Raw genomic sequence first — 108,163 nt, 5'->3', positions numbered from 1 at the left:
TTCGGGCGGGATTGGGCAATTGCTGGGCACGGCAACGCGTCGTGCGGGGTTGGTGCGGGTGAAGAAGGAAAAGCTTTAGAGCGCTTTCTGTCTAAAGGCACCACGAGGCGCCCCCCTCTGTCCTGCCGGACATCTCCCCCACAGGTGGGGAGATCAGCTTTCATCTATGATTTCGCTAACTAAAATCGTTGCAAATTGAAATCTCTTCGAGAGCGGTCAGCTAATCTCCCCACCTGTGGGGGAGATGTCCGGCAGGACAGAGGGGGGCGCTGTCCCGCCAGCGTTTCTATTTAAAAGGCTCTAACCCCGCGCTGCCGCCAACGCCCCTGGCAGTTCTTCCTCGAAAATGTCCAGCTCGTGATCGAGCCCCACACTGACACGAATGCAGCGGTCGAGTACGGGCGCCATCGGCTTGCGGATAAAGACGTCGCGCGCCAGCAGGTTTTGCAGGACTTTCAACGCGAACGCGCCGTCCGATCCGCAATCGAGCGTGACGAAATTGGTCGCCGAGGCGATTGGTTTCAGCCCGTTTTCTTCGCCGATTTTGGCGATGCGCGCCCGCCCCGAAGCTACGCGCGCGAGAACGCTTTCGAGATAGGGCTGGTCGGCAAGTGCAGCCTCTCCGGCAATCTGCGCCATGCGGCTGACGCCGTAATGATTGCGGACTTTTTCGAAATCGCGAATCGTCGCCGTTTCTCCAAAAGCATAGCCGCAGCGTATTCCCGCCAACCCATAGGCTTTTGAGAATGTGCGCATGCGCACGAGATTGGGCCTGTCGATGGTGATGGGCGGAATTGCCGAGGCATGGGCGAGTTCGCCATAGGCTTCATCGAGCACGAACATGGTCGTTGCCGGAAGCGCGTCGATAAAGCGCTCGATCTCGGCTGCTTCCCACCATGTTCCCATCGGATTGTCGGGGTTGGACAGGTAGACAAGACGCGCATCGTGCTCTTTTGCGGCGGCCAGCAGACCGTCGAGATCTTCCTTGTCATCGCGATAGGGCACCGCGACCAGCTTGCCGCCTGCGGCAGCGACGTGGAAATTGAAGGTTGGGTACGCGCCGAGTGAGGTGACGACGACGTCCCCCGGAGAAATATAAATGCGAACGAGAAGGCCGAGCAGCCCGTCTATGCCTTCGCCGACCACGACATTTTCGAGCGGTATACCCAGATGCAAAGCGAGTGCGGCTTTGAGATCGTGATTGTCCGGGTCGCAATATTTCCACATGTCCGGCGCGACGTCCGCCATGCGCTGTATGACCTTGGGCGAGGGACCGAAGCTGCTTTCATTGGCGCCGATCCTCGCGCGAAAGCTGCTGCCGCGCGTACGCTCCTGCGCTTCCGGGCCGACGAAAGGCACGGTGGCGGGCAGGGCCTGTATGATCGGGGTCTGAAGCGGGCGGGTGGTCATCGTGAAACTCCGGCACTGCGGAAACTGGATTGGTTCGCTTTTTTCCACGGCGCCCTTGCCAAGGCAACGAAGAAACAGCCTGAAAACAGCCCGAAACGAAAAAAGAGCGCGATCCGGGGGACCGCGCTCTTCTGTTTCAACCAAGCCGTCAGTCTATGACGTTGCTGGCGCTCCTGACGGAGGTATTGCCACCACAGGTTCGGATTGCGGCTGATCCTTGTGGGCGATGTAGGTGTAGAACATCGGCACGACGAACAGCGTGAACATCGTTCCGATGATGACGCCCGAGAAGATCACCAGACCCATCGAGTAACGGGCTGCCGCACCGGCACCCGCCGCGATGATCAGCGGCACGACGCCAAGCGCCATTGCAGCCGTCGTCATCAGGATCGGGCGAAGGCGAACCTTTGCCGAAGCGATGATGGCTTCCGTGCGTCCAAGCCCATGCTCCTCACGCTGCTGGTTGGCGAACTCTACCAGCAGAATGCCGTGCTTGGTTATCAGTCCTATCAGCGTGATGAGACCCACCTGCGTATAGATGTTGAGCGTGCCAAGGCCGAGATTGAGCGGAACGATAGCGCCGAAAATCGACAGCGGCACCGACATCAGAATGATCAGCGGATCGCGGAAGCTTTCGAACTGAGCCGCCAGCACCAGATAGATGACGACGACAGCCAGTGCGAAGGCGACGATGATCGCGTTGCCCTGTTCCTTTTCGAGGCGTGACTGGCCCGAATAATCCATGAAGAAGCCCTCGGGCATCGCCGGTCTCGCGATTTCTTCGATGGTTGCAAGTCCGTCGCCGGTTGTAACGCCGGGCAGCGGCAGTGCCGAGATCGTCGCGGAGTTCAACTGGTTGAACTGCTCGATCGATGCAGGTGATGCGTTCGTCGAAATCGTGACGACAGCAGACAGCGGAACCATGTCGCCAGAAACGCTGCGAATGAAGAATTCGCCGAGCTTTTCAGGATTGTCACGGTATTTGTCCGGCACCTGCATGATGATGTCGTAGCTGTTCGAATCCCGGTCGAACTGCGCGACCTTGCCGCCGCCGACCAACAGGCCGAGCGTCTGCGCAACGTCGCTGATCGGCACGGCAAGAGCCGCCGCACGGTCACGGTCGATGGAGATCGTCACCTGCGGAGCGTCGAAGGAGAGCGAGTTCTGAACGACGATGAACCGTCCCGATGCCTGCGCCTTGTTCTTGATCTCCTCGGCCACTTCATAGACCTGGCTTGCTTCACCGGTGGACTGAATGACCACGGAAATCGGCAGGCCGCCGCCAGCACCCGGAAGGGATGGCGGTGAGAAGACCAGAGCCTGAACGCCTGCCACATGGGCAAGCTGACCCTGGATCTGTTCCTGAAGCTGCTTTTGCGAGCGGTCGCGCTGCGCCCAATCCTTGAACGCCCAGATTGCGAATGCCGTATTCGTCGCGCCGCCCAATCCGGTGATCGAGAAGTTTGCCCGCAATTCCGGCATGTCCTTGATCGTCAGATCGCGGATCTGGTCGATATACAGGCTGGTGTAATCGGTGGTCGCATAGCGTGGAGCGGTAACCAGCGAGAACAGTGCGCCGACATCTTCTTCAGGCGCGAGTTCGCTCGACGTCTTCATGAACATGAAGCCTGTTACGCTGACCAGACAAATGACGACCAGAAGCGTGACGGGACGGTACTTCAGCGAACCGGTGACAAGCTTTTCGTAGCCATTTGCGAAACGGTCGAATGTGCGATCGACGAATTTCTGGAAACGGCTGTGATTGCCGGCCTTGAGAAGACGGGCCGTCATCATCGGCGTGATCGTCAACGCGACGACACCCGAAATAATAACCGCGCCTGCAAGCGTTACCGCGAATTCGCGAAAGAGCGAGCCGGTGAGACCACCGGTGAACGCCAGAGGCGCGAACACGGCAGCCAGTGTGATCGTCATGGCAACAACCGGGCCGGTGATTTCCTTCATGCCGGTGTGAGCCGCCTGCATGGGAGTGAGGCCTTCTTCGATATGCCGGTGGATGTTTTCGACCACGACGATAGCGTCATCCACCACGAGACCGATCGCCAGAACCATCGCAAGGAGCGAAAGCAGGTTGATCGAGTATCCCATGAGAAACAGGATGAAGCAGACGCCGATGAGCGAAAGCGGGATCGTCACGACAGGCATCAGGACCGAGCGGAACGAACCAAGGAACAGAAGAATGACCACCATGACGATGGCGACCGCTTCCGCGATCGTGGTGAACACTTCGCGGATCGATGCACTGATCGTCTCGGTCGCGTCATAGACCATCGTGACCGACATGCCGTCCGGCAGGGAGCCCTGCAGGGCAGGCAGTTCGGCGATCACGCCAGCGGCCGTATCCAGCGGATTTGCCGCGGGGGTCGGGAAGATGCCGATGAAGGTGCCGGGCTGACCGTCGAACTTCACGACCGTATCGGTGCTTTCGGCCGCCAGTTCCACATCGGCGACTTCGCGAAGCCGCACGACGTTTCCATCTTCAGATTTCAGCGGCAACGCGCCGAAGGCTTCCGGCGTTTGCAGCGTGGACTGGAGCGTAATGGACGATGCGACATACTCGTTCTTCGTCTTGCCGGGGGCGGCAAGGAAGTTCGACGAGTTGATGGCGGAAAGGACCTCTGCCGCGGTTAGTCCCCGTGCTGCGAGTTTGATCGGGTCGATCCAGACGCGCATCGAATAGTTCGCCGCACCCAGAACCTGCACTTCGGCAACGCCCTCGATGGTCGACATGCGCGGACGAATGACGCGCTCGATATATTCGGTGAGCTGTTCGGACGTCATGTTCGGGTTCTGCATCGCCAGATACATGATGGCGAATTGCTGGCCCGTGCCCTTCACGATGGTCGGGTCTTCCGAACCTGTAGGCAAGTCGCCGCGAACCTGCTGCACTTTCGAAATGACTTCGGTGAGCGCGGTGTCGGGGTTGGAGCCGAGCTTCATTTGAACCGTCACGACGCTTGCCGACGGGCTGCTCTGCGAGGTCACGTAATCGATGTTTTCCGTGGTCGCCACGGCGCGCGCGATCGGCGCTGTGATGAAGCCCTGAATGAGGTCGGGGCTGGCACCGGCATAGGTCGTGGTGATGGTGATCACCGTTTCTTCGACTTCCGGATATTCACGCACCGAAAGGTTGAAGATGCCCTGAAAGCCCAGAAGCAGGATCATGAGGGCGACAACCGTCGAAAGGACGGGGCGCCGGATGAAAAGGTCGGAGAAACTCATTGTGCTGGAGCCTCGGGCTTGGCGGTCTTGGTAGGATCGATCGTATTGTCGATCGTGACGGGCGTGCCGTTCGAAAGGCGATTCTGGCCAGCGGTAACGACGCGGTCATTGGCCGAAACGCCTTCAGTGATTTCCACGATACCGTCCAGGCGGCGGCCGATTTTCACGAAAACCTGGGCGACAGCCAGTTTTTCCTCAGCGTTTGCATCTGCAGGCTTTGCTTCTTCTGCAGCCGGTTTGGCAGCATCGGCCTGCTCTTTCGCAGCCGCTGCGTCTTCGGCAGGCGATTCCTCGGCCTTCTTTACCTCGTCGGCCGGGCGGATGACGTAGACGAAATCGCCATAAAGGCTGGAGACGAGCGAGGTCTGCGGGATGGCAATAACATTGTCTTCTTCGGGCAGAAGCACGCGAACCTGAAGAAACTGACCGGGGCTGAGACGGCCTTCTGGATTGTCAATCGACGCACGCACGGATACCAGCCGCGAAACCGGATCGACTTTAGGCTCGATGCCGGTGATCTCGCCCTTAAAGGGCATATCCGTAGCGGTGATGCCGAACGTAACGGCCTGGCCCATCTTCAGTTTTTCAAGCTGCTGTTCCGGCACCGAGAAATCGACGCGCATGGTTTCGAGATCCTGCAGTGTGGCAACGGTCGTTCCGGGTTGGACATATTGCCCGACTTCGACACGCGGAATGCCCGCGGTTCCGGCGAAGGGCGCCTTCAGCAATTTCTGATCGAGCACCGCCTGCAACTTGGCGACCTGCGATTCCGAGTTGGACGCTGCTGCGCGGGCTGCGTCGAGCGTTACGTCCGAACCGACACCGCGCTTGCGCAGTTCCTCTGCGCGCTGGAACGATTGACGGTCGAGCGCTGCCTGTGTTTTGGCGGCTTCAAGATCAGCCTGCTGCACGGCATTATCGAGCACGACGAGCGTCGCATTGGCTTCGACGCGCTGGTTGGCTTCGAAATTGATTTCCTTGACGATGCCCGTGGTTTCGACCGTCAGGTCGACGCCTCGCGACGCGCCCACCGTTCCGATGGCTTCGATGCCGGGTGTCCATTTGCGCGGTTCGACGGTGATCGTCGATACGGTCATCGACTGGACCGGCATGTTTGCAAAGAATTGCTGGATTGCATTGTCGCGGAAAAGATTGAAGCCGACGATGCCGCCGCAAACAATAACAAGAAGGACGATGGCGATTATAAAGCGCTTGATCATAGCGTGGCGGACCTGAAATGAATTTGTTGGGACGCGGCGATTAAGCCTTATCGCTATCCCAAAAAGCCGGGGTTGAAAACACGGAGCTGTTTACTGTACCGTCTGGACGGTATTGTCAATTCGGTGTAAGCCGCTTTTTTTGGAGGATGGCATTGTAATGAAGTGTTCCACGCGGGAGAAAATTCTCGCTGCTGCATCGTGTCTGGCCCGTGAAATGGGGCCCTCGAAGCTATCTCTCGATGCGGTTGCAGCCCGCGCAGGCGTTTCAAAGGGCGGTTTGCTCTACAACTTTCCGTCGAAAGCGGCCCTGCTTCAATCTCTGGTCGAAGACCATCTGAAATGTTTCGACCGGTCGCTGACAAGTAAAGTTGCGGAGCGCCCCGACGAACCGGGTAATATTGCTTCAGCCTATATTGAGCTCTTCGTGCAGGAACATGAAGATTGCTCGCCGCCGCCATCCGGCGTTCTGGCCGCCATGGCCGAAAATCCCGATTTTATTTTGCCCGTACGCGGTTTCAAGCGTTCTCTTCTGGACCGTATGAAGGCAAGTTCATCCGACGATGTCGCCATGCTGACGATTTTCCTCGTGCTGGAAGGCATTCGCAGTATGAGGTTGTTCGACATGGATGTTCTGTCCGAACCTGAGCGAACAGCCGTCATCGAATCGCTCATTCGAATGGCCAGCAGCGCCGAAGAGTCGCAGGTGCCGCTGAAGGCCGCGTGAGCCCCGAATAGAGGGCGCGTTTTTCCCTGAAAATACCGCTTTACCGAGAGGTCGGGCAGCATATTCGCTCTTCATATCGCCAATCTGCCGAGCAAATGCTAAAGGGCAGAAAACGTGGTGCCTATATTGGCAGCTGTAGGCGTGGAAGGAAGCGGTTTTGGACGGCGAGAAAGACAACGAAGTAGAACTGAAAGTGCTCGTGGAGCATCTATGGCGCGGCCGTTATATTGTAGCTGCTGTGACCGCCATTTCGCTGATCGCAGGCGCAGTCGCTTATTCCGTTGTGCCGAATAATTACGAAGCCGTCGCTTCTATCCTCCCCCTCGGACAGTCAAGGTACTCCGAATATATAGATCTCGCTGCGGCTGAAGCTCTTCCATCTGCCCAAGACGGCGAGGATACGAGAGGCGCGTTGGTAAAGACCGCGTTTCCTTACACTCGGACCGATCTTTTTAACGAGTATGCGGCCTACCTTCAGAATCCATCCAATCTCATAGAAGGCGCTCAGGTGACGGGTGTCGCTCTGGCTAAGGGTGAGAATGAAACCACTGAAAGCGGCGCACTTTCCTTTGTAAGGCGCATCACATTCACGGCTCCAACAGAACGGGATGCCGCTTTAAAAATGCGCGTTCGTTCGGAGAACGAGGAAGCTCTGAACAAATTCGTCGCATGGAGTTTGGAAAATGCACGCACTGGCCTTGCCGGTGACATCAAAGCTTCGGTGATCCGGCGGATCGAGGCTGGCAAGAAACAACGCAATGGCGCCATTACCCAATTGCGCGTCGAGATTGACTCTCGAAAAGCAAAAGAAGGAATGAAACGTCAGGATCAGATCGCTTTTTTGGAAGAACAGGCGAAAATAGCCCAGTCATTGGGAATTCGTGAACCTGTCGCTCTCCAGCGAAATGCGGAAGGTCAACCTTCGGCAAATACATCGGTTCAAATGTTTTCCGGCGATCTCCCAACCTATTTTCAGGGTAGCACAGCGCTTGAGGAGCGGATCAATCTCTTGAAAAACAGGCAGGATGGAGACGCATTCGTTTCCGACCTGCGCGATCTCGAAGGAAGTGTGTATATTCTGGAGAACGATACGCGCGCCGAGCGCCTGACTCGTTTGGTGGAACAATCACCTCTGAATGATCCTGCAACTGCTCCGATTGTCGAATACAGTACTGTCGCGGCCACAGCAGATAAAATCTTTCCAATGATTGGGCCGTTCGCAATAGGATCGCTTCTGATAGGGCTCGTGCTTGGCTCCGGCCTTGTTCTGAGTCGTGTGGCTTTTTCAAAACCGAAGTGACATACGTCCGGCTTGCCAGCCGCAAAAAGATGGCGTTGATGCAGAACGTATGTAGGCGGATATGAAGGGTTTCGGCTTTCTGGGGGCCTCAGGCGGCTTTGGTCGCAGCGTTGCAATGCTTGCGACTGGGACCGCAGTCAGCCAGTTAGTCGGATTGATTGCGCTTCCGCTTCTGACACGGCTTTACAATCCGTTGGAGTTTGGCGGCGCAGCGGTATTTGCCGGTATTGTGGGCCTCATCGTGGTCATCGCGTCGCTTCGCTACGAGTTGGCAATTCCCTTGCCAATGCGCGACGGCGCAGCATTCCATCTTGTCTCGATCGCTTTTCTGTCCGTGATCTCCGTTTCAATAGCGGCTGGGGTGGCGTATTTTTTCGCCAGCTATTTCTGGGAGCAGAATACCGGTCTTTCCAATGAGATGTTCCTGTTTTTGCTGGTGATAGGTACCCTTACCGCCGGTCTCTACAACGTCGCGAATTACTGGGCCGTTCGAAAAAAGCGGTTCGGCGTGATCTCATGGACGCGAATCCAGCAAGGCATTGCCGGAACAGGCGCGCAAATCGCCTTTGGGTTTGCGGGTGCCGGTGTGATGGGAATCGTTGTCGGACAGATCATCGGACAATGCGCCGGTTTTTCGAGGCTGATCGTTGGCCTGATCAGGGATCGCAAGAACAGCAAGGTTGGCGTTTTCCAGCCAAGGCGAGCGGCTTGGGCGGCCAAGCGTTACCGTCGCTTTCCGCTGTATGATAGTGCCGCAAGCCTGCTGAACGTGGCAAGCAGCCAAGCGCCGATCCTTCTTTTCGCGGCCCTTTTTTCCCCGATGCTTGCCGGGTTCTATGCCTTGGCGGTTCGGCTCGTTTCCGCTCCGAACGGTCTTGTCGGCAAGGCGATTTCGCAAGTGCTTTTGCCGCGCATCGTTGAAGCGCGACGCAGTGCGGAAACCGCAAAGCTTGTAGAACGGCTCATTAACATTCTCGGCTGGCTGAGCTTCATGCCGTTTACGATCGTGGCTCTGACGGCGCCGGAGATTGTACCGACCGCATTCGGCAGCCAGTGGGCCCCGGCAGCAAGCGTCATTGCCTGGACATCGATCTGGGCGGCCTGGCAATTTGTTACTTCGCCCTTGTCCACGGCCATGACCGGATTGGAGGCGCTGAGGCTTCACACGGTCGTCCAGCTCGTCTTGTTTGTCTTGCGTGTTGGAGCCATTCTGATCGGTGCTGCGGTGCAATCGGAGCAGGTGGCGATCATTGCATTTACAATAGCGAGCATCGTTGGTTATGCAGTATATCTCATAGCCATTGGATGGGTGACCGAGGTAAGCGTCAAGCGTATCGCGATGGCACTGGTAGGCCCTTTGGCACTGTCGGTTATCGGCGCATCGGTTGCGCTCGGTGTGGCTGAGATATCAGTGATCGCTAAATACAGCGCTATTGCTGCTTTGTTGCTGATTTGGCTTTGGCGTCTCAATCACATCCGAAAGGAAGTTTAGCGTGAGACTGGTTGCTGTCACAAATGGCGAAAAGGTTTCTACTTGAGTGAAGCTTTTTGGTGAACCTTAGATTCCCGTCGTTTCATAGTTTCAAAAAGTAGACAGATCAAAGATTTGCCGTTCGATCTCGCGTGGTTGGCGCCTTTGTGCGTTTCGAATGCAAACAGATTGACGTCGTTGTGAAAGCCTTTTCCGCGGTCCGGGAAATTCGCGGCGATGAGAATTCGTGCCATCGACATCTATAATTTCCCGCTGCTTACCTTTGCATATCAAGAGTCTTGTTCAGCCACTGCCATCGCTTGCAGCCCTTGCGAAGGGTCGTGACGGGGAAGCCAGCCGGCTCTGTTCAAAAGGGAACCATCGACGATCAAATCACCAAGCAGTTGTTCCGCAATTTTCCGTTTTCCGAGGATGCCCAATAAGGCTTCCAGCACCTTCGGCGGCACGGGAAAAAGTCTTTCCGGTTGGCCGCGGGCAGCGCGGATCGTGGCGATCATCTCCTTCAGTGATATATCGCGTCCATCGGTTACGTGGAAAACTCGCCCGGCCAGCCCCTCCGTTATCGTCGCAAACTCGATCGCCTCGACCAGGTTAGAGATTGAAATCATGGTGCGACGATTATCGACCGACGCGAAGGGAAGCGGCAATGGGGATGAAGCCATTCGCAGCAATGTCGCCATATTGCCTTTGGGATGCGGTCCATAGACCAGAGGCGGCCTCAGAATAACGGGTTCGATCTGCTCGTATTCGCGCAGCGCCAGTTCGGCTCGAGCCTTCGATTGCCCGTATTCGCTGAGCGGGTTGAAGGGCATTTCCGGTGAAAGTATGCCTTCATTTCCGGCAACGACATTCACGCTTGAGAGAAATACGAAGCGTTTTACGCCTGCCTCGGCAGCGCGCGCGGCGAGCTTTCTGGTGAACTGGTGATTGGCCGCATCGAATTCTTCGGTAGTCGGTTGGAGCCTGCCTGATTGGTGTGCTAGCCCGGCAATGTGAATGACCGCTTCTGTGCCCTCGAACGAAAATTCCGAGCCTCGGTCTATTGCACGAACGTCGAACGAGCTATTGCGCAGATGTGCGACAAACGCTGATCCAACGAAACCGGTAGTGCCTGTAACCGCGATTTTCATGTGTCGGATGATACCCGATCGCCGCGTCCGGCGCCGAATACCGTGGCGAATATGATCCGCAAATCAGTGGCCAACGACTTCACATAAGTCGCGTCGAGTGTTGCAAGCCGCTCTGGATCGGACATATCGACCCCCGCAATTTGAGAGATCCCGGTGATACCTGGTCGCATTTTCAGGACTCCGCGCCTCCTTCTGGCCTCGATCAGCTCGGTCTGCGACGGAAGGCAGGGGCGAGGACCAACAAGGCTCATATCGCCTCTGACTACATTCCAAAGTTGCGGTAACTCATCGATCTTGGTTTTGCGGAGGATGTTGCCTGCCTTCGTGACCGACGAGCGACCTACATCGTGAGAAGGACGGTCTCCGGTATCGAGATACATCGTTCGCATCTTCAAGCATGTGAACGGGAGGCCGTCCCGACCGACTCTCACCTGACGAAACAGCGCGGGACCGGGTGAATCCCGGCGTACCAAAACACCGGCTACAATAATGACAGGTGCTGCGACGATGAGGCCGACGGTTGCTAGGGCGATTTCTAGAAGGCGATGCATGTCTTTAAAGGTCGTATCCTATGTGCGCGCGGCTTCGTAAAAATGCCTCGGGCATTCTATTTGTCTCGCCAGGCGGGGCAGTGATCGACGCCGCCAGCACTATGGCGTTGAAAATGAAAAAACTGTCCATGATACCGTGCTGAACGTGATCTGTATCAGTCCGCATAGCGCATAGACGGTGCTCGTAGAAGGGCCAGGAAGCCGCAGCGGCGATAATTTTCGTCGCCAAGCACGCCGTGCAATACAATTGAGCTGCTTTCCGTACTGTCTTGCTGGGAAGTGATACTTTCGTCAGTTTTCACCAATCATCCGCAGAACTGCAGCGCGCCGATATGGTGATATTTAAATTTTGAGGCAATGTGCTCAAAGGGCCGGAAACTGAATCCTTGATTGCTTGAACCACAATGCTTTTTTGCTGTTCGCAGATATCCATAGAGGAATAATACATCACCACCGGCGACTGCAGCGTACTTTCGCCAGAACTCGTGGATTGCAATATTATTACAACCAGAAGTGCCTTCATTTGCTTCCAATCAGAAACAGATTTGAATAGTCACTCTGTTTAAGAGGTTAGCAGGCAATATTTCAGATCGCAAATAAGGGAATAATGGCTACGCCTATCGGTTGATGAAGAGCCGATGGAAATTTTTGAATATTTCAGGATTGATCAGGTTGCAGGCGGAAAATCGCTCTCGCAATGCCCATTATATCTTGATTGATAGGCGGCGGCTCGTCGCTGGGCAGCAGAGTAATCACCTTGTCTATTCCGAGGTGTTGTAGCTGAAACGGCGTGCCGTGGCCGTATTCGAGATGTCCGCGGCCGATAATTCCAATCACCAGCGGCGGGTTTTCGACTTCGAGCGCATTGGCGATGTTGCAGGCGAAGGCGCGGTCCCAAGTCTGCTGCGCTCTCACGAAACGGTCGAATTCGGGCGCATCTGCTGATTGCACTTTTCGGGATGGCGATCCGCCGCCGGTTATGTCGAAAAGATATTGCCGATAGGCTGGCGTGGCGGCGGCAGACGGCGTCAACCCATCGCGCTCATCGGCCGGTATTGCGTCCCAGCCTTCCTTGCCGACGCGCGTCACCAATTCGCGGTAGCAGTTGAGCGCCAGCATGGGCACACCGAACTCGCGACAGAAGTGGAAGAGCGGTAGGTAGAGTTCGGGCGCAAAGCCCCAGACCTTGCTCCATTCGACGGTTTCGAGAAAAGTATTCTGGTTCAGCTTTCCCGCAACCCAATCGTCGAGCACGGGCTGGACCCGGCGCGGAAACATCTCGAAGCCCACGGCAATCTCGTTGCGATAGGCGCGCATCGCTGCGCAGATATGAAGCTGCCAGCGATGAATGTCGTAGCGGTCATGCGTTTCGCCGAGCAGCAGGACATTGCTTTGCGAAACCTCCTGCATGAGTTGCGGATGATCGAGCAGATTTCCGGTGTCGGGATCGAGCCATGTCGCGACAGGGTGGGTCCAATGATCGGTCATGATGTCAGCCGAAATTTGACGTTGCGCCGGAGACGATGAGGCCTTTTTCGCCCTCTGCGCCAACGGCAATGAAGCGTGTTTGTTCGTCATCATCTTCACGCTGCCAGCCTGTAACTGATCCGCCCTGCAGATGCAGATGGAAATCCGGCAGGATGACGTTGATATAGCCCATGGCAGGATTGATTTTCGGCACGTCACCTTGCCACGTCTGCCGGAAGGAGGGTTGATGGAACTCGATGCTGATCCGCCCGCCATTTCGTTCGGCTGCCGAGAATGGCGTCAGGCCCATATCGTTTTCGTCCAGTTCCTTGCGCTCGGCAGAAGTGCCGCTCTTTCGTTCTTCGATTGGAAGTTCGCTGCCTTGCGGAAATTCACCAAGCACGGCATCGAACGGCTCCAGCCCCTCGAAACCGGTAATATTGCAGATGTTTTTGACGTCTTTGTCGCGCAATTCGATACGCGGATAGGATTTTTCACGCATTACACTCGTTCGATCGACGATGATCGTGTCGATGGCGGCAAGTTCGATACGTGAATTGTGCTCAGTGCCTTCGCAGATGATCCATCCATCTACGAGCCGCACCTTTTCGACCTTGCCGATCCGCTCATGCGTCGCGCCGAGATTTTCGGAATTGATCATCAACCGGCCGATGGATGGCAAACGTTCGAGGATTTCGATGGGAGAAATGTCGAGGCGTTCGCGCCTGTGATGGATGCGTGCGGTCATGGCAATTCCTATGCGTACTGAAATTTCAAGGTTTTTGCGGACGGTTCTGCTTGCGGGTCGAGGTCGATGATGCGCCTGCCGGCCAATGCTGCTGTACTTCGATGTGAAATGATGACGAAGGTCGCGTTCGGTAATTCGCTGCGCAGCAGCGAGATTAGTTGTGCCTCGGCCTCTTCATCAAGCGCGCTTGTCGCTTCATCGAGGAACAGCCATTCGGGCTTGAGAAGCAGGGCGCGCGCCAGCGCCAGACGTTGCTGCTCGCCGCCTGAAAGGCTGGAGTGGTCGAACTCCAGGTCGGCCTGGTGGAGCACATCGTTGCTTCCTAGCCCAACGGCTTCGATGGCGCGGTGCAGATCATCCTGTTTGAAGTTCTCGGATGACGCCGGATAGGCGACAGCCGCGAATATATCGCCTTGCGGAAAATAAGGCTTCTGCGAGAGGAAGAGTGTGCTTGCGGTCGGCATATGGATGCGCCCTTCGCCGTCGCTCCAACCTCCAGCCAGCGCCTTCATCAGCGTCGTCTTGCCAAGCCCGGAGCGACCGCGCAGCAAGACGGTTTCGCCGGGGCTGATGTCGAGACGCGGCACCGAAAGCATGTCGGTTCCCTGCGGCGTGCGCAGCACGAGTTGGCGCAGATGAAGGCCGGAAATCGATTGTGCACGCTCGATTCCGGACAGGCGTTCGTTCGCCGATTTCGTCGCCGTCAGAAATCCGGCGAGGCGCGAAGATGCGGCGACGAGATTGGACAGCGGCTTATAGGAAAAGATGAACCAGGACAGCGTCGTCACGACATTGGAGAAGGCCATCGCGATCTGCATGAGGCCGCCGAGCGCGATGTTCCCGGCAAAGAAAGCGGGCAGGGCGACAAACAGCGGAATGCGCAGAACAGTGTGCTGATAGGGAAATGTAAAACAGCCGAGCAGGAATTCACGCGACGCCAGCTTGCGCCAATTTCCCGAAATTCCGTCGAAACGGCGGTTCAGACCCTTCCGCTCGACATTTTCGCCGCCCATAAGTGCGATTTCGTCCGCCGACTGGCGAATGCGCGCCATCGAAAAGCGAAAATCGGCTTCGCGTTTCTGCTGGGTGTAGATCAGCGATTTCAGCGGTTTGCCAAGCAGATGCGTCAGGCCGCTCGAAAGGGCGACATAGATGAAGGCGGCCCAAACCATGTAGCGCGGGATCGAAACATCTAAGCCGAACAGCGAGAAGTTGAGCGCGAATGTCGAGAGGCCCCAAAGCAAAATCAGATAGGAGAAAATGCCGACGATCTTGGTAATGAGTTCGATGCCTTCATCGAGAATGCCTTTGACGAACAGCCCGCAATCATCGGCAATTCTCTGGTCAGGATTGTCGACATCGTGGCCCCGTTCGCCTTGCGCCAAGCGCCAATAGGCGCGGTTCGACAGCCAGGAATTCAGTGCGGCATCGGTCAGCGATTGGCGCCATTTGATGTGAAGTATCTTCTGCAGATAATCGGCGGAAAGCCCGCGAATGGAGTTCAGCCCGACGATCGTAGCAAAGACGCCGATCTGCCAAAGAGCTGCTCCAGCATCGACCTTTTCCAGCGCCCCGTAAAACGCTGAGGTCCAGTTTACGAGCCGGATGGTGAAGTAAATTCCGCCCAGTTGCAGCGCGATGATCACCGCAAGGTAGATCAGGCTGATCTTGCCGCCCTTGCCCGATATGCAGAGCTTTAAAAGGCGAGCGAACTGGCGAAGGACATCAGCCACGGCAGTTTTCCTTGTTTGGCGCAGGGCGATGTCGCGCGCCCCGCGCCGTATGGAGTTGTGTGAGTTTCAGATCAGAAGCGAACCGTCGCGCCGAGCTTGAAGGTGCGGCCGGGTGCGATCTGCATTTCCGGCGGGTTCGCATTGGCGACCGAAGGCAGGATCGTGTTGGTGATCGTGCCGGCGATGGTGTTGGGGAAATAGCGACGGTCGAAAATGTTCTGGATGCCGAAATCGAGATCGACATTCTTGGTCGGCGACCATTTGGCATAGGCATCGAACACCGCGTAGCCGCCGGGCTTGAACGCATTCGGATCCGAACGTTCGCTAACCCCTTTGGCGAATGTGCCCACGAATTCGGTTTCGAGGTTCCATTCCGGGATAAGGTAACGCAGGCCGAGTACGGCGGTCAGCGGCACCGCGCCGTCGAAAGCCGTTTCTTCCGCGCCGGAGGAAATGCGCTGCTTGCCCTTCTGATAGGACAATGCGGCATTCACGAAGATGTCGTCATAGACTTCGTACTCGCCGCCGAACTCGACGCCCCAGATGCGTACATTCTCGACATTGTCGGATGTGTATTTGTCGGCTGCGCCCGGCACCGGTTGAAGCGAGCGGATGAAATCCTTGTAGTCGGCATAAAAGCCGGTCAGGCTGAAATATCCGCGGTCGAGTTTTCCGCGAATGCCTGCTTCATAGCTGCGCACATATTCAGGCTTCAAATTCGGGTTCGGGATAACCTCGACGAAACCGGTCGAGCCGATGGACAGCGATGAAACGAAAAGCTGCTGCGAGGTCGGCATTTTGAAGCCCTCGCCGTATCCGGCGTAGAGCGAATAGGTGTCGTTCAGATCATACATCGCGCTGATGCGCTTGATGAGCTTGGTTTCCTCGATCTTGCGCGGTTCGAAGCCGGGCAGGGGCGAATAGTCGTCATCGCCGGTTGGATTGATGGAGTAGTTGGCAAGACGCAATCCGGGCGAGATCGTCAGACGGTCGTCGAGCAGCTTTATTTCGTCCTGAACATAGATGTCGGCGCGAACCGTATCGACCTTCGGGAAATTGAAGCCCTGATTGGTTACTGTGGTCGAGGTGCCGGTCGTCAGATTGTTGGTGATGTTTTCGCCGGCATAATCGGTCTTCGTCAAATCGCCGTCGAAACCATAGGTGAGATTGTGGGAGACGCCGCCAAGCTCGAATGACGAGTTCGCCTGAATATCCGCTTCGAGGAAGTTTTCACTGTAATTGCGAATCTGAATGTTCTGCTGCTCGCGCGTCGGATAGGTGCGGAACTGATTGCTGAACGTGTTGCGCTTCTGCGGAGAATAGGAGACGCGCCAGTTCAGCTCATCGAGCCAGCCGGCGTTGACGGTCCATTTGTGATCGAGCGCGAAACGATAGCGTTCCATGTCGAGGTCGCGCTGCCAGCTATCATTGGTATAGCCGCCGAACGCAGCGGAACTGTCGTATTTCTGCTCGATGGAGGTCTTGCGGTTGAACCACTCGCCGGTCAGCTTGAATTCGTGATCTTCAGTCGGGTTCCACTGCAGCTTCATCAGGCCGTTGTAGGAATCGGTGTCTGCCGGGAACGCCTTGTTGCAAGGCCAGATCGTCTCTCTCGGGCAACCCCACTGGCCGCCATCGGCGCGGCCATTGCTGAAATCGCCTTCGGAAGCGCCGAGATGGCCAAAGCTGGCGAGAAACTTGAAGTCACCCGCTTCGGCGGCAGCCGTTGCCTGCTTGCGGAATGAATCGTCATAGCTGTCATAGGCCGTTTTGATCTCGACCGCCCAAGGTTTGGTACCATCGAGAATGTCGGTCGGGTCGAGCGTGCGGAAGGAAACGACGCCGCCCAGCGCGTCGGCACCCTGAAGCACGGAGTTCGGGCCGCGCACAATTTCAACGCTTCTGACGGTGAACGGGTCGACCAGATCGCGGCTGCCATCTGTGATCTGCTCCTGAACGCGCGAACCATCGACGAGCATCTGTACCCGGTTGCCGCCCATGCCTCGAATGTTGAAGCCGGTAAGCTGCCCGAATGGATTGGTCAGCGAGGTCTGGCGCGTGACGCTGATGCCCGGCTCATAGCGAACCATGTCCTGAATGTCGCGAACGACATGGCGCTGAAGCGTCGCGCGGTCGATGACCGACACCGTCATCGGCACATCCAGCACATTGCCCTTGGTGCGGGCCGCGACAATGGTAATCTGGTCGAGCTGGATCTGCTCGTCGGCATTGATCAGCGGTTCATACTGCCCGGATGCATTGGCGTCGGTTGCGGCACTCTGCGCCAATGCGACTTCTGGCGATTGCAGGCAGAGCGCGGAAACTCCGGCCAGCAGAAAACACGACCGCGAGACGCGGCCGAAGCGACGTGTAGACATGATAACCCCCTTCGAAATTCGGCATTCGCTGGCTGTCCGAAAAGGAAGGGCTGGCTTTAATATGACTCAATTGGTCATGATTTAAGCGCTGTATCTTATGGCGATTGAAGCCGTCAAGCAGCATCCAGGATTGTGTACTGAAATCGTGATTCAATCGATTGGACCAAGGTGGATTTGCTCGCCCGCTGATTTCAGCCGCAGCAACCCGTCACGCATCGATCGCAGTTCGGTAAGTGGGGAAGTTACAGGACGTTAGCGGGATATGGCCGAGGACTTGAGATTTCGAGCGCGTTAAGCCCCTTGGACGTTATGTTGACTATGCAGTCGCCCGAATCGTCGGGATCGGTGAGCCGAACATAACCTCTCGCAGCCAAGTCTCTGATCTGCTTTTGGTAAAGCGGAAGCCGGCACTTCGACTGGCTGATCTTCTTTAGATAGAACAAGTGCGTCTTTCGTAACGACGCCATGAGATTCCCCCGTCAACGCAATGTAGCGCGCGAGGTAGGATAATACGCCAATCCGGGTAAAAAATCATTCAAATAGATGAATAGGCAAAGAAAATTGGCTCTTATGTTGCTGCCGGGCGTCATTTCTTGAAAATCTGACCCCTCTTTAGATCAAGCACCCCGTCGCCAATCTGCTTGTAAAAGTCCGTTTGAAGCTCGCCCCATGTTCCCAGCGGCGATCCGCAGTCACTGCATAATATGATTGTTTCATCGTCAGGATGGTCTGGAATATCCATGTGGATTTTTCCGCATTGCTTGCAGTCGAGCTTGTTGTCCAATCGTGTCTCAGGCATTTCAACGACCTCCAGACGCGCAGCATACCCAAATCATCAGACACAAAAAAGGCCGAGCGCGCGGCCTTTTTGGATGGCGCCGTCAAAGGCGCCCTTCAACCCATCGTTGAGCGATCAAGGGCAAATGCCCTGCGCCTGCAACTTCTTGCGATAAGCCATTCCCTGCTTGCGGGCATAAGCCACCGCTGCTGCTTTGCCTTGTCGTTGCATGATCTGGGCAGCGCGTGTGTTTAACTGACGGCGCTGGGCTGCCGGCATTGAATCCGGAGAACATGCAACGCTGGCGCGTGTCGCTTTGCTGCGCCGCTGATTCTTCTTGTTATGCCTGTTCATCATCTCGCGGGTAACTTGATTGTTCATGGTGCTCATGCCCGTTTGTCCGGACCACATCGGGTCCAGCCCCTGAGCGGACACTACATTTGGGGTGAACGAAAAACCAAGCACAAGGCCAGCCAGTACAATCATTTTCATATGGCGTTCCTCCTTCGAATGCTTGCCATTATGCACACGCATAGCGCGAGGCCAACCTTTGCCTTTCTGAGATGTCAGACTTTTGATCGCCCCATTAAGGGAGAACAGCGTGTCAGCTTCCAATGCCAGTCCGAACTTTGGAAAGCTCCTGTTAACCTCGATTGCCTAGGCTTCCGGCATGATTGCTTACCGTCGGATGTCCAATATGTACCGTATCGTCGCAGTTTCGCTCGTCGCCTTTTCACTCGCTGGTTGCGGCTCATCGCAAGCCATGAGGACGGCTACCGGTGCAGCGATCGGCGCGGGTACAGGCGCGCTTGCCGGTTCCGCCGTTGCTGGATCGGCCGGTGCAGTCGTCGGCGGTCTGGGCGGTGCAGCAGCAGGCGCCGTAGTCGGCTCGCGCATGTAGGCGGAAATACGCGGCTCCGAGAGCGGCCGTAATGATCGACATTTGCCGCCGTCCGATCCGATTGGCATTCGCGGCCGGGGCGAACGAGTCTCTCAGGTTCGCTCGATTTCTAGCAGGAAACTTCCCAATATTTTTCGGCTTTGAGCCAGTTTTTCCGAATTCTGGTCAATCAGGTGGATTTGTTCGCGCAAAACGTTACGAAGTTCATCGCATGGTTCGAAGATGGGGCCATTCCCTCGTACGCAGGGCAAAAACTGCTGGATCGTCGCAAGGGTCATACCCGCAGAGCCGAGCAGCTTGATCCGCTCTACGGTCCGCACCTCCGCCAAATCATAGTCCCGATAGCCGCTTTCTGTACGCTGCGGCTTCAGGAGTCCTTCAATTTCATAGTAGCGCAGCATTCGGATGCTTACGCCCGTACGCCGCGATAGTTCGCCTATCTTCATTTCATGCCCCTGCAGCGCTCTTGACTCTGACGGCGCTGTCAGACCCTAAGACCTTTGCTCTTTCGTGTGAACACACCCAGGAGCAAAATCATGTCTATCGAAACCAGCCTTTATCCAGCCCAGATCAATGGTCGTCCAGCGACTGCAGTAGAACTGACGCCCTTGGCCTTTGCGGGGTTTGCGCATTTCACGGCAATGCAGGTCAGAAACCGTAAAATTAAAGGATTGGACCTGCATCTGGCGCGTTTGCGCAATGCCTCTCTTGAATTTTTTGGCCAAGCGCTGCCTGACGACCAATTGCGGTCTTTCATCAAGGCGGCAATCGACGATGGTCCGGGGAATCTGTCGTTGACGGTCACGGTCTTTTCGCGCAACGGCGAATTCACTGCCGACAGTATGAACGTGAAGCCGGACTTTCTCGTCAGAACAGGCGCGCCTTCCAACGGGCCAAAGGGTCCGCTGCGGCTGAGCGTGGTTGAGCACGAGAGACCGCACGCAGCCATCAAGCATGTCGGCGAGGCTGGCAAAACCTACTATCTGCACCAGGCCATACGGGAGGGCTTTGACGACGCTGCATTCATGGATAGGCACGGTCGACTGAGTGAGGCGACCATATGGAACCTTGTCTTCTGGGATGGTGAAGCTGTTATCTGGCCCAAGGCCGAGATGCTGCAGGGCACCATGATGAGTATGATTCAACGGCAACTGGACCGGCTCGCAATTCCTCAGCGCTATGAGGAAATAACCTTGGATAAACTCAGGGATTTATCAGGTTCGGCGGTGATGAATTCATGGACGCCCGGCATTGCAGTAACCGCAGTTGCTTCAAACGTGATCCCCCATGCAAAGCCGTTCTTGACACTCTTGCATGAAGCTCATGAGGCTGAACCGGCTGAATTCTTATAGGGCGAGAGCTTTGGTGCCGGAAAACGGGCAGGTTTGTTAGCGTATCAAGCCTTGCAGGAGCGTGCGGTAAAATTGCGAGCCGAAGCTGATGAAACAGAGAACTACTTACGCTATAGCCCTCCAAAATTGAGGCGCGAGGGAATGGCTACCATGGGATGGGAGCGGACTGGCGACTTTCGGATTTGGCCTCAACACCTCACGGATGCTGGGGCACTATATGATCATCATAGGCGACGCCCGCGCTTCGCCGACGGTTGTCAAATCATCCGTTAGTTCACGACCGAGATAGCTAACGTAGGCAGCAGTCTGCCCCAAGACATAAGGTTTTACCAATGCGAACGGCCGCAAGCCGAATCTGTCGGCGATGGCGAGTTGAAGATCACCGCCGATTGTAGGACTTTTATCGCTCGCTATGCGGTCTTGAATCACAAAACGCGGTGTGCGTGAAATAGGGCGGCCCGATACAGCCTCACCGTTGAAGGCGTTCGTGATTTCTTTCCGAAGCGCTGCTCTGTCGTTCCCTATGTATAGGAATTCGTGGGCGTGCAAATTCTGGCGAGCTTCCATCCCAACCTCGTAGACATTCTGAACGAGTTCGGGGCGGAAATGGACAATCTCCAATTGATGCGCCCTGTGGCAATAGCCGAATATGGCCACTTCAAAGAGCGATTGTTGCGCCCCTATCGGTCTGTAGTCCTCGAACGTCACTTTCAGGTACGCCAAAATCTGGCGGGCGATGTCCTCGATTGAGGGAATATAGGACGTCGCCGATATGAGGTTCGAGAGTAGCGGCGTAATGCCAAGGTAGGTGTTTTGTCCCATAAGCGTACTGCCCGCAAAGCAGTAACCGAGTGTGTGAACGAAATAGGCGTCACTGAAAAATCCGTCCGGTCCCGGCCGTCGGCAGATGATCGGAAGCGACAAGATTTTCACGGCATCGGCAATAAGCAGAGTGCCGTCCACCCCGGACACTCTGCTATCTGCAGCGGCCCATAGCGATGGGTTTCCTTCAACCTCATCGTTGCGCCAAATGGCTATCGCGGTCATGGCCTCACCTTTCGCCTCGGATAAGCAACAGCAAAGGTGACGAAGCGCAACTGGGAAAGCAAAATCTGCAGTAGAACGGTCGAAATCGAGCCGCTTGCTACCGTCGCTGATCTTCAGGATTATTGGACTGCAGCAAATTCGGCGGCATCTGGCGGGCCGAAGCCGATGAAAAAGAGAACTACGTCTACGCTATAGTCCTACAAATTTGAGGCAAGGCCGAATGGCTCCCATGCGGTGGAAAGAAGACCGTCAACTTCTCGCTCCAGTGCGCGAGAAGTTATCGCATGGCTCACAATCCACGAGTCGGTCGCTGATCCTTTACCAGTCATCCTTCGCAATGGCCCGCGAGAGGCCGCGTTGGAAAGACCATTCGTCGGCCATGCACTCGAAGGTTTCATCCCTGAAATAAAACAGGAAATGGACGACCTTCCTGTCCCCCGGCGATCGTCCTTAGCCAGTCAAACGGCGTTGACCTCAGTGGGTCATCCCCGAGTATCTCATAGAACTCTCCCCACTTTGGAGCGATGCCGCTGTAACGACATTGCCCGTGGAACCAGCCTTCATCGTTTGTGGGCCCAAGCCGCCACATACGAGTGCCAGTGAAGGTTAATCGCGCCACCTCCTCCGCGCCGGCCTCGAACAGAAACGGGTTGAGGAAAAAGCTAATGCGAGCAGTGGCGTCTTCGACTTCCACAACGGGGCCAGGGGAGTTCGGTTCTGCGTTCCAGCCATGGTTAAGTTGGTTAAAGGTGGGGGCGCTCATCGTCTATGGATAGGTCCTGTATCAAGTTTTCGCAACATGCCTGCGATAAGCCCGCAGTTCAGTTTCAGAATTCCAGCGGGAGTTTTTGATCCGGATTCCCATGCCGAATTCAAATGTCTGCTTCCAAGCGACAGCAAGCATCGTTTTTACGACTGAGGGGCTCGGTTGCCGCCATCACTGTTCTTCAAGAGATACCCGGCTGTGCGTAGAACCGGCGGTTCTCAGCATCGCTTGGCGAGTGTGCGGTGATCGGCGGCAATATCGCGCCGTGGAGGGCAATCGGCGGGAATGGCGGGCCGAAGCCGACGAAACAGAGAACTACGTTTACGCTATAGCCCTCCAGAATTGAGGTAAGTGAGGGGCTGCAATGTGGGTGGTAAGCGGTCAGGCGCTTTAGGGCCAACTTTTGCGCCTGATTTTCCGATGGAGGTTCCGCTGAAAATTAGCCCGGCCGATCTACTCGCGATAGCTAGAATTTGCGCGGCAGACTCTACTCGCCGGACCACGCTTTCAACACACGCACGCCTTCCGGTTCAACTCCGGGCCAGAGCTGAACCACGTATTGGTCATCTCCTTCAAGACCATCTTCACTGAGCGTGTCGAGACCAGAAAAGTTCGCACGCACTCGAAGAGGCCCCGTTTTCACCGAAAGTCGCGGAGCGGTGGGATCGTAATCCGTCAGGCCAGCCAGCACGAGTTGACCGGAGGGACAATCGAAATGCGTCTCGACAACGTGTTGGTAGGCATGGAGATCGAGAGTGGGGCGTTTATCGTGCCATTCAACACGGATCGGCACGGTCATATTGCGCGCTGTGTGGAGAATGACCGCATACGGCCCGGCCATAAGGCGGCGGGAGATCGCTTCATCGGTGTAGTCGTTGGGTAAATCAGGATGGACTTCGTCGCGCAGGTATATTTGGAAATAATCGGCAAAGAGATTGCCCTCATACAGAACTTTAAACATAGCTGCCTGAGCAGCCAGAGGACCTGTCATTCCAAGCACTCCCATTGCGAGCAAGGTGCGTCGGTTCAAAAGCATGCTTCGTCTCGCGGCAATCTGATTGCTGGCATAGTTTGCCAACTGAATGCGGCCCTTATACATCCACCCGTAAATCCCGTCACGCGCAAGCAAGAGCGAAGCGTGCTGTGGCGTGCTACGTGCTATCGGCGATTATGCCGGCAGGTTACTCTGCTTGGCTGGGGGTGAGAACCTCGCAACGCGGTCTAACCGACTCAAAACGGCTATCTGACTGATTGCTAAGGAAATAGACGGTCAATAGTGCGGTAATCGGCGGCTCTGGCGGAGAGGATGGGATTCGAACCCACGAGAAGCTTTTGACCTCTACTCCCTTAGCAGGGGAGCGCCTTCGACCACTCGGCCACCTCTCCGTCACGCCCTGCTAACGTGCTGCGCCTTAGAAAACAAGACATTTCTACCACTTGCCCCATAATTCTCACTTGCGGTTGCGTGCAGGAAAAACCGCGTCGAAGCGGGGCAGCGTTGCTTAGCTGTGTATCTGTCGCCCGCTCATGCTGCGATCCAGAAATCCGGCGATTTTCTGCGGAAGAGAGGCGGTTTCCAGAAGCGGTGTATGGCCTTGGCCTTCAACGAGGATCGTCTCCATACCATCGTGACGGTTGCGCATTTCTTCGAGCGTGGTTTTGGAAAGCAGCGTCGAATTCTCACCGCGTATGGCAAGCAGCGGGATGCCGCTCAGGCTTTCGAATTGCGGCCACAGATCGGGTAGGGGAGCCGAAGGATTGAGGTTGTCCAGCGTGTTCACAAGGGCCGGATCGAAATCAAGAACCGGCACGCCATTCTCGTCGCGATACAAGGCGCGGGCCAGGGTCTGCCAATCCTCGCCGTTCAATGCCGGAAACGCTTTTGAATGCGCAGACCTTTGCGCGGCTTCGGCTTCCGTGAAACTTTTCAATGGCTTCGCGGCGCGCAGATAATTGCGGATATGCAGCAGGCCCTCCATCTCCACGACCGGACCGATGTCGTTGAATATGGCGGCCTTCATCATGCCGGGGGCGAGCGCGGGCAGGAAATGCAGGATCAGCCCGCCGCGTGACGCACCGATAAATGCACCATGCTGGATGCCCAATGTTGCCAATCCGGCCAGCACATCCTGCGCTTCGGTCAGGACCGTGTAATTTCGCCAGTTCGGGTCGTAATCCGAGAGGCCACGGCCGCGATAATCGAAGCAGATCACCTGTCGCGGACGCGGAGCCTCGCTGGAAAGATAAAGCGCAAGACCGTGAAAATCGCGGGCGTTTCTGGTGAGGCCCGACAGGCAGATTACCGGCAATTCATCGGCGACCGGCTGCCCATAGATTCGAGCGTGAAGGCGCAAGCCATCGGATGCCGTGTAGAAACGGTCCGAATAGCCTGCGCTGATGCTCATGAACGCCCGTTGATCAGGTCGCCCGCAACGTCGATCTTGCCGGAAAGACGCATTCTGTAGACCTGATAATTCTCCATGACACGCTGCACATAGCCGCGCGTTTCGGTGAACGGAATGCGCTCGATCCAGTCGACCACGGTGTCGATGTCCTTGCCGCGCGGGTCGCCATAGCGCTCGACCCATTGCTGGGCGCGGCGCGGCCCGGCATTGTAGCCTGCGAAGGTCAACACATAAGATCCGCCGAAACGGTCGAGTTGCTCGCCCAGAAAATTCGCGCCGAGCGTTGCGTTATAACCGGGGTCGGTGGTCAGGCGGGCTTGCGAATAGGTCATGCCAGCCTTTCTAGCGACTTCCTTTGCCGTTCCCGGCATCAATTGCAGCAAGCCGCGCGCGCCTGCGGGCGATACGGCAGAGACATTGAACTCGCTTTCCTGCCGCGCAATCGCATAGGCGAGAGCCTTGCCGGAGCCGGAAATATTAGCGGCCGCCGGGATGACGCCGATCGGGTGCGAAAGCGCGCCGACATCGATGCCGCGCGAAGCGGCAATCTTGCCGACGCGCAATGCGAGGAAATGATCGCCGCGCCGTTCGGCCATGACCGCCAGCAATGCGAGTTCGCCGGGGCTGGTAAGCTGGGCGGCGAGATCGCGATAAAGCGTGTCGGCTAGGCTGTTATAGTCGGCCTGTTCAAGACGGCGAATGGCCAGAACCGCCTCGCGGTGCTCGAAAGTCTGGCGGTCGAGATCAGTTGGTCTCGGATAAGCAACGTTCAGCGCCTGTTGTCCGGTGCGCTGGGCTGCGAGCTGGCCATAGAAGGTGGTGCCATAGGCTGCGGCCTTGTTGAAATAGTCCTTCGAATTGCCGGGACCGCCAGCTTCCGCCGAGCGGCCAAGCCAGTAATAGGCGCGCGAAAGCGAGATCGGGCCTTCTGCGATCTTGGCGATGCGGGCGAAGTGAACGGATGCGGTTTTTGCATCTTTCAGGCTGCGAAGCGCGTACCATCCGGCGTGAAACTCTGCGTCTGCCGCATTTGCAGGGCTTTCGGCGGAATGGGCGGCGGAGATGCGATAAGCGCCCCTGACGTCGCCAATGTCCTGCAGTTCGCGCGAAAGCACACGGCGCTCGATCCACCACGCATCGGGATCGATCAACGATGCGCGGTCTTTCGGCGCGGTCAGCATCAGCTTTGCAGCTTCGTCGAATTTGTCAGTGCGGCGCAGGTAACGCGCCTTGGCGAAAATGAAACCTGCGGAACGCTGTGCGGCAGGAACCGCATCGAGCAAACGCCCGGCATTCTTGTCGTTTTTGGTCGCAGCACTCCACGCATCGGCCAGTTGTTTGGCGCCTGCGAGCGCGGCGACGCGCTGAGCCGAGGCCAGGCGGTCGGTGTAGAGCATACGTTCCATGCGGAAACGGTGGTCAGCCTGCGAAATGACGCTGCCGAATTCCTTTATGATCTGCGCTTCTTCCTTGGCTTCAAGCCTTTGGCTGCGCCAGAAGGGCGAAAGCGTCGCGCGGGCGGCATCGCGATTGCCAAGCGCGATCTGCGAGTGCGCCAGCAGGACCACGCCTTCGAATGTCTGCGGACGCGAATCGCCAAAGGCTTTCACGATCGTCTGCGGGTTCGGGTTTTCGCGATAGAGCGCGCGTTCGCTGTTGTTGCGCAGCGCCTGCATTCCGGGCCAGCCCGGCAAGGCATGTGCAGCGGCAGCAATATCGCCGCTCGGCACCAGATCGCCGCCCCGCAGCGCGATTGCCCATGTCAGAATGTGATTGTCGAGCGACGTCTTGGAAAGACTGTCGCGCACGGCGCGCGCGCGGCCGATCTCACGCGACGAAAGCGCGTCGAGCCCGCTTTTCAGCGCTGCGATGTCGCCTGCCGTCGGCTTGCCGGTCACGGCATTGGGCCGCGGCATTGGAATTGCCGCAGTCGTCTGCAAATCGATGTTGGAACCGGTCGCTGTTGCCGGAAGCAAGAGCAACGCTGCGCCGAGGAGCGCGAAACGGGTTGTTGGCTGCCTGATTGCCATGTTGCCTGTTTCCCTTTCCGTACACGTTACAATTTAAAGGGTGAATTTGAAACGCTAACGGGCGGCGGTGAAAACTACGTAAACAAAGTGTTATTTTTTCCGTTCGAATTGTCGTCTTGTACCAGCAGGTGGCTATTTGCTGGATGACGGTGTCAAGACTATGGTGCGCCGCGCCGCTTTCGGTTAGAAAGCCGTTCTTCAATTTTAAGCTTGGACCACAAGCCCTGCCGGGAGATTTATGGAAATGCTGAGAGGCTCGCTCACTGCGCTCGTTACACCCTTCGACCGGAATGGCGGGTTCGACGAGAAAGCCTTTCGCGATTTTGTCGATTGGCAGATCGTAGAAGGCACGCAAGGGTTGGTTCCTGTCGGCACGACCGGCGAATCGCCCACGCTTTCGCACGAAGAACACCGTCAGGTCGTAAAGGCCTGCATCGAAGTGGCAAAGGGCCGCGTGCCTGTTGTCGCAGGCGCAGGATCAAACAACACGACAGAAGCTGTCAGCCTTGCGCAATATGCCGAAAAGGCTGGTGCGGATGCGGTTCTGGTGGTTACGCCCTATTACAACAAGCCGACCCAGCGCGGTCTCTACGAGCATTTCGCAACGATCGCCAAGTCAACCAGCCTGCCGATCATCATCTACAACATCCCGCCGCGCTCGGTGATCGACATGACGCCGGAGACGATGGGACGGCTGGCGCACGACTTCAAGAACATCGCTGGCGTCAAGGATGCGACCGGCAAGGTCGAGCGCGTGTCGGAACAGCGCATCACCTGCGGCAAGGATTTCATCCAGCTTTCGGGCGAAGATGCTTCGGCGCTGGGCTTCAATGCACATGGCGGAATTGGCGCTATCTCCGTTACGGCCAATGTCGCGCCGCGGCTTTGCTCCGAATTCCAGGAAGCGACGCTCAATGGCGACAAGGAGCGAGCGCTCGAGCTGCAGGACAGGCTGATGCCGCTGCACAAGGCGATCTTCATCGAACCCGGCGTCTCCGGTGCGAAATACGCGCTGTCGCGGCTCGGCAAGATGCAGAATGTGCTGCGTTCGCCGCTGATGACGGTCGAGGATGCGACGGCTGAAAAGATCGAGGCTGCGATGAAGCACGCCGGATTGATTAACTGACGCGCCAGACGCGCGCTTGAACCTGATGGCCCAGAAAAAAGACGATCCAAACAACAAGACCGTTGCTGAAAACCGCAAAGCGCGCTTCTCCTATGAAGTGCTCGACACGGTCGAGGCAGGCCTCGTGCTGACTGGCACCGAGGTCAAGTCGCTGCGGCAAGGACAGGCGAATATCGCCGAATCCTACGCTTCCGTCGAAGGCGGCGAGGTCTGGCTGATAAATTCGTATTTGCCCGAATATCTGCAGGCCAATCGCTTCAATCACGAGCCGCGCCGCAGGCGTAAGCTGCTTTTGAACAAGCGTGAAATGGCGCGCATGGCGCAAAGCGTCGACCGCGAAGGCATGACGCTCGTTCCGTTGAAGATCTACTTCAACGATCGCGGCCGCGCAAAAATTCTGCTCGCGGTCGGCCGCGGCAAGAAACTGCACGACAAGCGCGAGACCGAAAAGAAGCGCGACTGGAACCGCGAAAAGGGCCGGTTGCTGAAGGAAAGAGGGTAAGAGAGCGAATAGCGAATAGTAATTAGCGAATAGGGATTTCTTTATATAAAACCTGTTGCGCAAAACTCGATCAGATTATCCATCGCTATTCGCTATTCGCTATTCGCTATTCGCTATTCGCTATTCGCTATTCGCTATTCGCTATTCGCTATTCGCTATTCGCTATTCGCTCCTACCGCTTCCCTTATCTTCCGAAACACATCCACGAACATCTCCGTCGTCAACACACCGGTATTGGTGTTGTAGCGGGAGCAATGATAGCTCGAAAACAGCTTGATGTTGTCCACCTGCTGTTGCGCGCCGTGTTTGAACGGGTAGGCGGCAACCCGCTGTCCCAGCGCGCGAACTGTTGATTGATGCGCGATGGTGCCGAGTGTCAATATGGCTTCGAGATTTGGGAACCGCGCGATGGTCGGCACGAGGAACGTCCGGCAGGTGTTGATTTCCTGGCCGACAGGTTTGTTTTCCGGCGGAACGCACCGCACCGCATTGGTTATCGCGGCGTCGATCAATTCCAGGCCGTCATCCGGCCTTGCGGCGAAAGTGCCGCGCGCGAAGCCGAAATCGATCAGCGTGTTGTAGAGAAGTTCACCCGCATAATCACCGGTGAAGGGGCGTCCCGTTCGATTCGCGCCGCGAACGCCGGGTGCCAGCCCGACAATCAGCAGACGCACCTTTTCCTCACCGCCGGTCGGGATGAAGCTCGGCACCGGCGAATTAAACCATTCCGGCTCGCGCTGACGCCAGAAGGCTAGAAAATCGTGCAGTCGTGGACAAAGAGGGCAGTCGCGAGACGGCTCTGCGGCATTCGTGGAAAGCATATATCCTCAGTAGTCGTCTTCTTCGTTTTCCGGGTCAGGACGTCGAAGCGGACGTTCTGAAGGATCGCGGCCAATATCCGACTTCAGCGTCACCAGATCGATGAAGTGATCTGCCTGACGGCGAAGATCATCTGAAATCATAGGCGGCTGCGATGCCATGGTCGAAACGATACTGACCTTCCTGCCGCGTCTCTGCAAGGCCTCGACGAGCGTCCTAAAGTCGCCATCCCCGGAGAAAATGACATAGTGATCGACGGAATCGGCAAGTTCCAGTGCATCGACGGCCAGTTCGATGTCCATATTGCCCTTGATCTTCCGGCGTCCGGCCGAATCCGTGAATTCCTTGGCGGGCTTGGTCACGACCTTGAAACCATTGTAGTCGAGCCAGTCGATCAAAGGTCTGATCGAAGAATATTCCTGATCTTCGATAAGGGCGGTGTAGTAATAGGCGCGCAACAAATATCCGCGTTTCTGAAAGCTCGAAAGCAGCTTGCGATAATCAATGTCGAAGCCGAGCGATCTTGACGTTGCGTAGAGATTGGCCCCGTCTATAAACAGCGCAATCTTCTCCCGTGGGTCAAACATCGAAAACATTCCCTTAAAAATAGAGTTGGTAAAATTCAAACGACGTATTCGGGTTCTTCTTGAAAATTTCCCGTTCAACTATTCTGCTTTGTAAACTATCGGCGCACCGATAGTGTTCCAAGGGATTTCGCTGCTGGCCGCCTAATTTGTGGTTGTCCACATGCGTTTCGGTTACTGCAGGCGGCGGGAGGCCTCACAGGTCAGTGCGCTTCGATGCTTGTATTTCAAGCGCATTCAGGTTATTGAGCGCGCCTGTTTCTCACAAAAATCACGTATGAAAGGGGCAATCAATGGCCCGCGTCACCGTTGAAGATTGCATCGACAAGGTCGATAACCGTTTCGAACTCGTGCTTCTGGCCGGCCATCGCGCCCGTCTGATTTCGCAGGGTGCCCCGATCACGATCGATCGCGACAACGACAAGAACCCGGTCGTCGCGCTCCGCGAGATCGCCGATGAGACCCTTTCGCCGGGCGATCTGAAGGAAGATCTGATCCACTCGCTGCAGAAGCATGTCGAAGTTGACGAGCCTGAAGTCGATGCGTCGGAAATCGCCGATGGTTCGACCGACGCGACTGCTTCGGCTACCGCTGAAGACGGTGAAGAGAATGTCACTTTCGACCGCATGACCGAAGAAGACCTTCTGGCAGGCATCGAAGGCCTCGTTGCACCCGAAAAAAGCGACGATTACTGATATTTAGAGGCCCCGCCGCCTTCCGCGACGGGGGTTTCGTGGCTATTTATGACATGCGCCGTATCCAACGATGCGGCGCATGATTCTTTTTGGTCTACGGGAAACTGCCCATGATGCGTCAATACGAGCTTGTCGAGCGCGTTCAGCGCTACAAGCCTGACGTGAATGAGGCGCTGCTGAACAAAGCTTATGTCTATGCCATGCAAAAGCATGGGCATCAGAAGCGGGCGTCCGGCGATCCCTATTTTTCCCATCCGCTGGAAGTCGCCGCCATCCTTACCGACATGAAGATGGACGAGGCGACGATTGCCGTTGCGCTGCTCCACGACACGATCGAGGACACGACCGCCACAAGGCAGGAAATCGACGAGCTTTTCGGCGAGGACATGGGCAAGCTGGTCGAAGGACTGACCAAGCTCAAGAAGCTCGATCTGGTGTCCAAAAAGGCCGAGCAGGCCGAGAACCTCCGCAAACTGCTTCTGGCAATTTCCGACGATGTGCGTGTCTTGCTGGTCAAGCTTGCCGACCGCCTGCACAATATGCGCACGCTCGATCATATGCCCGATCACAAGCGGTTGCGCATTGCCGAAGAGACGATGGATATCTACGCGCCGCTTGCAGGGCGCATGGGTATGCAGGGCATGCGCGAAGAGCTTGAGGAGCTTTCCTTCCGCTACATAAACCCGGAAGCCTATGAGACCGTCATCGCGCGTCTGGCAAATATGCTTGCGCGCAGCGAGGGCGTTTTGGGTGACATCGAGAAGTCGCTGTCCGAGCTGTTCGCGAAATACGAGTTGAAGGCGAGCGTCAAAAGCCGCCAGAAAAAGCCCTGGTCGGTGTTCCGAAAGATGGAAACCAAGGCGCTTTCCTTCGAGCAATTATCCGACATCTTCGGCTTTCGTGTCGTCGTCGATACGGTCGAGGATTGCTACCGCGCGCTTTGCGCCATCCACACAACATGGTCGATGGTTCCGGGGCGTTTCAAGGATTATATCTCGACGCCCAAGCAGAACGATTATCGCTCGATCCACACGACCATCGTCGGTCCGTCGCGCCAGCGTGTCGAACTGCAGATCCGAACCCGCGAGATGAACGACATTGCCGAATATGGCGTGGCGGCGCATTCGATCTACAAGGACACGAACGGCAAGTCGAATGGCGCGGAGCATGCAATCTCCAAGGAGACGAACGCCTACGCCTGGCTTCGCCGCACCATCGAGCAGCTTTCGGAAGGCGACAACCCGGAAGATTTCCTCGAAAACACCAAGCTCGAACTCTTTCAGGACCAGGTTTTCTGCTTCACGCCCAAGGGCATGCTCATCGCCCTGCCGCGCGGTGCGACGCCGATCGATTTCGCCTATGCGGTGCACACCGATGTCGGCGACACCTGTGTTGGTGCCAAGGTCAATGGTCGCATCATGCCGCTGGTCACGGAATTGAAGAATGGCGACGAGGTGGAGATCATCCGCTCGAAGGCGCAGGTGCCGCCTGCCGCCTGGGAATCGATCGTCGTGACCGGCAAGGCGAGGGCGGCGATCCGCCGTGCCACCAAGAACGCCATCCGCAAGCAATATTCGGGTCTCGGCATCCGTATTCTCGAGCGTGCCTTTGCCCGAACCGGCAAGACCTTCTCGAAGGAGGGCCTGAAACCGGTTCTGCCCAGGCTGGCGCGCAAGGACATCGAGGACGTTCTGACCTCGGTCGGTCGCGGCGAACTGTCATCGACCGATGTGCTGAAGGCCGTTTATCCCGACTTCAAGGACGAGCGCGTCACGCCCCAGCCGCGTCCGCGCGAAGAAGGCTGGTCGAAAATCCGCAACGCGGCGGGCATGCTGTTCCAGTTGCCGGGGCGCTCCAAGAAGGACACTCCAGCCGAACCCGGCGCCTTGCCGATCCGCGGCATTCGCGGCGATCTGCCGGTGCGCTTCGCGCCGGAAGGAGCTGTTCCGGGCGACCGCATCGTCGGCATCATCCAGCCGGGCGAGGGCATCACCATCTATCCGATCCAGTCGCCATCGCTGAAGGATTTCGACGACCAGCCCGAACGCTGGATCGATATTCGCTGGGATATCGATACGGACACAAAAGAGCGTTTCCCGGCCCGCGTGTCGGTGACCGCGATAAACGCACCCGGATCGCTGGCAGAAATCACGCAGGTCGTTGCATCCAACGATGCGAACATCCACACTTTGTCGATGCTGCGCACTGCGCCCGACTTCACGGAAATGCTGATCGATCTCGAAGTCTGGGATCTCAAGCATCTGAACCGGCTGATTTCTCAGCTCAAGGAAAATTCGAGCGTCAGCGAAGCGCGGCGCGTAAATGGTTGATGGGGCAAGCATGAAGACAGAAGACGTAATCGACATTTTCCGCGAGACGGGTGCCGTTCTCGAGGGCCATTTCGTGCTGACCTCTGGCTTGCACACGAACCTTTTCCTGCAAAAGGCGCGCGTCTTCATGCATGCCGACAAGACCGAAATCCTCTGCCGCGCGCTGGCGCAGAAGATACGGGCCGAGGTTCCAGGCAAAATCGATTACGTTGTCGGTCCGGCAATCGGCGGCATCATTCCATCCTACGAGACATCGCGTCATCTGGGCGTGCCGTCCGTCTGGGTCGAGCGCGAAAACGGCATTTTCCGCCTGCGCCGCTTCGATCTGGAAAAGACCGCCAAAGTCGTCATCGTGGAAGATATCGTCACGACCGGCCTGTCGATCCGCGAAACCATCACGTGTATGCGCGAGATAGGCATCGAGGTCGTTGCAGCCGCCTGTATCGTCGATCGCTCTGCGGGCAAGACCGATGTCGGCGTGCCTTTGATCTCGCTGGCCGAATATGAAGTGCCGGCTTATCCTGCCGACGCAATTCCGCCCGAACTTGCAGCCATTCCGGCGGTGAAGCCGGGCAGCCGGAATATTTAACGTATGAATTGTCATCTCACCCCCCTCTGGGCTGCCGCCCATCTCCCCCTCAAGGGGGGAGATCAGACTTCATGTCCGGCAGGTATATTTGTGGGAACGGTGAAGATTGAAAAAAGCCATCGTGACATCCAATCTCCCCCCTTGAGGGGGAGATGCCCGGCAGGGCAGAGGGGGGTGTTGACGGGCAAAAACGAGGTGAGGTTCGCGAAATGATCCTCGGCATCGGCAGTGATCTGATCGACATCAGGCGGATTGAAAAGACGCTGGAGCGCCATGGCGAGCGCTTCAAGGCGCGTGTTTTCACCGATATCGAACAGGCACGGTCGGAGCGGCGCAAGGAGCGCGCTGCCTCTTACGCCAAGCGTTTCGCGGCCAAGGAAGCCTGTTCGAAAGCGCTCGGCACCGGCATGTCGCAGGGCGTTTTCTGGCGCGATATGGGTGTCGTCAATCTTCCCGGCGGCAAGCCGACCATGCATTTGACCGGTGGCGCGGCCAAGAAGCTGCATTCGATGCTGCCGAAGGGCCACCGCGCCTCGGTCCATCTCACCATAACCGACGATTATCCGCTGGCGCAGGCTTTCGTCATCATCGAGGCTATTCCGGTCTGATAAAGGCCATTTTCTTCGGGTTTTTCGGCCTTCCGCTCCGTTGCTCCCTGCGCTGCGAGCCCTTATAACCCGGACGCACAATTGAGGACGTAATGAGCGTGGCTGAAAAACGAGAGAAGAAATCGGGCGGACTTGGCGAGACCGTCAATGTCATCGTCCAGGCGCTTATTCTGGCGCTGGTCATTCGCACGCTGCTGTTCCAGCCATTCTCCATTCCGTCCGGCTCGATGCGCCCGACGCTTCTGGAAGGCGATTATCTCTTCGTGACGAAATGGGCTTACGGCTATTCGCGCCATTCGCTGCCTTTCTCGCCAAATCTGTTTTCGGGCCGCATCTGGGGCAGCCCGCCTGAGCGCGGTGACGTTGTCGTCTTCAAATTCCCGCCGAACACTGCGATCGATTACATCAAGCGTGTCATCGGCATGCCGGGCGACACGGTGCAGATGCGCGAAGGTCAGGTGTTCATCAATGGCGAGGCGGTGCCGCGCGAAAAGGTGGACCAGATCACCAATCCCGACATCACCGAAGTCGATCGCCCGGTCGATGTGTATCGCGAGACGCTGCCGAACGGCGTCTCCTACAACACGCTCGACCTGACCCCGAACGGCATTGGCGATAACACGCGCGAATTCGTCGTGCCTGAAGGTCATTATTTCATGATGGGCGACAACCGCGACAATTCCAGCGACAGCCGCTTCTCGGTCGGCTTCGTGCCGGAGGAAAATCTCGTCGGGCGCGCCAACATCATCTTCTTCTCGATTGCCGGCGGCTCCAGCCCGCTGGAAATCTGGAACTGGCCGGCCGATCTGCGTCCGTCGCGCCTGCTGACCTTCGTGCGGTAGACGATGGTTTTCAAACGGCTGTCCGGTGCAGCGCTCGCGGAAGTTCTCGGCGAGCGTACGGGCCATATTTTCCGCAACCACGAAAAGCTCCAGAGCGCGCTGACCCATGCCAGTGCGCGCGGTGCGCGTGGCGGGCTGGATTACGAACGCTTTGAGTTTCTGGGCGACCGCGTGCTTGGGCTGATCGTTGCGGACATGCTGTTCAAGGCGTTTCCTGAGGCGCCGGAGGGTGAGCTTTCGGTGCGCCTCAATGCGCTGGTCAATGCCGAAGTGCTGGCCGATATTGCCGACGAAATCGGCCTGCCGGACATGATCCGCGCCGGCAACGAGGTGAAATCGCTCGGCGGGCGAAAGCGCATCAACATTCGTGCCGACGCGCTGGAATCGCTGATTGCCGCCATCTATCTCGAAGGCGGGCTGGATGCGGCGCGCACCTTCATCGAACGTTATTGGACAAAGCGCTCGCAGGCATCGGGTGCCGCGCGCCGCGACGCCAAGACCGCATTGCAGGAATGGGCGCATCAGATTGCCGCTGCCGTTCCAATATATGTTATTGAAAGCCGGGAAGGCCCCGACCACGATCCGCTGTTCAGCGTGAGCGTGACGGTCGGTGCATTCCAGCCCGAAAAGGGCACGGGGCGCTCGAAGCGCGAAGCAGAACAGGTGGCTGCGACCGCCTTGCTCACGCGCGAAGGCGTCTGGGGCAGTGAAAAGGATAGACCGTGACCGCGACAGAAGAAAATACTGCACCGGCGACCCACTCAGGTTTCGTGGCGCTGATCGGCGCGCCCAATGCGGGCAAGTCCACGCTCGTCAACCGTCTGGTCGGCGCGAAGGTTTCGATCGTCACGCATAAGGTGCAGACGACGCGCGCTCTTGTGCGCGGCATCGCCACGCACGACAATGCGCAGATCGTGCTTGTCGATACGCCCGGCATTTTCAAGCCGCGCCGCAGGCTCGACAAGGCAATGGTCACCACCGCATGGGTTGGCGCGAAAGACGCCGACATCATTCTGGTGCTGATCGATGCCGAGCGCGGCATCAAGGGCGATGCGAACGCCATTCTGGAAAGCCTGATCGATGTTCGCCAGCCGAAGGTTCTCGTGCTGAACAAGGTCGACCGTGTGCGTCCCGAAGCGCTGCTGGAGCTGACGTCCGCCGCAAACGCCCGCGTCGCCTTCGACCAGACCTTCATGGTGTCGGCGCTCACCGGCTCCGGCTGCCAGGATTTGCTTGGCTATCTCGCAAAAACCTTGCCGGTCGGCCCTTGGTATTACCCGGAAGATCAGCTTTCCGATCTGCCGATGCGCCAGCTTGCAGCCGAAATCACCCGCGAAAAGCTTTATCTGAGGCTGCATCAGGAGCTTCCCTATTCGTCCCATGTCGAAACCGAAAAATGGGAAGAAAAGACCGACGGTTCGGTCCGGGTCGAACAGGTCATCTATGTCGAACGCGACAGCCAGAAGAAGATCGTGCTTGGCCATAAGGGCGAGACGATCCGTGCCATCGGCCAGTCGTCCCGCCAGGATCTGGCCCAAATTCTCGAACAGAAGGTCCATCTCTTCCTGTTCGTGAAGGTGCGTGAAAACTGGGGCGATGACCCGGAACGTTACCGCGAGATGGGACTTGAATTCCCGCACTGAGGGTTCACACTAGTCCTCATGGAATGGCGCGACGAAGGCATAATCCTGGGCACGCGCAAGCATGGCGAAACCAGCGTCATCCTTGAAGTGATGACGCGCGCGCATGGCCGCCATCTTGGCCTTGTACGCGGCGGCCGCTCACGAAAGCAGCAGCCGGTTCTGCAGGCCGGAAACCGTGTCAATTTGGTCTGGCGCGCCCGGCTTGATGAACATATGGGTACGTTCCAGGTCGAAGGGCTGGAACTAAACGCGGCACGGCTGTTCGACAGCGCATGCGCCGTCTACGGCCTCCAAACCCTTGCCGCCCTCCTGCGCCTTCTGCCCGAACGTGATCCGCATATCGGGCTTTACGAAACACTGTTGATCCTCATCGAGAATCTGGACGATCCAGCGAGCGCTGGCGAACTTGTCGTGCGCTTCGAAATTCTGGTTCTGGAAGAACTGGGCTTCGGACTTGATCTCACGCAATGCGCTGCGACCGGCATCCGCGAGAATTTAAGCTACGTCTCGCCCAAATCGGGTAGGGCGGTGTCGCGCGACGCCGGGGCGCCTTGGCACGACAAGATGCTGGCACTGCCTTCGTTCCTGTTGCGAGGCTCGCCGCTGCAGGCGGACATGGCCTCGATCGAAGATGCATTTCGGCTGACGGGTTTCTTCCTGTTCCGCCACGTTTATGAACCGCGCGGCATGATGGAGCCGGAAGCACGTGGTGGATTTTTGAGCGCTTTGCGTCGGTATTATGCGGCGCAGAGTGCGGCTTAGAAGGTTGGCGTTCCGTCACGCCCCCCTCTGTCCTGCCGGACATCTCCCCCACAGGTGGGGAGATTGGCAGTTGGTTTCGACGCTTCTAAACCTTCGACGACTGGCGAAATCATGGATGAGGGCCAATCTCCCCACCCGTGGGGGAGATGTCCGGCAGGACAGAGGGGGGCAACGTAGAGCTGACCCTCTCCAAGTTGCCTAAGCCCCAGCCAACTCCAACCTCTCCACCGGCTTCTCCTTGATCGGCCAATGGACGATCGCGGCAAATACGCCGAGCGCCACGCCCAGCCACCAGACCGGATCATACGTGCCGAAATGGTCGTAGAGATAGCCGCCGAGCCAGACGCCGAGGAAAGAGCCGATCTGGTGCGACAGGAAGATCACGCCGCCGAGCATGCCGAGATAACGCGTGCCGAACATGATCGCGACGAGCGAATTCGTTGGCGGCACGGTCGAGAGCCACAGCAGGCCCATGGCGATGGAGAATATGATAACGCTGGTTGGCGTCTTCGGAAGAAGCAGGAACGCTGTCACCACGACCGAGCGGGCGAGATAGATCCAGACGAGAAAGATCGGCTTGGAATATTTCTGGCTGATGAAGCCTGCGGCGAGCGAGCCGATGATGTTGAAAAAGCCGATAAGCGCCAGCGCGATCACCGCATAACGCGGCTCCATGCCGAGATCGCCGAGATAGGCGGGGAAATGGGCGGTAATGAAGGCGACCTGAAAGCCGCATACGAAAAAGCCCGATAGAAGCAGCATGTAGCTGCGGTGGCCGAGTGCTTCGCGCAAAGCCTGTCCAAGCGTCTGCTGGATTGCCGCCTGCGAGGTTTGTCCTCTGCCTGCAAGCGGGATGGCCAAAAGCGGAATCACCAGCATCGCGATGCCCAGATAGACGAGGCTGTCGGACCAGCCATATGCGTCGATCAACCCCTGGCTGATCGGCGCAAACAGGAACATGCCGGCTGAACCGGCGGCAGTGCCGATGCCGAACACGATGGAACGGCTCTCCGGCGGGGTGTGCCGTGCAAACGCAGCAAGCACGATGCTGAACGAACCGGCTGCAACGCCCATGCCGACAAGCATGCCGCCGCCGATATGCAGCATGGTCGGCGTTGTCGCGTTTGCCATGAGATAAAGGCCGAGCGCGTAAAGGATGCCACCGAGCGACAGCACGCGCCAGCTTCCGTAACGATCGGCGATTGCGCCGAAGAACGGCAAGCTCAACCCCCAGGCCAGGTTCTGAAAAGCCATTGCGAGGCCGAACGTCGTGCGGTCCCAGCCTTTTTCGGCGAGCATCGGCACCTGGAAGAAGCCCATCGCCGAACGAGGACCAAAGGTCAGCGCGGCGATGATGCAGCCGCAAATGATGATGAGCCACGGAACGTGTCTGGTGGCACTCTGGGCAGGCTGCGAAGCTGACATGATATTTTCCTTGAGGAAGCAGCACAATAAACGATGATTTGCGCCATGAAAATTGAATAGAGTGGCAGGACCAACCAATTTTATTGATCTGTTCATTCAGTTTCGCGTGATGTTCAGCTTGGGTGAAACAGGGTCACAATTAAGTCCAATTCCGGGAGCGATAGCGCTAATTGTGCTCGGGTTTAACAATCCGACTCGGAAGATGTTTAGGCCACCAACGCAGGTCCCCCGCATCGCATGCAAGCCGAATTTCGCACGGCGCACCCCGACGATCTCGACGCACTCGTGTCGATCGAAAACGCGTCCTTCCGCACCGATCTCATTTCCCGCAAAGCCCTGCGCCGCATGATTGCCAGCGCCCGCGCAGACGTGCTGGTTGCCCATAGCGGCGGGCAGATCATCGCCTACAGCGTCGTGCTCTACCGCAAGGGCAGCGCGCGGGCGCGTTTGTATTCAATCGCCTCCGTCGGTCCGCGCGGTATCGGCCGCGCTTTGCTGGATGAGGCGGAGAAACGCGCTGCCGCCCGCGGTGCGAAATCGCTCTACCTCGAAGTGCGCGAAGACAATGCGCGCGCCATTCTTTCTTATGAGCGGAACGGCTATGCGCGCTTCGGCGTTCGGGCGAACTACTACGCCGACGGCGCGACGGCGCTGCGGTATCAAAAGCAACTGATTGCCACGGAGCGGATGCGGAAATGAGCTGGGTCATTCTTACCGGCAGGCAAAGCGATCTCGATCAGGTGGCAACGCCCCACAAGATCATCACGAATCGCGATTATCTCGCTCATCCCGCGCTGTTTCGCGGGCAGCGGCCGAAGGTCATCAACCTTTCCAACAATTACGCCTATCAAAGCCGGGGCTATTATTCGTCGCTGCTGGCAAGCTCGCGCGGCCACAAGGTCATCCCGACCGTCGAGACGATGATCGACCTGTCCGAGCCGAAGCTTTACGAAAACGCTTTGCCCGAACTTGAGCAGGCGCTGAGCAAGTGCCGCAAGGAACTCGGTGAATTTCCCGAAAAGCTGACCGTGTTTTTCGGGATTGGCCCATCAAAAGCGTGGGAGCGGTTTGCGCGGCTGCTGTTCGACTGGTTTCGCGCGCCAGCCCTCGAAGTCTCGATAAAGGATCAGGACGGCTGGGCGGCCATCAAGAAGATCGGACTACTGCCGCTTGCCCGTATGAGCGCCGAAGACAAGCCACGTTTTCTTGCGGCGCTCGATTCTTATACGAGCCGTGTATGGCGCGAGGGCAAGACCCGCACGCCAGCGAGGCATACATTCGCAGCTCTTATCGATGCGAACGAACAATTGCCGCCATCCGAAATCGCTTCATTGCGCCACTGGGCGCGCATTGCCGAGAAAATGGGTGTGGAAGTCGAGCCGATCGGCAAGAAGGATATCGCAAAACTCGCGAATTACGACGCGCTTTTCATTCGCGAAACGACGTCGATCTCGAACCATACCTATCGTTTCGCCCGCCGCGCGCAGCAGGAGGGCATGCCCGTCATCGACGATCCGCTGTCGATGATCCGCTGCACCAACAAAGTCTATCTGAATGAGATGCTGGCCGCGAACAAGGTGCCGGTTCCACCGACCGTGATGATTGCGGGCCTGCCGGATCTGGAAGTCGCGGCACAGACGCTCGGTTTTCCGCTGGTCCTCAAAATTCCGGACAGTTCGTTTTCACGCGGCGTGAAGAAGGCCTCGAATTTCGATGAACTCAAGGCACTGGCGACCTTGTGGCTTGAAGAATCCGATCTGCTGATCGCGCAGAAATTCATTCCGACGCAATATGACTGGCGCATCGGCGTGCTCGGCGGAGAACCGCTTTTTGCGGTCCAGTATCTCATGGCCAAGAAGCACTGGCAGATCGTCAATCACGACCGCGCAGGCAAGCCCGATCTCGGCGGCATCAAGACATTTACGCTGAAGGAAACGCCCGCTCATGTGGTGGATACCGCGGTGCGCGCCTCGCGCTGCATAGGCGATGGGCTTTACGGCGTCGATCTGAAAGAGACCAAAGACGGCGTCTTCGTCATCGAGGTCAACGACAACCCAAATCTCGACCACGGTCTGGAAGATTCAGGCGAGAAGGACGAAGTCTGGGTGCGCCTTACGCAGTGGTTTCTGGATCGCCTGGAGCGGCAGGGGCGCTGATCTTTTTCCAGTAAATGATCGTACCCGTCAGCCCGCCATGCGGCTTTAAAGCAAAATCCGGGATTTCTCCGGTGCGGATGAAGCCGAGCCGCTCATAAAGCGATGCCGCGCCGTCCTCGGTTGCCGTGTCCAGAACCAGAAGCGTGCGCTTTCGCTCGATTGCGATCTCCTCGGCTGCCTTCATCAAGGCCGACCCGACGCCGCGTCCGCGATGGCTCATCCGCATCATCAGCTTCGCGATTTCGGCGCGATGCGGCTGGTTTGGTGGTAAGTCGAGCAACAGGCTGACCGTTCCAACCAGAAAATCGCCGTCATACGCACCAAGCACGACGCGTTCGCCGCGATCCGCCGCGGCCAGCGCCCCGGCCCAGAACGCCTCTGCATCCGCCTTGGAGAGCGGATGCATGAAACTGACCGAACCGCCATTGGCGACCACTTCGATCAGAATTTCACCGAGTGCTGCGCGAATGTCAGGCGTGGCGGTCAGCGGGCGGATTGCGATTGCGGACAAGGAATTAGCTCCGGGTGAGGGCGACAAGATATGTGCAGGCGACGGTTTGTTCATTGGCGATCGTCACTTCGGACGGCGGGCCGAAGCCTAGACAATCTCCTGTGGCAAGCTCATGCCGCTCGCCGCCTTCGATGATGGTGAGTGCGCCGGAAACGACACGGATGATCTGACGGATTTGCGCATAAGAAGACGCGGGCAGCACGACGCGCTGTCCGGCGGGCAATTCCACCTCGACCACTTCCAATGGATGGTCCGGCCGCGCAAACACCTGTCGGCGCAGATAACCAGTCGCAGGGTCGCGCCAGATCGGCTGGTCGTCGGCTCTGGTCAGGCGTTCGCCTTCGCCCTCGGCGCGCAGCAAAAGCCCGGCAAGCGTCAGATCGAATGCGCCAGCCAGCCGCACGAGAACCGTTGCCGTCGGGCTGGTTTCCTCACGCTCGATCTTGCTGATCGCCGCCTTGGAAACCTCGGAGCGTTCTGCCAGTTCGGCAAGCGACCAGCCCCGCATTTCGCGCTCAAGGCGAATGCGCTTCGCAATCTGCGTGTTCGATCTATCTACTATAGTGCCCATTCGTCTTTATTAAGAGACGAATGGGTTTCGCGCAAGAACTATGCGCGCAATTTTTCTATCGCTGAAAACCGCTTGAGAAACGCGGTCTCGACTGCCTTCGTCGGCTTGCATGCGAGATCGTATCGCTCGGCGCTAATCCCGCGCGGCCGTCCGAAAAACTGTGAGGCTTCGCCTGCCGAAAAGCCCGCCAGCGTGACCGATTCGAAATAGGCGGCGATTTGATCGGCACGCTTGATGTCTTTCTTCAGCTTCTCGCCGATGGAAACCGGCAGCGAAAAACGAACATGCACGGCGCGTTGCAGTCGCTCTTCAACGATCTTGTAACCGCCGCCGACCACGGATTTGAAAGGCGAGATCATGTCGCCGATCACATATTCGGGTGCGTCGTGCAGAAGTGCGGCCAGTCTTGCATCGGGCGAAGCATCTTTCACGATGTCGGAGAAAATCGCTTCGACCAGCAGCGAATGCTGCGCGACGGAAAAGGCGTGGTCGCCTGACGTCTGCCCGTTCCAGCGTGCCACGCGGGCAAGCCCATGTGCAATGTCGGAGATTTCGATGTCGAGCGGCGAGGGGTCGAGCAGATCGAGCCGCCTGCCCGAAAGCATGCGCTGCCAGGCACGGACCGGCGCACCGGCCTTGTCGGCCATCAGGAATCCTCCGTGCCGCTCGCGGCCTGCGGAAAGGTGAAGCGCGCCCATGCCGGAATGGAGAGCGTAAGCGTCACGCCGCCTGCCTCGATCGGTGCGCCTGCATCCATCGCGTCTTTCACCCGGTCGATGCGCGCGATTGCGAGACCGTGCGTGCCATCGACCGAACCGAGCGTGCCGACGGTGCGGCCGTTCACCGAAATATCCGCTCCGGCATCGGGCAATGTCGCATCGCTTTCCACAAGCAGAACGCGCCGCCGCGCAGTACCCCGATGCTGCATGCGCGACACGACTTCCTGCCCGATGTAACAGCCCTTTCGGAAGCCGACGCCATCGGTCTGGTCGAGCAGCACATCATGCGGAAACGCATCGCCAAGCGCATAGTCGCTGCCGCTTTCGGCAACGCCGTGGGCGATTCTCAAACCGTTCCAAAGCGCGATATCGTCAGAACCTGTTGCGGCCTCACCGTAATTCCGGAAAACCTCGATTGCCGAAAAGCGCGTATCGCGAACGGTGGTTGAATCATCGCGCGAAGCGTTTGAATCATCTCCCCACGAAACTTGCACAAGCGGCTGTTCCTGTTTGGAAATTTCCGCCTTCGCGCGCAGCCGGTAAAGCATCAAGCGGCGAATGAAATCATCGGCCACATCGGCGCGGCAGTCGATCCGCAATGCATTTTCTCCGGCGCGCGAAATCAGGAAATCGAACATGATCTTGCCTTGCGGCGCCAAAAGCGCACCGGCTTTCGCCTCGCCATTTTTGAGCGCGTCGAGATCGGTGGTCAGAATATTCTGCAGAAAATGTTCCGCATCCGGTCCCGATATGGAGATGATGGCGCGGTCGTTCAGATTGACGGATGGCATGGCTTAACCTTGCAAATTCTTCGGTCATTACGTAAGCCGCGTGGACCACGCGAGCAAGGGCCGGAACGAGATGACACAAACCTTCGACATCATTCTCAAGGGCGGCATCGTCGTCAATCATGACGGCGTGGGCCTCCGCGACATCGGCGTCGTCGCCGGGCGCATTGCGCAGATGGGCGATCTGTCACGCGCCTCCGCAGGAGAAGTGGTGGACTGCACCGGCCTGCACATTCTGCCGGGCGTGGTCGACAGTCAGGTCCATTTCCGTGAGCCGGGTCTCGAGGATAAGGAAGACCTCGAGACAGGTTCGCGCGCAGCCGTCCTCGGCGGTGTTACTGCCGTCTTCGAGATGCCGAACACCAAGCCTTTGACCACCAGCGCCGAAGCGCTCGCCGACAAGATTGGCCGCGCCACGAACCGTATGCATTGCGATTTTGCCTTCTGGGTTGGCGGCACGCGCGAAAATGCCCCGGATGTCGCCGAACTGGAACGGCTGCCGGGTGCAGCAGGCATCAAGGTTTTCATGGGCTCGTCCACCGGCAATTTGCTGGTCGAGGATGATGAGGGTGTAGCCTCCATCCTGCGCAACACCCGCCGCCGCGCCGCCTTCCATTCGGAAGACGAGTACCGGCTGAACGAACGCCTTGGCGAGCGCATTGAAAACGACCCATCCTCGCATCCGGTCTGGCGCGACGAGATCGCCGCCCTGCAATGCACGGAGCGGCTGGTGCGCATTGCTCGCGAAACCCGCGCGCGCATTCACGTGCTGCATATTTCCACGGCTGAGGAAATCGCCTTCCTCGCGGCAAACAAGGATGTCGCGAGCTGCGAGGCGACACCGCATCACCTGACTCTTTCGTCCGACGATTATGCGAGCCTCGGCACGCTGATCCAGATGAACCCGCCGGTGCGCAGCCCGCGCCATCGCGACGGCATATGGGAAGGCATTTCGCAGGGCATCGTCGACGTGCTGGGCTCCGACCATGCGCCGCATACGCTTGAGGAAAAGGCAAAGCCCTATCCAGCCTCGCCATCGGGCATGACGGGCGTGCAGACGCTGGTCCCGATCATGCTGGACCATGTGAATGCCGGGCGCCTCAGCATTGAGCGCTTCGTGGATTTGTCGAGCCACGGCCCCAATCGCCTGTTCGGCATGGCCCGCAAGGGGCGTGTTGCCGTCGGTTACGACGCCGATTTCACGGTCGTCGACCTCAAACGCCGCGAGACGATCACCAACGAGCAGGCAGGCTCGAGGGCAGGCTGGACGCCATACCATGGCAAGCAGATCACCGGCTGGCCGGTCGGCACCTTCATCCGCGGCAATCGCGTGATGTGGCAGGGTGAGATCGTGACACCGGGGCAGGGCAAGCCGGTAGAGTTTTCCGAGGCACTGCCTGTTTAAGGGAGTGCGTCCTTCGAAGCTCGCTTAGCTCGCACCTCAGGATGAGGGAGCTTGTGGAGATTTAAGCGGTATTCGAGCGCGCCACAAAGCGACGAGAAGCATGGCTCATCATTGCGTGGCGTGAGGCAACGTGGGTAAATCGATGCTGCATGCCAACGGAGTTTGCCAACCCTGACCAACCTTCCTGAGCTTAGCGAAATCCAATCTCTCGAAGAAGCCCTTCACCGCCCGGAAATTAGGCGCTGCAAGGAAGCTGTTGAAGCATTGCTCGCAGAAGAATTTGTAGAATTCGGAGCATCAGGCAGGATATATGACCGGGCAGAAATCATTGATCTTCTAACGCAGGACGATGAGAGCAGTGACCTCAAAGCAGCCAATTACGCCATGGTGTCCATCTCACATGATGCGGTGCTTTTGACCTACGAGACAGAGCGCTCATATCATGATGGCACGAAGCGGCGCGTGTTACGAAGCTCGGTCTGGAAGCACAACGGCGTTAAATGGCAGATGCTTTTCCATCAGGGTACGATTAGGCCCTGATACTCTCAGAGCTATCAGAGATAGAATCACCCCTCATCGTGGCATTTGTTCCTCTCAAAATTGAGATGCGCTAACTTCCCTCACCCTGATGTGCGAGCGAAGCGAGCCTCGAAGCGCACACTCCAAATTTGAGCCTCACTCACCCGCTACAAAAAACGTCCACTCCCCGGCAGGCGTAATCCCAGCGCGATAAAACGTATAGGTGCCGAAGGCTTTCATATCTTCATAGTCCCCGGCGGTCACGAGCTTGAACAGCTCCACGCGCTGGCGCGGGTCGAGTTTTTCCAGGGGGACGGCGAAGAAATAGGGCCAGACGTAAAGCTCCTGCGGCGTTCCGGCGTCGAGATGCACATAACCGGCACCAAGCGTTTCTTCCAGAATGGCCAGGATTTCCTGGCCCTCCGAATCACCGGAAAGTCCTTTCAGGAACTCGATCGGGTCGCCATCGACTTCGCTCAAGGAGAGCTGCGTCGCGTCATCGCCGATACCCACCAGCGGACGCAGTTTTTCGATGTCGCCGGTCTTTGCAGCCTCGACGATCAGATCGTGCATGCGGCGCACTGCTTCCGGCAGCTTTGCAAGGTCGTATTGAATTTCTGGCAGGGGCTCGTTGGGATCGAGATGCGGGCGGGCGACGCTGTCGGCATCGTCGTCCATTTCGGGTGCGACCTGATCAGGCGCGGCAGGTGCGGGCGTCTCAGGGTCGCTTTCTGCGGGCGGCACGGTCTGCACAGGATCGGGGAAGGGAACAGAGTTGTCTTGACCCGATCCGGAAGCGGCCGGCAATTCCTCACGCTTGATTTCGCTGAGCGCCGAAGCGGGCGCGGTCGTATAAAGCATCGATGTGCAAAGCAATGCGCCGAACAGGGCCGATGCACCGATGCTTGTGAAAATCACGCGTGACCGCGAAAGGGGGGAATTTTGCATGGTCCGAATCTCCGCAGGCCGTCATTGCTCCGACGGCTTGATACGCTTTTTATGACAAAAAGGCGTCAGGAGAATGTGTTAGAACATCGAACCTGAAAGTGGAAACCGGTTTTCGGACTATTGCGGGGTTCATTCAAAGCAATAGATCGTGCTTGTGTCCGGCAGGACGCACATTCATGCAGAACCCGTCCAACTCAATGACCCATCAAGCTCACTGAATCTAGTGGCGCACCAGTGACGGCTCGAATTCGCCGGAAATGACTTTCTCGCGCATTCGGTCGAGCAGGGATAGCGCTTCGCTTTCGCCCTGCGAACGCAGGATTTCGCCGAAAGCGGTGGCAAGTGCTGCTTCCGCGATGATTTCCGGTTCGATGCCTGCCGAAAGACCCTCGGCCCAGGCTTCGTTGTGATTTTCGACCGCGGTCAGCCGCTTTTCTTCCCGTACAAGGGCGTCGATATCACTCGCTGTATGTTCCATACTCACATTCCACCCTTTCAAGTGGCGGTCCGGCATACTCTGGCCAGTCCGTGTCCCTTGCTTTCGTTCCCGGCGCTCTGCCCGAATCTTCCCCAGCAGCCGCTAATACCAAGCAACGAATTTCTAAGTTTGCAAAGTAGCGGATTACACCGCCCACAGATAGCAATACATAAAGTTTAAGTTAACTGGCGAAATTCGACTTAACGAATAGGTAATGAGTGTGTCCGGCATGACACAATCGGCTGTAGCACTCCTAATCGGGCTGGCCGGATTCCGCAAATTCCGGGTGATTCTTCAGTTGCCGTATTTCGCGGCGATGTCGCGCGTAAGCGTCTCTCCTTCGCGGATATAACGGTTGATTGCCTCGGTCGCGGACGATGTGCAGGAGGAGTAAGTGCCCTCGAAAGAACGATAGCCGCGATTGAAACTGGCGATCAGCCTTGCGCGGCGCTCGACGTCCGGTTTTTCTGCTTCAAGCAGCGTTTCCATCTGGTCGCGCCAGCGACTGCCTTCCTCTCCGCAAAGATTGCGCAGGAAATGCAGCGATCCGAGAACTTCCGAAAGCCGCATCAGCCCGCGCTCGAACGGTGCCTCCACAGCGTATGCCGGGGAGGCGATGAGAAATGCCGACAAAAGGAGCGCGACGCGGTTCATGAGGCACTTCTGGCCAAAGATTTTGACGCCCGCAAGGCCATTCATTAGCTGTTGCGAATTAGTTCTTCGGCGATTTCGTAGATCGAGTCCGTCAATTGCATGCCTTCCATCTCGCGAAGCGTTACGAAACGGGCTTCTTCCGCATCGTCTGCGGCAATCGGTTCGCCCGGCGCAGCAAGCCCGGCAAAAACCTGGAGCCGGTAGTCGATGGGCCGGTCGCCTGCGGCGGCGGAAATGTAGATCTCCCGGAAAGGCCGGATTTCGGTGACTTCCAGCCCTGTTTCCTCAAGCAATTCGCGCTTTGCCGCCTCTTCCAGCGTCTCGCCTTCTTCGACCCGTCCACCCGGAAACGCGTAAAGCCCCTTGGATGGTGCGCGCGCGCGTTTGACCAGCAAGACTCTATCTCCGCGAATGGCGGCGACCGACACTGCCGGCAGGATTTGTCTCTCGCTCATCGAATTATCCTGACGGGAAGAGGAAAGCGGTGGACTGCCCGCGTTTTAAGAGGATTAGACGTTGCAGCAGCCGATTTCCACCGGCAACGATGTGAAAATGAGCGATCTTGCAGCGAAAATCCTCGGAGAATATGGTCCGGCGCGCGAAAACTCTTCGTTGGAGCGTTGTTGAGCCATGTGCGGACGTTTTTCACTGACCGCCACTGCCGAGCAGACCGAGACATTTCTCGGAACGACCGAGCTTGAAGCGTTTCCGCCACGCTACAACATCGCGCCGACGCAGCCGATCCTGCTCGTCACATCCGGTCCGTCGAGGCCGCCGGGATCGAATATGCCGGATCGCCAGCCCTATCTCGTTCGCTGGGGATTGCTGCCTTCCTGGGTTAAAGACCCGAAGGATTTCCCGCTTCTGTTCAATGCGCGCTCGGAAACTGCGGCCACAAAGGCCTCGTTCCGAACGGCTATGCGCCACCGGCGGGCGCTGATCCCGGCTTCCGGTTTTTACGAATGGCAGCAGAACAGCGGCGGCAAGGGGCAAGCCTATTGGATCCGGCCAAAAAATGGCGGGCTGATCGCCTTTGCTGGCCTGATGGAAACCTATGCGGAAGCCGGCGGATCGGAGATGGACACGGGCGCGATCCTGACCACGCGCGCCAATGACGACATCGGCCATATCCACGGCCGCATGCCGATCGTCATCGCGCAACAGGATTTTTCGTGCTGGCTGGACTGCCGCACGCAGGAGCCGCGCGATGTGGCCGATCTTCTGAAACCAGCCGATCCGGGCTTTTTCGAAGCCATTCCGGTTTCCGACAAGGTCAACAAGGTTGCGAATGTCGGGGCGGATTTGCAGGAGCGTGTCGAGCCGAAAGATCCTGTCGCGCAGCCTGCGAAGCCCAAGCCATCCGACCAGCAGATGTCTCTGTTTTAGAGCCCGAACACATGAATTTTGAAATGTTTGCGCCTGCATTGTCAGGCTTTTTGCTTGGTGGGTCGCTGATAATCGCGATTGGCGCGCAGAACGCGTTCATTCTGCGTCAAGGGCTGCTGCGCCAGCACGTCTTCATTCTGTGCCTGATTTGCGCTCTGGCGGATGCGCTGCTGATTGTCGCCGGTGTTGCAGGCCTTGGCACGCTGATCTCGACTTCGCCGAGTTTGATCTGGTTCGTGACGCTTGGCGGTGCGGTGTTTCTGTTTGCCTATGCGGCAATCGCCTTCAGGCGGGCGATGAAGCCATCGGCCATGCAGGCCGCAAATAACACAGGCGGCAGCCTGAAGGCCGCAATCGGCACTTGCCTCGCCTTCACCTTCCTGAACCCGCATGTCTATCTCGACACGGTGGTCCTGCTGGGTTCGCTTTCGGCGCGTTACGAAGGCTCTGCCCGCACGGCCTATGGGGCAGGTGCGGTGGTCGCGTCCTTCGTCTGGTTCTTCGGTCTGGGTTACGGCGCCCGATTGCTGCAGCCGGTCTTTGCCCGGCCCGCGGCATGGCGGGTGCTCGATCTTCTCATCGGCCTGGTAATGGCCGCTATAGGACTGAGCCTGTTAAGCCGCCTTGCGAGCGGGTAGAGTGGCAGGCTTCAAAGTCGTTTTGCGCGTGGCACAAAGAACGGCGGCCAGAATTGCAGCCGGGCCGATTGCGCCATAGTGCTTTGTAAGAGCGGCATATTGAGCGCGTGTGCGTTCTGCTTCGCTCTTTGCGGGGGTCATTGTCTTATCCTTTCGTTCGTTTCGATAAGTTTAGGAAGTGATGCCCGATTCCGTCCAAAACGTGTCGAATGCTTGGAATTTCAGAGACTTCTCCCAATCCATGTTCCTACATGTTTAATAAAATCTTACCTGTGACCCCAAGGGTACACACTGGTCATATGTGCAGGGCATTTCGTATGAAGTTGCGTCTTGACGGCAACAGGCGGGAAGCGCGATAAAGCGCACATGAAAACGCCGTCCACCATTTGTGGTATCTGCATTATTGGCTAGCGCTTGCGCTGGACCGGACGTTTTCGCCTTTTCTTGACAGACAGGACAAACGCCCCGGCCAGCAGGCCAGGGGAAAGTTATGTCTGAAGGTTTCAAGGGACTGAAGCTCTACAACACGCTGACGCGCACGAAGGAAGACTTCGCGCCGATCGACGCCAATAATGTACGCATGTATGTCTGCGGCCCGACGGTCTACGACTTCGCCCATATCGGCAATGCGCGCCCCGTTATCGTGTTCGACGTGCTGTATCGCCTTCTGCGCCATCTCTACGGCGCGGAGAGCGTGACTTATGTGCGCAACATCACCGACGTCGACGACAAGATCAATGCGCGCGCACTGCGCGACTTTCCCGATCTGCCGCTGAACGAAGCGATTGGCAAGGTCACGCAGAAAACGGCTGACCAGTTCCACGCCGACGTAAAGGCGCTCGGCTGCCTTGAGCCGACATTCGAGCCGCGCGCGACCGAATTCGTGCAGCCGCGCGCTGATGGCAAGGCCGACATGATCACGTTGATTCAACGTCTCATCGAACGCGGCCATGCCTATGAAGCGGAAGGCGAAGTTCTGTTCGACACCGCCTCGATGAAGGATTACGGCCAGCTTTCCAAGCGCCCGCTGGACGAGCAGCAGGCTGGCGCGCGTGTGGCGGTCGATCGCCACAAGAAAAACCCCGGTGATTTCGTTCTCTGGAAGCTTTCGTCCGCCGAAGAGCCGGGCTGGGGAAGCCCATGGGGCAGAGGCCGCCCCGGCTGGCACATCGAATGCTCGGCCATGAGCGCGGCCTATCTCGGCGAGATATTCGACATTCACGGCGGCGGGTTGGACCTGATCTTCCCCCACCACGAAAACGAAATCGCCCAATCCCGCTGCGCCCACGGTACGGATGTCATGGCGAACTACTGGCTGCATAATGGTTTCGTGCAGGTCGAAGGCCGTAAGATGTCGAAAAGCGAGGGAAACTTCGTCACGATCAATGATCTGCTCGAAACGGATAAGTTCGGCGGCCGCAAATGGCCAGGCGAAGTGCTGCGCCTTGCGATGTTGATGACGCATTATCGCGAGCCGATTGATTTTAGTGTGCGGAAACTTGCAGAGGCCGAAAGTTGGCTAAATCGGTGGCGTCGCAGACTGGATCAGACTGACGGCGTCGAAGGGGAAGTTCCACAGGCCGCAATTGACGCACTTAAAAACGATCTCGACCTCTCGAAATTCTTTGAAGTTATCCATAGCATGATGAATGTTGGACAATGGGCCGAAGAGGACGACGCCTCGAAAATCAATGCTGTTGGATTTGGCGAAGAGTTTTCGGGATTTGAGACAAAGGGTAAAATCGCGCATTCCATAGCGTCTGCTGTGCGAACCCTTCATCTTGTCGGTATTGAAGTAACGTCAAATTCAAATTTGGACGAGGTTCACCGCGCAGCCGTAGATGAACGCCTATCCTTCATAGCCGCCAAAAACTGGGCCGAAGCAGACCGCATCCGCGACGAGCTTCTGGAGCAGGGCATTCAGTTGAAGGACGGCAAGGACCCGGAGACCGGCGAACGCATCACGACTTGGGAAGTGAAGCGGTGAGGGAGCGGGGCACCCCCCTCTGCCCTGCCGGGCATCTCCCCCTCAAGGGGGGAGATCAGCTTTCAGGCATGTCTTCGCCAAACGTCACGGGTGAAGGCTTCATTGCCGCCATTGAAAATCCTGATGACCGGTCGAAACTGCCAATCTCCCCACTTGAGGGGGAGATGCCCGGCAGGGCAGAGGGGGGTGAGGTACGGTGAACCACGCGCCTGTTCCCCAGAAAAATCGCGGCTTTGCGAAGACGATGCGCAAGGCGATGACCGATGCCGAGTTCAAACTGTGGAATGAGCTTCGCGCGCATCGGCTGATGGGGTTGGGCTTTCGTCGGCAATTGCCGATAGGCGGATACATCGTGGATTTCGCATGCCCCACGAAAAAACTGATCGTTGAAATCGACGGTTCTCAGCACGCCGATGATTTTATCTCGCAAGCAGATGCGTCACGAAGCGCGGCGTTGGAAGCGCTGGGCTGGACCATTCTCCGCTTCTGGAATGACGATGTGCTTCGCGATATCGACAATGTCTGTCAGCATATCGTGATTGTGGCGGGGGCGGTTCGGGAGGAAGTGGCATGATCGATCATCTCGGCATCACGGTTTCGGATTTCGAAACCTCCAAGAGTTTTTACGACAAGGCGATGGTGCCGCTTGGTGCATCGCTGATCATGATGGTGCCGCTGGAATATACAGGCGGCAAGAAGATCGGCGGCTATGGGCGTGACCGGCCGACATTCTGGTTGCAGGAAGGCGAGGCGGTTGCGCACAAGCAGCACATCGCCTTTACCGCACGCTCTCGCGCCGAGGTCGATGCGTTTCATGCGGCTGCCCTCGAAGCCGGTGCAAAGGACAATGGCGCGCCGGGGCTTCGTCCGCATTACCACCCTGACTATTACGCCGCTTTCGTCTTCGATCCGGACGGAAACAATGTCGAAGCCGTCTGTCACGAGCCAACGCCATGAGCCTCGACAACAAACCGCAATATTCCGGGGGCTGTCAGTGCGGCGCGGTGCGTTTCCGCGTCGAAGGGGCGCTTGGCGAACCGTCGATCTGCCATTGCCGCATGTGCCAGAAGGCGTTCGGCAATTTTTATGCGCCGCTGGTTTCCGTGCGCGGCACGAAGCTCGAATGGACACGCGGCGAACCGAAGCGTTATCAATCCTCCAATTTCGCGCAACGCGGCTTTTGCGCCGAGTGCGGCACGCCGTTGACCTATGAAGCGCCGGACGGCATTGCGCTCGCCATTGCTGCCTTCGACGATCCGTCGGGTTTGGCGCCTGTCATCCAGTGGGGCATTGAGGAGAAGCTGCCCTTCATGGATCACATTCCCGATTTGCCCGGCGAGGAAACGATGGCCGATATAGAATCGGCGCCGTTTCTGGCCGATCTCGTTTCCTACCAGCACCCCGATCACGACACCGACCAGTGGCCGCCGGAGAAGAAATCATGACCGACACAATTAGAACAGGCGGCTGCCAGTGCGGCGCCGTGCGTTTTCGCATCAAGGGCGAGCTCGGGCGACCGTCTATCTGCCATTGCCGCATGTGCCAAAAACAGTTCGGCTCATTCTTTTCCGCGCTGGTGACGGCCCCGAAGGACGGCGTCGAATGGATTCGCGAGGAGCCGAGCTATTTCCAGTCGTCGGTCAATATCGACCGTGGCTTTTGCCCGCATTGCGGCACGCCGCTGACCTATCGCCATCCGGGCGGTCTGGAAATCGCCATCGGCGCATTCGACGACCGCTCCGATCTTGCGCCGCAAATGCAGGTGAACTATGCCGCGCGGCTGCCCTGGGTCGAGACGATCTTCGACGCTCCGGTCTATCAGGACACCGATTATTACACGCAGCAGGAAGCGATCATCTCCTTCCAGCATCCCGACCATGAAACACCCGTATGGCCGTCACAGGGTTTGAAACTATGATGCAAGAATTCCGCGCGCTCTATCCAGAAATCGAACCGTTCGAGACGGGCATGCTGGATGTTGGCGACGGCCACCAGATTTACTGGGAACGCGTTGGCACCAAGGGTGCGAAACCGGCAGTCTTCCTGCATGGCGGGCCGGGCGGCACGATTTCGCCCAGCCATCGCAGGCTGTTCGATCCTAGGCTTTACGACCTAATCCTGTTCGATCAGCGCGGCTGCGGAAAATCCGTGCCCAACGCATCGCTGGAAGCGAACACGACCTGGCATCTGGTCGAGGATATCGAGCGTCTGCGCAAGCTTGCGGGCTTCGAAAAATGGCTGGTCTTCGGCGGCTCCTGGGGTTCGACGCTGGCGTTGGCCTATGCGGAAACGCACCCTGAGAGGGTGAGCGAACTCGTCGTGCGCGGCATCTACACGCTGACCAAGGCGGAGCTCGATTGGTATTATCAGTTCGGCGTCTCGGAAATGTTTCCCGACAAATGGGAGCGCTTTCTGGCGCCCATTCCTGAGGCCGAGCGCGGCAATATGATGGCGGCCTACCGCAAGCGCCTGACCGGCGACGACCGCAAGGCGCAGATCGAGGCAGCGCGCGCATGGAGCCTCTGGGAAGGCGAGACGATCACGCTTTTGCCGGAACCTTCGACGAGCGACAAATTCGGCAAGGACGATTTCGCGATCGCCTTTGCGCGCATCGAAAACCATTTTTTTGTGCATGCAGGCTGGTTGGAAGAAGGCCAGCTTCTGCGTGACGCGGGCAAGCTCGCAGGCATTCCGGGCGTCATCGTCCATGGCCGCTACGACATGCCATGCCCGGCGCGATTTGCATGGGCGCTTCACAAGGCTTGGCCGGATGCGGAATTCCATCTGATCGAAGGCGCGGGGCATGCTTATTCGGAGCCCGGTATTCTCGATCAGCTTATCCGCGCGACGGATCGGTTTGCGGGGAAAGAGGCGTGAGCAAAGTCACCCCCCTCTGGGCTGCCGCCCATCTTCCCCTCAAGGGGGGAGATCAGCCATGTCCTTCGTCGCGCCTGTTCTGCGACGATAATGATTGGCGAAAACAGTTTTCACATCTGATCTCCCCCCTTGAGGGGGAGATGCCCGGCAGGGCAGAGGGGGGTGCCTCGCAATGAAACAACGCATCCACCTCTTCGACACCACGCTCCGCGATGGCCAGCAGACGCCGGGCATCGACTTCTCCGTCGATGACAAGATCAGCGTCGCCACCATGCTGGACGAATTCGGCCTCGACTATGTCGAGGGCGGCTATCCTGGCGCGAACCCGACAGACACCGCGTTCTTTGCCGAAAAGCGCACGACACGCTCGAAATTCGTCGCCTTCGGCATGACGAAACGCGCGGGCGTTTCGGCCTCGAACGATCCCGGCCTTGCATCACTGGTTCAGGCAAGGGCCGATGCGGTCTGTTTCGTGGCGAAAAGCTGGGATTATCATGTGCGCGTAGCTCTCGGCTGCACGAACGAGGAAAACCTCGAAAGTATCCGCGCTTCGGTCGAAGCTGCGGTCGCGGGCGGCAAGGAAGCGCTGGTCGATTGCGAGCATTTCTTCGACGGGTTCAAGGCGAACCCGGACTATGCGACGGCTTGTGCGAAAGCGGCCTATGAATCGGGCGCGCGCTGGGTGGTGCTTTGTGACACCAATGGCGGCACGCAGCCATCGGAAGTGCGCGCGATCGTTGAGAGGGTGATTGCGGCGGGTATTCCGGGAGAGAATCTCGGCATTCACGCGCATGACGACACGGGACAAGCGGTGGCGAATTCGCTTGCCGCCGTCGATGCGGGCGTGCGCCAGATTCAGGGAACGCTGAACGGCATCGGCGAGCGCTGCGGCAACGCAAACCTCATATCGATCATCCCGACGCTGGCGCTGAAACCCGCCTTCGCGGAACGTTTCGAGACCGGAATCTCGGCAGAAGCGCTGTCGGGCATTTCGCGGCTCTCTCGCGCCTTCGACGAATTGCTGAACCGCGCGCCGGAAGCGCAGGCACCCTATGTCGGTGCGTCAGCCTTCGCGACGAAGGCTGGCATTCACGCTTCGGCAATCGCCAAGGAGCCGCAGACCTATGAGCATGTGCCGCCCGAAACTGTCGGCAACAGGCGCAGGGTCATGGTGTCGGATCAGGGCGGTAAGGCGAATTTCGTCAGCGAGTTGAAGCGGCGCGGCATCGACGTGCCGAAAGATGACGGGCGGCTGGATGCGCTGATTTCCGTGGTCAAGGAACGCGAGGCCGAAGGCTACGCCTATGAAGGCGCGGATGCGAGCTTTGAGCTGTTGGCGCGCAAGATGCTGCATACTGTGCCGGAATTCTTCCGCGTCACCAGCTTCCGTTGCATGATCGAGCGGCGTTTCGACGCCAACGGGCAGTTGCGAACCGTGTCCGAGGCAATCGTGAAAGTGATTGTCGATGGCGAAGAGAAAATGTCGGTTGCCGAAGGGCATGGTCCGGTCAATGCGCTCGACATCGCGCTGCGCAAGGATCTCGGCAAATATCAGAGCGAAATCGGCGATCTCGAACTGTCCGACTACAAGGTGCGTATCCTGAATGGCGGCACGGAGGCGATCACGCGCGTTCTGATTGAATCGCATGATGCGACGGGCGCGCGCTGGTCGACCGTCGGCGTTTCCGACAACATCATCGATGCGTCGTTTCAGGCGCTGATGGACTCGATCGTCTACAAGCTGATGAAAAACCGGGAAATGGCAGGACTGGTCGCCGCCGAGTAAAGGTTGGCATAACAGAAATCCATTGCCGCATCAGAAGTTTGAACTGGTTTGTCGTGCACGTCAGGAGTATTTGACGGGCATGACAGATCAGAATCCGCAACGCATGGATCCCGCTGTTCGCGGCTTCATTTTCGCGTTCACAGCTTATTTTCTGTGGGGGCTTCTGCCTTTCTTCATGAAGGCGGTGGCGCATATACCGGCAGCGGAAGTCGTTGCGCACCGCATCGTCTGGTCTGTGCCGATAGCGGCGGTGGTGCTGCTTCTGCTCGGCCGCACCGCGGATGTGAAGGCTGCATTGCGCTCGCCGCGCACCTTGCTTCTTGCCGCGCTCACCGCAACGATCATAACGATCAACTGGGGCATCTATGTCTGGGCGATTGCGGTTGACCGCACGGTCGAGACTGCTTTGGGATATTATATCAATCCGCTTATGAGCGTCGTCATGGGCGCTGTTCTGCTCGGCGAGAAGCTCAATCGATTCCAGATGGCGGCGATCGCGCTGGCGGCGTTGGCCGTTATCATTCTGGCAGTCGAAGGGGGCGGCCTCCCTTGGGTTTCGCTGGCACTGGCATTTTCATTCGCGACCTACGGGTATCTGCGCAAGACGCTGCCGATTGGCCCCAGCCAGGGCTTTTTTCTGGAAGTGCTCATCCTCAGCGTCCCGGCGCTGGGCTACATCATCTGGCTTCAATCAACGGGCCAGGGGCATTTCGTGCTCTCGAATCCGACGGACATCGGATGGCTGCTGGCTTGCGGCCCTGTTACCGCCGTGCCTCTGCTTCTCTTTGCATTCGGTGCGAAATTGCTGCGTTATTCGACCATTGGCATCATGCAGTATATCGCGCCGACCATGGTGTTTCTGATCGCCGTTTTCATTTTCGGAGAACCGTTCAGTGGCGTGCGCGTCGTCGCATTCGTGCTGATCTGGATAGCGCTCGCCATCTATACATGGTCGATGATTTTCCGCCGCCAGCCCGTCGAGCAGGTTGCAACGCCCGGCGTTAAGTAACGGCTTAAAGCTTGTCGATGACCGACTGCACACCTTCGCTGGGTATATCGTCCTGTGCGGAGGCGGTGAGGATCGCCGCGACCACTTCCTCCGCCCGGTCGATGACCAATGGCTGAACGAGATGTGATGTGTGCACGAAGCCTTCCGTGCGCATGTGATCGAGCAGATCCAACATCGGGTTCCAGAACCCGTTAATATTGGCGAATACGATCGGTTTGCGGTGATTGCCAAGCTGCGCCCAGGTCATGATTTCCACGATCTCTTCGACCGTGCCGATACCGCCGGGAAGCGCCACGAATGCGTCCGATTTCTCGAACATCATGTGTTTGCGCTCATGCATGTTTTCGGTGACGATCAGATCGTCCAGCCGCCCGAGCGCGCTTTCGGTCGCTTCCTTGCTCATCAGGAAACGCGGAATGATACCCGTCACCTTGCCGCCTGCGCGCATCGTGCCTTCGGCAACGGCGCCCATTATGCCCTTGGTGCCGCCGCCATAAACGAGACGCAAACCCGCTTTAGCGATTTCACGGCCCAGCATGTGGCCGGATTCGAGGTAAATCTTGTCGCGGCCCGGCGAGGAACCGCAATAAACGCAAATGGATCGAATCGTGTTCATGCAACTGATTGATGGTATCCTACGTATATCGGTCAAGACCTATAGCCGGGCTTTTTCTTGTGACCACGGTAAAAAAAGGCTAGACCGGCCTTAGGTGGCTAAGGGGTAAGATGACAATGGCAGTTGCACCCGTAAAGGTGGCTTTGTTTTGCGTGGGCGCGCTCGCGGCCGCGACTGGTGTGGCATATTTCGCAGGTATGTTCGACCGCGGGTCAACACCGCAAACCGCGCCGATGGCGGCAGCGCCCGAAGCGCCCGCTGCAACGCCGCAGCCTGCACCCGAAACGCCGGCGGCCGCGGCATCTGCCGAAAACACTGAAAGCCAGCCTTCACAGGGCGAACAGCCTGCGGCGGGAACCGCGCCGAGGCTTGTCGTACCGTCTTTCGATGTTGTTCGTGTCGAACCGAACGGTTCGATGGTTGTCGCCGGTAAGGCTGCACCCGATGCCAAGGTCGAGATCGTAAACGGAGCGACGGTGATCGGCACCGCGACGGCAGGCCAGGATGGCGATTTTGCCATTGTTCTGGAAGACCCGCTAAAGCCGGGCGACTACCAGCTCGTATTGCGTTCGTCCGGTTCGGGCAGTACCGCCACATCGTCCGAAACGGCTGTCGTCTCTGTGCCGGATTCGGCTGACGGGCAGGTTCTTGCCCTGGTCGAGCAGCCGGGACAGCCAAGCAGGCTGATCACTCTGCCGGAAGCGAAGGATAATGCCGCTGGTCAGCCTTCTGCCGGTGATGCGCAGACGCCGCCCGCCGCAGGCCAGACCCCCGCTACGGGCGACGAACAGCAGGCGACAACCGAACCATCGGCGCCTGCAGCCGGGCAAACCGGCCAACAGCAAGCCGCGACCGAAGCGCCTGCTACCGCACCCGCCGCCAGTCAGTCTGCGCCTGCCGCCGTAAAACTCGCCGTCGAGGCCGTTGAAATCGAAGGAAAATCGGTTTTCGTGGCCGGTACGGCCGAACCGGGGCGCCGTGTGCGCGCATATGCCAATGAAATCCTACTCGGTGAGGCGATCGCCTCGCAGGCCGGGCGTTTCCTGATCGAGGCCGAGCGCGACCTGCCGGTCGGTGACTACATCGTCCGCGTCGATGCGCTGGCCCCCGATGGCGTCAAAGTCATTGCCCGCGCTGCTGTGCCGTTCGAGCGCGAGGCAGGAGAAGCAGTATCGGCTGTCGCTCCGCCAGCCTCCGCAGCCGGAGCGTCTACTCAGGATGCGACCGCCAATCCCGCCATTGCACCCGAAACAAGCGGCCAGCAAGCGCCCGCAACGGCTTCCGCAAACCCGGAAGAGCTCGCGCCAAAGCTTCAGAATGTCGATGGTTCCGTCATCATCCGTCGCGGTGATACGCTCTGGCGTATTTCCCGCCGTGTCTATGGGCTGGGTGTTCGCTATTCGACCATCTACCTTGCCAATCAGGAGCAGATCCGCAATCCGGACCGCATTTGGCCGGGGCAGGTGTTCAAGCTGCCCGGTGAAACCGACAAGGGCGAGAAGGCGGATTTGAAGGTTTTGGGCGAGCAGACAGGCTCGACGCAATAAAAAACCACTAGGTTTTCCTTGCGGAGAATGCTTTCATCGTATATCGACGATTTACGATGAATTCCTTCCCGCAAAAACTCCATGAAGGCTGCATCGCTGCCGACGAGGCGGCAATGGCGCAGCGTTTTGCCGCGCTGGCAAACCCTGCGCGCATTCGCATTCTGCGCCATCTGGCGGCCACCAGTTCCTGCTGCTGCGGGGAGGTGGTCGAACAGTTCGATCTGGCGCAATCGACCGTCTCCCAGCATTTGAAGGTCCTGGTGTCTGCGGGTTTGGTCAATCTCATACCGGATGGGCAGCGATCGCTTTATTGCATCGACGCCGAAGCGATGACGCTTCTTTCAACGGGACTTTCCGACCTCGCGAAGACCTGTTGTCGCGACCGCTAAAACACTGAAAGCAAATCATTTGTCTGAAAAGACCGTATCAGCCGATTCCGGCTCCACCTTCAAAACGCTGTTGAATCTCTGGCCCTATATGTGGCCTGCGGACCGTGCGGATTTGAAGGCACGCGTCGTCTGGGCGACCGTATTTCTGGTCATCGCGAAAGCGACCCTTGTCATCGGGCCGTATTTCTTCAAATGGGCGACCGATGCGCTGGCGGGTGATGGCGCGACATCGCCGCCATTGCCGGCCTTCCTGCTTGGCCCTGTCATGCTGGTCATCGCCTATAATGTGGTGAAGCTCGTCCAGCTCGGTTTCAACCAGCTTCGCGATGCGCTTTTCGCCCGCGTCGGCCAATATGCCGTTCGCCAACTGGCCTTCAAGACCTTCGTGCATATGCATGAATTGTCGTTGCGTTTCCATCTGGAACGCCGCACCGGCGGTCTTTCGCGCGTCATCGAGCGCGGCACGAAGGGCATCGAAACGATCGTCCGTTTCACCATCCTCAACACGGTGCCGACGATCCTCGAATTCGCGCTCACCGCGATCATTTTCGCGGTCGCCTATGGCTGGAAATACGTTGCCATCGTCGCGATCACCGTGGCGCTCTACACATGGTTCACGGTCTGGGCGAGCGATTGGCGCATCGCGATCCGCCGGGAAATGAACGATTCCGACACGGACGCGAATACCAAGGCCATCGATTCGCTGCTGAATTTTGAGACGGTCAAATATTTCAACAATGAGCGCATGGAAGCGGAGCGTTTCGACCGATCCATGGCGCGCTACGAGGTTGCCGCAACGAAAACCTGGACCTCGCTCGGCTGGCTGAATTTCGGGCAGGGCGTGATTTTCGGCCTCGGCATGACGGCTGCCATGTGGCTTTCGGCGCTGGAAGTGATGGCAGGCACCCAGACCATCGGCGATTTCGTGTTCATCAATGCGATGCTGATGCAGCTTTCCGTGCCGCTGAATTTCATCGGCTTCATCTATCGCGAAATCCGTCAGGGCCTGACCGACATCGAGCAGATGTTCGACCTTCTCGATGTGAAGCAGGAAGTTTTCGACAAGCCAGGCGCAAAGCCTCTCGCCGTGCCGGAAGGCAAGGTCGAGTTCCGTGATGTTCACTTCGCCTACGATGCGAGCAGGCCGATCCTCAAAGGCATCAGCTTCGACGTAAAACCCGGCAGGACGGTCGCGATTGTCGGCCCGTCGGGTGCGGGAAAGTCCACCGTTTCGCGACTTCTGTTCCGTTTCTACGATATTCAGCAAGGCAGCATTCTGATCGACGGACAGGATATTCGCGACGTTGAGCAGGAAAGCCTGCGCGCAACGATCGGCATGGTGCCGCAGGATACGGTGCTGTTCAACGACACGATCGCCTACAACATCCGCTATGGCCGTCCCTCTGCTTCCGATGGCGATGTCGAGCGCGCCGCGGAGTTGGCGCAGATCGGCCCGTTCATCGAGCATTTGCCGGAAGGTTATGGTGCGATGGTCGGCGAACGGGGCCTGAAGCTTTCTGGCGGCGAAAAGCAGCGAGTGGCCATTGCGCGAACCATATTGAAGGCTCCGCCGATCCTCATTCTGGACGAGGCGACCTCGGCGCTCGATACGCATACGGAACGTGAAATTCAGGCCGCACTCGATCTCGTCAGCCGCGGGCGCACGACCATCGTCATTGCGCACAGGCTTTCCACAGTCGTTTCGGCAGATGAAATCATCGTGCTGCAGGATGGCCGCATTGCCGAACGCGGCAAGCACCAGACGCTGATGCGCAAAAAGGGCCTTTACGCTTCGATGTGGGATCGCCAGCGCGAAGCGACCGAAGCCGAAGAGCGCCTGCGCATCGCCCGCGAAGCTGACGATCTGGGTGTTATCGTCAGGCGTCGTACGCCGGAGACGAACGAGTAAGCCTGAGAGGTATCTGTTCCACGTTGCCCCCCTCTGGCCTGCCGGCCATCTCCCCCACGGGTGGGGAGATCATTACTTCATATGCGTTTTTTCCAACTTGTGACGTTTCAAGATTTGCGAAACCCTAGATACAGCCAATCTCCCCACCTGTGGGGGAGATGTCCGGCAGGACAGAGGGGGCGCGAAGGAATAAAACCGGTGAAGCAGTGATGCTCCCGACAACCATGTCCGTTTGCCGCGTTGCGGCGCGTGGTTGTTTCCGGTAAGCAGTCGGCAAGTTGAACGGAGCGAGCCAAAGCCCTATGCACCTGATCGAAACGATCAAGAACACCTTTGTTCCCATCCGTCGCGAGGGTTATCCCTTTATCGCCGCTTTTGCGGTCGTGACCCTGTTTTTGACGTTCATTTCGTCGATCTTCTTCTGGATCGGCCTGATTCTGACGGCCTGGTGCGCCTATTTCTTCCGCGATCCCGAACGCGTTACGCCCGTTGACGACAGGCTGGTCATCAGCCCGGCCGACGGCATCGTTTCCGCCGTAGGCCCTGCCGTTCCGCCCCGCGAACTGGGTTTGGGAACGGGCGAAATGACCCGCATTTCCGTGTTCATGAATGTGTTTTCCTGCCATGTGAACCGTTCGCCGGTGCGCGGACGTATCACCCGCATCGAGCATCGCCCCGGCAAGTTCCTCAACGCCGAACTCGACAAGGCAAGCTCGGAAAACGAGCGCAACGGCCTCGTCATCGAAAGCCCGAACGGCACGATCGCTGCCGTGCAGATCGCCGGTCTGGTCGCGCGCCGCATCCTTTGCTGGAGCGAGCCGGGTACCAATATCGGCGTCGGTGAACGATTCGGCCTGATCCGCTTCGGCTCGCGTGTCGATGTGTTCCTGCCGCTCACCGCGACATCGCGGGTTGCGGTCGGGCAGACGGCGATTGCCGGTGAAACCGTCATTGCGGAATTTGGTGGCCCCGCCACCACGCCGCTCGTGCGAATCTCTTGAGAGCCTGGCGGATGCGTCCTTTCCAGCCTTTCGAACCTCACGGCGGCAGCGGCCCACGTATCCGGGAAATACCGCTGCGTCTTGTCGTGCCGAACCTTGTTACGGTTCTGGCCATCTGCGCCGGTCTTTCCGGTGTTCGTCTGGCTTTCGAACTCCGGTTTGAAACGGCTGTCCTGATGGTTCTGGTCGCTGCGTTTCTGGATGGCATAGACGGCCGGCTGGCCCGCATGCTGAAAGCGACGTCCAAATTCGGCGCGCAGATGGATTCGCTGGCCGACATCGTGAATTTCGGTGTCGCACCGGGCCTCGTTCTCTATGCGATGCTGCTGGACCGCGCCGGTTCCATCGGCTGGATCGCCGCACTTCTGTTCGCAATTGCCTGCGGCCTGCGTCTTGCGCGTTTCAACGTGCTGGATGAGGACAAGGAACGCCCGGCCTGGCAGACGGAGTATTTCGTCGGTGTGCCTGCGCCTGCCGGTGCAGTGCTCGTACTACTGCCTGCCTATCTGATGTTCATCGGCGCGATCACGCCGGATCGTCTCACGGTCTATCTGAGCTGCGGCTTCACGGTTCTCATCGCATTCCTGCTGGTCAGCCGCCTGCCGGTCTATTCCGGCAAGAAGTTCAGCGTGCGGCGCGACAATGTCATGCCGTTCATGCTCTGCGCGGTGTTCTACGTGCTGCTGCTGGTCATCTACCCGTGGCAGACCTTGACCGCCTCCGCAGTCGCCTACCTGATCTTCCTGCCGCTCAGTGCGCGTGCCTATTCGCGCCGCGCCGCACTTGAGGAAGCCAAGACAGCCGCCGAAAAGTCGGAAGAGGCGAGCGTTTAAAGCTCGCCTATCGGCGCACTTCCATCATGCGTTCATGAAGCAGCGCGGCGGTCGTGTTGCCATCGCCTTCCTGCCGTGCGGTTATCTCGGGGATTTTCAGAGGCGGCAGGGTCCTGATCGTCAGCCGGTCGAACGTCCCGCGATTATTCGCTCCGCCTGAAACATAGATCGGCAGAATGCTCGCGTCGGCCTGCAGGGCGATGCGCGAGACGGCGCGGTAAAGCCGCAACGCCTTGGCGTCCGGTGACGTGTCGTTCGGAAAATAGACAGCCAATCGGCCATTGCCTTTCAGGACACGCACCAGCCTGCGGCTCACGAAAACATGGTGCGCGTTGAATTCGATGGTGCGGGCCAAATTGCGCCACGGCTCGAGCCAGCCCGAATGCGCCGAGTGCTCGTCGAGTATATGCAGCGTCTGGTCGGGCAGCAGTGACAGCATGAGTGCGGGATCGAGCGTGCTCTGATTCCAGATTGCATAGATGACCGGCGTCGGTGACGTGCGCGCAGCCGTCATCTGCTTGTCGCTGATGCGTCTGATGAGTTTGAATGGTGCGTAGGCCAGTGCCTGATTGAACGGCAGTTCGAGCCGATACATGTCCAGAAACGCTGCCAGTACGACAAGCGCCAGGATCGCCCCGACTATGACGAGGATGATAATCATGTCGCCTCTCTCAATTTCTGGTGCTCGAGCAGGGAAACTAGCCAATCGTCTGACAAGGTCAACGGGCGGATGAAAATCTGAAAAGAAGAAAGCCGGTCACAAGGGACCGGCTTTAAGAATACGACAGGCTGGGTTTGGGGGGCGGGGTCGCCCGTCGCATCCCAGAAATGCGCGAAGCTTTTGTTGGTTCCACAGATATGAAACTTTTTTACGGAATCGCGTGAATTTTTTCGCGGCGTAAATCCCGGCCCGCATGCCAGATCACGGCGGCAAGCACGATTGCGCCGCCGACCACCGATGCGAATGGCGGAAGCTCTGTCAGAAACAGCCAGGCGAAGAGCATGGCAAAGGGCACTTCCGAAGAGCCGAGGAGGCCGGTTTCGGGCGGAGGAAGCAACCTTGCGCCTTCCGTCCATAAAATGACCGCCAGTGCCATTGTGGCCCCGAACAGCACCAGCAAAATCATATCGTTCTGTGTGACGGCAAGAGGATCGGTCGCGAACCAGCCGAAGACGAACAGCAAAAGGGCCGAAACAGCCCCTGCCCATACGGCGGGCGTATCGCGGAATTTCCTGATCAGAACCATGTAGAGCGCAAAAATGGCCGTCATGATAAATGCCAGAGTGTCGCCGAACAGATTTCCCTGTCCCGCTCCCGAAATGATCATGAGGGCGACGCCGCAAATCGAAATGGCGGCCGCAATCATCGTCACGCCCCGCATCCGCTCGCGAAACAGCATGAAGCCCAAAAAGCCGGCCAGAAATGGCGTCGTGGCATAGATGATCGCGACATTGGCGACGTAGGTGTATTTGAACGCCGCGATGAAGGCGATGCTGGCAAAGCAGCCGATCACCGCGAGCAGCCAGCCGCGCCATCCGAGGCGAAATGCGCTTAACGCGCCGCGGCTTCGCAAAAGCACATAGGCACCGATCAGCAGGCCGCCGACCAGACCGCGCCAGCACAGAATAACGAGCGCATCGGCGGTGATCGATTTGGTGAGCACGCCAGTTAGAGCAAATACGGCTGCCGATGCCGATACGAGGATGATGCCGAGCGTATGCTCGCTCATCGGCACTGGAAGCTGGTGTTCACTTGTGTTCGACATGCCGGACCGCGCTGGAATTAGGCGATGATGATACGCAACGCCATGAGCCTTTATTGGAGAAACATCCATAGGCCAGCGCCCCTGACACCATCATGTCAGGAATTGTCGAAAAGCTGGAAGATCGAGCCGGAAGCGCAGAAAACTGCATCAGATGTCCGGCAGGGTAGAATTTCCAAACGGTCTCTTAGACAGGCATCTGATATTTGGTGAGCTTGCCTGCGCGCACGTCGAGGATTTTGCCGGTTTCCGTGAAGGCCGGGCTGGCAAGCGCAACGATCTTTGCGGCAACCTCGGAAGGGTGCGGCAATTCAGAGGGATCTTCGCCGGGCATAGCCTGCGCGCGCATCGCGGTGCGGGTTGCACCGGGATTGACGCAATTGACCCGCAGAGGGCTGTTTTCGGTCTCATGCGCCCATGAGCGCGCGATTGCCTCGACAGCGGCCTTGGAGGCGGCATAGGGGCCCCAGAAGGCCTTTGCCGAATGTGCGGCCCCCGAAGACATGATGATGGCGCGTCCGGCGTCCGAGAGGCGCAACAGCGGATCGACGGAGCGGATAAGCCGCCACGTTCCGGTCACGTTGATTGCCATCACCTTTTCGAAAACCTTGGCCTCGACATGGCCGATCGGAGCGATGACGCCAAGAATGCCCGCATTGGCAACCAGCACGTCCAGCTTGCCCCAGCGCTCATGGATTGCGCCGCCGAGACGGTCGATGCCTTGCATATCGGTGAGGTCGAGCGGAACCAGCGTCGCTTCGCCGCCCGCAGCCTTGATCTCGTCGTCCAGTTCTTCCAGCCCGCCCACAGTTTTGGCAACCGCAATAACATGCGCGCCCGCTGCTGCGAGTTCCTTGGCGATGAAGTAGCCGATGCCGCGCGAAGCGCCCGTAACGAGTGCGACGCGATTGGTGAGATCAAGAGATGAGGTCATTTAATCCGTGTGACTGAAGAGGCTTTTGATTTCAAGGCTTAATACAAAACCTATGAAGACGTGCCCCCGGCAGCAAGCAACGAAAGCGTGCGGACATTGTCCGAGCCTTCCATATCGGCGAGGCGCGTCGGGTATTCTCCGGTGAAGCAGGCATCGCAGAATTGCGGCTGTTCCGTATCGCGACCGTTTTCGCCGACTGCGCGATAAAGCCCGTCGATCGACAGGAAGGCCAGCGAATCGACGCGAATGAATTCCGCCATTTCTTCAACCGTCATACGCGAGGCAAGCAGCTTCGATTTTTCGGGCGTATCGACGCCGTAGAAGCAGGAGGCGCGGGTAGGGGGCGAGGCGATGCGCATATGCACTTCCCTCGCGCCCGCATCACGAACCATCTGCACGATCTTCTGGCTGGTGGTGCCGCGCACGATGGAATCATCGACCAGCACGATACGCTTGCCTTCGATCATGCGCCGGTTGGCATTGTGCTTCAGGCGAACGCCCATGTGCCGGATCGAATCGCCCGGCGAAATGAAGGTACGGCCTACATAATGGTTACGGATGATACCGAGTTCGAACGGAATGCCCGCCGCCTGGCTGAAGCCGATGGCCGCCGGGGTGCCTGAATCTGGCACCGGCACGACGATGTCAGCCTCGACCGGATTTTCGCGCGCCAGTTCCGCGCCGATCTGCTTGCGCACATCATAGACGTTGCGGCCTTCGACCGAGGAATCAGGCCGTGCGAAATAGACATATTCGAACACGCAGAAGCGCGATTTTGCCGGCTCGAACGGGAACATGCTCTCAATGCCCTTGGAGGTGATGACCACCATTTCGCCGGGCTTCAGATCGCGCACGAAGCGCGCGCCGATAATGTCGAGCGCGCAAGTCTCCGACGCCAGAATCCAGGCACCGTCGAGATCGCCCAGAACCAGAGGGCGAATGCCCAGCGGATCGCGGCAGCCGATCATCTTCTTGGACGTCAGTGCCACCAGCGAAAACGCGCCTTCGACCTGACGCACGGCGTCGATGAAGCGCTTGTTGAGTTCGCGCTCCTTGCTGGTCGCAACGAGGTGAAGGATGGTTTCGGTGTCCGAGGTGGACGAGAAAATCGAACCCTGCTTCTGCAAGGTGCGCTGCACGGTCATCGCATTGGTGAGATTGCCATTATGCGCCACCGCGAAGCCGCCATCGGCAAGTTCTGCGAAGAAGGGCTGGATGTTGCGCAGGCCAGCGCCGCCGGTCGTGGCATAGCGCGTATGGCCGATGGCGCGAGTGCCGCCCAGCCGTTCGATGACCGATTGCTTGGTGAATGTATCGCCGATCAGGCCGACATGGCGTTCGACATGGAATTGCGTGCCGTCATAAGAGACGATGCCCGCTGCTTCCTGTCCGCGATGCTGCAGGGCGTGAAGCCCCAGCGTCACGATCGCGGCGGCATCCTGCCGTCCGAAAATCCCGAACACACCGCATTCGTCGTGAAAATGATCGTCAGCTTCGGCGGAAAGCACGTCGTCTGCGTCTGCCATCGGAACCGGCCTCTTCTAGCAAAAACGCTATATAGTGTGAGATGGCGCTAAGCGCCACCGTCAATTGTTGGTTGGTGCAGGGTTTTCCGCAGGCGGTGCATCGGGTGTTGCATCGACAGGCGGCTGTTCGGGCGCGCCTTCGACCGTCGGCTCATCGCTGGGCGACAGGCGCTTCAGGATCGAATTTTCCGGATCGTCCGGCAGCATGTTTTCCAGCGTCGTGCCGATGCTTGTCAGAAGCGGCTTCGACTTTGCCATGGAAATCCATGCAGGCGGGTTCGGGCCGACCAGCCAGGTGAAGAACAGAAGGCCGACGGCCACGACCAGAATGCCGCGCGCTGCGCCATAAAGGAAGCCGAGTGTACGATCGAGTGCGCCGACGCGGCTGTCGATGATGAAATCGGCGATCTTCATCGTGATGACGGTAACGACGATCAGCGCGATGATGAAAACGATGCCGGCTGCCGCCGCCATGGCGAGTTTTTCATTGTCGATGTAAGGCTGAACAAAAGGCAGAACGGGCTTGTAGAAGAAGAACGCCGCGGCTGCTGCTGCTGCCCAGGAGGCGATCGACAGGATTTCGCGGGAAAAGCCGCGGACCATCGCAAGCATTGCGGAAACGAGAGTGAAGCCGACGAGAATTCCGTCAAGCAGCGTAATCGGCATATCGTTTCACTCCATCGTGACCGCCCGGTAAATCACCGGCTCAGTCGTCCGTGTTGCGCCGCAGAGAGCCGGCAATCCGCACGACAAGATCGGCCAGCGTTTCCGGCTGGAAGGAGCCAGGTGCAATGCCCCCGGAAATACCTTCGCTGCCGCGCGGCAGGACCGCTTGTCCAAACCCCAGCTTTTCGGCCTCCTTTAGCCTCGATTGCGCATGCGCAACCGGCCTCACGGCACCCGATAGGCTGATTTCGCCGAAATAAACGCAATCTGCCGGAAGGGCAAGTCCGGTTAGCGACGAAACGAGCGCGGCTGCAACCGCAAGGTCCGCCGCAGGCTCGGAGATTCGGTAGCCGCCTGCGACGTTAAGATACACGTCATGCTGGCCAAGCTTCACGCCGCAATGCGCCTCGAGCACGGCCAGCACCATGGCGAGGCGCGGGCTGTCCCAGCCGACGACGGCGCGGCGCGGCGTGCCGAGCGAGGACTGCGCCACCAGCGCCTGTATCTCTACCAGCACCGGTCTGGTGCCTTCCATGCCCGCAAACACCGCTGCTCCGGGCGATTTTGCATGGCGTTCGCCTAGAAAAAGCTCCGAAGGATTGGCGACTTCGCGCAATCCCTTGTCGGACATTTCGAAAACGCCGATCTCGTCGGTCGGTCCGAAACGATTTTTTACGGTGCGCAGGATGCGATAATGGTGGCCGCCTTCGCCTTCGAAATAAAGCACGGCATCGACCATATGCTCGACGACGCGCGGCCCTGCGATCTGGCCTTCCTTCGTCACATGGCCGACGAGCACAATCGCCGCACCTGTGGATTTCGCATAGCGGATCATCGCCTGAGCCGATGAGCGGACCTGCGTAACCGTGCCAGGAGCCGAATCGGCAAGGTCCGTCCACAATGTCTGGATCGAATCGAGGATCACCAGATCAGGCCGCTTGCCATCGGCAATCGTCGCCAGAATATCTTCGACATTGGTCTCGGCGGCGAGTTCCACCGGCGCATCTGCTGCACCCAGCCTCTGCGCGCGCAACCGCACCTGTGCGACCGCTTCTTCGCCCGAAACATAGACGATGCGATGGCCTTGCCGTGCGAGCGAGGCTGCCGCCTGCATGAGAAGCGTGGATTTGCCGATGCCCGGATCGCCGCCAATGAGAATGGCGGAGCCGCGAACGAAACCGCCGCCAGTCGCCCGGTCAAGCTCGCCAATACCGCTGGCGATGCGCGGCGCATCTTCGATGTCGCCCGAAAGCGTGGTCAGGGTCACGGCGCGGCCCTTGCGCGTACTGCGCGTCGAAGCTGGCCCGCCGCCGATGCCACCGGATGTGCCTTCCTCGATCAGCGTGTTCCACTCGCCGCAAGCATCGCACTTGCCCGCCCAGCGCTGATGCACGCTGCCGCAATTCTGGCAGATGAACTGGACACGGGATTTAGCCATGAAGAATTTGCCGGAAGGTTTTTGAGACGATGGCGGGACAGCGCCCCCCTCTGTCCTGCCGGACATCTCCCCCACGGGTGGGGAGATCGGCAGCTTCAGTTTTTTCGTTACTGCGTTCGCGGTTTGCGAAATCGGAAATGAAATCCAATCTCCCCACCTGTGGGGGAGATGTCCGGCAGGACAGAGGGGGGCGCTGTCCCGCCAGCATTCCAGCAAAAACCATACTGCTACTCAAACCGCTCAGGCAGATGATGCTCTTCGGCCAGATCGGAGAAGCGGGTGAACTCGCCCTGGAACGACAGCGAAACCGAGCCGGTGGGGCCGTGGCGCTGTTTGGCGATGATGACTTCGGCCTTGCCGCGCGCCTCGTTCATTTCGGTTTCCCACTTGATGTATTCCTCAGTGCCGGGCTTCGGCTCCTTGTTCTTGAGGTAATACTCCTCGCGGTAGACGAAGATCACGACGTCGGCGTCCTGCTCGATGGAGCCGGATTCGCGAAGGTCGGAAAGTTGCGGGCGCTTGTCTTCACGACTTTCCACCTGACGCGAGAGCTGTGAAAGCGCGATGATCGGCACGCCGAGTTCCTTGCCGAGCGCCTTGAGGCCGGTCGTGATCTCGGTGATTTCCTGAACGCGGTTCTGTGAAGCGCGCGCGGATGATCCCTGCATGAGCTGAATATAGTCGATGATGATGACATCGAGGCCACGCTGGCGCTTCAGGCGACGCGCTCGTGCGGCGAGCTGCGCGATCGAAATACCACCGGTCTGGTCGATGAAAAGCGGAATGCGCTGCATTTCCTGCGAACAGGCGACCAGCTTTTCGAAATCCGTCTCGGTGATTTCACCGCGACGAATTTTCGACGACGGGATCTCCGTCTGCTCGGAAATGATACGCGTTGCGAGCTGTTCGGACGACATTTCGAGCGAGAAGAAGCCGATAACGCCGCCATTGGCCGCTTTGAACGAGCCGTCCGCCTGCTGCACCGGCTCATAGGCATGTGCGACATTGAAGGCGATGTTGGTGACGAGCGAGGTCTTACCCATGCCGGGACGTCCCGCCAGCACGATAAGATCGGATGGCTGCAACCCGCCCATGCGGCGGTCCAGATCGCGCAAACCCGTCGCGACGCCGGAAAGGTGTCCGTCGCGCATATAGGCGGCGTTCGCCATGTCGACGGCGGTCTTCACCGCATCGGTGAAGCTTTCGAAACCGCCATCATAGCGCCCGGTTTCGGCCAGTTCGAACAGGCGGCGCTCCGCATCCTCGATCTGTTCGCTGGGCGCCATGTCGACCGGCGCGTCATATGCGATGTTGACCATGTCTTCGCCGACGGTAATCAGCGCGCGCCGCGTCGCGAGATCGTAGATGGCGCGGCCATAATCGGCGGCATTGATGACGTTGACGGCTTCGGCTGCCAGCCGGACCAGATAATGCGACACCGTCATGTCGCCGACTTTTTCGTCGGCGGGAAGGAATGTCTTCATCGTCACCGGATTGGCCATCTTGCCCATACGGATCAATTCAGACGACACCTCGAAAATCTTGCGGTGCAGGGGTTCGTAGAAATGCGAGGCTTTCAGGAAGTCCGAGACGCGATAAAACGCATCATTGTTGACGAGTATTGCGCCAAGCAGCGCCTGTTCGGCCTCGATATTGTTCGGGGCCTCCCGGTAGAGCGCCTTTTCGGCGACCTCAAGCTTGCGAATTGCCTCTGCCATCTCTGCCCCGTCTGTTCTTGTTGCCCGTCAGTACCAGAACCGAGGAGGCGGTAGTAAATAATCGCCTACTTACCTCCGCAATTCACAGCGCAGTCTACGGGCAGGAAGATAAAGCTTGACGCGAATCGAAAGATTTTAGCTGAGAATAAACGAGAACAAAACAGGAAAATACGACGCGGAAATTGCAGCTTTTCGCTTAAAAAGCGTCGCCCCAATCGAGTTTTCGTGCCTTTTTGAACGCTTCGCCGTCCCGTTTCGTGAGCATTTTCTCAATCGCCATGCCGTTGGACTGGCAAAGCTTGAGGGTCACCTTACCGCTTCCGGTGCGCGGCGGTGCGAGAATGCGGGCCTCGTAAGCAGGAGAAGGTTCGCGCGAGACCGCCAGAAAAATGTATTTCTCGTCTTCCCATGGCACATCTGCACCCTTGGTCAGTCGATGCAGTTTCGAGCGAGCGACGCGGCGCGAAAAATGGCACCAGTCCGGCTCGATCAAAGGGCAAAGCTCCTGATGCGGGCAGGGGGCAGCGACATACGCACCGAGCGCGATCAGTTGCTCGCGTGCGACAAGAATGCGCCGCCACCCGGCAGGCGTTCCGGGCTCGACGATCAGCAGAACGGATTTCGTCAGCCGCCAGAGATTGTCGATGAGTTTTGGCAGGTTCGCCGGCGCGATCTCGTCCAGAACGTAGCAAATCGTCACCAGATCGGCAGGCAAGAGGTCGCGCGTCTGGATTGTGATGTCGCCATCCGTCCATGTGGCGGCAGCGCCGATCCTGTTCTTGGTAAGACGTTCGCCCATCTCGCGCACGGGTTTGCTGGCCTCGAAAAGCGTCGCGCTTTCAATGCCGGAAAAGCAGTCTTCCGCCGCCCACAAAGCGGTGCCGGGACCAGCACCAATGTCGAGCATCGTCCGTGGCGAAAAATCCGGAATAGCCTCAGCCAATGCATCCATGCTGGCGCGGACCGCCGCATAGGTCGCGGGCATGCGCGCAGCGAGATACGCTTTGACGGCCAGCGCATCGGCCATGTGAAGCCGCCCGTCGCGGACTTCGGCTCGGTAGCGTTTGGTGAGCATTTCCGATTGCCGCTGCAAATCCGCCAGAGGCACGCCCTCCAGGATTTGGTCGATAGCAGCTTTAAGCGGGGCAGGAAGCTCCATGCGAATCCGTTCGGCAGGTAAGATGATGCTGCCTCTTAACCGAATGAACGGCGCATGACGAGCGATTTGCCTTGCCGCGGAACTATTCCGCGGTTTTGCGCTTTCGTGCTTGTACCTTGCGCACGGCAGGCTTTTTATGCGCCATTTCGTGCATCGCCAGCGTCTTTTCGCATTTTTCGATGTAATCGCGTGTCAGCGGCAGCGTGTCGTTCTTCTGCGTGAGCTGGATCTGGAAGACGATCAGATCCTGCCAGCGGAACGCTGCTTCCGAACCCGCCAGGTAGAATTCCCACATGCGGCAGAAGCGCTCGTCGTAAATTTCCCTGGCGCGCTCGCGGTTCGCCTGAAAGCGTTCGTTCCAGTGCTTCAGCGTCTCCGCATAGTGCAGTCTTAGGATTTCGACGTCCGACACCTGCAATCCGGACCGCTCTATCGCTGGCAACACTTCGGAAAGTGCGGGTATGTAGCCGCCCGGAAAAATGTGCTTGCGGATGAAGGCATTGGTGGCGAATGGCACGCCGGAGCGACCGATCGAATGCAGCACCATCACGCCGTCCGGTTTCAGCAGCGTGGCGCATTTGTCGAAAAAGGTCCGGTAATGGTTCACGCCGACATGCTCGAACATGCCGACCGAAATGATCCTGTCGAAGCGCTCGCTGAGATTACGGTAATCCCGAAGTTCGAAATGGACGTGGTTTTCCAGGCCTTCGGCCTGCGCGCGCTCCTCGGCAATTGCATGCTGCTCGGTAGACAGCGTGACGCCCAGAACCTCGGCCTGAAACGAGCGGGCGAGATAAAGCCCCAAACCGCCCCAGCCGGAGCCGATGTCGAGCACCGTCTGGCCGGGTTTTACACGAAGCTTTGCCGCCAGATGCCGCTTCTTGGCGAGTTGCGCTTCTTCCAGCGTCATATTCGGCCGGTCGAAATAGGCGCATGAATATTGCATGTCCTCGTCGAGGAAGAGTTTATAGAACTCGCCCGACAAATCGTAATGGCGCTGAACATTTCGCAGCGAGCGGGCGGCAGTGTTGACCTGCTGAAACCGCCGGAAAGCATGTCTCAGCCCTTCCAGCGCTTTCGTCCACGCCGCTTCCCAGCCGACCGGACCCATATTCTGGTAGACGATTTGCAGGAAGCTCAGGACGTTGCCTTCGACGATATCCAACTCGCCGTCCATATAGGCTTCCGGCAGCGCCAGCATGGGGTCGAAGAGTATCGTTCGTTCTGCGTGGTGGGTCTTGATGGCGACATGGACGGGCTCGCCCGATCCGTCGCCGAATATACTCGTGGTTCCGTTCGGCCCTGTTATGCGCAAATTACCCGTGCGCACCAGACGATCGACAATTCGCTGCAGCAACACATTCATGCCATGCATCCTAGCTGTCATATGGAAGTCATATTGTGCTTCAAATCGCGTCGGCTTGCAAAGTTCCGCTGGCATAAAAAAAAGCCCGGATATTGCTATCCGGGCTTGGTCCAATTGAAGGAAGCTTGAATTATGCTTCTTCGTCGCCGTCGGAATCTTCATTCGGGTCGAAGAAGTTTTCCGGACGCGCATTGTCGTTGATGTCGTCGCCGTAGATCGCTTCAGCCGAATCCAGCTTTTCGCCGGCTGCCTGACGCTCTGCTTCATCGGCGGTACGCGCGATGTTCAGCGTGATCGTGACTTCGACTTCCGGGTGAAGCGCGATTGCAACGTTGGTCAGGCCGATTTCCTTGATCGGCTGGTTCAGCTCGACCTGGTTGCGGCCGACGGAGAAGCCTTCAGCGGTGACGATGTCGGAAATGTCGCGCGTCGAGACCGAACCGTAGAGCTGGCCGGTTTCGCCAGCCGAGCGGACGACGACGAACGTCTTGCCGTCGAGCGTCTCTGCGACCTTCTCGGCTTCCGACTTGCGCTCGAGGTTGCGTGCTTCGAGCTGCGAGCGCTGGCCTTCGAATTTCTGCTTGTTGGCTGCGTTTGCGCGCAATGCCTTGCCCTGCGGCAGCAGGAAGTTGCGTGCAAAGCCGTCCTTGACCTTGACGGTGTCGCCCATCTGGCCGAGGCGGGTAACGCGTTCTAGAAGAATGACTTCCATGTTTTTTCTCCTCTGCGCCTAGTATAGCGGCGCGTGTGGTTAAACAGTCAGGAAGCTCAATGAGGCGTTGTCGCCTTGTATCGCTGTCCTGCCTGAAGCGGCAGTTAGGGCGTGGTAAGCCCAACTCGGGATTTTGCAGTTTCCTCGCCGCGCCCGTCGCGGGAAGGTAAACGGGCGGCGAACCGCCCGCTCGGTTATTCCAGCTTGGTCCCTATCCGGAAAGTCTGCAACTTTTCGGGGCCAAGCTTTGCTTACTTAACGACGTAAGGCAGCAGGCCGAGGAAACGTGCGCGCTTGATCGCCTTGGCGAGTTCGCGCTGCTTCTTCTGGCTGACGGCCGTGATACGCGAAGGAACGATCTTGCCGCGCTCGGAAATGTAGCGCTGCAGAAGACGTACGTCCTTGTAATCGATCTTCGGTGCGTTTGCGCCGGAGAACGGGCAGGTCTTGCGACGACGGTGGAAAGGACGGCGCGTCGGGATCTGATTGATGTCGACCATTATTCTGCAGCTCCTTCAGCACCTTCGCGCGGACGGCGCGGGCCACGATCACCGCGATCGCCACGGTCTCCGCGATCACGATCGCCAAAGCTGCGGTTCGGACGGTCGCCGAAACCGCGGTCGCCACGATCGCCGCGCTCTTCACGCTTCTGCAGCATGGCGGAAGCGCCTTCTTCATGCGCCTCGACCTTGATGGTCAGGAAGCGCAGAACGTCTTCGGAAAGACCCTGCTGGCGTTCGATTTCCTTAAGAGCCGTCGACGGAGCGTCGATGTCCATAAGGGTGTAGTAAGCCTTGCGGTTCTTGTTGATGCGGTAGGTGAGGGACTTCAGTCCCCAATTCTCGACCCGGCCGACTGATCCGCCAGCTTCGGTAACGATGCCCTTGTAATGTTCTACAAGCGCATCGACCTGCTGCTGCGAAAGGTCCTGGCGGGCAAGAAACACATGTTCGTATAGAGCCATTGTCTTTGCCTTTCTTCGTTTCTCTCCCGGTCCCGGCGGCTAAAGCCTCTGCAACTTCTCTTTGATCCGACACAGGGCGAGGCCCAGGCGAAGAAGAAAGGAGCACGACGAGACGGTCGAGAGCGGAGACACGGGAGGCAGAAGTCCTTCTTCGGCTTCATACGGACATTTGCAAAACAAACGCCCGGCCCTCCGTTCAGCCCCCAGCTAGGACCGGCAGATTGGCGCGTCTATACAGCTTTCCAGCCAAATCGCAAGGGTTGTTGTGTCGCGCATGGTCTGCATTTGGTCACCCGAACCTGTGAACTCCTTGCGAAACGGCAGTTTTGTAGCTACATTGTAGTCACAAATAGGAGAAGTTCATGACTACGGATGTCGTTCGTGCGCGCATCGATAGCACCATCAAGGAAGAAGCGACCGAAGCTCTGGCAGCTATGGGGCTGACGGTTTCGGATGCGATACGTTTGTTGCTTGTCCGGGTGGCCGCCGACAAGGAATTTCCATTTCCCGTCAAGGTTCCGAACGCCACGACCCGCAAGGCAATGTCCGAGCTGGAGGCGGGGGAAGGGAATCGTTTTTCTTCGTCTGATGAACTGTTCAAGGATTTGGGCCTCTAAGCGTGCTGACGCCTGTACGCTCAGGACAATTTCGTCGCGATGTAAAAAAGGCTGAGAAGCGAGGCAAGGATTTAGCCAAGCTTCGCGAGCTTCTTGTCATGTTGCTCAACGGAGATGAATTGCCACCGAGGTACAAGGACCATCCGTTAAAGGGCGAATGGAAAACCTATCGCGATGCGCATATCGAGCCGGATTGGCTGCTGATCTACAGAATTCATGGCAGCGAGTTGCAGTTGGTTAGAACCGGGTCGCATTCCGATATTTTCGACGATTGAGAGGGTGGAAGATTAGCGCTCTACCTTCTCCAGCCTACATAATATCAGCATCTTTGACTGCTGTTTCTGGGAAGAACGCGGGCTGGCTGCGGTGTTTGCCGAACATCAGATCGTGCTGGAGATAGCGGAAGTCGCGCAGGGCCGGATCGATGCGATTTGCGCGCGTCCAGTCGGGCGTGCCGGTTCCGTCCTTGGAAATCAGCATGTTGCGGTCGATGACCCTGTAGTCCTCATGCATCTTGCCGAGGAACTCCGTATAATAAGGATGCTCGATGCCGGCACTCTTCAGCACCTGCAGGGGCAGGAAGGCGGGGCTGATCGAGCCGAGATCCTTCACAGCACCGTCGCGATTCGACCAGATGACCAGCGGCGTGTCGTGCTGCTCGATCATCTCGTCCAGCGGTGCACGGCGCTTCGCGACATTGTCCGGCATGAAGCCGGTGTCAACATAGACAGGCCCAAGCGGCGGCAAATGATCGCCGAAGAACGCAATCACCGTTGGCCGCTCGCGCTTGGCTGCCCACTCGACAAGGCGTTTCAAGCCTTTGTCGGCGTCAGAGGCGCCTTCCGAATAGGTGCGGATCGAAGCGTTCGTGGCATCGCTCGCCGCACTGGAGACCTTGTGCGTGGCGTCGGGATAGCGATTTGCCTCGTAAGGGCCATGGCCTTGCAGCGTCACGGTGAAGAAGAAGAACGGCTCCTCGATGGCATCTGCCTGGCGAATAATTTCTTCCGTCAACGCTTCGTCGGAAACCAGCGGACCGCGTTTGGCGAGTTCCGGCAGATTTTCCTGTGACATGAATTTTTCGAAGCCGAGCGCCTCATAGACCGGCGTCCTGTTCCAGAACCAGCCGCTGAACGGATGGATGGCGCGGGTCGCGTAGCCTTCGCTGCGGAAGAAGGTCGCAAGCGAGGGCAGAGGTTTGCGCACATATTGCTGATAGGGAATGCTGCCGGTGGGCAGGAATGCGTTGGAAAAGCCGGTCAGTGCCTCGAACTCGACATTCGCGGTCATGCCACCGAATTCCGGCGAGAACACATTGCCGGACTGCATTTCACGCACATTGGCGATCGGATCGGGCGTGATCGTCACGCCGGGCAGCTTGGTCGGATCCCAGAACGATTCGCTCATGACGATGATGACGTCGGGCTTTTCTTCCGGAAGCACTGCCGCCTTCAGCGTCGGCTGCGGGATCGCGTCGATCGCCTTGGCTGAAAAACCTGCCGGTGCCGCGACATTGGCCATGGGAAGGTTGAGCGCGAAAGCGATGGCGAAGCCGTTGCTGGCGTAGTTTTCCTTCTGGTCCCACATCATCGGGCTGATTTGTAGACGGTCACGAATCCAGGAGAAGCTCGCGTAATCCATGATCGACACGAAGAAGGCGAGAACCGGAAGCGCGACCAGAAGGCGTACGGCGCGGCCCTTGAGCGACATCAACGGGAAGCGCCTGCGCCAGAAACGCCAAGTGGAAAACAGCAAGGCGATGGCCGCGAAGGTCGCAACGACTATCAAAACGGCTGTAAACGGACGCTCGCCTACCAGAAGAGGCATCAATTCGATGATCTGGCGGGCGTAGAGAAAATCTGTCGGGTAGAGCGGATCGCCGAGATAGAGCGATTTCTGGTGCGCGACGAATGCAAGGATCACCGCAACAGGCCCAAGCACAAGCAGACCATGATGTGTGCGGCCCAATATCGCGTCCAGAATTGTAATCAGCAGCGCAAAGAGGCCGACTGTCGTCCAGCTTGGGCGAAACGGTTCCTGAAAGAAGAGAAGCGCCGAATCGAGCGAACCGCGTACGATCCACTCCATGACCAGAACCAGAATTGCAGAAAGAATGAAGGTCGCCGAAATAGAGGCGAGTATCCGGGCCGACGAAAGTTTGCGCGGGGAGGGGGCGGATGCTCCTGCGGTCTCAACGACCGTTTGAGCCGGCTTCGTACCAGCAATATGGTTTACCAACGCAACTTCCCCGTACTAGCACCCTGTTATCTTACTGTCATTGAAGTGTCATAAAAGCTAGTCTCGGCTAACGTTTTTGGAAGGTTTGCGATCCTTCCGCTGGGACACTTTTAATATCCGCATTTCATGCAACGGTTATCGCCGGAACCCGTCAAATGTCGCCTCAGGCTTGACTTGAGAGGCTGGCTTGTTCACACGGCAGCAGGATTAAACGAGCCGGGAGCACATAGAAAATGGCGATCGCACTCACTTTTCCGGGCCAGGGCAGTCAGTCCGTCGGCATGGGCAAGGAACTGGCGGATGCATTCCCCGAAGCCAAAGCTGTCTTCGACGAGGTGGATGATGCGCTGGGCGAAAAGCTGTCGAAAACCATTTGGGAAGGTCCCGAAGACGCGCTGACGCTGACGGCGAATGCCCAGCCTGCACTGATGGCGGTATCGCTGGCTGCTTTGCGTGCACTTGAGGCACGCGGCTTCTCGCTGAAGGACAAGGCGGCCTATGTCGCCGGTCACTCGCTGGGCGAGTATTCAGCACTCGCTGCCGCCGGAACGTTTTCTATTGCCGATACCGCAAGGCTCCTGCGCATTCGCGGCAACGCCATGCAGGCGGCGGTTCCCGTCGGTCAGGGCGCTATGGCGGCAATCATCGGCCTTGAACAGGCAGATGTTGAAGCCGTCTGCGCAGAAGTCGGCAAGGATGGCGTCTGCCAGATCGCAAACGATAATGGCGGCGGCCAGCTTGTGATCTCCGGCAGTAAGGCTGCCGTTGAAGCTGCCGCAAGCCTTTGCACAGAAAAGGGTGCCAAACGCGCAATTTTGCTGCCCGTCTCCGCACCCTTCCATTCTGCGCTGATGGCACCTGCAGCCGATGCGATGCGCGAAGCGCTGGCCGGTGTGACCAAGAATGCGCCAATCGTGCCGGTTGTCGCCAATGTTGTCGTGCAGCCCCTGACGGACCCGGAAGAAATTGCCGCGCGTCTGGTCGAGCAGGTCACGGGCCGCGTGCGCTGGCGCGAAACGGTCGAGTGGTTCGGCAAGAATGGCGTGACGACACTTTACGAAGTGGGTGCAGGCAAGGTTCTTTCCGGGCTCGCCCGCCGCATCGACAAGGAAATCAAGACGGCCTCTATCGGCAATTCCGCCGATGTTGAAGCTGTTCTGGCTTCGATAGACTGACACGAATTAAACGCAGCAAGGGAGTTGCATCAATGTTCGATCTGAGCGGTCGCAAGGCGCTCGTCACCGGCGCTTCCGGTGGCATTGGCGAGGCGGTTGCCCGCGCGCTTCACGCGCAGGGCGCAATCGTCGGCCTTCACGGCACCCGTGTCGAGAAGCTTGAAGCTTTGGCAAGCGATCTCGGAGACCGCGTAAAGCTGTTCCCGGCCGATCTTTCGGACCGCGAAGCCGTAAAGGCGCTCGGCCAGAAAGCCGAAGCCGATCTCGAAGGCGTCGATATTCTGGTCAACAATGCAGGCATCACCAAGGATGGCCTGTTCGTTCGCATGTCGGATGCTGATTGGGATGCGGTGATCGAGGTCAATCTGACCGCCGTTTTCCGCCTGACGCGTGAACTGACCCACCCTATGATGCGCCGCCGCAATGGCCGTATCATCAATATTTCTTCGGTCGTCGGTGTTACCGGCAATCCGGGCCAGGCGAATTATTGCGCCTCGAAAGCCGGTCTGATCGGTTTTTCCAAGTCGCTGGCGCAGGAAATCGCCACACGCAACGTCACGGTAAACGCGGTCGCGCCCGGTTTCATCGAATCGGCCATGACCGACAAGTTGAACGACAAGCAGAAAGAAGCCATCATGGCGGCAATTCCCGCCAAGCGTATGGGTACGGGCGAGGAAGTCGCCTCCGCCGTTGTTTATCTCGCATCGAACGAAGCAGCCTACATCACCGGCCAGACCATTCATGTGAATGGCGGCATGGCGATGATCTGAAATTGCCTCGGTTTAGCCCTAGTTCTTAACAGACTCTTTCTATCCAACCCGTCCGAAAGGGCTTTTCGCCTTGGACGCCAGCATATTTTCGTGTAATGCGGCGCTCTAATCCGAGGCTCGAGACTTCAATCCCAGAAGCTTCGGGGTTCTGGACAGAACATCTTTCAACTTGATTAGCGGCAGTCAGACCGCTAACGAAGACGAACAAACAGAGACGAGGATGCCCAAATGAGTGACACCGCAGAGCGCGTCAAGAAGATCGTTGTCGAACATCTCGGCGTAGACGCCGACAAGGTAACGGAAGCTGCAAGCTTCATCGACGATCTGGGCGCGGACAGCCTCGACACGGTCGAGCTCGTCATGGCGTTCGAAGAAGAATTCGGCGTCGAGATTCCTGACGATGCAGCCGAGACGATCCTGACGGTCGGCGACGCCGTCAAGTTCATCGACAAGGCCTCTGCCTGACGCTCTGCGTCAGTCCAGTTGCATTGAGACTGTTATGATGAGGCGGGTTGTCGTTACCGGCTTGGGTCTGCTTTCGCCTTTTGGCGTAGGAGTGGAACATGGCTGGAAAGAACTGCTAACAGGCAAGAGTGCTGCAAAGCGCGTCACGGAATTTGAAGTGGACGATCTTCCTTGCAAGATCGCCCATGTGATTCCGCGTGGCGACGGCAGCAACGCCTCATTCAACCCTGAATCCTTTCTTGAGCACAAAGAGCTTCGCAAGATCGGCGACTTCATCCTTTACGGGATTGCGGCCGCCGACGAGGCACTGAAGGATTCAGGATGGGAACCGAAAACGCCGGATGAGCAATATGCTACCGGCGTTCTCATAGGCTCCGGGATCGGCGGTATCGATGGCATCGCCGACAATGCGATGACCCTCAAGGAGCGCGGCCCGCGCCGCATCAGCCCGTTCTTCATTCCGGGCAATATCATCAATCTTATTTCCGGGCAGGTTTCCATCCGGCACGGGCTGAAAGGCCCGAACCATGCCGTGGTCACAGCCTGCTCCACCGGCGCGCACGCCATTGGCGATGCTGCACGTCTCATCATGTTCGGCGATGCCGATGTCATGGTTGCAGGCGGTGCGGAAGCGCCTGTCACGCGTCTTTCGCTGGCCGGTTTCGCGGCCTGCAAGGCGCTTTCCACCGAACGCAACGATACGCCTGAAAAGGCGTCGCGCCCCTATGACCGCGACCGCGACGGTTTCGTCATGGGCGAGGGCGCAGGTGTCGTCGTTCTGGAAGAACTCGAACACGCCAAGGCGCGCGGCGCAAAGATTTACGCCGAAGTGGTCGGTTACGGCCTGACCGGCGATGCTTATCACATCACCGCACCGGCTTCCGACGGCGAAGGCGCATTCCGCTGCATGACTGCCGCGTTGAAGCGCGCCAATCTCAAGCCGTCCGACCTCGATTACATCAACGCCCATGGCACTTCGACCATGGCGGACACGATCGAACTCGGCGCTGTCGAGCGTCTGGTCGGGGATGCTGCATCGAAAATCTCGATGTCTTCGACAAAGTCGTCCATCGGCCACCTTCTGGGTGCTGCGGGCGCTGCCGAAGCGATCTTTTCCATTCTGGCGATCCGCGACAATATCGCGCCTCCGACCATCAATCTCGACAATCCTGAACGCGAAACGGCCATCGACCTCGTGCCGAACAAAGCGCGCGAACGGCAGATCGACGTTGTCTTGTCGAACTCTTTCGGTTTTGGTGGAACGAACGCGTCGTTGGTCCTGCAACGTTATAATGGATAAATGCCCGCGCGATGCGCGTTGCACCGTGAATTTTGCCATATTCGAGGGTAGTCTCGCATCGAGATTCGCAAAATCGAACATTTCCGAGGCGTCATGAGCAACACTCCACCCGAAAACGTGGAATCTGGGCAACACGCCGAGCCATCGAAACCGATCGTTCCAAAGTCGGCCAATGAAGCCTTGCGGCCGGAGGCAGGCACGCCGCCGCCCCGTCGTTCGCGGCATTCGAAAAACCAGTTCGTCGTTTTCCTGAACTTCATGCTTTCGCTGGTGATGCTTGTCGTCATCGGCGTTGGCCTGCTCGTTTATTTCGGCAAGCGTGAGTTCGACGGGCCGGGTCCGACCACAGCCGCCACGACATTTCTGGTCAAGCCGAATTCCAGCGTGGCCGAGATTGCCGGGCAGTTGGAGCGTCGCGGTCTGATCAGCGATGCACGCGTGTTCCGCATCGGTCTGCGCGCGCATGACGCTGATGGAAAGCTGAAGGCCGGTGAGTACGAAATCAAGGCCGGCGCCTCCATGCGCGAGATCATGGACATCATGGAGACCGGCAAATCCGTTCTCTATTCGCTGACCATTCCCGAAGGGCTGACGGTCGAGCAAGCGTTCCAGAGAATTGCAGAGCATGAGGCGCTGACCGGCGACATGCCTACTGAAATTCCCGCCGAAGGAATGTTGGCCGCCGATACGCAGCGCTTCACGCGCGGCGCGACGCGTCAGCAGATCATCGACAAGATGCTCACCGATCAGAAACGCCTCGTTGAAGGCATATGGGAGCGTCGCGTAAGCGATCTGCCGCTGAAAGACATCAACGAGTTCGTCACGCTGGCTTCCATCGTCGAGAAGGAAACCGGACGCGGCGACGAGCGGTCGCGGGTGGCTTCGGTGTTTCTGAATCGTCTCGAAAAGGGCATGCGCCTGCAGTCCGATCCAACGATCATCTATGGTATTTTTGGCGGCAAGGGCAAACCTTCCGACCGGCCTATCTACCGCTCGGACATCGATACGCCGACGCCATACAACACCTACACGATCAACGGCCTGCCGCCGACGCCGATCGCCAATCCCGGTCGCGCCTCGCTGGAGGCCGTCGCCAACCCCTCGAAAACGGAAGACCTATATTTCGTAGCCGATGGGACAGGTGGCCACGTCTTCGCGAAAACGTTGAACGAGCACAATGAGAATGTCGCGCGCTGGCGTGCGTTTGAGCGGAAACGTGCCGAGGAAGCCGCCAAGGCGGCCACCGAAAGCGGGGCGGATTCGGAAATTATAGCCCAGTAAATAAGCGAACAGGCGCGGGAACCATGAATTTGCAGAGCATGACAGGGTTCGCGCGCGCTTCCTCCGAAAGCGAGGGAACGAGCGTCGCCTGGGAAGTGAAGTCGGTAAACGGCAAGAGCGTGGAAGTACGCCTTCGTTTTCCTCCCGGCTTTGAGCGGCTTGAACAAAACGTCCGCCAGACAATCCAGAAGCGGTTTTCGCGCGGTAATTTTCAGGCCACGTTGACGGTAAACAGAACCGGCGGTTCGCAAACGCAGCCGGTCATCAACGAAGTGTTTCTCAAAGATATTGCCGGCCTTGCCAAGCGACTTGAAGAGCAATTCGGTGTGGCCCCGGCCAGCGCCGATGGCTTGCTCGCGCTGCGCGGCGTTCTGGAAGTGCCCGAAACAGCCGAAACCGAAGAAAGCAGGGCGCAGCTCGATGCTGTGGTAATCGCAACGCTCGATCAGGCGCTGTCAGCTTTGGAAAAAGCACGCGGCGATGAAGGCGAAGCACTGAAATCGCTGCTTTCCGGCCATATCGACACGGTTGAAGCGCTGACGCTTCGGGCGGAAGCGGATCCTTCGCGCGAGCCGGGTGTCATCCGCGCGCGCATCTCCGAGCAGGTCGCGCTGCTTATGGATGCCAGCACCAATCTCGACGAAGCACGGCTTCATATGGAAGCGGCGTTTCTCGCCACCAAAGCCGATATCCGCGAGGAGCTCGACCGTCTCAAGACGCATGTCGCGTCCGCCCGCAGCCTGCTCGGCGGGCAAGGCCCGGTCGGCCGGAAGCTCGACTTTCTGGCGCAGGAATTCAATCGCGAATCTAACACTTTGTGCTCGAAATCGAACGCCGCTTCGGTTACGGCCATTGGGCTGGAACTGAAAGTCGTGGTCGATCAGTTTCGCGAACAGGTTCAGAATTTGGAGTAGAGCATGAGCTCACAGACCGTTATTCGTCGTCGCGGCCTCATGCTGGTGCTGTCGTCGCCTTCCGGCGCCGGAAAATCGACCATCGCACGCAATCTTCTGGACAGCGACCACGATCTGAGGTTGTCGGTCAGCGTCACGACGCGCCCACGCCGCGGCAGCGAAATCGATGGCGTGCACTATAAGTTCAAATCGGTGCGGGAATTCGAAGGCCTGCGCGATTCAGATGCCTTGCTCGAATGGGCCGAGGTGCATGGCAATTACTATGCAACCCCACGCGAGCCGGTTGAGGCTGCGATGGCCGAAGGCCGCGATATGCTGTTCGACATCGACTGGCAGGGCGCTCTGCAGCTCAAGGAAAAGATGCGGGTCGATATCGTCTCGATCTTCATCCTGCCGCCCTCGATGGCCGAATTGCGTTCAAGACTGATGCGTCGCGCGGAGGATGCCGAAGCTGCCATCGAAAAGCGCCTGCAGAATGCGCGCGAAGAAATCGAACATTGGAAAGAATACGACTTCGTCGTCGTCAATCACGATCTGAACCAGGCCTATAATGAGGTCAAAGCCATCGTTGAGGCGGAACGTCTCCGCCGCGATCGCAGGCCGGGCCTGTTCGATTTCGTTTCAGGACTGCTCGACGAGAATATCGGAAAACCCGGCTCAGCGATTTAACGCGTTCGCAAGGGCGGCGAACTCGGCAATGTCGAGTGTTTCCGCCCGTCTCGTTCCATCGATGCCGGTTGCTTCCAGCAATCGCTCCGCACCGAGGCTCTTCAGGCTCTGACGCAGCATCTTGCGGCGCTGCCCGAACGCAGCTTCCGTCACACGCCCGATAATGCGTACATCTGCCTCGATAGGCTTCTCACGCGGCACGAGATGTACGACCGATGATGTCACCTTCGGCGGCGGTGTGAAGGCCTGCGGCGGTACGTCGAAGGCGATGCGCGCATCGGTGCGCCAGCCTGCCAGAACGCCCAGCCGCCCGTAAGCATCGCTGCCGGGTTTCGCGACGATGCGCTGGGCCACCTCGCGCTGGAACATCAACGTCATGGATTGGTAGAAGGGCGGCCATTCCGCCACCGTCAGCCAGCGAACCAGCAATTCCGTGCCGATATTGTAGGGAAGATTGGCAACGATCCGCACCGGCTTTCCATCCGCGAGTGCCGCGAAATCGGCCTTCAAAGCATCGCCTGACACGACATCCAGCCTCCCCGGATAATGCGCAGCGATTTCGGCGAGCGCGGAAAGGCAGCGCTCATCCCGTTCTATGGCGATCACTTTCGCCGCACCATTGGCAAGCAGCGCACGTGTAAGCCCGCCGGGGCCGGGGCCAACTTCGATGACGGTCGCACCTTCCAGATTGCCGGAGGCGCGCGCGATCTTGCTCGTCAGATTGAGGTCGAGCAGAAAATTCTGGCCGAGCGATTTTTTCGCCTGGAGTTCGTGATCGCGGATCACGTCGCGAAGCGGCGGCAGCCCATCTATGCTCATGCGGATTGTGTCGTACGGTCGGCGAGTTGCCGGGCAAGCTTCAGCGCTGCGATCAGGCTGTCCGGCCGCGCCACGCCTTTGCCTGCAATATCGAATGCGGTGCCGTGGTCGGGCGAGGTGCGAATGAAGGGCAGGCCGAGCGTGACGTTCACCGTCTCGTCGAAAGCCAGAGCCTTGGCGGGGATCAGCGCCTGATCGTGATACATGCAGATCGCCACATCGTAACTTGCGCGCGCGCGCGGATGGAACATCGTGTCGGCGGGCAGGGGGCCGAACGCCTCGATACCTTCGGCGCGCAATGCCTCGACGGCTGGGCGCACGATGACATCGTCCTCGGTGCCCATCGATCCGCCTTCGCCAGCATGCGGGTTGAGACCGGCAATCGCGAGCCTTGGGTTCTCGATGCCGAAACGGTTCTTGAGATCATTTGCGACCACACGCGCAACCGTTACGATCAAATGGCCGGTAAGCAGCTCGGAAACCGTCTTGAGCGGCACATGGATCGTCACCGGGACCGCGCGCAGTTCAGGGCCTGCAAGCATCATGACCGGTGTACTGGCGGCGCCGGTGGTACCGGCAGCGCGCCCTGCCAGATGCGCCAGATATTCGGTATGTCCGGGGAAGAGAAAACCAGCATCGTAGAGCGGCTTTTTCGCAATGGGGCAGGTGACGATTGCCGCCGCATCGCCTGAAAACACATCGGCCACCCCGCGATCGATCGATTCCAGAATACCGGCGGCATTGGAAGAATCGGGAGTTCCGGCACTATCGCGGAATGAAGCTTTTAGCGGCACGATGGGCAAGGCCGTTGCGAATGCCTCGGCAGCGCCCCCCGGATCGGTGACAGCCAGCGGCGTTTCCAATCCGACCGCTTGAGCACGCGCCGCAATCAGCACTGGGTCGCCGAGCAGGTAGAATGGTGCAATGTCGGCGGACATTCTCTGATGCCACGCCGAAAGGGCGATCTCCGGGCCAATGCCGGAAGGATCGCCGGAGGTCAGTGCAAGCGGACGCGAGACACGCGTATTCGGCATTAACAGAAAAGCCTAACGCTGAACGATACGAGCTTTTTCTTTAAGCTCGGTGATGTAGCGCTTGCTCAACTCGTCGGCCTGCTTGTCGTTCGTGCCTTCGTTCTGGAAGACGCTGCGTGCGACGCGGTCGTCGGAAACTTCGCGCGCGCTGCAGATGCCTATGAACTCGACGCCGCGCTCGGTTTCGCGAACAGCGGTGGCGCCGCCGGATTTCGTGCTCTTGATCTGATCGGCCCAATCCGGCGGAAGTTCCGGTGCCAGAACGCGTCCAAGGTCGCGAACGGTCACATCAAGCAGTCCCTTTGCGAAATCACGCGTCCTGTCGCAGCCGGCAAAGCGTCCGCGCATGGCTTCCGCCTCGCGCTTGCGCTTGCCGAGCGTCGCACCGCGTTCACCTTGGGGCACCACGAAAATAACCTGCTGGAGCATGTATTCGGTGGCACTCGGCTTGTTGCCGCCGTCCTTCAACATGCGCTGGACGACATCCTGCTCGCTCATCGAGCCGCCCTGCGCGCGCTGACGCGCCTGAAGGGCCTGGTTCCAGCCCATCTGGGTGCGGATGAATTCCTTGAAATGCTCTGCGGTCACGCCTGCCTGGTTGAGCGCGCCGGTCATTTGCTGCACCGACATCTTGTTGCTGCTGGCAAAGCGGTTGAACGCGTCGCCGACCTGCTTGTCCGACACACGAATGTTGAGGCGTTTGATCTCGGCGGTGCGAAGTGCCTGCTCGACCATTTCGTCGGAAGCTGCACTGTTGCCGCCACCGCGTCTTTGCAGCTTCAGGAAGGCCGCGCGCCGCTGAATGTCATAGCTGGTGACCGGTACGCCATTGACGACATATTTGATCTCGCTTGCCGCCGCAGGGGTGATCGAAACAGCCGATGGCACGACCGTAAAGGAAACCAGCAGCGCAAAACTTGTCGAGAACAGGTATTTTTTCATCGAAAACATACAATTCTTCCCCGTTTCCGGTTGTTTTCAGGGATGGAACACAATTTTGCATGCATTCGCTATGCGGCGAAACGATGTCGCGACACCATCCATCATCACTGAGTCGTGAAAGCACTCGATGATGAGCCGAAGTCCCCAAGTGTACGGAACGAGATATTGAACCCGAAACTGCGCTCCGTGTCATCGTTAGGCGCAATTGGATTACGCTTTTCCGACATGGTCATCGTATAGGAGAAGCATTCATCGTCATAGGCAAAACCATAGGCGTTGCGCGTGACTGTGGAGGATTCGAAATCATACGTTCCGCTGCCGAACACGCGCCAGTTTTCCTGAATGCGTGCAGAGGCACCCAGCGTCACCTCGCGGCGATCGTCCGGAAAGCCGTAATCTTCCTGCTTTTGGATAAAGGCATAACGAGCCGTCACGGTAAGTGGCCTGCTGGTGTAAGCAGCGCGGAGCTCTGCCCGGCGGATTTCAAATGTCTCTTCGTCCAGCCGCGCGCTGGCGGAACCGGAAAGCCCGAACGGGCTGACGAAACCTGCCATGCCGACATAATCGGATTTGTCTGTCTCGAGGCCGGAATTCAAGCCGACATTGACCAGATCGGGTGCGAGGAACGTGTTGTCGCCGGCAACGCGATAGGATTGTCCTGCAAGTGCGCTCGTCGACCAGCCATTGTCGTATGAGCCGGAGTAGCGCACACCGATATTTGCACGCGTGCCGCCTTCGATCCGATCATAACCGGAAAACTTGTCGCGCTCGAACAGGGTCGATGCGTCAAACACAAAGCTCTGCGCGTCTTCATTCGGGAAGCCGAGCTCGGAGGTGTAGCTGGTATCCGGTCTGGCGAAGATCTGCCCCATTGGCTCCAGAACATGAGATGAACTGGTTGCCGAGAAGAGCACCGGCCAGCGAAGTTCCATGCCGGCCGTCGCCATGAAGCGATTATAGGCCGAGCGAACGTCGGACGAGACGCCGCCGCGGTTCGTCGCCATATCATTGATCGCCGCAATGGATTCCGAATTGGGGTTGGAGTATGTCGTGTCCGCCTGGAAAGCCAGGAGAGGGGTGAACACAAGTCCGCCATCGGTAATGAAGGAGCGTTTCCATTCCGCTTCGCCGGTAAGACGTGAGGAGCTTCCGTCGATACCGATCACGCGCTGCGTAGTTGTTTCACCATCGATAACACGCGTTACGCGATCCAACTGCGATCGATATAGCGAGCGTGCATTGATATCGATGTTCAATTCGCCGCCTGCGATCGATTCATCCGGCGTGTAGGAGTAGTCGAATGACGGCAGAACCCAGGGTTGCTTCTTGTCTCGCGCCGATGCGGACGTGTCCAGAATCTCCTCCTGTACGTCGAATTTCATCGTGCGCAGATCGAAATAGTTCCTGTCGTTCAGGCCGGTAAGATAGACTTCCGAGCGATAGATGTACTGACTGTACTCTCCGATCTCGTATTTGCGCGAAAAATTCTTGTCGGTCTGCGCCATCACATCCCAGCCGAATGCCCAGCGCTTGTTCAGATTGAACTCGCCCTTCGAGCCGATCATGCCGCGGAAGCGGTTCGGATCGTCAGTCGTGCCGCGATCGACCGTGTTCGCGTCGAAAGCCATCGGATCGTTCTGGCGAATGCCAGCCATCGTCAATGTGTAAGAGCCATTGTTGAAACGCTGGTTCCACTCAGCCTGACCGAGGAAGCCCTGCTTCGTATAGCCGGATCCCGTAACGGTAAGATCATAGGTTGGCGACAGCGCGAAATAGTAAGGCACTGAGAGACCAAAACCCAGTTCGCTGTTCTGACCGAAGCTTGGAATCAGGAAGCCGCTCTTGCGCTTGACTGTCGGGTCGGCGATCTCGAATGCCGGAAGATAGGCGATGGGGAAGCCGAAAAATTCGAAGCGCGACTTCTCGAAGCGCACAGTCTTGGCCTGGCCATTCCAGATGATCTTCTGGGCCTTGATGCGCCAGATCGGCGCCTTGTCGGGCTTTTCTTCGCAAGGTTCGCAAGCCGTGTAGACGCCATTGTTGAACGTCGTGAGCTGGCCGTCCTTGCGCTCGGCGCTCTCTGCCGCGAAATAGGTCTTGTCGACGGTTTCGATGCGCAATGCATTGACGAAGCCGTTCGCGAAATCGTCCGTAATGTCGATTTCTTCGGAATAGATTTTGGTGCCGTCGCTGTCGATGATCTCGACATTGCCGGTGGCGATGAGGCGCGAGGTGTTGCGGTCGTATTTTACACGCTGCGCAACGATGCGATTGCCGCCGTAATCGATCTGCACGCCGCCGACGGCGCTGACCGTATTGTTATCGTTATCGTAGACGAGCGTGTCCGCCTCGAGAAGCATTTGCGAACCGGCTGGAACACTTGGCGCCGGAATCTGTCCATCGATCTGTGCGAAGGAAGACGTGGGCGCCACGACGCAAGCCATTACGCAAGCGAGTGCAGTCGCGCCGTAAAGGCGCGTCAAGAAAGCCGATTTGCGGATAGACGACACCGCACCCCTCACTAACCGTCCTCCTTGTAGAGCAGGAAAGTAACCCCGAAAAACATCGCTATCACAACCGGAGACCACGCCGCAATGAATGGTGGCATGAAGCCTGCGTTACCAAATGCTTTGACCAATACCGAAACGACATAAAGCAGAAACCCGGCCATGACGCCACCCAGAATCATCGTTGCCGACTGTCCCATTCGTGCAAATCGCATCGAAACTGTTGCAGCAATGAGAGTCATTGCGACCAGCAGCAGCGGCAATGCCAGAAGCGAGTGGAACTGCATGGCGAAGGCGTTGGCGCGAAGGCCGAAGGAGCGCGCCACTTCGATCTTGCCCGGAAGCTCCAGAAACGGGATGGTTTCGGGCCTTGCGAGGCGCTCCTGAACGAATTCAGGTTTGAGGTTAGTCGGCACACGCGCTTGGTCCAGCCGCTCTACATCCGTGCTGCCGCGCAGCACCCTGACGCTGTTAAGCTCCCAATAACCATCCCGCAGGAAAGCACGCTGCGCGTCTTTGCGCTCGACGATCTCGCCGTCCTTGTCCAGATCGATGAACACGGCATCTGCCAGTTCAAGGCCCTGATTGAGAATCGCGCGCGCGCCGATGATCGTATCGGTGCCATTCGTCTTCTGGCGAATCCATGGTGCCGAGAAAGCCGAGACTTCGTTCGAATTTCCAGAGCGCAGCGTCGTTTCAAGCGTTTCCGAGCGCGAATAGCCATGCGCGGCGAGGGGATTGAGCAGGCCGACGGTCAATATGCCGAAAAGCAGCGCGCCGATGCATGATGGCAGCAGAAACTGCCATGCCGAAATGCCTGCCGAGCGTGCAATGACCAGTTCGTATTTCCGGTTGAGCGAAATCAGCGTTGCCATTGCGGCAAAGAGAGCAACGAATGGAACCGTCTGCTGCATGACCATGGGCACGCGTAGCGCCGAAATCGCCAGCGCTATCCCGACTGTAAATCCGGGGAGGCCGGATGTGCGGCTTGAAAATTCGGTGAAGTCGATAAGAAAGACCAGCGCGAAAATGCCGATGAAGAACCAGGTGGTTATCGTCAGATAACGGAAGAAGAAATAGCGTCCGAGCGTCCAACCCATCAGAGCTGCCCCTGTGAGCTTGCCGCACGCCCGGTAATGCGCATCCAGACGTTTGAAAGGCGCTTTCGAGCATTGCCGAACAGGGCATAGATGCGTTCAGCAACGGAAATCGGCAGCTCCATGGTCCGGTTCGTCGCGATGAACCATATGCAAACGAGAGATGAGCCAATCGGAACGGCGTAGACGAGCGGCGTCATATAGGCGGCGGTCTGCAATTGGTTGGCTGTGAAAAAGCCCAGCCAACGCACGAAAAGCGCAATGACGACGGCTGTGATCAGCGGATTGATGCGTCCTTCGCGATGCGATCGCGCATCGCCTGCGACAGCAAGCCCGATGAGTGCGAACACGAACGGGAAAGTCCATTCGGTCATGCGGCGATGAAACTCGGCGCGGAAGGATGCCGGCTTGTGTTTATAAACAGGATCGTTCGGGTCCGGGTTGAGCAGATAGGGGATCGTCCGGTCCTTCGGATACATCGTGATCGAACCGGTCGCCGAGGCGAATACCGAAAGATCGAAAGCATAGGACGTGAAGCGAATGACGGAGACGTCGCCAGCCGGTGTTTTGCGGTGAATGACGCCGTCATTCATGATCAGCATGTTCTTGTCGTCGATATCGACCACCGCGCCGGTCTTTGCATAATAAAGCAGGTCGATGCCTTCTTCGCGCGAATCGGCAACGAAAATGCCGCCGAGTCGTCCATCAGGCAGGCGTTCCCCGATCTGCACGAAAAGCCCGTCATCCACCTTGCGGAACGTGCCTTCCTGAATGACCAGCGAAAGAAGGTCGGCGCGTGCGGTTGCGACCAGCTCGCGGCCGCGCTGCCGCGCATAAGGATCGACGCCATTGTCGACCGCGAATGAAAACGCGCTGGCCAAAAGTCCCACGATTATGATCGGGCTGACGATGGTCATTCGCGACGCGCCGGATGCGCTGATTACCGCGAGTTCGGAATCCGTATTCATGATGCTCAGCGTCTGCGCCACGGCGATGATGAGCGCGAACGGCACCACGATCGGGATGATCGACGGCAAAATCAACGTTGCGATTTCGAAGAATGTCAGTGCGGATTGACCGCTGTCCGTCACCAGATCGATGCGGGCAAGCACCTGCGTCGTCCAGACGATTGCGAGCGTCCAGAACAGAGCAGCCGCGAAAACCTGAAGCACGCGGCGCATGATGTAGCGTTCAACGACGTTCATTAAGCGCGATATTTCCGTCCTGTTTGGCGGCAGATAAGTTTTGGCGAATCCGCCCGCAAGGATCAGGGCCGCCGGTAAATCGATTCCGTCTCGTCTCAGCCACCGCTCGCTTTAACTTGTCGTCCGTAATGGCTAAAAAACGGCGAAGATAGAGGGTTAACCAAAAGTTTACGTCAACTTATCGTAACCGAATCGATTGATCCAGACGTCCGCTATTTGGCCGAAAGTCTCCGTATTGTCTTGCCAAATGGCGCAAAACCCCCAAATGTCGCGCCAATTGTGCAACCAGCCAGAACAGCAGGATTTTATGACGTCACTTCCAACGATAGGCTTCGCCAAATTCTCCGCTCCCAAAAAAGGCAGCGTCATTCTGCTGGCAGCCGAAGGTGGAAAGCTCGGAGCGGCAGCCAGCGCCTACGATCCCTCCAATACGACTGAGCGCGCTTTCGCCGCCGTCGATTTTGCCGGCAAGCAGGGCAGTGCGGTTGAACTTCTGGCGCCCGAAGGCACCCCACTCGACCGTCTGGTCGTCCTCGGTTCGGGCAAGAGCGAAAGCATTGACGAGCATGGCTGGTTCAAGCTCGGCGGCTCTGCTGCCGCCCATTTCCGCAAGGCGGTCGACGTAACCGTCGTGGTCGATCTGCCGGAACAGGAACTGGACGGCGAAGCCGCAGCGCGCATTGCCGCCGGCATTCTGCTGCGCTCCTACACATTCGACAAATACAAGACGAAGAAGGACGATTCCGCCGAGAAGAAGCCGGAAAAGCCTGCGAAAATTTCTATTCAATGCGCCAATCCGGCCGCAGCGAAAAAGGCATTCGCGGAACTGGAAGGCGTGGTGTCGGGCGTCAATCTGGCGCGCGATCTGGTCAACGAGCCTGCCAATATCCTGGGACCGGTCGAATTCGCCGCTCACGCGAAAGAACTGGAAAAGCTCGGCGTGAAGGTCGAAATCCTGGCCGAGAAGGACATGAAAAAGCTCGGCATGGGCTCGTTGCTCGGTGTCGCTCAAGGGTCCGTGCGCCCGCCGCTGCTCGTTGTCATGCAATGGAACGGCGGCAAGGCGAAGGAAAAGCCGGTCGCCTTCGTCGGCAAGGGCGTCGTTTTCGATTCCGGCGGTATCTCGATCAAGCCTGCCGCCAGCATGGAAGACATGAAGGGCGACATGGGTGGTGCGGCTGCCGTTACCGGCCTCATGCATGCACTTGCATCGCGCAAGGCCAAGGCCAATGTGGTCGGCATCATCGGGCTGGTCGAAAACATGGTCGATGGCAATGCGCAGCGTCCCGGCGACATCGTCACTTCCATGTCGGGCCAGACCATCGAAGTCCTGAACACGGATGCCGAAGGTCGCCTCGTTCTGGCCGACGCGCTCTGGTACTGCAATGAGCGTTTCGAGCCGAAATTCATGGTCAATCTGGCGACGCTTACCGGTGCGATCATCGTCGCTCTGGGCCAGCATCACGCAGGCCTCTTCTCGAACGACGACGAACTGGCAGAACGGCTTACGAATGCCGGTCTGGCAACGCAGGAGCGCCTCTGGCGTATGCCGCTCGGCGCCGATTACGACAAGCTGATCGATTCGCGTAACGCAGACATCAAGAACATTGGCGGACGCTATGGCGGCGCAATCACCGCCGCACAGTTCCTGAAGCGCTTCGTCAAGGACACCCCTTGGGCGCATCTGGACATCGCCGGCACCGCAATGGGCTCGCCGTCGAACGAGATCAACCAGTCCTGGGCGTCCGGCTATGGCGTTCGTTTGCTCGACCGGCTGGTGCGCGACAATTACGAGACGTAAGACACGGGTCTATGGCTGAAGTCCTGTTCTACCACCTGACCGAATCGACGCTTGAGGATGCGCTTCCGGGCTTGCTCGAGCGCACGCTCAAGCGTGGCTGGAACGCTGTCGTGCAGACCGGCTCGGAAGAGCGGCGCGATGCGCTCGATACGCATCTGTGGTCGTTCCGCGACGATTCGTTTCTGGCACACGGCACGGATCGCGAAGCGCATGTCGAAGAGTTTCCGGTGGTGCTTACGACAAGCGATGAAAATCGCAACGCCTCGCAGATACGCTTTATCGTCGATGGGGCCGAACCGCCCGCAATCGATCAATATGAACGGGCGGTCTTCCTTTTCGACGGTCATGACGCTACGCAGCTCGAAGCCGCGCGGGGTCATTGGAAAACGATGAAGTCCGGCGGGCACGACGTGACCTACTGGCAGCAGACATCGGACCGCCGCTGGGAGCGCAAGGCATAATGCCAACTCTGGCCGGGCTTTACACATAATGCGCTTCATTTCTATTCTTTTGCTGCTTGCCGGCGCTGCGGCGGCGATCTTCTACCCTTGGGTCGTCGGGAATTTTTCCGGCGAGGAACTGGGCAGATGGCGGCTTTATGATCGCGCATCGGGCTTCACGCCGGTTCAGGTTTCGCTCCAGAGCGATGCCGCACCCGTTCGCGTGTTGATCGATATGGCAACGACGAGCGCACCGCGCGTCAAAGGGGCGACCGCGGCCCTGACGCTGACTGCCGACCGTGGCGGACGCACCGTTCTTGCCACCGCGATGAGCTTTACGGACGCGATGATCCGCGATGACGCGCCGCAGACGGGGCGCAAGATTTTCCGCGACGACGCAGGCTTCATCGATGATTTCGATGATGGCGACTATCTCTTCACGGCTGGACCTGGCGACGCGGACGGCATTGTAATGGACACGGTCGATCTCGTTTTGCGCGGCAATGCCTTGGTGCTCGACACGCGCTATCCGCCCGCCGGTTTCCTCATGATGGCGCTCGGTGCGGTCGGCTTCATTTTTTCGCTGCGCCGCCGCCGCTCGCGACCGGAAAACCCCAATTCGCAGCCGCCACCGCCGCGCTGGGGCCGGGGTGACAGACCATGAATTATCGTCACGCCTACCACGCGGGTAATTTCGCCGATGTTCTCAAACATGCGGTTCTCGCGCGGCTTGTCGAATATCTGAAGAACAAGGAAAAGCCCTTTCGCGTCATCGATACGCATGCGGGCAGGGGTCTTTACGATCTCTCTTCGCCAGAAGCTCAAAAAACCGGCGAGTGGCTGAAAGGCATCGGCCTGCTGCTCGATGCAAAAATACCGCCAAAGGTCGGTGAGATTCTCGAACCCTATCTCGAAGCGTTGCGCGGGGTGAATTCCGGCGGCGGGCTTGCCCGCTATCCCGGCTCCCCGATGATCGTGCGGCAAATGATGCGCAAGCAGGATCGGCTGTCGGCGATAGAACTGCATCCGCAGGATTTTCAGGCGCTGTACAAGCGCTTCGCCGGGGATTTTCAGGTCCGGGTTACGGAGCTCGACGGCTGGCTGGCGCTTGGTGGCCATCTGCCGCCGAAGGAAAAGCGCGGTCTGGTGCTCATCGATCCGCCTTTTGAAGAGGAGGGCGAGTTCGAACGATTGGCTGATGGCCTTGCCAAAGCCTATCGCCGCTGGCCGGGCGGCACTTACGCGATCTGGTATCCAATAAAGGATTTGCGCGCGGTCAACGCCTTCCGAAAAGCACTTTCTCTGTCGGAAATCCCGAAAATCATCGATATCGTGCTCGAAACAAGCGATTTCGGTGCGGAGCCGCGGCTTGTCGGCAGCGGCATGATCGTCGTCAATCCGCCATTTACGCTGGAGGCGGAACTGCGCACCATGCTGCCGTTTCTGCACGAAACGCTGGCTGAAAAGAAGCAGGGGCGATGGTCCGTGGATCGGCTCACCGGCGAGGTTTGATTAGCAAGTGCAAATGCTCGGCGCTTGACGTTTGCGATGCATTCGTCACACTGTCCAAATCACTTAATTCCTGAATGATCTTTAGAGGTTGGCCGTGCGGAAACTAGTTCATTTTGCAATTGCGGCGGCGATGGCGGTTGGCTCTTTGGCCATGCCGCATGTCGCGCAGGCAGCCGATCCCATTTCTTATGCGCTTTATGATTCCGGCGTCTGCTCGGATCAGCGTTTTCTAAACAAGATCACCAGCCGGTTCGGCCATCAGGTTCGCAATGTGCCGAACCTGCCGCAGGTCGGCATCACCGAATTCCGCCACATCTACGAAAAGCGCTATCTGCCGCGTGACGACCGTCATCTGATCGGCCGGCGCTATTGCGCGGGGCAGGTCGTGCTGTCCGACGGCTACACGCGCGACATCTGGTATCTGATCGAAGAAGGTCAGGGCTTTGCAGGGGTTGGCGACAATGTCGAATTCTGCGTCGCCGGTTTTGACCGCTGGAACGTCTACAATGGCCGCTGCCGCGTTCTGCACTAAATCGCAGACTTGAAACGGTTTGCGTAATCTGGTGATTGTCAGCTTTGCAGTCGCAGCGCTTGCGTTGTCTGGCTGCGAACCTGCGGAAGAAAAGAAGCCGGAGACCCAAACTTCCGGCCAGTCACTGCCGCAAGGTGACGGCTTCGACTTTTATGTTCTCTCGCTTTCATGGTCGCCCAGCTATTGCGAGGCGGAAGGCGAGAGCGCGAACCGCCAGCAATGCACCAGCAAGCGGCCTTATGCTTTCGTGGTGCACGGGCTTTGGCCGCAATTCGAACGCGGCTATCCCGAAAATTGCGATGTGAGCGAGCGCGACGTCGATAATCAGAACTTGCGCGGCCTTTACGACATAATGCCGTCCGCCGGGCTGATCCGGCATCAATGGCGCAAGCATGGAAGCTGCGCCGGGCTTTCCCAGCGCGACTATTTCGACGTGTTGCGCGCGGCGCGTGAGCGCATCGAGATACCTTCCGTTTTCCAAAATCCAACCAAATACGAAATGGTTTCGCCCGATAAGGTCGAAAGCGCGTTTCTGGAAGCCAATGGCGGTCTGAAGGAAAACGGCATCGCCGTGTCATGCGACAACCGCTATTTGCGCGAAGTTCGCATCTGTTTGACCAAGGATCTGCAATTTCGGTCTTGCGAAGAGGTCGATCGTCGCGCATGCCGTCGCGACCGGGTGGTCATGCCACCGGCGCGTGGCGGATAACGCCGCGACCGAAATCGAGGGAAGGGCCAGGAGACCTGATTATGCCAAAGCTTTTTTATTCGCCAGCTTCGCCATACAGCGCGAAAGTCAGGCTCGCCGCCGCTTATGCCGGTCAGAAACTGGATGTGGTGGTCGTCAACACGAATGATGATCCTGCAGAACTGCTGGTGGCCAACCCGCTGGGCAAAATTCCTGTTCTCATCACGGATGAAGGGCTGGGCATCTATGACAGCCGCGCAATCACGCAGTACCTGAATCGCGTTTCCGGCAACGCCCTTTTTCCGCGCAATGCGGAAAAGCGTCTGGAAGCCGAAATGCTGGAAGCGCTCGCGGACGGCATTTGCGATAGCCTTCTCGCCCATGTCTATGAGCGCCGCCTGCGCCCGGAGGAAAAAATCCATCAGCCCTGGCTGGACAGGCAATGGTCGAAGGTTGCGCGTTCGCTCGATCTGTTGAACGCCGATCTGCCACGGCTTGGCAAGAAGCTGAATGGCGGCCAGATCGCATTGCGCGCGACGCTTGGCTATCTAGACCTGCGCTTCGCCGGTCAGTGGGAGAAGGGGCGCTCGAAACTCAAGCGCTGGGCAACCCGCTTCGACGAGAAATTCCCGGAACTGGCGGCCTTGCTACCTAAGTAGAGCCGTTCATTTAGATAGAGGCGCCTCGCGACTTCATCAAAACACTAACCGTTTCAGCGTCAGCTTGATTCAAGACACAAAAAAGCCGGGTGTTTCCACCCGGCTTTTCCTTGTACCGATCCTTTAAGGATCAGAACTTCATACCAATGCCGAACTGAACGCGATGATCGCGGGAGTCGATATCGCGGGTTCCGCCTGCAGTGGTGAAGCTGTCCTTGCCGTAGTCGGTGTAGCGATACTCGACGCGGCCGAACACCTGATCGGTGATCTTGACGTCGGTGCCGACACCGGCGGTCCAGCCGAGAGCGGTTGCTTTGTCGCTAACGCCGCCTTCGGATACCTTGACGCGCTTCGCAGCACCACCAGCCGTTACGTAAGGCAGGATGTCAGGCGAAACGGCATAGCCGAGACGTGCACGAAGCGAGCCGTCAACGCCGCCCTTAACTTCGGTGCCTGCATTGTCGCCCTTGACGCCGGAATAACCGATGTCGCCTTCGATACCAGCTACGATGCCGTTGCCGGTGTCGTAGTTGTAACCAAGGAAGCCGCCGCCGACGAAGCCGTCGGTGTCGATGCGGTTGCCAGGCTCATTGGCGCGGCCGGAAAAGCCGTAACCGAGCTGGATACCGGCATAAGGGCCGCCCCAGGTTGCGATCGGTGCGAGTTCCATCGGCGCAGCAGGTGCCGGTGGCTCTTCACTGATGATGTCGGCTGAATAGGCGGGAACAACGCCGGCGAAGGCAAACCCGAGGGCCGCAGCCACCGGCCAAGCAAATTTACGATTGGCTGTCATTTTCTTTACTCCTTAAGCCACAGGACACATGTGGTCTTGATTCAGACAGTGAACTTTTTCTTGTGGGTACCCTTTAACGAGCCCCGCGTCTGACAGTTCCCAATTTCGTGTGAAAATAAGGCCGAAGCGCACCTGAAATCGGGTCATTAGCTGGCGCGAATGAGGCTGAACCGTGACGTTGCCTTTTCGCAACAAATTCTGTCAGGAGTGATGGTTTCACAGGGGCGAAACCCGCTTGGTACAAGGGCTTCCTATGCCTATATTGAAGGTCGCCGGCATGACTGAATCGGCAGTTTCGAAGCACAAAATCTGCTTTCGCCACATTCATGCCCAATGAGAAAACAGCGATTAACCATAAGTCGGCAATTCAGCCGATTTTTCGAAGATAAAAGAGTTTGACATGGCAGAGGCCGGCAAGACGGCATTGGTAACTGGCGGAGCGAAAAGAGTGGGCAGGGCGATCGTCCTCGACCTGGCTCAGGCAGGCTTTTCGGTCGCGATCCATTGCAACACATCCACGCGCGATGCCGATGCCCTGGCCGGGGAAATCAGGCAGGCTGGCGGCAAGGCAGCCGTCGTTCAGGCCGAGCTAACGGATATGGCGCAAGTCGATACGCTGATGGCCAAGGCCGCGTCTGCGCTTGGCGGCGTTTCCGTTCTCGTCAACAACGCCTCCGTCTTCGAAGACGATTCCCTCACCGATTTCGATTGGGAGGGCTGGGATCGCCATTTCGACATCCATCTCAAGGCGCCGGTTCTGCTTGCACGGCGCTTTGCCGAAGCACTGCCGAAAAAGCAGGATGGCCTGATCGTCAACATCATCGACCAGCGCGTCTGGAAGCCGACCCCGCGCTATTTCTCTTATGCGCTTTCGAAATCGTCGCTTTGGAACGCAACCAAGACAATGGCGCAGTCGCTCGCCCCCAATATAAGGGTCAATGCGATCGGCCCCGGTCCCACTTTAATGAATGCCCGGCAGAATGAGGATGATTTCGCCGCACAGGTCGATTCCCTTCTTTTAAAGCGCGGCCCGGATTTGTCCGAATTCGGCGCTACGATTCGCTACCTCTGGGATGCGAGGTCGGTTACGGGGCAGATGATTGCGCTCGATGGCGGCCAGCACCTTGCATGGGAAACGCCGGATGTGACAGGCATGGTTGAATGAGTGAGAATGAAAAGCGGCCACCCGGCAGTGCCAGATCGGCGGACCGGGATGTCGCGGGCTACATGCCCGGCCATGACATAGAGATCGACGACGATGAGGCCGTCGAGGTCGCGGTGCCGAGTGCTGTCGCGGACTTGGCCTTCACGGCCATCGACTGGAACGGCCATGCCAGCGATTCCGATGGCATGGTCGGTGCCGAGGTTATCCAGACGCTTGTGAAGCGTCTGCCCAACGCACCGGGCGTCTACCGCATGATGAATGCGGCGGGCGATGTGCTTTATGTCGGCAAGGCGCGCAGCCTCAAGAAGCGCGTCACCAATTACGCGCAGGGCCGTTTCCACACGCATCGCATCGGCCGCATGGTGCGCGAAACATCGACGATGGAATTCGTCGTTACCCGCACGGAGATAGAAGCGCTTCTGCTGGAAGCCAATCTTATCAAGCGCTTGCGTCCGCGATTCAACGTGCTGATGCGCGACGACAAGTCGTTTCCCTATATTCTGCTGACGGGCGATCACCCGTCGCCGGGCATTTTCAAGCATCGCGGCGCGCGTTCCAGAAAGGGCGATTATTTCGGCCCGTTTGCCTCCGCAGGTGCCGTTGGCCGCACCATCAATTCGCTGCAGCGCGCATTCCTTTTGCGAACCTGCACGGATTCCGTCTTCGAAACCCGCACGCGTCCCTGCCTGCTCTACCAGATCAAGCGCTGCTCGGGACCGTGCACCGGCGAGATTTCGAAAGCTGACTACGAGGAGTTGGTCACCGAGACGAAGGATTTTTTGTCCGGCAAAAGCCAGAAGGTGAAAACGGAAATTTCAACCGCGATGCAGGACGCAGCCGAAGAGCTCGATTTCGAGCGCGCCGCCGTCTATCGCGACAGGCTTTCGGCCCTGTCTCACGTCCAGTCGCATCAGGGCATCAACCCGCAGTCGGTCGAGGAGGCGGATGTCTTCGCGATCCATCAGGAAGGCGGGCAGACCTGCATTCAGGTGTTCTTCTTCCGCACCGGACAGAACTGGGGCAACCGCGCCTATTTCCCGAAGGCCGATCCGGCACTTGAAGCCGCGGAGGTGCTGGGCTCGTTTCTTGCGCAGTTCTATGACGACAAGCCGTGCCCGCGCGCGCTTTTGATTTCCACGAAGGTCGAGGATCAGGAGTTGCTGGCCGAGGCTTTGTCGGAACGCGCTGGCCGCAAGGTGAGCGTCAGCGTGCCTCAACGCGGCGAAAAGACGGATCTGGTGCAGCATGCGCTTCAAAATGCGCGCGAAGCACTCGGGCGAAGGCTTGCCGAAACCTCCTCGCAGGCACGCCTGCTCAAAGGCTTTGCCGAAACCTTCGGGCTGGAGCGCACGCCGCGCCGCATCGAGGTCTATGACAATTCGCATATTATGGGCACGAATGCCGTTGGCGGCATGATCGTCGCCGGTGGCGAAGGTTTCGTAAAAAACCAGTACCGCAAATTCAACATCCGCTCGACCGACATCACACCGGGCGATGATTTCGGCATGATGCGCGAAGTCATGGAGCGGCGTTTTTCGCGGCTTCTGAAAGAGCATGGCCATGAGGCGGGCGATGGCGGCGGTGATGACGAGATCGAAGGTTCGTCCTTTCCGGCATGGCCCGACGTTATCCTGATCGACGGCGGGCAAGGGCAGATGTCGGCGGTGCGGCCGGTGCTTGAAAGCCTTGGCGTTGCCGATCGTGTGACTGCCATCGGCGTCGCCAAGGGGCAGGACCGTGAGGCCGGTCGCGAGCGCTTCTTCGTTGCGGGGCGCGAGTCCTTTACGCTACCGGTGCGTGATCCGGTCCTTTATTTCGTACAACGTATGCGCGACGAGGCGCACCGCTTTGCGATCGGCTCGCATCGGGCGCGGCGCAAGAAGGAAATGGTTCGCAATCCGCTCGACGAGATCAGCGGCATCGGCCCCGGCAGAAAAAGAGCATTGCTGCTTCATTTCGGCACGGCGAAAGCCGTGAGCGGGGCTGGTATAGAGGATTTACGGGCTGTGGAGGGCATTTCCGAGTCGATTGCTCGGCTCGTTTACAATCATTTTCATGAGAGTTAACGCGAATTGGCCTATTTTCGCCGTGTTCGGAGATTGACCTCCGCCACCTGCTTCTGATTTGACTACTTCGAACAAAGAGTTACGGAATCCATGGCAAATCGCGCTTTCAATCTCCCGAATATACTTACTTACGCGCGTATCGTTGCGATTCCGCTGATCGTTTTGTGCTTTTTCCTCGAAGGCCAACTCCGTTCCAGCGACTTTGCGCGCTATTCGGCGCTGTTCCTGTTTCTCGCCGCAAGCATAACCGATTATCTCGATGGCTATCTGGCGCGCGCCTGGAAGCAGACCTCCAATATCGGCCGGATGCTCGATCCGATCGCCGACAAGCTGCTTGTCGCGACCTGCCTGCTTCTGCTCGCCGCCGACACGGATCGCACAATTGCAGGCTGGACGCTGTGGGCGGCAATCATCATTCTGTGCCGTGAAATCCTCGTCTCCGGCCTTCGCGAATATCTCGCGGCCTTGAAGGTCAGCGTGCCGGTCACGCAATTGGCGAAGTGGAAGACCGCGATGCAGATGGTTGCAATCGCCGTCCTGCTTCTCGGACCGGCAGGCGACAAGATCGTTCCTTACTGGACGCAGATTGGCATCACGCTGCTCTGGGCGTCCGCAATCGTGACGCTCTACACCGGATATGACTATTTCCGTGCGGGCGTGAAGCACATTATCGACGAATGAGCGAAGCTGCCGTCAAACTTGTCTATTTCGCCTGGGTGCGCGAGCGCATAGGCGTGCCTGAGGAAGATGTGACGCTGCCTGAAAGCCTCAGCACGGTTTCCGATCTTTTGACCTGGTTGAAGGGGCGCGGCGAAAATTATGAAGCCGCACTTCTGTATCCCGAGGTCATCCGCGTCGCGATCGATCATGAACATGCCGACCATAGCGAAAAGCTCGGTTCGCCGCGCGAAATCGGCCTGTTTCCGCCAATGACGGGCGGTTAGGCTATGGGCGGGGTCATAAAGCCGACCATCCGCATCCAGCCCGGCGATTTCGACATTGCCGCCGAAATCGACAAACTGACCGGCAGCCGCAAGGATGTCGGCGCCGTCGTCACATTCTCCGGCCTTTGCCGTGACGAGGCAGGCAGATTGTCGGCACTGGAACTCGAACATTATCCCGGTATGGCGGAAGCCGAAATCGCGCGCATCGCGGATGAAGCGATCGCACGCTGGCCTTTGCTCGGCCTGACCGCGATCCACCGCTATGGAAAAGTGTCGCCCGGCGAAAACATCGTGCTGGTGATTGCGGCATCCGCGCACCGGCAGGCGGCATTCGATGCCGCCAATTTTCTCATGGACTATCTGAAGTCCAACGCCCCCTTCTGGAAGAAAGAACATCTGGTCGACGGGTCTTCCGGCGCGTGGGTCGATGCGAAGGAAAGCGACGACAAGGCAGCAGCCCGCTGGAAACGGGACTGATCTTTAGCCTTGGAACCACCGCAATCCGGGTTCTTATTTTCGAAACACTGGCCGGAGGAGAAGAACCATGATGGAAAGATTGGCTGAATTCCTGCTTTTCGGTTTCGTGCCGCTGACCATGGGTATTCTGGTCGCGCCTGATTTTTCATTGGCCGCCGAAAAAAGCGTGCAGGGCGAGGTCATGTATCGCGAGCGCATCGCCTTGCCGCCGAATGCGGTGGTGACGGTCCAATTGGCCGACGTCTCGCTGGCCGATGCACCGGCAGCAGTTCTTGGCGAACAAATTATCGATCCGGCAGGGCAGGTGCCTGTCGCATTCGACATCAAGTTCGATCCGGCAACGCTTCGTCCCAACATGACCTACGCGCTTCAGGCCCGCATCACGGTGGATAACCAGCTCTGGTTCATCAACGATACGCGCTACCAGCTCGATCCGGCCAAGGACGAGAAGCACATGCTGATGCTGACAAGGGTGGCAGCGCAGGACGAAAGCAAGGACAGCGAGATTTTCGATACAGTCTGGCTGGCCGAGGATTTGCACGGCAAAGGTGTCATCGACTATGCGCAGTCGACCATCAGCATCAAATCCGATGGTGCCGTATCGGGACGGGGTGGCTGCAACAGCTACTTCTCGAAAGCCGAATTGAAAGAAGACGGCAAGATTTCCTTCAGCGATGCCGGCTCGACGAAAATGGCATGTCCGCCAGCGGTCATGGATCAAGAACAGAAGCTGTTTGACGCTCTCGCAAAGACCGCGAGCTACCGCATCGAGGAAGGCAAGCTCTACCTCATGGATGCGGAAGGCAATGATCTGGCCCGCTTCGCTGCTTCGTCTTGAGCCTGCAATCACTCTTCGTCTTGCGTTTCGCTGGGGGCGTATTACATTGTAATACAGCGTAAACGAAGGAGCGGAGTATGGCAGGAACGCTTTCAGACCCCGTGGCCGTTAGATTGCCGTCGGATGTTCTTGAGGGAATTGATGAGGTCGCAGCTATCCTCGATCGTAAGCGAAGCTGGATAATCGTCAGGGCATTGAAAAACTATCTGGCGGGCGAGGGACAGCATCTGCGCGATCTGGCCGTAGCGCGTGGCGAAGCTGCAGGCGGCGAGTTGATCGACGGAGATCGACTGGTCGAAGAAATCGCCGATGATTTGCCGCTTTATGGCACGATCGGTAGATGACGAAATTTACGCCGAGTGCAGCGGCGTTTGTTCGTAAAGAGCGTGATTATCTTTCAGGAAACAGCCGGTCAGCCGCGCGACGTTTTGCGGAGGATATAAGCAGTGTGGTCCGGCTGCTGGATGAATATCCGCTGGCCGGGTCACAATTCGAACTGTTCAAGACGACCTCGTTTGAGGGAATTCGACGTTGGGTCAAAGGCAATTATAGATTTGATTATGAGATCGACAGGAATGGCGAGGCAGTAATTCTGCTTGTGCGCCACCATGCGCAAGACGATCCATTCGCTGTTTATGAGCCTGATGACAATGAGGACTTCGATCCTTAACTCAACAAAAAAGCCGGCCCAAGAGCCGGCTTTTTTGATTCAATTATAAGGCGTTACCGCCCCGGATTCGCGTTGGCTGTTAGCCGACGATTTCCGTGTCCGAGAACCAGTACTTGATTTCCTGGGCAGCGGTTTCGGGAGCATCCGAGCCGTGGACCGAGTTTTCGCCGATCGACAGGGCGTGCGTCTTGCGGATCGTGCCTTCATCGGCGTTTGCCGGGTTGGTTGCGCCCATGATTTCGCGGTTCTTCAGGATGGCGTTTTCGCCTTCCAGAACCTGAACGATGGTCGGGCCGGAGGTCATGCCTTCGACCAGTTCGCCGAAGAAGGGGCGTTCCTTGTGAACTGCGTAGAAGCCTTCCGCTTCACGGGTGCTCATCCAGACGCGCTTGGAGGCAACGACGCGAAGGCCTGCATCTTCCAGCATCTTGGTGACCGCACCGGTGAGGTTGCGCTTGGTTGCGTCCGGCTTGATCATCGAGAATGTGCGTTCGATCGCCATGGTTTGTCCTTTGGTGATTGGGGATTTGCGTGTGGCGCGCTCTATACAAGCCGCCCGCCGCCTTGCCAAGCCCGATAGCGCCTGCAAATCACGCGGCGGCACTTACCTTGCGTCCAAGCGTTCCGTGCAGATCGAGACAGCGCTCGAACCATTCGGTCACGACGTCGCCGTCAACCAACACCTGAAATGGCGACATGATCCGCATCCATTGAAATGCACTGAACACGATGTAATCCGCGAACAAGGGCGTCTGACCGCCTATGAAGGGCTGATAGGCCAGCATGCTGCGCAAGGGCTCAAGCGATGCCCGGAATGCGGCTAGGCCCGCTTCGCGGTCTACCGAGACCTGTTCCAGCGTCTTGCCATATCGCGCTTCGCGGCTTTTGCGGAAATAAGCTGCGTTGTCAGCATCAAGCCGATCATGAATGTCCATCAGAGCGGCGGCGCCAAGATACGGATGCACTGTCGTTTGCGACCAGCGTTCGATAAAGCGCGTCGTCGATTCTCCGCCCTTGCCACCGAAAAGTGTCGGCCGGTCCGGATATGTCGCATCCAGATAAAGGGCGATGTCGAATGAGTCAGACACAAGTGTTTCGTCGTCGCGAATGACCGGAATGGTCTTCGATGCCCCGCCTTCGACACTGGGTACGCTCAAGAAATTCGTCGGCACGCTCTTGAAATCGAGGCCTTTATGCGCGAGCGCCATTGCGACTTTCCAGCAATGCGGGCTGAAGGGGCGGGTGGGATCGCTGCCGACCAGATCATAAAGTAGGATAGTCATTGCGCATCTCCTCCCGCAGTTTAGGAATGGCGCGCATATTCCTTGTTTTGCATTTCAAAAGGAAGTCCATGAAACAGCATTTCAGGATCAACGCGGCAGTGATAATTTCGATCTTGTCGTCAAAATAGCGACCAGAATGCAGACACCCAGGACGACTAAGGGAGGTATGCCATGCGCATATTCTCCATGAAACACAACCGTTCCTATCGCGGCCAGCATGACGGCACTTCCGAGCAGCGATCCGTAGAAGCGAAGAGGCCGGAACATCAGCATTACGGCTGTCGTGAATTCCAGGATGGCCGTGAGATAGTGAAAGCCCGGTGGATAACCCCAGCGCGCGTAGTCAGCGGCAATCCCGGCAGTGACGAAACTATTCCCATAGGCCCCGGCGAGGAAAAATGCGGCCAGCAGCCAGGCGGGAATGTCCCTCCAGTTAATTCCAAGCATGAAAGATCTTTCCTGCATAATTTCGACCGCGAACACGTTGACTGTAAACGTGCCGCGCTTTTTTGTGGCCGAACCGGTTACATACACGCTTGCGAGAGCAAAATCCGATACTTTAAGGCCGTTACCATCTGATGGGGCCTTCGATGTTGAAGAACTGACCGCTCGGGCCGGCATCGTCCAGTAAAGCGTATTTGACCGATGCCTGAACGCCATCCTCGATCGTGACGTAGCCGCCGCCCTTGTTCAAATCCGTCATGACATAGCCGGGGCATACCGAGTTTACCTTGATCGGGGTGTCGCGCAATTCGAAGGCAAGCTGCACGGTCAGCATGTTGAGCGCTGCCTTGGAGGCCGCATAGCCAAGCCATTTGACATCGGGCGTGGGGTTGGCGGAATCGCCGTTCCACCAAAGAGACCCGACACTGCTCGACAAATTGACTATACGGCCGCTGGTCGCCTTGCGGATCACAGGCAACATCTTCTGCGTCACAAGCACCGTACCGATGAAATTGACCTCGAAAGATTCGCGCAGGGTCTGCGTCGGGGCCACGCTTGGAAAATCGTCGGTGTCGAGAAGCAGGATTCCCGCATTGTTGACCAGGATGTCGAGCCTGCCGAAACGCTCTGCGATCGTTGATGCGGCAGTATCGATGGTTTCGGGTCGATTGAGGTCGATTTCGATCGCTTCGACCGCCAAACCCTCAGTGCGTAGTGCCTCGGCTTTTTCCCGTCCGGCGTCGAGGTCGCGTGCGCCGAGAAGCACAAATACGCCCTTCCGTGCAAGTTGGCGTGCCGTTTCAAAGCCCAGACCACGGGTCGCGCCGGTGATGAGCGCGATCTTTTCATATGCGGACATTCCATATCTCCAGCAGCGTGCCTGCGCTGGCGACGCTATTTTGCAATGAAGCTGCTCAGGCAGTTCATCGAGGAATTGCATGGAGAATTATGGCTGTCAACGACAAATGTCGTTAAGTGCCACTTTTATCGAAGTGCACAACGCTTGCCGCCTGGTCGAAGATATTGGTGAGTGACATTCCGGCTCCGCCGTCTACCCAGCTATTCAGCGTCGCTCGAATGAGTGCGAATACGGTCCCCGAAATCGTATAGGCGACAACCTGCGGGAGCTGCGACGGCCTGTCCGGTGAGATTATGATCTGAGCGACCTCGTCGATCAGCTCGGCGATCATCTGCTCTTTCCGTGCAGAAATGCTCCTGTTGGAGCGGATTGCAGTTTCGACGGTGAGG

General features: G+C 58.1%; 113 protein-coding genes and 1 tRNA gene (1 of these 114 cut by a window edge). 58 read left to right on the top strand and 56 right to left on the bottom strand.

Annotated elements, in window-relative coordinates; genetic code table 11:
• Window positions 1-300: 300 nt before the first annotated feature.
• From ABFT80_RS24645 to ABFT80_RS24635, 3 genes are all read right to left on the bottom strand, one after another.
• Window positions 301-1,410: a pyridoxal phosphate-dependent aminotransferase gene (locus ABFT80_RS24645; protein ID WP_347974586.1), complete on the bottom strand. Its 1,110-nt coding sequence runs from the start codon at window positions 1,408-1,410 to the stop codon at window positions 301-303.
• Between the two features lie 153 nt (window positions 1,411-1,563).
• Complete coding sequence (locus ABFT80_RS24640; protein ID WP_347974585.1) at window positions 1,564-4,650, bottom strand: efflux RND transporter permease subunit; 3,087 nt, start codon at window positions 4,648-4,650, stop codon at window positions 1,564-1,566.
• Window positions 4,647-5,870 carry an efflux RND transporter periplasmic adaptor subunit gene (locus ABFT80_RS24635; protein WP_347974584.1) on the bottom strand — a complete coding sequence of 408 codons (1,224 nt, stop codon included), beginning with the start codon at window positions 5,868-5,870 and terminating at the stop codon, window positions 4,647-4,649. The genes ABFT80_RS24640 and ABFT80_RS24635 overlap by 4 nt, the downstream gene beginning before the upstream one ends.
• Window positions 5,871-6,027: 157 nt before the next feature.
• Here ABFT80_RS24635 and ABFT80_RS24630 point away from each other — a divergent pair, with 157 nt between their 5' ends.
• The 3 genes from ABFT80_RS24630 (at window position 6,028) to ABFT80_RS24620 (ending at window position 9,386) form a co-directional block, all read left to right on the top strand.
• On the top strand, window positions 6,028-6,594 hold the full coding sequence (locus ABFT80_RS24630; protein WP_347974583.1) for a TetR/AcrR family transcriptional regulator: 567 nt from the start codon (window positions 6,028-6,030) through the stop codon (window positions 6,592-6,594).
• Between the two features lie 157 nt (window positions 6,595-6,751).
• Complete coding sequence (locus ABFT80_RS24625) at window positions 6,752-7,894, top strand: Wzz/FepE/Etk N-terminal domain-containing protein (RefSeq protein ID WP_347974582.1); 1,143 nt, start codon at window positions 6,752-6,754, stop codon at window positions 7,892-7,894.
• 61 nt (window positions 7,895-7,955) lie between these two features.
• Window positions 7,956-9,386 carry an oligosaccharide flippase family protein gene (locus tag ABFT80_RS24620; protein WP_347974581.1) on the top strand — a complete coding sequence of 477 codons (1,431 nt, stop codon included), beginning with the start codon at window positions 7,956-7,958 and terminating at the stop codon, window positions 9,384-9,386.
• Window positions 9,387-9,655: 269 nt separating this feature from the next.
• On the opposite strand, the gene ABFT80_RS24615 is transcribed toward ABFT80_RS24620, so the two are convergent.
• From ABFT80_RS24615 to ABFT80_RS24575, 9 genes are all read right to left on the bottom strand, one after another.
• A complete protein-coding gene (locus ABFT80_RS24615) occupies window positions 9,656-10,516 on the bottom strand; it encodes an NAD-dependent epimerase/dehydratase family protein (RefSeq protein WP_347974580.1) in 861 nt (286 codons plus the stop codon).
• Window positions 10,513-11,067: a sugar transferase gene (locus ABFT80_RS24610; RefSeq protein ID WP_347974579.1), complete on the bottom strand. Its 555-nt coding sequence runs from the start codon at window positions 11,065-11,067 to the stop codon at window positions 10,513-10,515. The genes ABFT80_RS24615 and ABFT80_RS24610 overlap by 4 nt, the downstream gene beginning before the upstream one ends.
• Before the next feature lie 298 nt (window positions 11,068-11,365).
• Window positions 11,366-11,590, bottom strand: a complete 225-nt coding sequence (locus ABFT80_RS24605; RefSeq protein ID WP_347974578.1) for a hypothetical protein — start codon at window positions 11,588-11,590, stop codon at window positions 11,366-11,368.
• A 134-nt stretch (window positions 11,591-11,724) separates the two neighbouring features.
• Complete coding sequence (locus ABFT80_RS24600) at window positions 11,725-12,555, bottom strand: ChaN family lipoprotein (protein ID WP_347974577.1); 831 nt, start codon at window positions 12,553-12,555, stop codon at window positions 11,725-11,727.
• A 4-nt stretch (window positions 12,556-12,559) separates the two neighbouring features.
• Window positions 12,560-13,282: a hypothetical protein gene (locus ABFT80_RS24595; RefSeq protein WP_347974576.1), complete on the bottom strand. Its 723-nt coding sequence runs from the start codon at window positions 13,280-13,282 to the stop codon at window positions 12,560-12,562.
• An 8-nt stretch (window positions 13,283-13,290) separates the two neighbouring features.
• Window positions 13,291-15,015, bottom strand: a complete 1,725-nt coding sequence (locus ABFT80_RS24590) for an ABC transporter ATP-binding protein/permease (RefSeq protein ID WP_347974575.1) — start codon at window positions 15,013-15,015, stop codon at window positions 13,291-13,293.
• 71 nt (window positions 15,016-15,086) lie between these two features.
• A complete protein-coding gene (locus ABFT80_RS24585) occupies window positions 15,087-17,393 on the bottom strand; it encodes a TonB-dependent hemoglobin/transferrin/lactoferrin family receptor (RefSeq protein WP_347974574.1) in 2,307 nt (768 codons plus the stop codon).
• 586 nt (window positions 17,394-17,979) lie between these two features.
• On the bottom strand, window positions 17,980-18,192 hold the full coding sequence (locus ABFT80_RS24580; protein ID WP_347974573.1) for a hypothetical protein: 213 nt from the start codon (window positions 18,190-18,192) through the stop codon (window positions 17,980-17,982).
• Window positions 18,193-18,306: 114 nt separating this feature from the next.
• Window positions 18,307-18,786, bottom strand: a complete 480-nt coding sequence (locus tag ABFT80_RS24575) for a hypothetical protein (protein ID WP_347974572.1) — start codon at window positions 18,784-18,786, stop codon at window positions 18,307-18,309.
• A gap of 82 nt (window positions 18,787-18,868) precedes the next feature.
• Between ABFT80_RS24575 and ABFT80_RS24570 the strand changes: the two genes are divergently transcribed.
• Window positions 18,869-19,072, top strand: a complete 204-nt coding sequence (locus tag ABFT80_RS24570) for a glycine zipper 2TM domain-containing protein (RefSeq protein WP_347974571.1) — start codon at window positions 18,869-18,871, stop codon at window positions 19,070-19,072.
• Between the two features lie 92 nt (window positions 19,073-19,164).
• On the opposite strand, the gene ABFT80_RS24565 is transcribed toward ABFT80_RS24570, so the two are convergent.
• A complete protein-coding gene (locus tag ABFT80_RS24565; RefSeq protein WP_347974570.1) occupies window positions 19,165-19,518 on the bottom strand; it encodes a MerR family transcriptional regulator in 354 nt (117 codons plus the stop codon).
• Between the two features lie 90 nt (window positions 19,519-19,608).
• Between ABFT80_RS24565 and ABFT80_RS24560 the strand changes: the two genes are divergently transcribed.
• Window positions 19,609-20,424 (top strand): aminotransferase class IV family protein, encoded by an 816-nt coding sequence (locus ABFT80_RS24560; protein ID WP_347974569.1) that lies wholly within the window; start codon window positions 19,609-19,611, stop codon window positions 20,422-20,424.
• Window positions 20,425-20,637: 213 nt separating this feature from the next.
• Here ABFT80_RS24560 and ABFT80_RS24555 read toward each other — a convergent pair whose 3' ends face one another.
• The 5 genes from ABFT80_RS24555 to ABFT80_RS24535 all read right to left on the bottom strand — a co-directional run bounded on the left by ABFT80_RS24555 (window position 20,638) and on the right by ABFT80_RS24535 (window position 26,672).
• Window positions 20,638-21,471: a hypothetical protein gene (locus ABFT80_RS24555; protein ID WP_347974568.1), complete on the bottom strand. Its 834-nt coding sequence runs from the start codon at window positions 21,469-21,471 to the stop codon at window positions 20,638-20,640.
• 1,253 nt (window positions 21,472-22,724) lie between these two features.
• Window positions 22,725-23,336 (bottom strand): hypothetical protein, encoded by a 612-nt coding sequence (locus tag ABFT80_RS24550; RefSeq protein WP_347974567.1) that lies wholly within the window; start codon window positions 23,334-23,336, stop codon window positions 22,725-22,727.
• A gap of 196 nt (window positions 23,337-23,532) precedes the next feature.
• A tRNA-Ser gene (locus ABFT80_RS24545) sits at window positions 23,533-23,623 on the bottom strand.
• 116 nt (window positions 23,624-23,739) lie between these two features.
• Window positions 23,740-24,642 carry an alpha/beta fold hydrolase gene (locus tag ABFT80_RS24540; protein WP_347974566.1) on the bottom strand — a complete coding sequence of 301 codons (903 nt, stop codon included), beginning with the start codon at window positions 24,640-24,642 and terminating at the stop codon, window positions 23,740-23,742.
• On the bottom strand, window positions 24,639-26,672 hold the full coding sequence (locus tag ABFT80_RS24535; RefSeq protein WP_347974565.1) for a lytic transglycosylase domain-containing protein: 2,034 nt from the start codon (window positions 26,670-26,672) through the stop codon (window positions 24,639-24,641). The genes ABFT80_RS24540 and ABFT80_RS24535 overlap by 4 nt, the downstream gene beginning before the upstream one ends.
• Before the next feature lie 244 nt (window positions 26,673-26,916).
• Here ABFT80_RS24535 and dapA point away from each other — a divergent pair, with 244 nt between their 5' ends.
• Complete coding sequence (gene dapA, locus ABFT80_RS24530) at window positions 26,917-27,798, top strand: 4-hydroxy-tetrahydrodipicolinate synthase (protein WP_347974601.1); 882 nt, start codon at window positions 26,917-26,919, stop codon at window positions 27,796-27,798.
• 25 nt (window positions 27,799-27,823) lie between these two features.
• Window positions 27,824-28,300 carry an SsrA-binding protein SmpB gene (gene smpB, locus ABFT80_RS24525; protein WP_455190005.1) on the top strand — a complete coding sequence of 159 codons (477 nt, stop codon included), beginning with the start codon at window positions 27,824-27,826 and terminating at the stop codon, window positions 28,298-28,300.
• A gap of 155 nt (window positions 28,301-28,455) precedes the next feature.
• Here smpB and ABFT80_RS24520 read toward each other — a convergent pair whose 3' ends face one another.
• Both ABFT80_RS24520 and ABFT80_RS24515 read right to left on the bottom strand, forming a co-directional pair.
• A complete protein-coding gene (locus ABFT80_RS24520; protein WP_347974564.1) occupies window positions 28,456-29,121 on the bottom strand; it encodes a uracil-DNA glycosylase in 666 nt (221 codons plus the stop codon).
• Between the two features lie 6 nt (window positions 29,122-29,127).
• Window positions 29,128-29,706 carry a LabA-like NYN domain-containing protein gene (locus ABFT80_RS24515; protein WP_347974563.1) on the bottom strand — a complete coding sequence of 193 codons (579 nt, stop codon included), beginning with the start codon at window positions 29,704-29,706 and terminating at the stop codon, window positions 29,128-29,130.
• Between the two features lie 290 nt (window positions 29,707-29,996).
• On the opposite strand from ABFT80_RS24515, the gene rpoZ reads away from it, so the two are divergent.
• From rpoZ to recO, 8 genes are all read left to right on the top strand, one after another.
• Window positions 29,997-30,398: a DNA-directed RNA polymerase subunit omega gene (rpoZ, locus tag ABFT80_RS24510; RefSeq protein WP_347974562.1), complete on the top strand. Its 402-nt coding sequence runs from the start codon at window positions 29,997-29,999 to the stop codon at window positions 30,396-30,398.
• Between the two features lie 110 nt (window positions 30,399-30,508).
• Window positions 30,509-32,728 carry a RelA/SpoT family protein gene (locus ABFT80_RS24505; protein ID WP_347974561.1) on the top strand — a complete coding sequence of 740 codons (2,220 nt, stop codon included), beginning with the start codon at window positions 30,509-30,511 and terminating at the stop codon, window positions 32,726-32,728.
• Between the two features lie 10 nt (window positions 32,729-32,738).
• On the top strand, window positions 32,739-33,317 hold the full coding sequence (pyrE, locus tag ABFT80_RS24500) for an orotate phosphoribosyltransferase (protein ID WP_347974560.1): 579 nt from the start codon (window positions 32,739-32,741) through the stop codon (window positions 33,315-33,317).
• A gap of 209 nt (window positions 33,318-33,526) precedes the next feature.
• Window positions 33,527-33,925: a holo-ACP synthase gene (gene acpS / locus ABFT80_RS24495; protein WP_347974559.1), complete on the top strand. Its 399-nt coding sequence runs from the start codon at window positions 33,527-33,529 to the stop codon at window positions 33,923-33,925.
• Between the two features lie 92 nt (window positions 33,926-34,017).
• Window positions 34,018-34,767: a signal peptidase I gene (gene lepB / locus ABFT80_RS24490; protein ID WP_347974558.1), complete on the top strand. Its 750-nt coding sequence runs from the start codon at window positions 34,018-34,020 to the stop codon at window positions 34,765-34,767.
• A gap of 3 nt (window positions 34,768-34,770) precedes the next feature.
• Window positions 34,771-35,493, top strand: a complete 723-nt coding sequence (gene rnc, locus ABFT80_RS24485) for a ribonuclease III (RefSeq protein WP_347974557.1) — start codon at window positions 34,771-34,773, stop codon at window positions 35,491-35,493.
• Entirely contained in the window at window positions 35,490-36,410 is a 921-nt protein-coding gene (gene era, locus ABFT80_RS24480; RefSeq protein WP_347974556.1) for a GTPase Era, read from the top strand. Before rnc ends, era begins: the two co-directional genes overlap by 4 nt.
• Before the next feature lie 18 nt (window positions 36,411-36,428).
• Complete coding sequence (gene recO / locus ABFT80_RS24475) at window positions 36,429-37,172, top strand: DNA repair protein RecO (RefSeq protein ID WP_347974555.1); 744 nt, start codon at window positions 36,429-36,431, stop codon at window positions 37,170-37,172.
• A gap of 198 nt (window positions 37,173-37,370) precedes the next feature.
• On the opposite strand, the gene ABFT80_RS24470 is transcribed toward recO, so the two are convergent.
• Window positions 37,371-38,597, bottom strand: a complete 1,227-nt coding sequence (locus tag ABFT80_RS24470; RefSeq protein WP_347974554.1) for an MFS transporter — start codon at window positions 38,595-38,597, stop codon at window positions 37,371-37,373.
• Between the two features lie 237 nt (window positions 38,598-38,834).
• Between ABFT80_RS24470 and ABFT80_RS24465 the strand changes: the two genes are divergently transcribed.
• Window positions 38,835-39,296 (top strand): GNAT family N-acetyltransferase, encoded by a 462-nt coding sequence (locus ABFT80_RS24465; protein ID WP_347974553.1) that lies wholly within the window; start codon window positions 38,835-38,837, stop codon window positions 39,294-39,296.
• Window positions 39,293-40,753: a RimK family protein gene (locus tag ABFT80_RS24460; RefSeq protein ID WP_347974552.1), complete on the top strand. Its 1,461-nt coding sequence runs from the start codon at window positions 39,293-39,295 to the stop codon at window positions 40,751-40,753. Before ABFT80_RS24465 ends, ABFT80_RS24460 begins: the two co-directional genes overlap by 4 nt.
• On the opposite strand, the gene ABFT80_RS24455 is transcribed toward ABFT80_RS24460, so the two are convergent.
• Genes ABFT80_RS24455 through ygfZ form a run of 4 tightly spaced genes read right to left on the bottom strand, consistent with a single transcriptional unit; the run spans window position 40,710 to window position 43,345 of the window.
• Complete coding sequence (locus ABFT80_RS24455; protein ID WP_347974551.1) at window positions 40,710-41,264, bottom strand: GNAT family N-acetyltransferase; 555 nt, start codon at window positions 41,262-41,264, stop codon at window positions 40,710-40,712. The two genes, ABFT80_RS24460 and ABFT80_RS24455, sit on opposite strands and share 44 nt — an antisense overlap.
• Before the next feature lie 4 nt (window positions 41,265-41,268).
• A complete protein-coding gene (locus ABFT80_RS24450; protein WP_347974550.1) occupies window positions 41,269-41,835 on the bottom strand; it encodes a helix-turn-helix domain-containing protein in 567 nt (188 codons plus the stop codon).
• A gap of 38 nt (window positions 41,836-41,873) precedes the next feature.
• Window positions 41,874-42,485 (bottom strand): HD family hydrolase, encoded by a 612-nt coding sequence (locus ABFT80_RS24445; protein ID WP_347974599.1) that lies wholly within the window; start codon window positions 42,483-42,485, stop codon window positions 41,874-41,876.
• On the bottom strand, window positions 42,482-43,345 hold the full coding sequence (gene ygfZ, locus ABFT80_RS24440) for a CAF17-like 4Fe-4S cluster assembly/insertion protein YgfZ (protein WP_347974549.1): 864 nt from the start codon (window positions 43,343-43,345) through the stop codon (window positions 42,482-42,484). Before ygfZ ends, ABFT80_RS24445 begins: the two co-directional genes overlap by 4 nt.
• A 70-nt stretch (window positions 43,346-43,415) precedes the next feature.
• Here ygfZ and ABFT80_RS24435 point away from each other — a divergent pair, with 70 nt between their 5' ends.
• Complete coding sequence (locus ABFT80_RS24435; protein ID WP_347974548.1) at window positions 43,416-44,747, top strand: dihydroorotase; 1,332 nt, start codon at window positions 43,416-43,418, stop codon at window positions 44,745-44,747.
• A 162-nt stretch (window positions 44,748-44,909) separates the two neighbouring features.
• Window positions 44,910-45,287: a nuclear transport factor 2 family protein gene (locus ABFT80_RS24430; protein WP_347974547.1), complete on the top strand. Its 378-nt coding sequence runs from the start codon at window positions 44,910-44,912 to the stop codon at window positions 45,285-45,287.
• A gap of 135 nt (window positions 45,288-45,422) precedes the next feature.
• Here the strand turns inward: ABFT80_RS24430 and ABFT80_RS24425 are convergent, their stop codons facing one another.
• From ABFT80_RS24425 to ABFT80_RS24410, 4 genes are all read right to left on the bottom strand, one after another.
• Window positions 45,423-46,214 (bottom strand): hypothetical protein, encoded by a 792-nt coding sequence (locus tag ABFT80_RS24425; protein WP_455190004.1) that lies wholly within the window; start codon window positions 46,212-46,214, stop codon window positions 45,423-45,425.
• A 220-nt stretch (window positions 46,215-46,434) separates the two neighbouring features.
• Window positions 46,435-46,692: a hypothetical protein gene (locus ABFT80_RS24420; protein WP_347974546.1), complete on the bottom strand. Its 258-nt coding sequence runs from the start codon at window positions 46,690-46,692 to the stop codon at window positions 46,435-46,437.
• A gap of 294 nt (window positions 46,693-46,986) precedes the next feature.
• Entirely contained in the window at window positions 46,987-47,346 is a 360-nt protein-coding gene (locus tag ABFT80_RS24415; RefSeq protein WP_347974545.1) for a TIGR02301 family protein, read from the bottom strand.
• 44 nt (window positions 47,347-47,390) lie between these two features.
• Complete coding sequence (locus ABFT80_RS24410; RefSeq protein WP_347974544.1) at window positions 47,391-47,801, bottom strand: NUDIX hydrolase; 411 nt, start codon at window positions 47,799-47,801, stop codon at window positions 47,391-47,393.
• 175 nt (window positions 47,802-47,976) lie between these two features.
• Between ABFT80_RS24410 and ABFT80_RS24405 the strand changes: the two genes are divergently transcribed.
• Both ABFT80_RS24405 and ABFT80_RS24400 read left to right on the top strand, forming a co-directional pair.
• Window positions 47,977-48,732 carry an SOS response-associated peptidase gene (locus ABFT80_RS24405; RefSeq protein ID WP_347974543.1) on the top strand — a complete coding sequence of 252 codons (756 nt, stop codon included), beginning with the start codon at window positions 47,977-47,979 and terminating at the stop codon, window positions 48,730-48,732.
• A 23-nt stretch (window positions 48,733-48,755) separates the two neighbouring features.
• Window positions 48,756-49,370 (top strand): LysE/ArgO family amino acid transporter, encoded by a 615-nt coding sequence (locus tag ABFT80_RS24400; protein ID WP_347974597.1) that lies wholly within the window; start codon window positions 48,756-48,758, stop codon window positions 49,368-49,370.
• Here ABFT80_RS24400 and ABFT80_RS24395 read toward each other — a convergent pair.
• Window positions 49,347-49,511, bottom strand: coding sequence for a transcriptional regulator (locus ABFT80_RS24395; protein WP_347974542.1), 165 nt, complete (start codon window positions 49,509-49,511; stop codon window positions 49,347-49,349). The genes ABFT80_RS24400 and ABFT80_RS24395 overlap by 24 nt on opposite strands.
• A 349-nt stretch (window positions 49,512-49,860) precedes the next feature.
• Here ABFT80_RS24395 and cysS point away from each other — a divergent pair, with 349 nt between their 5' ends.
• The 8 genes from cysS (at window position 49,861) to rarD (ending at window position 57,029) form a co-directional block, all read left to right on the top strand.
• Window positions 49,861-51,357, top strand: a complete 1,497-nt coding sequence (gene cysS, locus ABFT80_RS24390) for a cysteine--tRNA ligase (protein ID WP_347974541.1) — start codon at window positions 49,861-49,863, stop codon at window positions 51,355-51,357.
• A 196-nt stretch (window positions 51,358-51,553) separates the two neighbouring features.
• Entirely contained in the window at window positions 51,554-51,931 is a 378-nt protein-coding gene (locus ABFT80_RS24385) for an endonuclease domain-containing protein (RefSeq protein ID WP_347974540.1), read from the top strand.
• A complete protein-coding gene (locus tag ABFT80_RS24380) occupies window positions 51,928-52,314 on the top strand; it encodes a VOC family protein (RefSeq protein WP_347974539.1) in 387 nt (128 codons plus the stop codon). The genes ABFT80_RS24385 and ABFT80_RS24380 overlap by 4 nt, the downstream gene beginning before the upstream one ends.
• Window positions 52,311-52,802, top strand: coding sequence for a GFA family protein (locus tag ABFT80_RS24375; protein ID WP_347974538.1), 492 nt, complete (start codon window positions 52,311-52,313; stop codon window positions 52,800-52,802). Before ABFT80_RS24380 ends, ABFT80_RS24375 begins: the two co-directional genes overlap by 4 nt.
• The gene (locus ABFT80_RS24370) at window positions 52,799-53,275 is read left to right on the top strand and encodes a GFA family protein (RefSeq protein WP_347974537.1); all 477 of its coding nucleotides are present in this window, start codon (window positions 52,799-52,801) and stop codon (window positions 53,273-53,275) included. Before ABFT80_RS24375 ends, ABFT80_RS24370 begins: the two co-directional genes overlap by 4 nt.
• Entirely contained in the window at window positions 53,275-54,234 is a 960-nt protein-coding gene (pip, locus tag ABFT80_RS24365; protein WP_347974596.1) for a prolyl aminopeptidase, read from the top strand. The genes ABFT80_RS24370 and pip overlap by 1 nt, the downstream gene beginning before the upstream one ends.
• Before the next feature lie 172 nt (window positions 54,235-54,406).
• The gene (gene cimA, locus ABFT80_RS24360) at window positions 54,407-56,020 is read left to right on the top strand and encodes a citramalate synthase (protein WP_347974536.1); all 1,614 of its coding nucleotides are present in this window, start codon (window positions 54,407-54,409) and stop codon (window positions 56,018-56,020) included.
• 79 nt (window positions 56,021-56,099) lie between these two features.
• Window positions 56,100-57,029, top strand: coding sequence for an EamA family transporter RarD (gene rarD / locus ABFT80_RS24355; protein WP_347974535.1), 930 nt, complete (start codon window positions 56,100-56,102; stop codon window positions 57,027-57,029).
• Window positions 57,030-57,033: 4 nt separating this feature from the next.
• On the opposite strand, the gene ABFT80_RS24350 is transcribed toward rarD, so the two are convergent.
• Window positions 57,034-57,645 carry an LOG family protein gene (locus tag ABFT80_RS24350; protein ID WP_347974534.1) on the bottom strand — a complete coding sequence of 204 codons (612 nt, stop codon included), beginning with the start codon at window positions 57,643-57,645 and terminating at the stop codon, window positions 57,034-57,036.
• A 116-nt stretch (window positions 57,646-57,761) separates the two neighbouring features.
• Between ABFT80_RS24350 and ABFT80_RS24345 the strand changes: the two genes are divergently transcribed.
• From ABFT80_RS24345 to ABFT80_RS24325, 5 genes are all read left to right on the top strand, one after another.
• Entirely contained in the window at window positions 57,762-59,192 is a 1,431-nt protein-coding gene (locus ABFT80_RS24345; protein ID WP_347974533.1) for an Ig-like domain-containing protein, read from the top strand.
• A 56-nt stretch (window positions 59,193-59,248) separates the two neighbouring features.
• Entirely contained in the window at window positions 59,249-59,581 is a 333-nt protein-coding gene (locus ABFT80_RS24340) for an ArsR/SmtB family transcription factor (protein WP_347974532.1), read from the top strand.
• Window positions 59,582-59,600: 19 nt separating this feature from the next.
• Window positions 59,601-61,490 (top strand): ABCB family ABC transporter ATP-binding protein/permease, encoded by a 1,890-nt coding sequence (locus ABFT80_RS24335; protein ID WP_347974531.1) that lies wholly within the window; start codon window positions 59,601-59,603, stop codon window positions 61,488-61,490.
• A 302-nt stretch (window positions 61,491-61,792) separates the two neighbouring features.
• Complete coding sequence (locus ABFT80_RS24330; protein WP_347974530.1) at window positions 61,793-62,491, top strand: phosphatidylserine decarboxylase; 699 nt, start codon at window positions 61,793-61,795, stop codon at window positions 62,489-62,491.
• Between the two features lie 11 nt (window positions 62,492-62,502).
• Entirely contained in the window at window positions 62,503-63,324 is an 822-nt protein-coding gene (locus tag ABFT80_RS24325) for a CDP-alcohol phosphatidyltransferase family protein (protein ID WP_347974529.1), read from the top strand.
• A 7-nt stretch (window positions 63,325-63,331) separates the two neighbouring features.
• On the opposite strand, the gene ABFT80_RS24320 is transcribed toward ABFT80_RS24325, so the two are convergent.
• The 12 genes from ABFT80_RS24320 to rpsF all read right to left on the bottom strand — a co-directional run bounded on the left by ABFT80_RS24320 (window position 63,332) and on the right by rpsF (window position 75,570).
• Window positions 63,332-63,985 carry a lysophospholipid acyltransferase family protein gene (locus ABFT80_RS24320; RefSeq protein WP_347974528.1) on the bottom strand — a complete coding sequence of 218 codons (654 nt, stop codon included), beginning with the start codon at window positions 63,983-63,985 and terminating at the stop codon, window positions 63,332-63,334.
• Between the two features lie 208 nt (window positions 63,986-64,193).
• Window positions 64,194-65,090 carry a DMT family transporter gene (locus tag ABFT80_RS24315; RefSeq protein WP_347974527.1) on the bottom strand — a complete coding sequence of 299 codons (897 nt, stop codon included), beginning with the start codon at window positions 65,088-65,090 and terminating at the stop codon, window positions 64,194-64,196.
• Window positions 65,091-65,274: 184 nt separating this feature from the next.
• A complete protein-coding gene (locus ABFT80_RS24310; protein ID WP_347974526.1) occupies window positions 65,275-66,021 on the bottom strand; it encodes an SDR family NAD(P)-dependent oxidoreductase in 747 nt (248 codons plus the stop codon).
• Between the two features lie 50 nt (window positions 66,022-66,071).
• Window positions 66,072-67,547 (bottom strand): amidophosphoribosyltransferase, encoded by a 1,476-nt coding sequence (gene purF / locus ABFT80_RS24305; RefSeq protein WP_347974525.1) that lies wholly within the window; start codon window positions 67,545-67,547, stop codon window positions 66,072-66,074.
• 60 nt (window positions 67,548-67,607) lie between these two features.
• Window positions 67,608-68,213: a CvpA family protein gene (locus ABFT80_RS24300; RefSeq protein ID WP_347974524.1), complete on the bottom strand. Its 606-nt coding sequence runs from the start codon at window positions 68,211-68,213 to the stop codon at window positions 67,608-67,610.
• 40 nt (window positions 68,214-68,253) lie between these two features.
• Window positions 68,254-69,651 (bottom strand): DNA repair protein RadA, encoded by a 1,398-nt coding sequence (gene radA / locus ABFT80_RS24295; protein ID WP_455190003.1) that lies wholly within the window; start codon window positions 69,649-69,651, stop codon window positions 68,254-68,256.
• 227 nt (window positions 69,652-69,878) lie between these two features.
• Window positions 69,879-71,369: a replicative DNA helicase gene (locus ABFT80_RS24290; protein ID WP_347974523.1), complete on the bottom strand. Its 1,491-nt coding sequence runs from the start codon at window positions 71,367-71,369 to the stop codon at window positions 69,879-69,881.
• A gap of 196 nt (window positions 71,370-71,565) precedes the next feature.
• Window positions 71,566-72,528 carry a small ribosomal subunit Rsm22 family protein gene (locus ABFT80_RS24285; protein WP_347974522.1) on the bottom strand — a complete coding sequence of 321 codons (963 nt, stop codon included), beginning with the start codon at window positions 72,526-72,528 and terminating at the stop codon, window positions 71,566-71,568.
• A gap of 82 nt (window positions 72,529-72,610) precedes the next feature.
• Window positions 72,611-73,894, bottom strand: coding sequence for a cyclopropane-fatty-acyl-phospholipid synthase family protein (locus ABFT80_RS24280; RefSeq protein WP_347974521.1), 1,284 nt, complete (start codon window positions 73,892-73,894; stop codon window positions 72,611-72,613).
• Window positions 73,895-74,024: 130 nt separating this feature from the next.
• Window positions 74,025-74,606 carry a 50S ribosomal protein L9 gene (rplI, locus tag ABFT80_RS24275; protein WP_347974520.1) on the bottom strand — a complete coding sequence of 194 codons (582 nt, stop codon included), beginning with the start codon at window positions 74,604-74,606 and terminating at the stop codon, window positions 74,025-74,027.
• Window positions 74,607-74,857: 251 nt separating this feature from the next.
• Window positions 74,858-75,106: a 30S ribosomal protein S18 gene (gene rpsR, locus ABFT80_RS24270; RefSeq protein WP_019170551.1), complete on the bottom strand. Its 249-nt coding sequence runs from the start codon at window positions 75,104-75,106 to the stop codon at window positions 74,858-74,860.
• Entirely contained in the window at window positions 75,106-75,570 is a 465-nt protein-coding gene (gene rpsF, locus ABFT80_RS24265) for a 30S ribosomal protein S6 (protein WP_347974519.1), read from the bottom strand. The genes rpsR and rpsF overlap by 1 nt, the downstream gene beginning before the upstream one ends.
• 362 nt (window positions 75,571-75,932) lie before the next feature.
• On the opposite strand from rpsF, the gene ABFT80_RS24260 reads away from it, so the two are divergent.
• Together ABFT80_RS24260 and ABFT80_RS24255 are read left to right on the top strand one after the other, a co-directional pair.
• Window positions 75,933-76,187, top strand: coding sequence for a type II toxin-antitoxin system RelB/DinJ family antitoxin (locus ABFT80_RS24260; RefSeq protein ID WP_347974518.1), 255 nt, complete (start codon window positions 75,933-75,935; stop codon window positions 76,185-76,187).
• A gap of 2 nt (window positions 76,188-76,189) precedes the next feature.
• The gene (locus tag ABFT80_RS24255) at window positions 76,190-76,462 is read left to right on the top strand and encodes a type II toxin-antitoxin system YafQ family toxin (protein ID WP_347974517.1); all 273 of its coding nucleotides are present in this window, start codon (window positions 76,190-76,192) and stop codon (window positions 76,460-76,462) included.
• Window positions 76,463-76,496: 34 nt separating this feature from the next.
• On the opposite strand, the gene ABFT80_RS24250 is transcribed toward ABFT80_RS24255, so the two are convergent.
• A complete protein-coding gene (locus ABFT80_RS24250) occupies window positions 76,497-78,425 on the bottom strand; it encodes an LTA synthase family protein (RefSeq protein ID WP_455190002.1) in 1,929 nt (642 codons plus the stop codon).
• 233 nt (window positions 78,426-78,658) lie between these two features.
• Between ABFT80_RS24250 and fabD the strand changes: the two genes are divergently transcribed.
• The 7 genes from fabD (at window position 78,659) to gmk (ending at window position 84,999) form a co-directional block, all read left to right on the top strand.
• Window positions 78,659-79,600, top strand: a complete 942-nt coding sequence (gene fabD / locus ABFT80_RS24245; protein ID WP_347974516.1) for an ACP S-malonyltransferase — start codon at window positions 78,659-78,661, stop codon at window positions 79,598-79,600.
• A gap of 32 nt (window positions 79,601-79,632) precedes the next feature.
• On the top strand, window positions 79,633-80,370 hold the full coding sequence (fabG, locus tag ABFT80_RS24240; RefSeq protein WP_347974515.1) for a 3-oxoacyl-[acyl-carrier-protein] reductase: 738 nt from the start codon (window positions 79,633-79,635) through the stop codon (window positions 80,368-80,370).
• Window positions 80,371-80,598: 228 nt separating this feature from the next.
• The gene (locus tag ABFT80_RS24235) at window positions 80,599-80,835 is read left to right on the top strand and encodes an acyl carrier protein (RefSeq protein ID WP_347974514.1); all 237 of its coding nucleotides are present in this window, start codon (window positions 80,599-80,601) and stop codon (window positions 80,833-80,835) included.
• A 37-nt stretch (window positions 80,836-80,872) separates the two neighbouring features.
• Window positions 80,873-82,135, top strand: a complete 1,263-nt coding sequence (gene fabF / locus ABFT80_RS24230) for a beta-ketoacyl-ACP synthase II (RefSeq protein ID WP_347974594.1) — start codon at window positions 80,873-80,875, stop codon at window positions 82,133-82,135.
• 93 nt (window positions 82,136-82,228) lie between these two features.
• Window positions 82,229-83,416, top strand: a complete 1,188-nt coding sequence (mltG, locus tag ABFT80_RS24225; protein WP_347974513.1) for an endolytic transglycosylase MltG — start codon at window positions 82,229-82,231, stop codon at window positions 83,414-83,416.
• A gap of 23 nt (window positions 83,417-83,439) precedes the next feature.
• Window positions 83,440-84,330, top strand: coding sequence for a YicC/YloC family endoribonuclease (locus ABFT80_RS24220; RefSeq protein ID WP_347974512.1), 891 nt, complete (start codon window positions 83,440-83,442; stop codon window positions 84,328-84,330).
• 3 nt (window positions 84,331-84,333) lie between these two features.
• Window positions 84,334-84,999 (top strand): guanylate kinase, encoded by a 666-nt coding sequence (gene gmk / locus ABFT80_RS24215; RefSeq protein WP_347974511.1) that lies wholly within the window; start codon window positions 84,334-84,336, stop codon window positions 84,997-84,999.
• Here the strand turns inward: gmk and rsmA are convergent.
• The 6 genes from rsmA to lptF form a co-directional block, all read right to left on the bottom strand.
• Window positions 84,988-85,818 (bottom strand): 16S rRNA (adenine(1518)-N(6)/adenine(1519)-N(6))-dimethyltransferase RsmA, encoded by an 831-nt coding sequence (gene rsmA, locus ABFT80_RS24210; RefSeq protein ID WP_347974510.1) that lies wholly within the window; start codon window positions 85,816-85,818, stop codon window positions 84,988-84,990. The two genes, gmk and rsmA, sit on opposite strands and share 12 nt — an antisense overlap.
• Window positions 85,815-86,852 carry a 4-hydroxythreonine-4-phosphate dehydrogenase PdxA gene (gene pdxA / locus ABFT80_RS24205; protein WP_347974509.1) on the bottom strand — a complete coding sequence of 346 codons (1,038 nt, stop codon included), beginning with the start codon at window positions 86,850-86,852 and terminating at the stop codon, window positions 85,815-85,817. The genes rsmA and pdxA overlap by 4 nt, the downstream gene beginning before the upstream one ends.
• 12 nt (window positions 86,853-86,864) lie before the next feature.
• Window positions 86,865-87,803 (bottom strand): peptidylprolyl isomerase, encoded by a 939-nt coding sequence (locus tag ABFT80_RS24200; RefSeq protein WP_347974508.1) that lies wholly within the window; start codon window positions 87,801-87,803, stop codon window positions 86,865-86,867.
• A gap of 95 nt (window positions 87,804-87,898) precedes the next feature.
• Window positions 87,899-90,316 (bottom strand): LPS-assembly protein LptD, encoded by a 2,418-nt coding sequence (locus tag ABFT80_RS24195; protein ID WP_455190001.1) that lies wholly within the window; start codon window positions 90,314-90,316, stop codon window positions 87,899-87,901.
• Window positions 90,316-91,404: an LPS export ABC transporter permease LptG gene (lptG, locus tag ABFT80_RS24190; RefSeq protein WP_347974592.1), complete on the bottom strand. Its 1,089-nt coding sequence runs from the start codon at window positions 91,402-91,404 to the stop codon at window positions 90,316-90,318. The genes ABFT80_RS24195 and lptG overlap by 1 nt, the downstream gene beginning before the upstream one ends.
• Window positions 91,401-92,603 carry an LPS export ABC transporter permease LptF gene (gene lptF / locus ABFT80_RS24185; RefSeq protein ID WP_347974507.1) on the bottom strand — a complete coding sequence of 401 codons (1,203 nt, stop codon included), beginning with the start codon at window positions 92,601-92,603 and terminating at the stop codon, window positions 91,401-91,403. Before lptF ends, lptG begins: the two co-directional genes overlap by 4 nt.
• Before the next feature lie 307 nt (window positions 92,604-92,910).
• Between lptF and ABFT80_RS24180 the strand changes: the two genes are divergently transcribed.
• The 7 genes from ABFT80_RS24180 (at window position 92,911) to ABFT80_RS24150 (ending at window position 98,235) form a co-directional block, all read left to right on the top strand.
• Window positions 92,911-94,404 (top strand): leucyl aminopeptidase, encoded by a 1,494-nt coding sequence (locus ABFT80_RS24180; protein ID WP_347974506.1) that lies wholly within the window; start codon window positions 92,911-92,913, stop codon window positions 94,402-94,404.
• Between the two features lie 11 nt (window positions 94,405-94,415).
• Window positions 94,416-94,865 carry a DNA polymerase III subunit chi gene (locus ABFT80_RS24175; RefSeq protein WP_347974505.1) on the top strand — a complete coding sequence of 150 codons (450 nt, stop codon included), beginning with the start codon at window positions 94,416-94,418 and terminating at the stop codon, window positions 94,863-94,865.
• 28 nt (window positions 94,866-94,893) lie between these two features.
• Complete coding sequence (locus tag ABFT80_RS24170; protein ID WP_347974504.1) at window positions 94,894-95,508, top strand: hypothetical protein; 615 nt, start codon at window positions 94,894-94,896, stop codon at window positions 95,506-95,508.
• The gene (locus ABFT80_RS24165) at window positions 95,505-96,356 is read left to right on the top strand and encodes a 23S rRNA (adenine(2030)-N(6))-methyltransferase RlmJ (RefSeq protein WP_347974503.1); all 852 of its coding nucleotides are present in this window, start codon (window positions 95,505-95,507) and stop codon (window positions 96,354-96,356) included. Before ABFT80_RS24170 ends, ABFT80_RS24165 begins: the two co-directional genes overlap by 4 nt.
• 130 nt (window positions 96,357-96,486) lie before the next feature.
• Entirely contained in the window at window positions 96,487-96,888 is a 402-nt protein-coding gene (locus tag ABFT80_RS24160) for a hypothetical protein (protein WP_347974591.1), read from the top strand.
• A 19-nt stretch (window positions 96,889-96,907) separates the two neighbouring features.
• Window positions 96,908-97,597 carry a ribonuclease T2 family protein gene (locus tag ABFT80_RS24155; RefSeq protein ID WP_347974502.1) on the top strand — a complete coding sequence of 230 codons (690 nt, stop codon included), beginning with the start codon at window positions 96,908-96,910 and terminating at the stop codon, window positions 97,595-97,597.
• Between the two features lie 41 nt (window positions 97,598-97,638).
• Entirely contained in the window at window positions 97,639-98,235 is a 597-nt protein-coding gene (locus ABFT80_RS24150; RefSeq protein ID WP_347974501.1) for a glutathione S-transferase, read from the top strand.
• 130 nt (window positions 98,236-98,365) lie between these two features.
• Here ABFT80_RS24150 and ABFT80_RS24145 read toward each other — a convergent pair whose 3' ends face one another.
• Entirely contained in the window at window positions 98,366-99,028 is a 663-nt protein-coding gene (locus ABFT80_RS24145; protein ID WP_347974500.1) for an outer membrane protein, read from the bottom strand.
• Between the two features lie 400 nt (window positions 99,029-99,428).
• Here ABFT80_RS24145 and ABFT80_RS24140 point away from each other — a divergent pair, with 400 nt between their 5' ends.
• The 8 genes from ABFT80_RS24140 (at window position 99,429) to ABFT80_RS24105 (ending at window position 105,188) form a co-directional block, all read left to right on the top strand.
• Window positions 99,429-100,193, top strand: coding sequence for an SDR family oxidoreductase (locus tag ABFT80_RS24140; protein ID WP_347974499.1), 765 nt, complete (start codon window positions 99,429-99,431; stop codon window positions 100,191-100,193).
• A gap of 62 nt (window positions 100,194-100,255) precedes the next feature.
• Window positions 100,256-102,259, top strand: a complete 2,004-nt coding sequence (gene uvrC, locus ABFT80_RS24135) for an excinuclease ABC subunit UvrC (RefSeq protein ID WP_347974590.1) — start codon at window positions 100,256-100,258, stop codon at window positions 102,257-102,259.
• A gap of 90 nt (window positions 102,260-102,349) precedes the next feature.
• Window positions 102,350-102,940 carry a CDP-diacylglycerol--glycerol-3-phosphate 3-phosphatidyltransferase gene (gene pgsA / locus ABFT80_RS24130; protein ID WP_347974498.1) on the top strand — a complete coding sequence of 197 codons (591 nt, stop codon included), beginning with the start codon at window positions 102,350-102,352 and terminating at the stop codon, window positions 102,938-102,940.
• Complete coding sequence (moaD, locus tag ABFT80_RS24125) at window positions 102,937-103,203, top strand: molybdopterin converting factor subunit 1 (RefSeq protein WP_347974497.1); 267 nt, start codon at window positions 102,937-102,939, stop codon at window positions 103,201-103,203. Before pgsA ends, moaD begins: the two co-directional genes overlap by 4 nt.
• A gap of 3 nt (window positions 103,204-103,206) precedes the next feature.
• Window positions 103,207-103,680 carry a molybdenum cofactor biosynthesis protein MoaE gene (locus ABFT80_RS24120; RefSeq protein WP_347974496.1) on the top strand — a complete coding sequence of 158 codons (474 nt, stop codon included), beginning with the start codon at window positions 103,207-103,209 and terminating at the stop codon, window positions 103,678-103,680.
• 67 nt (window positions 103,681-103,747) lie between these two features.
• A complete protein-coding gene (locus ABFT80_RS24115; RefSeq protein WP_347974495.1) occupies window positions 103,748-104,518 on the top strand; it encodes a YbaY family lipoprotein in 771 nt (256 codons plus the stop codon).
• 77 nt (window positions 104,519-104,595) lie between these two features.
• Complete coding sequence (locus ABFT80_RS24110) at window positions 104,596-104,862, top strand: CopG family ribbon-helix-helix protein (protein ID WP_347974494.1); 267 nt, start codon at window positions 104,596-104,598, stop codon at window positions 104,860-104,862.
• The gene (locus ABFT80_RS24105) at window positions 104,859-105,188 is read left to right on the top strand and encodes a type II toxin-antitoxin system RelE/ParE family toxin (RefSeq protein ID WP_347974493.1); all 330 of its coding nucleotides are present in this window, start codon (window positions 104,859-104,861) and stop codon (window positions 105,186-105,188) included. Before ABFT80_RS24110 ends, ABFT80_RS24105 begins: the two co-directional genes overlap by 4 nt.
• 79 nt (window positions 105,189-105,267) lie before the next feature.
• Here the strand turns inward: ABFT80_RS24105 and ndk are convergent, their stop codons facing one another.
• The 5 genes from ndk to ABFT80_RS24080 form a co-directional block, all read right to left on the bottom strand.
• The gene (gene ndk, locus ABFT80_RS24100; RefSeq protein WP_347974492.1) at window positions 105,268-105,690 is read right to left on the bottom strand and encodes a nucleoside-diphosphate kinase; all 423 of its coding nucleotides are present in this window, start codon (window positions 105,688-105,690) and stop codon (window positions 105,268-105,270) included.
• A gap of 88 nt (window positions 105,691-105,778) precedes the next feature.
• Window positions 105,779-106,471: a glutathione S-transferase family protein gene (locus ABFT80_RS24095; RefSeq protein ID WP_347974491.1), complete on the bottom strand. Its 693-nt coding sequence runs from the start codon at window positions 106,469-106,471 to the stop codon at window positions 105,779-105,781.
• An 87-nt stretch (window positions 106,472-106,558) separates the two neighbouring features.
• Window positions 106,559-107,005, bottom strand: a complete 447-nt coding sequence (locus ABFT80_RS24090) for a DoxX family protein (RefSeq protein ID WP_347974490.1) — start codon at window positions 107,003-107,005, stop codon at window positions 106,559-106,561.
• Window positions 107,006-107,039: 34 nt separating this feature from the next.
• Complete coding sequence (locus ABFT80_RS24085; RefSeq protein ID WP_347974489.1) at window positions 107,040-107,774, bottom strand: SDR family oxidoreductase; 735 nt, start codon at window positions 107,772-107,774, stop codon at window positions 107,040-107,042.
• Window positions 107,775-107,886: 112 nt separating this feature from the next.
• Window positions 107,887-108,163, bottom strand: the 3' portion of a protein-coding gene (locus tag ABFT80_RS24080; protein WP_347974488.1) for a TetR/AcrR family transcriptional regulator. Its footprint extends 311 nt past the window's final position; the window shows 277 of its 588 coding nt (coding positions 312-588); its start codon lies beyond the right edge, outside the window — the gene reads right to left on this strand; it ends in the stop codon at window positions 107,887-107,889.

This window comes from Foliimonas ilicis (assembly GCF_039939195.1).
In the GTDB taxonomy this organism is placed as follows: Bacteria; Pseudomonadota; Alphaproteobacteria; order Rhizobiales; family Rhizobiaceae; genus Foliimonas; species Foliimonas ilicis.
The sequence above is the reverse complement of the archived record's forward strand: the minus strand, read 5'-3'. Positions and strand labels throughout refer to the sequence as shown.

Bases quoted from the DNA above. Each gene is read 5' to 3' on its own strand.
- ABFT80_RS24095 (WP_347974491.1), bottom strand. From the start codon at position 106,471: ATGACTATCCTACTTTATGATCTGGTCGGCAGCGATCCCACCCGCCCC.
- rpsR (WP_019170551.1), bottom strand. From the start codon at position 75,106: ATGGTCGACATCAATCAGATCCCGACGCGCCGTCCTTTCCACCGTCGT.
- ABFT80_RS24320 (WP_347974528.1), bottom strand. From the start codon at position 63,985: ATGATTATCATCCTCGTCATAGTCGGGGCGATCCTGGCGCTTGTCGTA.
- ABFT80_RS24600 (WP_347974577.1), bottom strand. From the start codon at position 12,555: ATGACCGATCATTGGACCCACCCTGTCGCGACATGGCTCGATCCCGAC.
- pgsA (WP_347974498.1), top strand. From the start codon at position 102,350: ATGGCAAATCGCGCTTTCAATCTCCCGAATATACTTACTTACGCGCGT.
- ABFT80_RS24470 (WP_347974554.1), bottom strand. From the start codon at position 38,597: ATGTCAGCTTCGCAGCCTGCCCAGAGTGCCACCAGACACGTTCCGTGG.
- mltG (WP_347974513.1), top strand. From the start codon at position 82,229: ATGAGCAACACTCCACCCGAAAACGTGGAATCTGGGCAACACGCCGAG.
- ABFT80_RS24640 (WP_347974585.1), bottom strand. From the start codon at position 4,650: ATGAGTTTCTCCGACCTTTTCATCCGGCGCCCCGTCCTTTCGACGGTT.
- ABFT80_RS24570 (WP_347974571.1), top strand. From the start codon at position 18,869: ATGTACCGTATCGTCGCAGTTTCGCTCGTCGCCTTTTCACTCGCTGGT.
- ABFT80_RS24435 (WP_347974548.1), top strand. From the start codon at position 43,416: ATGACACAAACCTTCGACATCATTCTCAAGGGCGGCATCGTCGTCAAT.
- ABFT80_RS24235 (WP_347974514.1), top strand. From the start codon at position 80,599: ATGAGTGACACCGCAGAGCGCGTCAAGAAGATCGTTGTCGAACATCTC.
- moaD (WP_347974497.1), top strand. From the start codon at position 102,937: ATGAGCGAAGCTGCCGTCAAACTTGTCTATTTCGCCTGGGTGCGCGAG.
- ABFT80_RS24350 (WP_347974534.1), bottom strand. From the start codon at position 57,645: ATGAACACGATTCGATCCATTTGCGTTTATTGCGGTTCCTCGCCGGGC.
- ABFT80_RS24220 (WP_347974512.1), top strand. From the start codon at position 83,440: ATGAATTTGCAGAGCATGACAGGGTTCGCGCGCGCTTCCTCCGAAAGC.
- purF (WP_347974525.1), bottom strand. From the start codon at position 67,547: ATGGCAGACGCAGACGACGTGCTTTCCGCCGAAGCTGACGATCATTTT.
- pip (WP_347974596.1), top strand. From the start codon at position 53,275: ATGCAAGAATTCCGCGCGCTCTATCCAGAAATCGAACCGTTCGAGACG.
- ABFT80_RS24315 (WP_347974527.1), bottom strand. From the start codon at position 65,090: ATGTCGAACACAAGTGAACACCAGCTTCCAGTGCCGATGAGCGAGCAT.
- ABFT80_RS24635 (WP_347974584.1), bottom strand. From the start codon at position 5,870: ATGATCAAGCGCTTTATAATCGCCATCGTCCTTCTTGTTATTGTTTGC.
- ABFT80_RS24150 (WP_347974501.1), top strand. From the start codon at position 97,639: ATGCCAAAGCTTTTTTATTCGCCAGCTTCGCCATACAGCGCGAAAGTC.
- ABFT80_RS24200 (WP_347974508.1), bottom strand. From the start codon at position 87,803: ATGTTTTCGATGAAAAAATACCTGTTCTCGACAAGTTTTGCGCTGCTG.
- ABFT80_RS24630 (WP_347974583.1), top strand. From the start codon at position 6,028: ATGAAGTGTTCCACGCGGGAGAAAATTCTCGCTGCTGCATCGTGTCTG.
- ABFT80_RS24560 (WP_347974569.1), top strand. From the start codon at position 19,609: ATGTCTATCGAAACCAGCCTTTATCCAGCCCAGATCAATGGTCGTCCA.
- rarD (WP_347974535.1), top strand. From the start codon at position 56,100: ATGACAGATCAGAATCCGCAACGCATGGATCCCGCTGTTCGCGGCTTC.
- radA (WP_455190003.1), bottom strand. From the start codon at position 69,651: ATGGCTAAATCCCGTGTCCAGTTCATCTGCCAGAATTGCGGCAGCGTG.
- ABFT80_RS24160 (WP_347974591.1), top strand. From the start codon at position 96,487: ATGGCGGTTGGCTCTTTGGCCATGCCGCATGTCGCGCAGGCAGCCGAT.
- ABFT80_RS24290 (WP_347974523.1), bottom strand. From the start codon at position 71,369: ATGGCAGAGGCAATTCGCAAGCTTGAGGTCGCCGAAAAGGCGCTCTAC.
- rpsF (WP_347974519.1), bottom strand. From the start codon at position 75,570: ATGGCTCTATACGAACATGTGTTTCTTGCCCGCCAGGACCTTTCGCAG.
- pyrE (WP_347974560.1), top strand. From the start codon at position 32,739: ATGAAGACAGAAGACGTAATCGACATTTTCCGCGAGACGGGTGCCGTT.
- ABFT80_RS24345 (WP_347974533.1), top strand. From the start codon at position 57,762: ATGGCAGTTGCACCCGTAAAGGTGGCTTTGTTTTGCGTGGGCGCGCTC.
- uvrC (WP_347974590.1), top strand. From the start codon at position 100,256: ATGCCCGGCCATGACATAGAGATCGACGACGATGAGGCCGTCGAGGTC.
- ABFT80_RS24540 (WP_347974566.1), bottom strand. From the start codon at position 24,642: ATGAGCATCAGCGCAGGCTATTCGGACCGTTTCTACACGGCATCCGAT.
- ABFT80_RS24410 (WP_347974544.1), bottom strand. From the start codon at position 47,801: ATGAGCGAGAGACAAATCCTGCCGGCAGTGTCGGTCGCCGCCATTCGC.
- ABFT80_RS24585 (WP_347974574.1), bottom strand. From the start codon at position 17,393: ATGTCTACACGTCGCTTCGGCCGCGTCTCGCGGTCGTGTTTTCTGCTG.
- ABFT80_RS24300 (WP_347974524.1), bottom strand. From the start codon at position 68,213: ATGCCGATTACGCTGCTTGACGGAATTCTCGTCGGCTTCACTCTCGTT.
- ABFT80_RS24425 (WP_455190004.1), bottom strand. From the start codon at position 46,214: ATGCAAAATTCCCCCCTTTCGCGGTCACGCGTGATTTTCACAAGCATC.
- ABFT80_RS24420 (WP_347974546.1), bottom strand. From the start codon at position 46,692: ATGGAACATACAGCGAGTGATATCGACGCCCTTGTACGGGAAGAAAAG.
- pdxA (WP_347974509.1), bottom strand. From the start codon at position 86,852: ATGCCGAATACGCGTGTCTCGCGTCCGCTTGCACTGACCTCCGGCGAT.
- ABFT80_RS24325 (WP_347974529.1), top strand. From the start codon at position 62,503: ATGCGTCCTTTCCAGCCTTTCGAACCTCACGGCGGCAGCGGCCCACGT.
- ABFT80_RS24580 (WP_347974573.1), bottom strand. From the start codon at position 18,192: ATGCCTGAGACACGATTGGACAACAAGCTCGACTGCAAGCAATGCGGA.
- ABFT80_RS24280 (WP_347974521.1), bottom strand. From the start codon at position 73,894: ATGAATGTGTTGCTGCAGCGAATTGTCGATCGTCTGGTGCGCACGGGT.
- ABFT80_RS24105 (WP_347974493.1), top strand. From the start codon at position 104,859: ATGACGAAATTTACGCCGAGTGCAGCGGCGTTTGTTCGTAAAGAGCGT.
- ABFT80_RS24460 (WP_347974552.1), top strand. From the start codon at position 39,293: ATGAGCTGGGTCATTCTTACCGGCAGGCAAAGCGATCTCGATCAGGTG.
- ABFT80_RS24450 (WP_347974550.1), bottom strand. From the start codon at position 41,835: ATGGGCACTATAGTAGATAGATCGAACACGCAGATTGCGAAGCGCATT.
- fabG (WP_347974515.1), top strand. From the start codon at position 79,633: ATGTTCGATCTGAGCGGTCGCAAGGCGCTCGTCACCGGCGCTTCCGGT.
- ABFT80_RS24565 (WP_347974570.1), bottom strand. From the start codon at position 19,518: ATGAAGATAGGCGAACTATCGCGGCGTACGGGCGTAAGCATCCGAATG.
- rnc (WP_347974557.1), top strand. From the start codon at position 34,771: ATGGTTTTCAAACGGCTGTCCGGTGCAGCGCTCGCGGAAGTTCTCGGC.
- ABFT80_RS24170 (WP_347974504.1), top strand. From the start codon at position 94,894: ATGCGCTTCATTTCTATTCTTTTGCTGCTTGCCGGCGCTGCGGCGGCG.
- rplI (WP_347974520.1), bottom strand. From the start codon at position 74,606: ATGGAAGTCATTCTTCTAGAACGCGTTACCCGCCTCGGCCAGATGGGC.
- ABFT80_RS24555 (WP_347974568.1), bottom strand. From the start codon at position 21,471: ATGACCGCGATAGCCATTTGGCGCAACGATGAGGTTGAAGGAAACCCA.
- ABFT80_RS24415 (WP_347974545.1), bottom strand. From the start codon at position 47,346: ATGAACCGCGTCGCGCTCCTTTTGTCGGCATTTCTCATCGCCTCCCCG.
- ABFT80_RS24615 (WP_347974580.1), bottom strand. From the start codon at position 10,516: ATGAAAATCGCGGTTACAGGCACTACCGGTTTCGTTGGATCAGCGTTT.
- ABFT80_RS24115 (WP_347974495.1), top strand. From the start codon at position 103,748: ATGATGGAAAGATTGGCTGAATTCCTGCTTTTCGGTTTCGTGCCGCTG.
- lepB (WP_347974558.1), top strand. From the start codon at position 34,018: ATGAGCGTGGCTGAAAAACGAGAGAAGAAATCGGGCGGACTTGGCGAG.
- lptF (WP_347974507.1), bottom strand. From the start codon at position 92,603: ATGAACGTCGTTGAACGCTACATCATGCGCCGCGTGCTTCAGGTTTTC.
- cysS (WP_347974541.1), top strand. From the start codon at position 49,861: ATGTCTGAAGGTTTCAAGGGACTGAAGCTCTACAACACGCTGACGCGC.
- acpS (WP_347974559.1), top strand. From the start codon at position 33,527: ATGATCCTCGGCATCGGCAGTGATCTGATCGACATCAGGCGGATTGAA.
- ABFT80_RS24330 (WP_347974530.1), top strand. From the start codon at position 61,793: ATGCACCTGATCGAAACGATCAAGAACACCTTTGTTCCCATCCGTCGC.
- ABFT80_RS24310 (WP_347974526.1), bottom strand. From the start codon at position 66,021: ATGACCTCATCTCTTGATCTCACCAATCGCGTCGCACTCGTTACGGGC.
- ABFT80_RS24535 (WP_347974565.1), bottom strand. From the start codon at position 26,672: ATGGCAATCAGGCAGCCAACAACCCGTTTCGCGCTCCTCGGCGCAGCG.
- ABFT80_RS24380 (WP_347974539.1), top strand. From the start codon at position 51,928: ATGATCGATCATCTCGGCATCACGGTTTCGGATTTCGAAACCTCCAAG.
- ABFT80_RS24180 (WP_347974506.1), top strand. From the start codon at position 92,911: ATGACGTCACTTCCAACGATAGGCTTCGCCAAATTCTCCGCTCCCAAA.
- ABFT80_RS24550 (WP_347974567.1), bottom strand. From the start codon at position 23,336: ATGTATAAGGGCCGCATTCAGTTGGCAAACTATGCCAGCAATCAGATT.
- ABFT80_RS24400 (WP_347974597.1), top strand. From the start codon at position 48,756: ATGTTTGCGCCTGCATTGTCAGGCTTTTTGCTTGGTGGGTCGCTGATA.
- cimA (WP_347974536.1), top strand. From the start codon at position 54,407: ATGAAACAACGCATCCACCTCTTCGACACCACGCTCCGCGATGGCCAG.
- ABFT80_RS24395 (WP_347974542.1), bottom strand. From the start codon at position 49,511: ATGACCCCCGCAAAGAGCGAAGCAGAACGCACACGCGCTCAATATGCC.
- ABFT80_RS24405 (WP_347974543.1), top strand. From the start codon at position 47,977: ATGTGCGGACGTTTTTCACTGACCGCCACTGCCGAGCAGACCGAGACA.
- fabF (WP_347974594.1), top strand. From the start codon at position 80,873: ATGAGGCGGGTTGTCGTTACCGGCTTGGGTCTGCTTTCGCCTTTTGGC.
- smpB (WP_455190005.1), top strand. From the start codon at position 27,824: ATGGCCCAGAAAAAAGACGATCCAAACAACAAGACCGTTGCTGAAAAC.
- ABFT80_RS24605 (WP_347974578.1), bottom strand. From the start codon at position 11,590: ATGAAGGCACTTCTGGTTGTAATAATATTGCAATCCACGAGTTCTGGC.
- ABFT80_RS24610 (WP_347974579.1), bottom strand. From the start codon at position 11,067: ATGCATCGCCTTCTAGAAATCGCCCTAGCAACCGTCGGCCTCATCGTC.
- rsmA (WP_347974510.1), bottom strand. From the start codon at position 85,818: ATGAGCATAGATGGGCTGCCGCCGCTTCGCGACGTGATCCGCGATCAC.
- ABFT80_RS24340 (WP_347974532.1), top strand. From the start codon at position 59,249: ATGAATTCCTTCCCGCAAAAACTCCATGAAGGCTGCATCGCTGCCGAC.
- ABFT80_RS24145 (WP_347974500.1), bottom strand. From the start codon at position 99,028: ATGACAGCCAATCGTAAATTTGCTTGGCCGGTGGCTGCGGCCCTCGGG.
- ndk (WP_347974492.1), bottom strand. From the start codon at position 105,690: ATGGCGATCGAACGCACATTCTCGATGATCAAGCCGGACGCAACCAAG.
- ABFT80_RS24505 (WP_347974561.1), top strand. From the start codon at position 30,509: ATGATGCGTCAATACGAGCTTGTCGAGCGCGTTCAGCGCTACAAGCCT.
- ABFT80_RS24620 (WP_347974581.1), top strand. From the start codon at position 7,956: ATGAAGGGTTTCGGCTTTCTGGGGGCCTCAGGCGGCTTTGGTCGCAGC.
- ygfZ (WP_347974549.1), bottom strand. From the start codon at position 43,345: ATGCCATCCGTCAATCTGAACGACCGCGCCATCATCTCCATATCGGGA.
- rpoZ (WP_347974562.1), top strand. From the start codon at position 29,997: ATGGCCCGCGTCACCGTTGAAGATTGCATCGACAAGGTCGATAACCGT.
- ABFT80_RS24120 (WP_347974496.1), top strand. From the start codon at position 103,207: ATGGGCGGGGTCATAAAGCCGACCATCCGCATCCAGCCCGGCGATTTC.
- ABFT80_RS24370 (WP_347974537.1), top strand. From the start codon at position 52,799: ATGACCGACACAATTAGAACAGGCGGCTGCCAGTGCGGCGCCGTGCGT.
- gmk (WP_347974511.1), top strand. From the start codon at position 84,334: ATGAGCTCACAGACCGTTATTCGTCGTCGCGGCCTCATGCTGGTGCTG.
- ABFT80_RS24515 (WP_347974563.1), bottom strand. From the start codon at position 29,706: ATGTTTGACCCACGGGAGAAGATTGCGCTGTTTATAGACGGGGCCAAT.
- ABFT80_RS24260 (WP_347974518.1), top strand. From the start codon at position 75,933: ATGACTACGGATGTCGTTCGTGCGCGCATCGATAGCACCATCAAGGAA.
- fabD (WP_347974516.1), top strand. From the start codon at position 78,659: ATGGCGATCGCACTCACTTTTCCGGGCCAGGGCAGTCAGTCCGTCGGC.
- ABFT80_RS24520 (WP_347974564.1), bottom strand. From the start codon at position 29,121: ATGCTTTCCACGAATGCCGCAGAGCCGTCTCGCGACTGCCCTCTTTGT.
- ABFT80_RS24465 (WP_347974553.1), top strand. From the start codon at position 38,835: ATGCAAGCCGAATTTCGCACGGCGCACCCCGACGATCTCGACGCACTC.
- dapA (WP_347974601.1), top strand. From the start codon at position 26,917: ATGCTGAGAGGCTCGCTCACTGCGCTCGTTACACCCTTCGACCGGAAT.
- ABFT80_RS24175 (WP_347974505.1), top strand. From the start codon at position 94,416: ATGGCTGAAGTCCTGTTCTACCACCTGACCGAATCGACGCTTGAGGAT.
- ABFT80_RS24375 (WP_347974538.1), top strand. From the start codon at position 52,311: ATGAGCCTCGACAACAAACCGCAATATTCCGGGGGCTGTCAGTGCGGC.
- ABFT80_RS24595 (WP_347974576.1), bottom strand. From the start codon at position 13,282: ATGACCGCACGCATCCATCACAGGCGCGAACGCCTCGACATTTCTCCC.
- ABFT80_RS24645 (WP_347974586.1), bottom strand. From the start codon at position 1,410: ATGACCACCCGCCCGCTTCAGACCCCGATCATACAGGCCCTGCCCGCC.
- ABFT80_RS24110 (WP_347974494.1), top strand. From the start codon at position 104,596: ATGGCAGGAACGCTTTCAGACCCCGTGGCCGTTAGATTGCCGTCGGAT.
- ABFT80_RS24165 (WP_347974503.1), top strand. From the start codon at position 95,505: ATGAATTATCGTCACGCCTACCACGCGGGTAATTTCGCCGATGTTCTC.
- ABFT80_RS24285 (WP_347974522.1), bottom strand. From the start codon at position 72,528: ATGGAGCTTCCTGCCCCGCTTAAAGCTGCTATCGACCAAATCCTGGAG.
- ABFT80_RS24140 (WP_347974499.1), top strand. From the start codon at position 99,429: ATGGCAGAGGCCGGCAAGACGGCATTGGTAACTGGCGGAGCGAAAAGA.
- ABFT80_RS24085 (WP_347974489.1), bottom strand. From the start codon at position 107,774: ATGTCCGCATATGAAAAGATCGCGCTCATCACCGGCGCGACCCGTGGT.
- recO (WP_347974555.1), top strand. From the start codon at position 36,429: ATGGAATGGCGCGACGAAGGCATAATCCTGGGCACGCGCAAGCATGGC.